Genomic DNA, 112,371 nt, shown 5'->3' with positions numbered 1-112,371 from the left:
CCCGGTTGGTGCTACCTGGGACGGCTTCAACCGGAGCGTGCCTTCGCGGTCCGGGAAGCGCGCCTTGCGCGGGAGCGGAAAGCCTTGCAGCGGGCCCTGGCCCGGCTCGCCTCCGAACAGTCTCCGCCGAGGCCGACGGCCGCCCGCCGGGCCCCGCCCCGATGGTCGGTGCGCATCGAGGATGAAGGGATGAAGTTCGACGCCCGCGTGGAGCTGGACGGGATGCCCGTTAACGTCCCGCCCGAAGTGCACAACCTGATCCAGTCCATCGTCCAGGACCTGGGCGAGCTTCCCCCAGAATACATGGTACCGGCGGGAGATGCCGGGACCCCCAGAGGAGCGCTCCGGCGCTTCGAGGCGGCCGGGAAAGCGCCGGAAGCGGTCCAGGGAGAGAAGGTCTATCTCTACGACGAGTGGGATTTCCGCCGCCGGCACTACCGGCGGGAGTGGTGCACCCTGCGGGAGCTGGACGTGCATCCGGCGACGCCCGAGTTCGCCCAGGCCACCTTGGAAAAATATCGGCACCAGGTCGCCCAGCTTCGACGCACGTTCGAGGCGTTGCGGCAGGAGCAGCGGCGCCTGCGCAAAGAACCCTTCGGGGACGACGTGGACCTCGACGCGCTGGTGGAATCCTTCGTCGATCTGCGCCAGGGGCTGGAGCTGCCGGCGCGGCTGTTCGTGGAGCACCGCCGCGCCGACCGCCATGTGGCGGCGTTGTTCGTCGTGGACATGAGCGGCTCCACCAAAGGCTGGATCAACGACGCGGAGCGGGAGGCCCTGGTCATGCTGTGCGAGGCCCTGGAGGCACTGAGAGACCGCTACGCCATCTACGGCTTCTCCGGCATCACCCGCAAGCGCTGCGAATTCTACCGGGTCAAGCGCTTCGACGAGCCCTACGGCGAGGCGGTCAAGTCCCGCATCGGCGGCATCATTCCCCTGGACTACACCCGCATGGGACCGGCGCTGCGCCACGCCGCCCGCCTGCTGGAAGCAGTGGAAGCCCGAACCAAGCTCCTGATTACCCTCTCCGACGGGAAGCCCGACGATTACAGCGACGAGTACCGGGGGGAGTACGGGATCGAAGACACGCGCCAGGCGCTCCTGGAAGCGAAGCGCTTGGGCATCTATCCCTATTGCATCACCATCGACAGGGAGGCGCGGGACTACCTGCCACATATGTACGGCGAAGTGAACTACACGGTGGTGGACGACCCGGGGAAGCTCCCCCTCAAGGTGGCCGACATCTACCGCCGGCTCACCTTCTGAACCACCTCAGCGGCCCCCGCGCACCCAGTCGATCACCGGCCTCCATTGTTCCGTGTCCCGCTCCGCCAGGTAGCGCGGGAGGTCGAAGACGCTCTGCCCCAGGAACGCGGCGTTGGTATAGATCACCGTGTCCCGGAGGATGGCTAGGATGGGTAGGTCGTACTGCTTGAGGAACGCTTCCAGCGTGGCGGCGGCCCGGGTGCGGGGATCCACCCGCACCCCCACCACTCCCACCGGAAGCCTGCGGCCGCGCATCGCCTTCTCCGAGAGCAACGCGTCCAGAAAGTCCCGGGTCGCCGCCATGTCGAACACCGAGGGCTGGACCGGGATGAGCACCTTGTCGGCCAGCCGCAGGGCGTGCTCCAGATTCTTGCCGTGGAGCCCGGCCGGCGTGTCGATCACCACCCAGCTCCGGTCGCCCGAGTCCCGGTCTTTCGGGTCGCCACCGTCCAGCCGCGCCACCCGGGGCAGATGGTCGGGCCGGATCGACAGCCAGGTCAGGGCCGACTTCTGCCGGTCGATGTCCCAGAGGTAGACCCGCTCCCGGGCGGCGGCGAGACCCGCAGCCAGGTTGGTGGCCACGGTGGTCTTGCCGCTCCCTCCCTTCGGATTGGCCACCAGGATTGCGCGCATGGCCCGTTGCCTTTCAAGCGACCCGCTGCGCCCGCTCGGGGGAGGGGACTTCCTGGGCAAGGGGATCTTCGGCCGGTACTTCTTCCGCGGCTGTTTCTCCGGGTCGAGCCTCGGCCGGGAGAGAATCGGCGCCGCGCTCCACCAGCCCTGCCAGGTCCTCCAACGGCGGCAGCTCCTCCAGGGAGCGCAAGTCCAAGTCGTCGAGAAACGCCTTGGTGGTGCCGAACAGGGCCGGCCGCCCAGGCACGTCCCGATGGCCCACCACCTCGATCCAGCCCCGCGCCTCCAGGGTCTTGATCACCTGGGGCGAGACCGACACGCCCCGGATCTCCTCGATGTCGCCCCGGGTCACCGGCTGCCGGTAAGCGATGATGGCCAGGGTCTCCATCACCGCCCGGGAGTACTTGGGCGGTTTCTGGGGATTGAGCCGGTCGAGATAGCGCTGGTACTCGGGGCGGGAGCGAAAACGCCAGCCGCTCGCCACGCAAGTGAGCTCCACGCCTCGGCCAGCCCAGTCCTGGCGCAACTCTTCCAGCAGCTTGCGGACAAGATCGGCCCCGAGGTCCTCGTCGAAGAGCCTGCGCAGCTCGGAAATCCCGAGGGGTTCGCCCGCCGTGAGCAGCGCCGTCTCGAGGATCTTCTTGATCTCGGCGAGATTAATCGGGGGTGAGGAAGTTGATGGTTCGGACATAGATGTTCCCAAAGGCCTCTCGCTGGGTGACCTCCACCAGGCGCTCCTTGGCCAGCTCCAGCAGGGCCAGGAACGTGACCACCAGCACCGGAACGCCCGCCTGCGGGTCGAACAGCGACTCGAATTCGACGAAATCCCGTCCCGCGAGCTGCCGTAGGATGCGGGTCATGTGCTCCCGTACCGACAACGCCTCCCGGGTCACGCGATGATGCCGGGAGAGCTTCACCCGGTTGAGCAAGGCGAGCCAGGCGTTGCGCAGATCGTCCACGTTCACCTGGGGCAGGCGCTTGACCGCCGCCTGCTCGATCCAGACCTGGACCAGGGCGAAATCGCGCAGCGCCCGCGGGATGCGCTCCAGCCGCTGGGCCGCCAGCTTGATCTGCTCGTACTCCAGGAGCCGGCGCACCAGCTCCGCCCGGGGATCCTCCGCAGCCTCCTCGACCCGGGGCGGGCGCGGCAGCAGCATGCGAGACTTGATCTCGATCAGCATGGCCGCCATGAGCAGGTACTCCGCGGCCAGCTCCAGCTGGGTCGCCCGCATCAACTCCACGTATTCCATGTACTGGCGCGTGAGCTCGGCCATGGGGATGTCGAGCACGTCCACGTTTTGCTTGCGGATCAGGTACAGGAGTAGATCCAAGGGGCCCTCGAAGGCTTCCAGAAAGACTTCCAGCGCGTCCGGCGGAATGTACAGGTCCTTGGGTAGCTCCTGCAGGGCCTCCCCATAGAGCCTGGCGATGGGGCCGCCGTCGATCATCGTGCTCATGGGGTGCCGGCCTGGCGCGGCGCGGTCGCCGCTTGGTCGGATGGCATGGGGGAGTACACGCGTCTACCGTCTTCCCGAGGATGCAGGAGGTGGATTCCCGGAGCGCCCTTCTGCTGTTCGGAGCTGGGCCGGCCGCCCAGGCGACGCTAACTTTCTCACGGATCGTCCCCTGGGGCAACCCGCCCCCTCCCGCCCGGCCCGCTCAAACGTAATCGAGCCCCATGACCTCCCGCACCTCCCGCATGGTCTCCTGGGCCAGCTTGCGGGCTTTTTCGCAGCCGTCCGCGATGATGTTGCGCAGGAGCGTGGGATCCTCCTGGTAGGGCCGGGCGCGCTCCAGCATGGGCTTCTGCTCCGCCAGGATCGCGTCGATGACCGGCTGCTTGCATTCCAGGCAGCCGATCCCGGCTGTCGTGCATCCTTCCTGGACCCATTTGCGCCGTGCGTCGTCCGAATACACGAGATGGAACTGCCACACGGGGCAGCGGGCCGGATTGCCCGGATCCTGGCGCCGCACCCGCGCGGGGTCGGTGGGCATGGTACGGATCTTCTTAGCGATGCTGTCGGCGGCTTCCCGTAGGCCGATGGTGTTGTCGTAGGACTTGGACATCTTCTGCCCGTCCAGGCCCGGCAGGCGGGAGGCCTCGGTGAGGAGCGCTTCGGGCTCCGAGAGGATCATCTTTCCGCCACCCTCCAGGTAGCCGAACAGGCGCTCCCGGTCTCCCAGGCTGAGGTTCTGCGCCTCCTCCAGCAATGCCCGTCCGGCGGCAAGCGCCTCGGTATCGCCCTGCTCCTGGTAGCGGGTGCGCAGCTCCAGGTACAGGCGGGCCTTCTTGGCGCCCAGCTTCTTCACCGCCTTGAGCGCCTTTTCCTCGAAATTGGGCTCGCGCCCGTAGAGATGGTTGAAGCGGCGGGCGATCTCCCGGGTGAACTCGATGTGGGGCACCTGATCCTCCCCCACCGGAACCCGGGTGGCCCGGTAGATGAGTATGTCGGCGCTCTGCAGCAGCGGATAGCCCAGGAACCCGTAGGTGGACAGGTCCCGGTCGGAGAGCTTCTCCTGCTGGTCCTTGTACGTGGGCACCCGTTCCAGCCAGCCTAGGGGCGTCACCATGGAGAGCAGCAAGTGCAGCTCCGCGTGCTCGGGGATGTGGGACTGGATGAACAAGGTCGCCTGGGCCGGATCGACGCCTGCCGCAAGCCAGTCGATCAGCATGTCCCACACGCTGTCGGCGATCACCTGGGGCTCGTCGTAATGGGTGGTCAGGGCATGCCAGTCGGCGACGAAGAACAGGCATTCATACTCGTGCTGGAGCTTCACCCAGTTTTTCAGCACGCCGTGGTAGTGGCCCAGGTGCAGGCTGCCGGTGGGCCGCATGCCGGAGAGGACGCGTTCGGGAAACATGGTCAAGGGCGAGACGGGTTCAGAGGTGGAAAAGCGCGAGGATCGCCCCCCGCGCAGCCTCGTACAAGGGGAACAGGATCGCGCTCAGCAGGGGAATGTTGAACACGCCTTCCAGGACGATGAGCCCGAGCAGCAGGTAGATCCCGTAGGGCTCCAGGGCGGCGTAGCGGTAAGCGAGCTGCCTGGGCAACAGGCTGATGGCGATCTTGCTGCCGTCGAGGGGCGGGACCGGCAGCAGGTTAAGCGCCATGAAGATGATGTTGACCTGAACCCCCGCGAGCCCCATGGCATAGAGAAACTCCGACCAGAAGGCCCCTTCGTTCGCCAGGGCGGCCTTGGCTACCAGGGCCCAACCCAGGGCCATGGCGAAGTTGGCGGCGGGACCGGCGGCGGCGACCCACAGCATGTCCTGCTTCGGCTGGCGCAGGTTGCCGAAATTGACCGGCACCGGCTTCGCCCAGCCGAACATGATGCCGCCCACCGCCAAGGTCACGAGGGGCAGAACGAGGGTGCCGAACGGGTCGATGTGGCGGATCGGATTGAGGCTGACCCGTCCCTGGGCGTAAGCGGTCAGGTCGCCGAAGTGTTTGGCCACGTAGCCATGGGAGGCCTCGTGGAGGGTGATGGCGAAAATCACCGGCAGGGCGTAGACGGCGATCACCTGGATCAGATGAGCTTCCATGGAGACGCCATTCTACCATCGCCCTTCTCCCCGGCCCGGCGACCCCGGCTCAAGGCGTGATGCCTAGCGCTTCGGGAGAGCCCTTCCCCTTGCGCACCACCCTGGGCACTTCGTCGGTCAGGTCCAGCACCGTGGTCATCTCGACGCCGCAGGGGCCACTGTCGATCACCAGATCCACTTGGTGCTCCAGCCGGGCGCGGATGTCCTGGGCGTCGTTCATCGGCAAGTCATCGCCCGGCAGCAGAAGAGTGGAGGAGAGCAGGGGCTCGCCCAGCTCCGCCAGCAGGGCGTTCGCCACCGCATGATCCGGCACGCGCAGGCCGATGGTGTTGCGCTTAGGATGCTGCAGCCGTCGCGGCACTTCCCGCGTCGCTTCCAGGATGAAAGTGTAGCTCCCCGGGGTCGCCGCCTTGAGCAGCCGGAATTGCCGGTTATCCACCCGGGCGTACTGGGCCAGCTCGGCCAGATCGCGGCATACCAGGGTGAGCAGGTGATCGTCGTCGACGCCGCGGATGCGGCAGATGCGGGAGGCCGCTTCCCGGTCGCCCAAGCGGCAGCCCAAGGCATAGCAGGAGTCGGTGGGATAGACGATCACTCCGCCCTGGCGCACAATCTCGGCCGCCTGGCGGATGAGCCGGGGCTGCGGGTTTTTCGGGTGTATTTCGAAATACTGAGCCATTCTTGAGATCCCCTCATCCCAGCCCGAGCGCGCTCCACACCGGCCGGCATCCCTCGGGCAGGGGCGGCAGCGCTCCCAGGTCCAGCCCGCCTTCTTCGGGGCTGTGGAAATCCGAGCCCGCGGAGGCGACGAGCCCGAAGCGGCCGGCCAGGCGGGCGAAGCGCCGGTAATCTTCCGGCGAATGGCTTCCCGAGACCACCTCGATGCCTGCCCCGCCCTGGTCGCGGAACTCGGCGAGCAAGGCTTCCAGCGCTGGGCCCGACAGGCGATAGCGCCCGGGGTGGGCCAGCACCGCGACCCCGCCGCTCGCCCGGATCCAGGCGACGGCCCGGTCCAAGGAGGCCCATTGGTGGCGCACGTAGCCGGGCTTGCCTTGGGCCAAGTAGCGCTGGAACACGCTCTTCACGTCCCCCGCCACCCCCCGCTCCACCAGGAACCGGGCGAAATGGGTGCGCCCGATCAGGTCCGGGTTCCGGGCGTGGGCATAGGCGCCTTCCAGGCTTCCCTGGATACCGCAACGCCCGAGCTCGGCGGCGATCGCCCGGGCCCGCTCCCGGCGCCCGGCCCGCAGGCTGGCCAAACCGGCCGTAAGCTCGGGGTGGGACGGATCGATCCCCAGGCCCACCACGTGGATGGTCTGGGCGCGCCAGGTGACCGACACCTCGACGCCCTCAACCAAGGCGATCCCCCAGGCCCGGGCAGCCTCCCGCGCCGAGGCAAGCCCTCCCAGCTCGTCGTGATCGGTCAACGCCAGCACCTCCACTCCCCGTGCGGCCGCCCGGCGTACCACCTCGGCGGGCGCCAGTACGCCGTCCGAAGCCGTGGAGTGGCAATGGAGATCGACGGGGGACATGGGAACGGGAAGCGCAAGGGTCATCATAACAAAACGGTTCAGGGGCCAAAACCCGCTTTCCCGCCGAGCACCGTGACGCTACGGCCGGGCTCGCGGGCCGATAGGATGCGCCCGCCGGGGTTTTCGTCCAGAATAATGGGCACTGGGACGCCTTCCGGATGTCGTCTCTGCCTTCCCCCATGCCCCGCCTTTCCTGGGCTCGCCCGTCCGGAACCAGCGTCTGGGCTAGGGTAGCCCTGGGGTGTCTGCGGCGGCTTTCGTCCTCTTGGGACGGTCCGCGGGAAATCCCGCCGTTCGGAGACCCGGTGGACTCGCGAGCTTACTGGAGCCCGACCTGGAACTCACCCGGGAGGCGCGAATCAACCCGTTGAGAGAGCAACGATCATGAAACTGGATCGACTGCAACCGTTGAACGAAACCACCTGGACCTTGGCCGGTGCCGATCCGGCCCATTCCCGGGTGAGGTTGTTCGCCACTCGGGCGCTGCTCGAGGCAATGGACGAAAAGGTGCTGGAACAGATCGCCCATGTGGCCCGGCTTCCCGGTCTGGTGGGCGCGGCCATGACCATGCCCGATGCCCATTGGGGTTACGGGTTCCCCATCGGTGGAGTGGCCGCATTCGATCCGGACGAAGGGGGCGTCGTCTCGGCCGGCGGCGTGGGGTTCGACATTTCCTGCGGCATCCGCTGCCTGCGCACCAACCTGACCCTGGAGGCGCTAGCGCCCTCCCTGGAACCCCTGGCCGACGAGCTGTTTCGCGCCATCCCCGCCGGGGTCGGCGAAGAAGGGTCCCTCAAGCTTTCCATTCCCGAGCTGGACCAGGTAATGCGGGGGGGTGCCCGCTGGGCGGTGGAGCGGGGTTTCGGGACGCCCGAGGATTTGGAATATGTGGAAGAGCACGGACGGGTCGAAGGCGCCCATCCGGAGAACGTGTCGGAGCTGGCGAAGAAGCGGCAGCGGGGCGAGATGGGAACCCTGGGCTCCGGAAATCATTACCTGGAAGTGCAGGTGGTGGAGCGCATCTACGACCGGCAGGCGGCCCAGGCCTACGGCCTGGCGGAAGGGCAGATCGTGGTTTCCATCCACTGCGGCTCCCGGGGGCTAGGCCACCAGATCGGGACCGATTACCTGGTCACCCTGGCCAAGGCGGCCGGCCGCCTCGGCATCCCGCTCCCCGACCGGGAGCTCGCCTGTGCCCCGATCCGCTCGCCCGAAGGGCAACAGTACCTGGGGGCCATGAACGCCGCCATCAACTGCGCCCTGGCCAACCGCCAGATCCTGACCCACTTGACCCGGGAGGCGTTTCGGCGGGTCGTGCCCGGCGCGCGGCTGGAAACCCTCTTCGACGTGTCCCACAACACTTGCAAGGTGGAACGGCACCGAGTCAACGGGGGCGAGCGCGGGCTTTATGTCCACCGCAAGGGGGCGACCCGGGCTTTCGGTCCCGGCCACTCCAGCCTCCCACCCCGCTATCGGGAGGTGGGGCAACCAGTAATCGTCGGGGGCAGCATGGGCACGGGCTCTTATGTACTGGCCGGCGTCTCCGACAACCCGGCGTTCAGCTCCGCCAGCCACGGCGCCGGGCGCGCCATGAGCCGGCGGCAGGCGCTGCAGCGGTGGAAAGGACGGGAGCTGATCGACGAGCTGCGGGGCCGGGGCATCCTGATCCGAACCAAGTCCATGCGCGGCGCCGCGGAGGAAGCTCCGGGCGCCTACAAGGACGTGGACACGGTGGCGGAAGTGACCGAAGCCGCCCATCTTGCCCGACGGGTGGCGTTCCTGCGGCCCAAGGTCTGCATAAAAGGCTGATTTTTTATGGCGTTGGAAGGCATTTTTCTTTATCCTTAAGGGGCGGAATGAAGAGGAGATACCGGGTCGAAGCCCTGCCCACCCTCTACCTGGATTTCCTGGTAGCCAAAGCGGAGCGGGTGGAGGAAAGGGCCGCCGACCGTCCCTATGATCAGGCCGGCTTTCACCTGGACCTGACCGCCCAGACCTTCTTCAAGACCACCGACAGCGGAAGGACTTTCTACTATCGCCCGACCGCCGATTGGCGCCAGGGAGGCCCGCTGCTGGAAAAACACCGGATCTCGGTGACCGCAGTGGTGGGTGGCTGGCGGGCTTCCCAGGACGGGATGGCGGTGGCCTATGGCCCCACGCCGTTGATCGCCGCCATGCGCAGCCTGGTCGTTCGGCACTACGGAGAAGAAGTGGAATTCGACGAATAGCGATGCAATTTTCCGATCTAGGTCTCATCCCCGAACTGCTCGAGGCGGTCGCCAGTCAGGGCTACGCCGCGCCCACTCCGGTTCAGGCCCAGGCGATCCCCCTGGTGCTGGCCGGCCGAGACGTCATGGCGGCCGCCCAGACCGGGACCGGTAAAACCGCCGCCTTCACCCTACCCATCCTGCAGTTGCTAAGTCCCCTGGCCAACACCAGCGCTTCCCCCGCCCGCCATCCCGTCCGGACCCTCATCTTGACGCCCACCCGGGAGCTGGCGGCCCAGGTGGAGGAAAGCGTGCGCATCTACGGCGCCCGCCTGCCCTTGCGCTGCACCGTGGTTTACGGGGGCGTGGACATCGATCCCCAGATCGAGGCGCTGCGCCGGGGGGTGGAGATCTTGGTGGCGACCCCGGGACGGCTCCTGGACCACGTCCACCAGCGTACGGTCAATCTCTCCCAGGTGGCTATCCTGGTGCTGGACGAAGCGGACCGGATGCTGGACATGGGTTTCCTACCCGACATCCGCCGCATTCTGGGGCTGTTGCCCCCCCGGCGGCAGAACTTGCTGTTTTCGGCCACCTTCTCCGAGGACGTAGTGCGGCTCGCCTCTTCCTTCCTAACGGATCCGGTGCGGATACAGGTCGCGCCCCGCAACGCCCCCGCCGAGCTGGTGAAACAGGCGGTCATTCCCGTGGCCTCGGCCCACAAGCGGGCGCTGCTCAAGTCCCTCCTGGAGGCCAGGGGCATGCGCCAGGCGCTGGTCTTCGTCAACACCAAGATCGGGGCCAACCGGCTGGCCCGGGCCCTGGAGCGGGAAGGCGTTCAGGCGGTGGCGCTCCATAGCGATCGGACCCAGATCCAGCGGGAACAGGCCCTGGCGGACTTCAAGGCGGGGAAGATCCGGGTGCTGGTCGCCACCGATATCGCCGGCCGGGGGCTCGACATCGAAGAGCTCCCCTACGTGGTGAACTTCGAGCTGCCCCACCACCCAGAGGATTACGTCCACCGCATCGGCCGCACCGGGCGGGCGGGTATGACCGGGGACGCCTACTCCCTGGTGGCGCCGGAAGAGGAAAAATACCTTTCCGCCATCGAGCGCCTCCTCAAACGGCCAATACCCAGAGAAACCCTCCCAGCGTTCGCCCCCGCCGCAGGACGGACGGCACCGGGCGGCCGCCGTCCCCATCGGGAGCGGGAGGTCCACGAGAAGCGGCACGTGGCGCCCTTGACGGAATCCAAGATTCCCCCGCCCCCCGCCTTGGCCGCCGAGGCGCTTCCCGCTAGGGACGCGGGTGGAGCACCTTCCCTTCCCCCGATCCATGGGCACCGGCGACGGCGGTTGGAGCGGCCGGTTCCCGCCTTGCTCGGGGGAATGCCGACCAAGAAGGCTTGAGGGCCGGCGCTCAGGCCGCCAGAGGCTCCAGGACGGTTCGCATGGGCACGGGGATGGGCACCGGCCGCCGGTGGACGCGGTCCACGTACACGTGGACGAAATGGCCCTGGGCGGAAGCCAAGGGCTCGTCGTTGCGGAAGATGCCCACCTCGTAGCGCACGCTGCTCCTGCCCAGATGGGCGACCCGCAGACCGGCGTGGACCGTATCGGGAAACGCCATCGGGCTGAAATAACGGCACTGGCTTTCCACCACCAGTCCGATCACCGGGCCCGAGGTGATGTCCAGCACGCCCGCACCGATTAGGTAGCGGTTCACCGCCGTGTCGAAGTAGGCGTAGTAGATCACGTTGTTCACGTGCCCGTAGGCGTCGTTGTCCATCCAGCGGGTGGTGATTTCCAGGAAGTGCCGGTAATGATCCCGGCTGTGGGGCTCGGTCCGGGTCACGGAATCACCTCCAGGCTCCCGTCGGGGGCAGCCAGGGGAAGCGGCCATCGGTTTACCTGCCGGTCGGGGCGCGAGCCCGGCGGGCGGGATGAGTTCCGAGCGCCCATGGCCTGCCGCCCTTGGCCGGGATCAGGCGAAAACGTCGATCCCCGGCGACCCGGCCTGCAGCCGGCCGATGGTTCGCGCCGCGGCGAAGCCGTCCCGGCGGAAGAGCTCCAGCACCTGTTCTTCCGCCTCTGGACTGCACGCCACCAGAAGACCGCCGCTCGTCTGGGGGTCGGTAAGAAGCTTCTGCCCCCACTCGGGCAAACCCTCGGGCAGCGCGACCGCGCTGCCATAACTCGCCCAGTTGCGGCCGGAAGCGCCGGTGGCATAGCCCTGGCGCAGGAGATCCAGGGCAGTGCCGAGCACCGGCAGGCGGGCGAACTGGACGTGGGCCCGAAGCCGGGAGCCGCGGCAGATCTCCAGCAGGTGGCCCAGCAGCCCGAAACCGGTGACGTCGGTCATGGCGTGCACCTCGGACAGCTCGGCCAGGGCCGCGCCCACCGTGTTCAGGCACGTGGTGGTAGCGATCATTTCCCGATAGCCTTCCGCGGAAAGCTGGCCCTTCTTGAGGGCGGCGCTCAGGATGCCGATTCCCAGGGGCTTGCCCAGGATCAGCACGTCGCCAGCATGGGCGGCGTCGTTGCGTTTCGCTCGTTCGGGATGCACCAGCCCCAAGGCCACGAGCCCATAGATGGGCTCCGGCGCGTCGATGGAGTGCCCCCCCGCGATGGGGATCCCGGCCTCCCGGCACACGGAAGCACCGCCTTCCAGAATGCGCTGGATCACGGCGACCGGGAGCCGGTCGATGGGCATGCCTACCACCGCCAAGGCCAGAACCGGCCGCCCGCCCATGGCGTAGACGTCCGAGAGGGCGTTGGTGGCGGCGATCCGCCCGAAGTCGAAGGGGTCGTCCACGATGGGCATGAAGAAGTCGGTGGTGGCCACCAGCGCCTGTTCGTCGTTCAGGCGATACACGGCCGCGTCGTCGCTCGACTCGGCGCCCACCAGGAGATCGGGATGAGAAATGCCGAGGGGCGAGCGGGACAGGATCTCGGCCAGCACGGCCGGTGCGATCTTGCAGCCGCAGCCGCCGCCGTGGGAGTACTGGGTGAGCCGGATGGAGCCCGGATCGGTCATATCGTTCATGGGTGACAGGGCGTTCGGTTGCGAATCGAAAAACGGTAGACTAGGCGGCCGGCCGCCGCGCATCACCCGCGTCGCGCTCGCCATGCCCGGCCGGCACCGAAATGAGTACCGCGCGTTTGAAGGGGATTACCGTAGCACACCTGGCCGAGTTTGACGAGGTCATCGACGTGCGCTCCCCCGCCGAGTACCGGGAGGACCATGTACCCGACGCTGTCAACCTGCCGGTGCTGGACGACGCGGAGCGGGCCCGCGTCGGCACCCTCTACAAACAGGTCTCCTCTTTCGAGGCGAAGAAGCTGGGCGCCGCGCTGGTCTCCCGCAACGTGGCGCGGCACATCGAGACGGTTCTACTGGATCGTCCCCGCCACTGGCGGCCCCTCGTTTATTGCTGGCGCGGCGGCCAGCGCAGCGCCGCCCTGGTGCATGTGTTACGGGAGATCGGCTGGCGAGCGGAGCAGCTCGAAGGCGGCTACAAAGCCTACCGGCGCCAAGTGCTGGCCGACCTGGAACGCCTGCCCGCCGCTTTCCGCTGGCGCGTGGTGTGTGGCCCCACCGGCTCCGGCAAGACGCGGCTGCTCAAGGCCCTGGCCCGCGCCGGCGCCCAGGTGCTCGACCTGGAAGGGCTCGCCCGGCACCGGGGTTCCGTGCTGGGGGACCGGCCCGACGCACCCCAGCCCTCCCAGAAGATGTTCGAGAGCCAGGTATGGCAGGGGCTCCACCGCCTGGATCCGTCCCAGCCCGTATTCGTCGAAGCGGAAAGCAAGAAAGTGGGCAACCTCAGGGTGCCCGAGGCGCTCATTGCCGCCATGTGGTCCGCCGAGTGCGTGGAGGTGGAAACCGGCATGGCCGACCGCATCGCCCTCCTGCTGGAGGAATACCGCCATTTCCTGGAAGACCGCCAGGCCCTTTGCGCCCGGCTGGATTGCCTGATCCCCCTCCACGGGCGGGAGCGGATCGAGGCGTGGAAGCGGCTGGCCGCGGCGGAGGATTGGCCCGCCTTCGTGGGTGCCCTGCTCGCTGCCCATTACGATCCCGCCTACCGGCGTTCCACCCTGCAGCACTATCCCCGCCTCCCGGCCGCGCTGCGGGTCCGGATCGAGGGCACCAACGAGGGGGATTTCGACCGGGCGGCCCGGGAGCTCCTCGGATGCATCGTCTGAGCGCTTGCCATTCCCTTTTGTTTTTACAACAATGATCTTTTTTCACCCTTTCCCTCGAGCGTCCATGCTCAACCAGCCCGTTCCCGATTTCGAGCTGCCTTCCACCGGCGGAAAAACCTTCCGGCTGTCCGACATGCGGGGTAAACCGCTGGTCATCTATTTTTATCCTAGGGACAATACGCCCGGCTGCACCAGCGAAGGCCAGCAGTTCCGCGACCTCTACCCCAAGTTTCAGTCCCTGGGCTGCGAGATCGTCGGGATCTCCCGCGACAGCCTGAAATCCCACGAAAGCTTCAAAGCCGCCCTGGACCTGCCCTTCGACCTGCTGAGCGACGCCGAGGGAGTGGCGTGCGCGCTGTTCGGCGTCATCAAAACGAAGAACATGTACGGAAAACAGGTGCGCGGCATCGAGCGCAGCACCTTCGTGATCGACCCCCGGGGCGTGCTGCGCAGGGAGTGGCGCGGGATCAAGGTACCCGGCCACGCCCAGGAAGTCCTGGACTTCATCAAGACCCTCCGGTAAATCCACGCCCTCGAAACCCCGACTCCCCATGACGCAGAAAAAGCCGGCGCCGGTCGTGACCCGGCTGTGCTCGCCCAGAAAGCTTTTCGTCCTGGACACCAACGTGCTGATGCACGACCCCACCTGCTTGTTCCGCTTCGAGGAACACGACATTTACATCCCCATGGCGACGCTGGAGGAGCTGGACAACAACAAGAAGGGGATGTCGGAGGTGGCGCGCAACGCCCGCCAGGCGAGCCGCTACCTGGGCGAGATGGTGAGCCGCGCCCAGAACATCGAGGACGGAATCCCCCTGGACGCCACCGGCGCCAAGGAGGCGACCGGACGGCTGTTCCTGCAAACCAACGCCGTCGGCGCGGAGGTTCCGCCCACCCTGGCGAGCGGCAAAGCGGACAACCAGATCCTGGCGGTGGTCATGCACCTGCACCAGCTCCACCCCAAGCGCCAGGTGATTCTGGTGTCCAAGGACATCAACATGCGGATCAAGGCCCGGGCCCTGGGGCTCGCCGCCGAGGATTATTTCAGCGACAAGGTGCTGGAGGACACCGATCTCCTCTTCAGCGGGGTACGGGAGCTGCCGGCAGATTTCTGGGACAAGCACGGGCGGGAGATGGAATCGTGGCAGCAGTCCGGTGTCACCTTCTACCGGGTGCGCGGGCCCCTGTGCTCCACTTTCCTGGTCAACGAGTTCGTCTACCAGGAGCAGGACAAGCCCTTCTACGCCCTGGTGAAGGAGGTCTCCGGCAAGACGGCGGTGCTGCAGACCCTGCGCGACTACAGCCACGCCCGCAACAGCGTATGGGGGATCACCGCCCGCAACCGGGAGCAGAACTTCGCCCTCAACCTGCTCATGAACCCGGAGATCGATTTCGTCACCCTAGTGGGGCAGGCCGGCACCGGCAAGACCCTGCTCACCCTGGCCGCGGGGCTGGCCCAGACCCTGGACGAGAAGCGCTACAGCGAGATCATCATGACCCGGGTCACGGTGCCGGTGGGGGAGGACATCGGCTTCCTGCCCGGCACCGAGGAGGAGAAGATGACGCCCTGGATGGGGGCCCTGGAGGACAACCTGGACGTCCTGGACAAGACGGACGAGGACGCCGGCGACTGGGGACGGGCCGCCACCCGGGACCTGATCCGCTCCCGCATCCGCATCAAGTCCCTCAATTTCATGCGCGGCCGCACCTTCATCAACAAGTTCCTGATCATCGACGAGGCCCAGAACCTGACGCCCAAGCAGATGAAGACCCTCATCACCCGGGCCGGCCCCGGCACCAAGGTGGTATGCCTGGGCAACATCTCCCAGATCGACACCCCTTACTTGACCGAGGGAAGCTCCGGCCTCACCTATGTGGTGGACCGCTTCAAGGGCTGGCCCCACAGCGGCCACGTGACCCTGCAACGGGGGGAGCGTTCCCGGCTGGCCGACTACGCCGGGGAAGTCCTTTGATCGCGATTTTTCCCACAAGGGCCCCTTCTCCCACGAACGGGGCCTTCGGCGAAGTTTAAGCTTCGGCATAACCTGCTGTGCAGGTTAGCCTGCGCAGGAACTGTGCGGCTCCGTCAATAACGAGACGGATCCGCAAAGTTCTCAAACCGGGTGAATTCTTTGAGGAAGGTGAGCTCGACGGTGCCGATGGGGCCGTTGCGCTGCTTGCCGACGATGATCTCGGCGATCCCGGCCTTGGGGGTGTCCTTGTTGTAGACCTCCTCCCGGTAAATGAAGAGGATCAGGTCCGCGTCCTGCTCGATGGCGCCGGATTCACGCAGGTCCGACATGAGGGGCCGCTTGTCGGTACGCGACTCCAGGCTGCGGTTCAATTGGGACAGGGCCACCACGGGGACATTGAGCTCCTTGGCGAGGCCCTTGAGGGCCCGGGAGATCTCCGAGATCTCGGTGGCCCGGTTTTCGGAGCGGGACGCCGAGTGGGCCGCCATGAGCTGCAGATAGTCGATCACCACCAGTCCGAGCCCCCCGTGCTGCCGGTGCAGGCGCCGGGCCCGGGCGCGCACTTCCAGGGCGTTGAGCCCCGGGGTCTCGTCGATGTAGAGCGGCGCTTCGTTGAGCTTGCCCAAGGCATGGGTGAGTTTGGGCCAGTCGTCGTCCTGGAGCCGGCCGGTGCGCACCTTGTGTTGATCCAGCCGTCCCACCGAACCGAGCAGACGCAAGGCGAGCTGGGTGCCGCCCATCTCCATGCTGAAGACCGCCACCGCCTTCTTGAGCTCCAGGGCCACGTGCTCGGCGATGTTGAGGGCGAAGGAGGTTTTCCCCATGCTGGGGCGGCCCGCGATGATCACCAGGTCCCCGGGCTGCAGGCCTGAAGTCATGCGGTCGAGATCGGTGAAGCCGGTGGCGATGCCGGTGACGTCGGTCGGATTGCTGTAAAGCAGCTCGATGCGCTCCACCACCTGCTTGAGCAGCGGCTGCATGTCCAGGAAGCCCTGGCGTCCCCGCGCCCCCGCCTCGGCGATGACGAAAACCTTCTGCTCGGCGGCGTCCAGCAGCTCGGGAGCGGAGCGTCCCATGGGGTTGTAGGCGGACTCGGCGATCTCCACCCCCACCTCCGCGAGCTTTCTCAGGATGGAGCGCTCGCGCACGATCTCGGCGTAGCGCCGGATGTTGGCGGCCGAGGGCGTGTTCTGGGCGAGGGACACCAAGTAGGGAAGTCCGCCCACCGCGTCCAGCTCCCCCACGCTCTTGAGGGATTCGGCCACGGTGATCACGTCGGCGGGCTTGCCCGCCTCGATCAGCAATCCCGCGTGGCGAAAGATGAGCCGGTGGTCCTGGCGGTAGAAGTCGTTCTCGGTGACCAGGTCAGCGATCTTGTCCCAGGCCGTGTTGTCCAGGAGGATGCCTCCCAATACCGACTGCTCCGCCTCTAGGGAATGGGGAGGGAGCTTGATCAGATCGACTTTGGCGTCGTGGGCGATGGTCGGTGAGGCCTGGGCCATGAGGGGTCAACGCAAGGTCGACGGGATGAGGCTCGACAAGGGTTGCCGGGGATTTTACTCCCGGCGGCGCCGAAAAGAAAAAAGGGCTGCGAGCAGCCCTTTTTCCGGCGCGACGGACGCTCAGGTTTCGGGAACCACCGACACCGTGATGTGGGCCGCCACGTCGGAGTGCATCACCACCGTGACGGGATGATCGCCGGTCTGCTTGATGGGCCCGTGGGGCATGCGGATCGCGGCCTTGGGCACGTCGAACCCTTTCGCCTTGAGGGCGTCGCGCACGTCCACGTTGGTGACGGAGCCGAACAGCTTGCCGTCCACCCCGGCCTTCTGGGCGACCACGAGCTGCAAACCTTCGAGCCGGGCGGCCTGCTCCTGGGCCTTGGCCAGGGCCTCGGCCTGGATCCGTTCCAGCTCCGCCCGGCGCGCCTCGAACTCCTTGAGGTTTTCCGGCGTCGCCCGCTTCGCCTTGCCCGAGGGAATAAGGTAGTTGCGGGCGTAGCCGTTTTTCACTTTGACCACGTCGCCCAATCCCCCCAGGTTCGCCACCTTTTCCATCAGGATCACTTGCATGGGGCGGCCTCCTCAGCTCAGTGCAGATCGGTATAGGGCAGCAGCGCCAGGAAGCGGGCCCGCTTGATGGCCACCGACAACTGGCGCTGGTAGCGAGCCTTGGTCCCGGTGATCCGGGCGGGGATGATCTTGCCCGTGTCGCTGATGAAATCCTTCAGTGTCTCGATGTCCTTGTAATCGATTTCTTTGACGCCTTCCGCCGTGAAACGGCAGAACTTGCGCCGGCGGAATAGCGCCCGGGAGCCTTCCCGGCGCGAGCCGCCCTTGCCTTTTCCTGTACGCGTGAAACGTGCCATGGCTTCAATCCTTCAACAATTCGAATTCAGTGACATGCAACGCGATCTGGGGGCTGCCCGGCCGGCGCCGGGCGAGAAACCCGGCGAACCGCGCCTCTCGCCCCTGCCCCGCGGCGGCGATCCTTTCTGCCAGGGACCCCACGCACACCGCCTCCACCTCGACCTCCACCCGGCGCGGATGGCCCGCTTCCATCTGCTCGGAACCGTGGCGAATGCGGAAGTCGAGGACCGGAATCCCTGCGGGCGTGCGCCGCAGGGGCGACAGGGCGGCGGCCCACCCCGACAGCACCACTTGATTCACCGCCCCTCAGCCCGCGCCCTCTTGGGCGTGGGCCGGCTTGTCCTCCTCCCGGACCGGGGCCACGGCGCGGGCTTTTTCCTCCTTCATCATGGGAGAAGGGGTCGTGACCGCTTCTCGCATCTTCACCACCAGATGGCGCAGCACCGCGTCGCTGAACTTGAAGCTGTGCACCAGCTCGTCCAGCGCCTTCTGGTCGCACTCTACGTTCATGAGGACGTAGTGGGCTTTGTGCACCTTCTCGATGGGATAAGCGAGTTGCCGCCGTCCCCAGTCCTCCAGGCGGTGGATCTTTCCGCCCCGGGAGGTCACCATGCTCTTGTACCGCTCGATCATGGCGGGCACCTGCTCGCTCTGATCGGGGTGGACGATGAACACGATCTCGTAATGCCGCATTGAGACTCCTTATGGGTTAAGCCCCCCGGCAATGCGAAACCGGTGGGGCAAGGTGATAAGGGCGAAGCATTATACGGATGTTTTTTCCATCGATCAAGGCGTTAGCTGCGCCTTGGCGAGCCCCGCGCGGCGCATGCGAGACTCGTACAGGCAGATCCCCGCCGCCACCGCCACGTTGAGGCTCTCCACTTGACCGCGCATGGGGATGCGCACCAAGGCATCGCACCTTTCCCGGGTGAGTCGCCGCAGCCCCTGACCCTCCGCTCCGAGCACCCAGGCCGCGCCCGCCTCCAACGGTAGCTCGGAGGGGAGGCGCTCTCCCGCGGAATCCGCGCCCCAGACCCATACCCGCCGTGCTTTGAGGGTCTCCAGGGTGCGGGCCAGATTGGTCACCGTCACGAAGGGAACCGTCTCGGCGGCCCCGCTCGCCACCTTGCGTACCGCGGGCGTCAATCCCACGGCCCGGTCCTTGGGCGCCACGATGGCGTGGACGCCGAAGGCGTCGGCCACCCGAAAGCAGGCCCCCAGGTTGTGGGGATCCTGCAGCCCGTCCAGCACCAGAAGGAGAGGAGGCTCGGCGAGCTTTTCCAGCAGCTCTTCCAAGGAAGCCGTCGCCCGCCAGGACGCCACCTGGGCCACCACTCCCTGATGCGCCGCGCGCCCGGTCAGGCCGTCCAGACGGCCCCGTTCCACGCGCAGCACCCGCACCCCGGCCGCTTCCGCCGCAGTCAGCAGCTCCCGCATCCGCCGGTCGTCGCGCCCCGCCTCCGCGTACAGGGTGCGCACGCTCTGGGGGTCCTGGCGCAGGCGGGCGAGCACTGCGTGGAAACCGTAGACCAGCGTCTGCCCCATCGTCTCAGGTCCGGCGGCCGCGCCGGGCGGGCTCTCTCCTTCGGCGCTGCTCGGGCACGTCCTCGGCCAGGACGAAGTCGATGCGGCTCGTCTCCAGGTCCACCTGGGCCACCCGCACCCGTACCCGGTCCGCCAGCCGGAACCGCCGCCCCGTGCGCTCTCCCAGCAGTTGGTGCCGCGCCGGGTCGTACTGGAAGTAGTCGTTGCCCAGCTCGGAGATGTGTACCAGACCTTCCACATAGACGTTGTCCAGCGAAACGAACAGCCCGAAGCTGGTCACCGCGCTCACCGTGCCTTCGAAGACCTCGCCCACCCGGTCCTTCATGTAGTAGCACTTGAGCCAGTTCTCCACGTCCCGGGTGGCCTCGTCCGCTCGCCGCTCGGTGAAGGAGACATGGCGGCCGATCTCCTCCCAGTTGCCCGGGGAGTAGCGTCTTCCCTTGAGCGCCGCTTTGATGGCGCGATGGATGAGCAGGTCGGCGTAGCGCCGGATCGGCGAGGTGAAATGGGTGTAGCGCTCGTAGGCGAGGCCGAAATGCCCCGCATTCTTGGGGCTATAGACCGCCTGCTGGAGGGAGCGCAGCATCACCGTCTGCAGCAGGCCCGCGTCGGGCCGGCCGTGGATCTTCTGCAGCAGCCGGGCGTAATCCTTGGCCGTCGGCGCGTCGCCTCCGCCCAGGGAGAGCCCGAACTCCCGCAGGAAATCCCGCAACGCCTCCAGTTTCTCCGGCGTCGGTCCCTCGTGTACCCGATACAGCATGGGATGGCCATGGCGGTCGAGGAAGTCGGAGGCGCACACGTTGGCCGCCAGCATGCACTCCTCGATCAGCCGGTGGGCGTCGTTCCTCTGCTCGGGCACGATGCGCTCGATGCGCCCTTCCTCGTTGAAGACGATGCGGGTCTCGATGGTCTCGAAATCAATAGCGCCCCGCCGGAGCCGGGCCGCCGCCAGAACCTTGTACAGGCGGTGGAGATCCTGGAGATGGGGCAACAGGGGCTCGAGCGCTCGCGCCTCTTCGCCCCCGGGATCGGCCAGGGCGGCAGCCGCCGCCGTGTAGGTTAGCCGGCCATGGGAGTGCATGACCGCCGGGTAGAAAGCATATTCGGCGATTTCGCCGCGGGCGTCCACCTGCATCTCGCAGGCGACGCACAAGCGGTCCACCCGGGGATTGAGGGAGCACAGGTGATTGGACAGCACTTCCGGCAACATGGGGATCACCCGCCGGGGAAAATAGACCGAGTTGCCCCGCTTGCGGGCTTCCAGGTCCAGGGGATCGCCGTGCCGCACGTAGTGGCTCACGTCGGCGATGGCCACCCACAGCCGGAAGCCTTTGCCCTCCCGCCGGCAATACACCGCGTCGTCGAAATCCCGGGCCGTCTCCCCGTCGATGGTGACCAGAGGCAGGGATCGCAGGTCTTTCCGGCCGCGCAGCTCCCGCCGCTCCACGTCCGGGGGAAATCCCTTGGTCGCCTCCTCTACCTCGGGCGGGAACACGTGGGGCAGGTGATACTTGCGCACCGCGATCTCGATCTCGATGCCGGGATCGAGGGCATGGCCGAGCACCTCCACCACCCGCCCGATGGGCTGGGTGTACTCGCTCGGCTGCTCCAGGATCTCCACCACCACGATCTGGCCGGGACGCGCCCCCAGGTCGTCGCCTTCGGGAATCAGGATGTCCTGGCTGATGCGCCGGTCCTCCGGCACGGCGTAGCGCACGCCCCGCTCGACGTGGAGCCGAGCCACCACCTCCCGGTTGGCCCGCTCCAGGACCTCCACCACCGTGGCCTCCCGCCGGCCGCGCCGATCGACCCCGGCCTCGCGCACCATCACCCGGTCGCCATGGAGCACCTTGCGCATCTCCCGGGGGCTCAGGAACAGGTCGCCCCCGCCCTCGTCGGGGATCACGAAGCCGTAGCCGTCGGGGTGCCCTTCGACCGTGCCCTTGATGAGGCCCAGCTTGCCGGCGACGCAGATGGCGTTCTTGCGATTGCGGATGATCTGGCCGTCGCGCTCCATGGCGGCGAGGCGTCGCTCGAACCCCTCTCGCTCGTGGGGTTTGATGTCGAGACGGGCGGCGAGCCGATCCAGGGGCATCGGCACCCCCTCTTCCGTCAATAGCCGGAGGATCAATGCCCGGCTCGGAACAGGATGGGCGTATTTCTTTTTCTCCTCCTCGAGCTGGGGATCAAGTGCGCGGATGGAGGCTGGTTTCGTTGACAATGACCGATGTTCCTTTAAAATTAAAACCTTTCAGTAGTGCTGCCAGCCGTGCCGAGATGGCGGAATTGGTAGACGCACTAGGTTCAGGTCCTAGCGGGGGCAACCCCATGGAGGTTCGAGTCCTCTTCTCGGCACCACCCTATTTCTCCTGGGGCGAATCTCGAACCGACGTGGTCTGCTGCCCGGCCGGTCCCGCGAACTCCGCGTAGCCCGCTTCTTCGATCGCCTTCACGGACGATCCCTGTTCTTCCCTCCCCCATCGCGGCGCCACGGGCCCGTTTCGGTCGGCAGCGGGTGTGCGCATGATACCCGCCTCGCCGCGGAAGAAGAAGTCTCGGGCAATCTCCTGTGCTCGCGGGAAACCCTGTCATGCTATGACAAGGAGCATGGATGCTGCCCGCTTCAAGCCCCTCAGGAGAGACCGCCTCGCGAAGGGACCACAAGCTCAGGAATCAATCAAGCCCGGGGGCCCGGTTCCTTCGGCGCCGAGGGCGACGAGAGCAGGAAGTGGCAGACACGGCCCCCCCGCACCATGCATTCCAGGTGCTCGACGCTCTGGACCGCCCCCAAGCCTTCCAGCAGCGCGTAATCGAAATGGCAGACTTCGGGAAAGGCGCGGGCCAGTTCGTGATAGACGCAGTTGGTGGCGACGATCTCGACGGCCTCGCTTGATCCTCCGGCGAGTCGGGCGTCGTAGCCAAGCTCGTTCATGATGCGCACCACCGCCTCGGCGCGCTCCGGTGGCGAGAGCCCGGCGAGCCGGGGCGAGATCTGCTCGATCACTCGGTAGGCGAGCCGACGCAGCCACTCGATCAGCCCCTCCTGCCCCATGTCCTGCTTGAGGGATTCCAGCAGCAGGGCCGAAAACCAGTGATATTGCTTCGGGAACAGATAATCACCCGCCGCGGTGAGCGCGTAAACGTGGCGCGGGCGACCGACGGATCGCCGCAGCACCTGCCTGTGGACGTAGCCGTCCCGCTCGAGCGCCGCGAGGTGCTGGCGTACGGCGGTGCGCGTGACCGACAGGCGCCCGGCGATGTCATCCACCGTGAGGCCGTCCTTTTCCCTCTGCAACAGCCACAGCAGCCCCTGCTGGGGCTCCGACAGGGCCTGAAGCGGGGCTGTCCCAGCGGTTGAGGGAGCCACGGTCAGCGGGGGCATGCCGGCCCTCCCGATGAGCTGAGACGAATCATCGACGAAGCGGGAAAGCCGCGCTGGGTTGGAACCAATCGACGTATATATCAGCCAGACGCCTAGCGCTATTGTAATGGCCAAAACGGCCCGCCGTGGCGAACCGATCCGACTAGGGGTGCGGCATGCAGAGAGACTCGTCCACCCCAGCGCTGGGAGGAAACGATTCGCGCCGAGATCTTCGGGTCCGGCGCGGCAGGCCCCGCCGGACCGCACCCATCACTGCTGCATGCGCTTGCGCTCTTCCGCCTTGTCAATCAGCCACAGGGTGATGTGGTAGTGGGGTTCCTCGACCCCCGGATGCCCGGGGTTGTAGTTCACGTCCACGTGGTTCACCTTCAGCGGCGGCAGCGACGCGCCCAGGTTCTCGTGGGCCTTGTACCCCTGAAAGTCCGTCATGGGGATCATGTAGACCACGTTGACCAGGTTCCCCTGCTTGTCGTACCCGAGAAAGGGGCCGACCGGAAGCGTCGCGGGATCCACGTAGAGGGTGCCGAGCCCGGGAATGAAGTCGGGCAGCTTCACCAGGGTGCTCACCTTTTTGAAATTCCCGGGGGGCTGACGATGGATGTCGGCGGCCCATCCCGGCCCGGCTGCCAGCATCGATGCCGTGACCAACGCCAACAAGAAGCGTGATGTGCGAGTCATGAACGGATCCTCCTTTTCACTGAAACTGAGTTGAAATCTTTGGGTTATGTGCACACCCGCAGGCATATTACCAGATATAAAAACATTTTGGAAAGTTTTATATGTTTTAACTTTCCATCGCTGTTCTCGAATCCCTCAGGAAGGCGAGCTCAGGCAGCATCCGCCGAAGCCTGGGGAGATTTTTCCAGCCGGATTCATCCGACCTTCGAAGTAATACATAAAAAGAATAAAAAAATAAATCTCTATTCTTTGAAATTATATAACTTGCGGTTATCCTGATCTCCGCCCGAGCGTGCGTCGAGCCCCTTTTGCTGCGTCTCCGAACAAATCGAGCATGAGCCGACTGGATGATCTGACCCTTCCCCTGAGCCGGGAGAAAGCCGAGCTCCTCCGTCGGCTTGTGGAAGGGCTTTCCCCGGAGCAAACCGCATGGGTGAGCGGCTACCTGGCCGGGTTATACGCTGGCCATCGGCCTGCCGCCGCGCCAGCGCTGGCGACCGAGGCCCAGCCGGAGGTGACGATCCTGTTTGGCTCCCAGACCGGCAACGCTAGGCAGTTGGCCCGGCGCTTGCAGGAGAAGCTGGCCCAGGCGGGCCTGCGGGCCAAGGTGGAAGACTTGGGCGTCTACAAGAAAAACCGGCTCAAGGCCGAGCGGCGCCTGCTGATCGTGACCAGCACCTACGGGGAAGGGGAACCTCCGGACAACGCCAAGGACTTCCACGAATTCCTGTTGAGCGGCCGGGCCCCCCGTCTGGAAGGCTTGCAATACGCGGTGCTCGCCCTGGGCGATCGGGGCTATGAGCGTTTCTGCCAGACGGGCCGGGATTTCGACGCCCGCCTGGAGGCCCTGGGGGCGCGGCGGCTGCACTCCCTCGCCGAGTGCGACGTGGACTTCGAGGAGACGGCCTCCGCCTGGATCGAGGCCGTGGTCGGGCGCCTCGCCGAGGAAGCGGGTCCGGTGCCGGCGCAAGTCCCGGCGCTTTCCTGGCCGGCGTTTCAGCCGGCGCTGAAGGGCGAACCCATTTACACGCGAAAGAATCCTTACCCGGCGCGACTCGCGGAAAACATCAAGATCACCGGCCGGGGTTCCACCAAGGACGTGCGCCACCTGGAGCTGGCGATCGAAGGCTCGGGGCTCGTCTTCGAGCCCGGTGATGCCTTGGGAGTGGTCCCCCGCAACTGCCCAGCGCTGGTGGAGGAAATCCTGGCGACGCTGGGGCTCGACGGGGCCGAGCCGGTCGCGCTACTCAAGGGGGACGAGACGAGCCTGGCGGAGGCGCTCGCTCGCGACTACGAGATCACCACCCTCACCCGTCCCTTCCTCGAACGCTGGGCCACCCTCTCCGGTGCAGCCGACCTGGCGGCGCTCGCCCGGGAGGAAAACCGGGACCGGCTGCGGGCGTTCCTGGCCGGGCGCGAGATCATCGACGTACTCCAGGCCTACCCGGTGCGAGGCTTGAAAGGGAGCGACTTTCTGAGCGCCCTGCGGCCCCTGCAGCCGCGGCTCTACTCCATCGCCTCCAGCTACGAGGCCGATCCCGACACGGTGCATCTCACCGTGGGCGTGGTGCGCTATGAAAGCCACGGGCGGACCCGCAAGGGCGTGGCGTCCACCTTCCTGGCGGAGCGGGTCGCCGAGACGGGCACCGTGCCGGTCTACGTCCACGCCAACGACAACTTTCGCCTGCCGGCCGACCCCGATGCGCCCATCATCATGGTGGGGGCGGGCACCGGCATCGCCCCGTTCCGGGCCTTCGTCGAGACTCGCCAGGCGAGGGGCGCCCGGGGCCGCAACTGGCTGATCTTCGGCGACCGCCATTTCCGCACCGACTTCCTCTACCAGCGGGAGTGGCTGGACTACCGCCGCCAAGGCTTCCTCCAGATCGACGTGGCCTTCTCGCGGGACGGCGCCACCAAGGACTACGTGCAGCACCGCCTGCTGGATCGAAGCCGGGCGCTCTACGCCTGGCTCGAGGAGGGCGCCCACTTCTACGTGTGCGGGGATGCGAGCCGCATGGCCCCTGACGTGCACGAAGCCCTGATCGAGGCGGTGCGCAGGGAAAGCGGCCGCAGCCGGGAAGACGCCGTCGCCTACGTGAAGGAGCTTCAGGCGGCGGGCCGCTACCAGCGGGACGTGTACTGATGGGCGAACCCTCGGCCCTCGGCCTCAAGCTCGCCGCCGAGGAGGCGCTCAAGGCCGCGAGCAACTTCCTGCGGGGCACCATCGCCATCGGCCTGGAGGACCCGGTCACCGGGGCGCTGGCCGAGGAGGACGCCAAGCTCCTCAAGTTCCACGGCAGCTACCAGCAGGACGACCGCGACCTGCGCCTGGAGCGCCAGCGCCAGAAGCTGGAGCCCGCCTATTGCTTCATGGTGCGGGTCAGGATGCCGGGAGGCGTGTGCACGCCGGCCCAGTGGCTGGCACTGGACGCTCTTGCCCGTGCCTACGCCAACGGCACGCTGCGCATCACCACGCGCCAGACTTTCCAGTTCCATGGCGTGCCGAAGCGCCATCTGAAACCCCTGATCGCCGGCATCAACCGGGCACTGCTCAACACCATCGCAGCTTGCGGCGACGTCAACCGCAACGTCATCTGCCACAACAACCCCTACCTCACGCCGGTGCACGGGGAGGTCCACCGCGTCGCCCAGGCCATCAGCGATCGCCTGCTGCCCCGTACCCGGGCCTACCGGGAAATCTGGCTGGACGAGAAGCCCCGGCCCGATGCACCGCCCGATGACGAGCCCCTGTACGGGCCGACCTACCTGCCGCGGAAGTTCAAGATCGGGCTCGCCGTGCCCCCGGTCAACGACGTAGACGTGTTCGCCCAGGACCTGGGCTTCATCGCCATCGCCGAGGGCGAAGGGCTTCTCGGCTTTAACGTCGCCGTGGGCGGGGGCATGGGCATGAGCCATGGAGAGCCGACCACCTACCCCCGGCTCGGGGACGTGATCGGCTTCTGCCCGCCGGAGAAGGCGGTGGAGGTGGCCGAGGAGGTGGTCAAGGTCCAGCGGGACTACGGGGACCGGACCAACCGCAAGCACGCCCGACTCAAGTATACCCTCGACGACCGGGGGCTCGACTGGTTCCGGGAGGAACTGGAGAAGCGGCTCGGCTGGCGCCTGGGGGCGCCCCGCCCGTTCCGCTTCGACTCGACCGGCGATCCCTTCGGCTGGTTCCAGGATCGGGAAGGAAACTGGCATCTCACCCTGTTCGTGATGAGCGGGCGCGTCCAAGACACCGAGGAAGCGCGGCTCATGACCGCCTTGCGGGAGATCGCCCGGCGGCACGACGGGGACTTCCGCCTCACCGCCAACCAGAACGTGACGGTGACCCACGTCAAGCCCGCCGACAAGGACGCCATCGACCGGATCTTGCGGGCCCATGGCGTGGAGCTTCCGGAAGGCATGAGCGCTCTGCGGCTCAATGCCCTGTCCTGCGTCGCCCTGCCCACCTGCGGGCTCGCCATGGCGGAAGCCGAGCGGTGGCTCCCGGCCCTGGTGGGACGCCTCGAAGGCGTGCTGGAGAACCTGGGCCTTCAGGAGACGCCCATCCTGCTGCGGGTGACGGGATGCCCCAACGGTTGCGCCCGGCCGTATCTCGCCGAGATCGGGCTCGTGGGCAAAAGCCTCGGTCGCTACAACCTGTACCTGGGGGCGAGTTTCACCGGAGAGCGGCTCAACCGGCTGTACCGGGAAAACCTGTCGGAAGACGAAGTGGTGGAGGTCCTCGCCCCTGTCCTCGAGCACTACGCTGCGAACCGCAACCCCGGCGAGCGCTTCGGCGACTTCGCCGTGCGCGCCGGCTACGTGAAGCCCGCACGCGCCGGCAGGGAATTCCACGACCCAAGCTGAGCATCCTGCGCCGGCGATGCTCCGCCATCGAACCCAAAGGAGAAGCGAATGGCCAACTACCTGCTGATCGAATCGCGGGATCCTTTCGATAGCAACGACGTCTCCAATTACTACCAGCTCGCCCGAGACCTCGCGCGGGAAGGCAACCAGGTCACCCTGTTCCTCGTTCAGAACGGCGTGCTGCCGGCCCGCCGCGGAGCGCGCTACCTGGGTCTTGCTGAGACGGCCCGCGCAGGAGTGACAGTGCTCGCCGACGAGTTCTCCCTGCGGGAGCGGGGCATCCCTGTAGACCGCCTGGTGGAGGGCGTGGCGGCCGCGGACCTGGAGGTGGTGGTGGACCAGCTCGCCGCCGGCACCAAGACCCTCTGGCATTGAAAGGAGAAAAACCATGGCGACCCGCAAAACCCTGACCTTCGCCTTGATGGATCCCCCTTACGAGAACGCCCGCAGCACCACGGCGCTGCGGCTCATCGCCATCGCAGCCCGGCGCGGCTATCGGATCAACGTGTTTGCCTACGAAGGCGCGGTCTGTCTGCCGTTCGCCAAACAGGCGCCCCACGCCAACGCCGTGCACGGGCGGGACGTGGAGGAGGAGAACCACCCGTTGCCGCGCAAGTGGATCGCGGCCCTGATGAAGGAGGCCAAGGAAAACGGCGGCAGCCTCGACTGGGTGAACTGCGGGCTGTGCGTCGATGAGCGGGGCGTCGGCGAGGCCATCGAGGGGGTGCGCCGGGGGAGCCCGGCCGACTTCTGGAAAATGGCCGAGTCCTCCGATAACACCCTGGTCATCCCGACGAAGTAAGGAGGAAGGCGATGAAGGTGCTCAACGTCATCGAAACGGCCTACCGCGCAACCCTTGAAGAGCAGGACGACACCATCGTGTGGCTGACCCACGCGATGAAGGGCGCCGGCGCCGATCTGGACGTGCTGTTGCGGGGAAACGCAGTGAGCTACGGCTTGAAAAACCAGGACGCCTCGGGGCTCGCCTTCGGCGCGGAGGTCCAGACCCAGCCGCCCCGCATCGCCGAGGACCTGGGCAAGCTGGTGGCGAAAGGGGTCCACGTCTACATCGTGTCCGAGGATCTGGCCGAGCGGGGGATCGATCGAGCAGATCTGATCGAAGGCTTGACGCCCATCCCCCGCGCCGGCATCGCCGGCCTGCTCGGGAAGTACGACCAGATCTGGCACTGGTAACCGCCCCGCCGGCCGGGCGATACCTGGATCGAGGGCCGATCAGGCGGCCGCCTCGAACGGGTGCCGCAGCACGATGGTCTCTTCCCGCTCGGGCCCGGTGGAGATGAGATCCACCGGCACGCCGCAGATGGCCTCGATCCGGGCCAGGTAGTTGCGTGCCGCCTTCGGCAGATCCTCCAGGCGCTTCAGCCCCACGGTGCTCTCCTTCCAGCCCGGCACCTCCTCGTAGACGGGCTCGCATTCCGCCAGGGCGTCCGCGCCGGCCGGCAGCAGGTCGTAGCGGCGCTCGCCGACGCGGTAGCCCACGGCGAGCCGTAGCCTCTCCACCCCATCCAGCACGTCCAGCTTGGTCACGCATAGCCCCGATACGCCGTTGATCTGGATCGAGCGCTTGAGCGCCGCCGCGTCGAACCAGCCGCAGCGCCGGGGACGGCCGGTGGTAGCGCCGAACTCGTTGCCCCGGGCCGCCAGATACCGCCCCGTGTCGTCGATCAGCTCGGTGGGAAAGGGACCGCCGCCCACCCGGGTGGTGTACGCTTTCGTGATCCCGAGGATGTAATGCAAGGCGTTGGGCCCCACGCCGGCCCCGGCTGCAGCCGCGCCGGCCACGCAGTTGGACGAGGTGACGTAGGGATAGGTGCCATGATCGATGTCCAGCAGGGTTCCCTGGGCGCCTTCGAACAGCAGGTTCTTGCCGCTGCGGTTGGCTTCGTAGAGCAGCCGCGGCACGTCCGCCACCAGGGGCTTGATGCGCTCGGCGAGGGACAGGGTCGTGTCCACCGTTTCCTGGAAATCCACCGTGGGAGCGCGGAAATAATGGGCCAGCATGAAGTTGTGATAATCCAGAATCTCCCCCAGCTTGGCGGCGAAGCGGTCCCGGTGGAACAGGTCCTGCAGCCGCACCGCCCGGCGCGCCACCTTGTCCTCGTAGGCCGGACCGATACCGCGGCCGGTAGTGCCGATCTTGGCCTCCCCCTTGGCCGCTTCCCGGGCCCGGTCCAGGGCTACGTGGCAAGGCAGGATCAGAGGGCAGGCTTCGCTTACCCGCAGCCGGCCGCGCACGTCGACCCCCGCCGCCTCCAGCATGTCGATCTCCTCCACCAGGGCCTGGGGGGAGACCACCACCCCGTTGCCGATGAAACATTCCACCCCGTCGCGCAGGATGCCCGAGGGGATGAGGTGCAGGACGGTCTTTTGACCGTCGATCACCAGGGTGTGGCCGGCGTTGTGCCCGCCCTGGAAGCGCACCACCCCCTGGGCGTGATCGGTGAGCCAGTCCACCACCTTGCCCTTGCCCTCGTCGCCCCACTGGGTACCCACCACCACAACGTTCCTCGACATGGTCTTCATCCTGACTGCGGATTGATCACGAACCGCGCCTCGGCACCACCTGCCAGCGCCCGTCCAACCGCTTGAGCTCCCGGTCGCAACCGAGCTCGTTCCGGAACGCCTCGTGGCCCGGGAGATCGACGATCACCACCTCCCCCCGGGAGCGCAGCGCCTCGATCGCCTGGGCCAGGCCCGGATCCTGGGAGCACGGGGCCAGGATGCGCGAACGGGCCGGAGCCTGAGGAAGATACGGCGAGAGTTGTCGCAAGTCCAGGCTGAAGCCGGTGGCCGGCCGCGCGCGTCCGAAGGCGCTGCCCACCTCGTCGTAGCGCCCGCCCTGGGCGATGGCGCTGGGGCACCCCGGTCCGTAGGCGGCGAAAACGGCGCCGCTGTGGTAGTAGTAGCCCCGGAGTTCGGCCAGATCGAAGCATAGTTCCCCCACCATGGGCGCGAGGGCCGAGGCGATGGATTCCAGGTCGTCCAGCGCCCGCCGGATCTCCGGCAGCGCCGGAAGCCTGCGCCGCGCTTCGTCGAGCACCTCCGGTCCTCCGTACAGCTCTGGCAGCAGGCGCAAGGCGGCGGCGATGGGCGCCGGCGCGCCCGCGGCCAGCGCCTCCACCTGGGGAACGTCTTTCGCTTGCAGCGCCTTGAACAAGTCCGATTCCAGGGCGTCCGTGAGCCCTCCCTCCCGGGCGAGGGCCCGGTACACGCCCACGTGCCCCAGATCCAGGTGCACCGGAGGCGCCCCCAGCAGGCGCAGAGCCTTGAGCATCAACTGCTGGATTTCCACGTCGCTCTCCGGCCCCGGGTGGCCATAGATCTCGGCGCCCACTTGCAGGGGCTCCCGAGTGCCGGTGAGGTTCGACGGCAGGGCCCGCAACACGCTCCCCGCGTAGCACAGCCGGGCCACCCCCTGGCGGTTCAGGAGATGGGCGTCGATGCGGGAGACCTGGGGCGTGGTGTCCGCCCGCACCCCCATCAGGCGCCCGGACAACTGGTCCACCACCTTCAGCAACTGCAGGTCCAGGTCGCTTCCAGTACCGGAGAGCAACGACTCCACGTACTCCACCAGAGGCGGCATGACCAGCTCGTAGCCGTGCACCTCGAACAGGTCCAGCAGCATGCGCCGCGCCCGCTCCAGCCGCGCCGCTTCGGGGGGCAGGATGTCCTGAATGAATTCGGGGAGAATCCAACTGCGCATCGTTCGCAAGCTCAACTGTGCCGCTAAGAGCCCATGAGGGCGAGGAGCAGCAGGCCGCACAGCATGGAGGACAGCCCGATGAAGCGGATCTGTCCGTCGCTCATCTCGGTGAGCTTCCTGAACGCCTCGCGCCAGAGATTCGGCGCGAGAAAGGGAAGAATGCCCTCGAGCACCAGCATGAGACCCACGGCAAGCAGCAGGTTACTGAGCACGACGTCCCTCCCCGCGGCGGCGGTGCGCACCGCCGCCGCGGGCTATTTCCTGCCCCGGTTGGGATTGTTCAGGTACTTGAAGAAGTCCGAGTTCGGTTCGAGCAGCAGTACGTCGCTCTTACTGCGCAGGCTCTGGCGGTACGCCTCCATGCTCCGGTAGAAGGCATAGAATTCGGGATCTTTCTCTAGAGCGCGGGCGTAGATGGCGGTCGCCTTCGCATCGCCGTCACCCTTGATGCGCTGGGCGTCCCGATACGCCTCGGCGATGATCACCTCCCGCTGCCGGTCGGCGTCCGCCCGGATGCGCTCGGCTTCCGCTGCGCCGGTGGCGCGCAGCTCGTTCGCCACCCGTTTGCGCTCCGCTTCCATGCGCCGATACACCGCCTCGCTCACCTCCTGGGGAAGGTCCACGCGTTTCAACCGTACGTCCACCACCTGGATGCCGATCTTGCGCGCGTCCTGGTCGGCCCGCTCCCGCTGGATTTCCATGATCTTGTCCCGCTCGCCGGAGACCACCTCGTGCACCGAGCGCTTGCCGAACTCGGCGCGCAGCCCGTCGTTGATGGTCTGCTGCAGGCGCGTCTGGGCCCGCAGCTCGTCGCCCGCGACCGATACGTAATACTGCTTGGGATCGACGATGCGCCACTTGACGAAGTAGTCCACCAGCACGTTTTTCTTCTCGGACGTGAGGAAGCGCTCCGGGTCCGGCGTGTCGAAAGTGAGAATACGGGTATCGAAGTAACGCACGTTCTGCACCAGCGGCAGCTTGAAGTACAACCCCGGCTCCTTGGTGACCTTGACCACCTCCCCGAGCTGGAAGACCAGGGCGTCTTGCCGCTCGTCCACCGTGTAGACGCACAGGCTTCCGACGATCAGCGCTACGACGACGCCGACGGCCAGGGTTCCGAGGTTTTTCACGGCCGCGTCTCCCTGTCACGGCTGCGGAAGGCGTCGCGGGACCGTCCGCCAGTCGCGTCCGTGCCGTAGTCCTGCGTGGCCGGCGCTCGGCCCGCGGCCACGGCGTCCGCTGCGGCGCCCGCGCCGGCCGCCTGCAGCAACTGGTCCAGGGGCAGCATCAACAGATTGCCCCCCGTCTTCTGGTCGATGAGAACTTTCGAGGTGTTGGCCAGCACCTGCTGCATCGTCTCCAGGTACAGGCGCTCCCGGGTCACCGCGGGGGCTTTCGCATACTCGGCCTGCAACTGGCGGAAGCGGCTGGCGTCGCCCTCCGCTCGGGCGATGACTTGCGCCCGATACGCTTCCGCCTCCTCCATCAACCGCGCCGCGGTCCCGCGCGCCCTCGGAATCACGTCATTGGCGTACGCCTGGCCCTCGTTAATCAGCCGCTCCCGGTCTTGGCCCGCCTTCACCGCATCGTCGAAGGCGGCCTGCACCTGCTCCGGCGGCTGGGCGTTCTGCAGGTTGACCTTGCTCACCTGGATGCCGGTGCCGTAGCGATCCAGGATGTCCTGCATCAGCTTGTGGGCCCGGGCCGCCACTTCCTCGCGGCCCTCGTAGAGAACGAAGTCCATCTTGCTCTTGCCCACCACTTCCCGGAAGGCGGTTTCGGCGGCCTGGCGCACCGCCTCATCCGGGCCGCGGTTGTTGAACAGGTAGTCCTCGGGACTCTTCAGGATGTATTGCACGGCGAACTGGATGTCGACGATGTTCTCGTCGTCGGTGAGCATGAGGGCTTCTTTCAGCACCTTGCTGCGCACGTCGTTGCGGTAGCCGACCTCCACCGTACGTACCTGGGACAGGTTCACGATCTCCACCGTCTCGATGGGATAGGGAAGGTGCCAGCGGGGACCGGGCAGGGTGGTTTCCGCGTATTTGCCGAAGCGCAGAACCACGCCGCGCTGGCTCGCGTCCACGATGTAGAAGCCGCTGGCGAGCCACACCAGCAGGACCAGCCCGAACAGGAAACCGAATCCGCCCTTGACCGGTCCGGAGGGCGGGCCGCCGCCATCGTCGGGACGGCGGCGCCCGCCGAAAAGCCCGGCGAGCTTCTGCTGCACGGAGCGCCACAGCTCGTCCAGGTCCGGCGGGCCCTGGCGGCCCCGTCGCCCCCATTGGGGATCATTCATGAGAGAGGGTTCCCGAAATCGCGATGCTAAGGAATCAAAGGCCGTGTAAAGCGCTGGAGCGGCGATCGGCCGGCTCCGGCGGTTGCATCTCGACGCCCGCGTCCTGGGGGAAGCGTTCGGCCACGGCCGCCCGTACGAGATCCAGGCCGGCGCCCGTCAGTGCACTCGCGCGAACGCGCGCAATCTTACCATATTCATCCCGCTCCACCCCCGCGGGAAGCCCGACGAGATCGGTCTTGTTGAGCACCACGATCTGGGGAATCGCGTCGGCGCCGATTTCCGCCAGCACCTTGTTCACCTGAGCGATGTGGGTTTCCCGCTCGGGGCTAGAAGCATCCACCACGTGCAGCAGGAGGGAGGCCCGCGCCGTCTCCTCCAGGGTGGCGCGGAAAGCGGCGATCAAGGTGTGGGGCAGATCGCGGATGAATCCCACCGTGTCCGAGAGCACCACCGGCGGGCAATCCGGAAGGAACAGGCGCCTCGTGGTGGTGTCCAGGGTGGCAAAGAGCTGATCGGCGGCGTAGGCATGGCCGTCGGCCAGGGCGTTGAACAGGGTCGATTTGCCGGCGTTGGTATAGCCCACCAGGGAGACCGGGATCACCCGAGCCCGCTCTCGGGAGCGCCGCTGCACCGCCCGCTGCTGGCCAAGCCGGGCGAGCTTGTCCTTGAGCACCTTGACCCGCCGAGCCACCAGCCGCCGGTCGGTCTCCAATTGGGTCTCCCCCGGGCCCCGCAGCCCGATGCCGCCTTTCTGCCGCTCCAAGTGGGTCCAGCCTCGCACCAGCCGGGTCGAGAGGCGCTCGAGCTGGGCGAGCTCCACCTGCAGCTTTCCTTCGTGGCTGCGGGCGCGTTGGGCGAAGATGTCGAGGATCAAGGCGGTGCGGTCCACCACGCGGCACTGGAGCGCCCGCTCCAGGTTGCGCTCCTGGACGGGCGAGAGGTCGTGGTTGAGCACTACCAGGGAAGCCCCCAGGCGCGCCACCAGGTCCCGCACCTCGGCCACCTTGCCGCTCCCGGCGTAGGTGGCCGGGTCGGGCCGCTCGCGGCGGCCCGAGACCACCGCAGCCACCGCGAGGCCGGCGCTCGTGGCGAGGAGCTTCAATTCTTCGAGGGAGTCCCGAAAGCCGGGATCGCCCGGATCGATGCCGACGAGGACCGCCCGATCCCCATCGGCCGGCCGATCAAGCATCAGATGCGGAGCCTTGGTCGTAAGGAATGCTGACAGGGCGAGAGGGCACCACGGTGGAAATGGCGTGCTTGTACACCATTTGGGTCACCGTGTTCTTGAGCAGCACCACGTACTGGTCGAACGAATCGATCTGCCCCTGGAGCTTGATCCCGTTCACCAGATAAATGGAAACGGGGATGTGCTCCTTGCGCAGAATGTTCAAAAAGGGGTCTTGTAACGTTTGCCCTTTCGAGCTCATGGGTTCTCCGATTTTTCTGGTCTTGCAAGCCCTTACTCTATCCCAATTGCCCGCTCAAATAAACCCAGCGCGCAAGCCATCCCGAAATTCGACTGCGGCGCAGAATAGGGGTTCAACGCCGGGCCCTCGGCGCGTAGGGATTGGGGCCCACCCGGAACACGACCCGCAGGGGCGTGCCCTCGAGCTGGAACTCCCGGCGGAAACTGTTCTCCAGGTAGCGCCGATAGCTCTCCGGCAATCGCTCCAAGGCGTTGCCGTGGATCACGATGAGGGGCGGATTGCTGCCCCCTTGATGGGCATAGCGGAGCTTGGGCCGCACGATGCCCGCCCGGGGCGGCGGCTGCTTCGCCGCCAGCGCCTGCAGCAGCCGGGTGAGCTTGGGGGTGGAAAGCTTGGCCATGGCGGAGCGGTAGGCCTCGTCCACCGAGCGCATGAGGGCACCCACCCCTGTTCCCTCCCGGGCCGAGATGTAGTGGAAGCGGGCGAAACTCAAGAACTCCAGCTTGCGCTCGATCTCCTTCTTGACCTCATCCCGCCGTTCGGCCGGGAGCCCGTCCCATTTGTTGACCGCCACCACCAAGGCCCGGCCCGCCTCCAGGACAAACCCGGCGATGTGGGCGTCCTGCTCGGCCACCTCGCTACGGGCGTCCAGCACCAGGATCACCACGTGGGCGGCCTCGATGGCCTGGAGGGTCTTCACCACGGAAAACTTTTCCGCGGGCTCCTCGATCCGGCCCCGGCGCCGCAGGCCCGCGGTGTCAACCAGGGTATAGGTGCGCCCGTCCCGCTGGAACTCCACGGCGATGGCGTCTCGGGTGGTACCCGGCTGGTCGTAGACCACCAGGCGCTCTTCGCCCAGGAGGCAGTTCACCAGGGTCGACTTGCCCACGTTGGGGCGCCCCACCACCGCGATGCGCGGGTGTTCGGCGGCGGGCTCCTCCGGAGCCTCGCAAGGAAAGTCGGCCAGGGCCTGCTCCACCAGCTCCACTACCCCGTCCCCGTGGGCCGCGGAGATGGGAATGGGCTCGCCCAGGCCCAGCTCGAAGAATTCCGCCCGGGCGATCTCGGGGGGGAGCCCTTCCGCCTTGTTGACGGCGACGAGGGTCCTGCGGCCCCGCCGCCGCAGCTCCTCCGCGATGGCCCGGTCCTGGAGCGTCAACCCCTCGCGTGCGTCCGTAAGGAACACCACCACGTCCGCCTCGTCCACGGCGAGGCGCGCCTGCCGGGCCATTTCCGCCAGGATGCCTTCCTGGGCGTCGGGCGCGAGGCCTCCCGTGTCTACCACCAGAAAAGGCTTCGCCCCGAGCCGGCCGTGGCCGTAATGCCGGTCTCGGGTGAGCCCCGGCAGGTCCGCCACCAGGGCCTCCCGGGATCGCGTCAGGCGATTGAACAGGGTGGACTTTCCCACGTTGGGTCGCCCGACCAGGACCAGGGTGGGTTTCATGGGTCCGTCATTGCCGTAGTCGGGGGCGCTTTTTACTGGATGCGCAGCAGCACCAGGGCACCGCCAGTGGTCTGCACCAGCAGTCCGCCCTCCACCCGCGTGGGCGGGGCGGCGATGGGGCTTCCGTCCGTCGCAACGCGGGCGGCAAAGCCACCGTCGTCCGCGTTGAGCAGATGCACGTAGCCCTCCAAGTCTCCCACCGCCACGTAAGGACCCAGGCTGGTGGGCCGGGTGAGCCGGCGGCCGGTGAGCTTCTCCTGGCGCCAGAGGGTGGCGCCCCGGCCAAGCTCCAGGCCTATGACCTCGCTGCGGTCGGTGGTGACGTAAAGCCCCCGGCCGTCCACGTCCAGGCCGGCGTAGCTGGAGATGTCCCGGGCCCACAAGAGGTTTCCGTTGCGCACGTCGAAGCAGGCGGTCCGTCCCTGGAACGCGGCGGCGCACACTTCGGCGGCCGCCACCTCGGGGGTGCTGGCCACGTCGGCGATGCGCTCCAGCTCGGTGGCGCCCCGGGGCTGGGCCACGGTGGCTTCCCAGCCCACCAGGCCATCGGCGAGGCGCAGGGCCACGAGCTTCCCTCCGGGAAAGCCCGCGAACACGGCGCCCCGCTCCACCGCCACCCCGGCGAAGCTGCGCACGCTCAGGGCGGGAGGCGTCCGCTGATACACCCAGCGGCGCTTGCCCGAGTCCGCCTCCAGGGCGAAGACCCGCCCGTCGGCCCCCCGCACCACCGCGATGCCCTCGGCCACCTGGGGCGGGCTCAGGATCACGGTGCCGATGGCCGCGGTCCAGTGGGGCTTGCCGTCTTGCCCGTAGGCCAGCACTTCCCCGTCCCGGGTCCCCACCAGCACCAGGTCCCCCCCGGCGCCGACCCCGCCGGTGAGCGGCTTTCCGGTGTCCACCCGCCACACGGTTTGCCCACTGTCGGCGGCGAAGCGGGTCAGCGTCCCGTCGGCGGATGCGCCATAGACGGCACCGCCCACGGCGGCCGGGGCCAGGGCGAGCTGGGGCGAGCGGCCCACGGCGGCGCGCCAGACCACTTCCAGCCGGGCGCTCGCCTGAATCGGGGTCAGGGGGCTGGGTTTGATGGCCGGCTCCGAGCGTCCGAACCAGCCCACCACGGTAGAACAGCCGGTGAGAAGAAGCCCTGCCAGGAACCATCCTGCAAGCGCGCGCCTCATGCCCCCTCCAGGGCGTCCAGCTTGAGCTCGATCAGGTTGCGCAGCGGCTCGCCCGGCCCGCTCTTTTCCAGGGCCCGCTGGTACGCTTTGCGCGCCTCTTCCCTTTTGCCCTGGGCGGCCAGCACGTCGCCGCGCAAGTCGTCGTAGAGCCGGGCATAGGGGGTCGTGTCCTCGGCGGGAAGCAGCGCCAGGGCCTGGTCGAACTTCCCCTCTTCCAAGAGGATGCGGGCGAGGCGCAGGCGCGCCGTGGCCCGCAGCGCCTCTTCCCTGGCCTGCTCCATCACCCAGGTGAGCTTCCCCTTGGCGGATTCCAGGTCCCCGCGCTCGTAACTCGCCTTGGCCGCCGCCAGCGCCGCCCGCGCCGCGTAAGGGGAGCGGGGATAGCGGCTGCGCAGCTCGGCCGCTCCCGCCTGGAGCTTTTCGGCGTCGTTGGCGAGGATCGCTGGCTCCAGGGTGGCGTAAGCCTGGGCGGCGGCCAGGGACTGCTGGGTCTGGTAGTAGCGCCAGCCGTAGATCCCCCCTACGGTGGCGACGAGCACCACCACCGCCAAGATCACCAGCCGGCCGTTGTCCTTCCACCACGCCGCCAGCCGGGCCAGTTGCTCCTGTTCCTCGAAATCGTAAACGCTCATCCGTCGCCTTTTTTCGTTCCGGTCAAACCTGGTTGAGGGCCGCGCTGGGTGACTTCCAGACCTCTTCCCGCAGCCATTGGGCCACCCCGGCGATCGGTACCCGCACCTGGGGCTGGGGGATGCGCAAGGGCTTCACGCTCACTTCGCCCGCCTGGAGCTCGTCTTCGCCGAGGATCACTGCCACCTGGGCGCCGCTCGCGTCGGCCTTTTTCATCTGGGACTTGAAACCGCCGCCACCGCAGTGGAGCACCACCCGAAGGCCCGCGTCGCGTAAGGCCTCGGCCACTCGGGGCGCCAGGTCGCTCGCCCGCTCCCCTTGGTGGACCAGGTACACGTCCACCGGAGCCGGGGCAGGCTCCTCCTTCTCCGCCAGCAACGCCAGCAACCGCTCCACCCCCATGGCGAAGCCGCAGGCGGGCGTGGGCTTGCCGCCCAACTGCTCCACCAGGCCGTCGTAACGCCCGCCGGCGCACACCGTCCCCTGGGCCCCGAGCCGGTCCGTCACCCACTCGTAGACCGTGCGGTTGTAGTAATCCAGCCCGCGCACCAGCCGGGGGTTCACCCGGAATTCCACGTCCAGGGTCCGGAGCATGGACTGGAGCGTCTCGAAGTGCTCGAGGGATTTCTCGTCCAAGTCGTCCATCAGCCGGGGCGCCCCTTCGATCAGGGACTGCATGGCGGGATTCTTGCTGTCCAGGATGCGCAAGGGATTGGTGCGCAGCCGCCGGCGGGAATCCTGGTCGAGCGCGTCCAGGTGGGCCTCGAAGTAGCGGGTGAGGCGATCCCGGTAGCGGGCGCGGGCCTCGCTGGAGCCCAGGGTGGAGAGCTCCAGGCGGATGCCTTCCAGGCCCAACATGCGCCAGAGCCTGCGGGCCATGACGATGTGCTCGGCGTCGATGTCGGGCCCTTCGAAGCCCAGCGCTTCCACCCCCACCTGGTGGAACTGGCGGTAGCGCCCCTTTTGCGGCCGTTCGTGGCGGAACATGGGGCCGCTGTAGTATAGCCGCTGGGGTCCCGCGTAGAGCAGGTTGTGCTCCAGCACCGCCCGCACGCAGGAGGCGGTGCCCTCCGGCCGCAGGGTGAGGCTTTCCCCGTTGAGGGCGTCGACGAAGGTGTACATCTCCTTCTCGACGATGTCGGTCACCTCGCCGATGGAGCGCACGAATAGCTCCGTGCGCTCCACCAGGGGCATGCGGATCGGGCGGTAGCCGTAGCGCCGCAGCCAGTCGCGCACCGTGTCCTCGAAGCGCTCCCAGGCGAGGGCTTCCTCGGGCAGGATGTCGTTCATCCCGCGAATCGCCTGGATATGGGTGCTCATGGGATCGGCCTCGAATCGATCGGCGCCGCCGCGGGGCGGCGTCCTGCTGGAACGGGGCTCAGCGCGGGGCTCCCGCCGGTTCGCCCGCGGGCGCCGCCTCCGCCGCCGGGGCCGCCGGAGAACCGTAGCGGGTCGCCACGTACTGGTCGATGATCGCCTGGAACTCTTCGGCGATGCGTTCGCCCTTCAAGGTCACCGTCTTCACCCCGTCCACGTAGACCGGAGCCACCGGAACTTCCCCCGTGCCGGGCAGCGAGATGCCGATGTTGGCGTGCTTGCTCTCCCCGGGCCCGTTCACCACGCACCCCATCACTGCCACGGTCAGGCTCTCCACCCCCGGATAGCGGGCACGCCAGGCCGGCATCTGGGCGCGCACGTAGCGCTGGACGCTCTGGGCCAGGCTCTGGAAGAAGGTGCTGGTGGTGCGGCCGCAGCCGGGGCAGGCCACCACCAGGGGAGCGAAGGCCCGCAGGCCCATGGTCTGCAGCAGCTCTTGGGCCACCACCACCTCCTGGGTGCGGTCGCCGCCCGGCTCCGGGGTGAGGGAGATGCGGATGGTGTCGCCGATGCCCTCCTGCAAGAGCACCGCCAAGGCGGCGCTAGAGGCCACGACTCCCTTGGTGCCCATGCCCGCCTCGGTCAGCCCCAGGTGCAGGGGGTAGTCGCAGCGGCGGGCGAGCTCTCGGTAGACGGCGATGAGATCCTGCACCCCGCTCACCTTGCAGGAGAGGACGATGCGGTCCCGGGGCAGCCCCAGGCGCACCGCCTGCCCGGCGCTCTCCAGGGCGGAGGCGACCAGGGCCTCCCGGGTCACGGCCGCCGCCGACAGGGGCTCCTGGCGCTTCGCGTTTTCGTCCATCAGCCGCGCGAGGAGCTGGGGATCCAGGCTGCCCCAGTTGACGCCGATGCGCACCGGCTTTCCGTACCGGCAGGCGGTCTCGATCATGACGGCAAACTGGCTGTCCCGCCTGGAACCGTGCCCCACGTTGCCGGGATTGATGCGGTATTTCGCCAGCGCCTCCGCGCAGGCCGGGAACTGGGTGAGAAGCTTGTGGCCGTTAAAGTGGAAATCCCCCACCAGGGGCACGGGGCAGCCCCACCGGTCCAGGCGCTCCCGGATGCGGGGCACTTCTCGCGCCGCCTCGGCGGTGTTCACCGTGATGCGCACCAGCTCCGAGCCCGCCCGGGCCAAAGCCAGAACCTGCCGGGCCGTAGCCTCCCCGTCCGCCGTGTCCGTATTGGTCATGGATTGAACCACGATGGGGGCGCCCCCGCCGATCACCACCCGGTCTACGCGGACGGGCAGGCTTTTCCGCCGTTCATCGACACCGTAGCGCATAAAACCCTTCTTACTCCAGGACAAGGCGCGCCACTTCGGCGCGGGTGTAAGGGGCAAGATCCACTGGCTTGCCGTTGTATTCCACGGCTACCTGGGTCGCGTTGCCCACCACCAGGGAAAGGGGCGGCGTGCCCTCCACCCTTTGCTCGGTCCCGGCCGGGTTGATCCGGGAGAGCAGTACTTGGCCGTCCCGGTCTCGAATCTCCACCCAGGCCTCCTTTTTGAACACGAGCCGCACGGAGCCCGGGGCCGGAGAAGGCGCCGGTTCCTGGGGAGCGGGCGCTTGCGCCTCGGCACCGGCCGCGGCCAGCGGAGCGGCGCCGGCCGCGGAGGCAACCGGGTCTGGAGGGGAAGCGGGAGCGTTTCCGGAGGAACTTGCTCCGGCGAAGACCCCCGGCTCGACCGCCGTGGGCGGAGGTACGGGAGGAGCCACTTCCGGTGTCGGGGGTGGCGCTAGGGGCTGCTGGCGGTAGGTCTCGTACAGCAGCCAAGGGATCACCAGCAGCATCAGTCCGGCGAGCAGCAGGTAACGGTGCCAGCTTCCTTCCTTGCCGCTGGCGAACGGAATGTTCTCGATGGGCGGAAGGATGGCCGAGGGGCGCTCTTCGGGCAGCCGTTCTTCCAGCTCCGCCAGCAGGGGCTCGGGATCCAGGTGCAGCGCCTTGGCGTAGTTGCGTATGAAGCCGCGCACGAAGGTGTTACCCGGAAGCCGTTCATAGTCGTCGGCCTCCAGCGCTTCCACCTGCCTGGGCGTCAGCTTGAGCTGGCGCCCGAGGTCGGCCACGGACAAGCCCTGGCGCCGTCGCTCCTCCGCCAGCCGGCGGCCGGGGCCTGGCTTCTCGAGGGTATCCCTGTCCTGGTAACGATCCATGGCTTACAAATCGCCCGACTCCAACGCCCGGGCCTCCTTCGACTGGGGGAAGCGGTTGCGCAACTGGGCCGCGTAGCTCGCCTCCGCCTGGCGATCTCCCCGCCGGCGCTCGATCCGCACGCCCAAGGCCAGGCTTTCCGCATCCGGCTGGGCGATCTGCAGGTAGCGGGTGAGATAGGCGTGGGCGTCGTCGAAACGGCCGTTTCCGTAGGCGATCTCCGCCATCGCCCGCAGGGCCTGGGGCTGGGACGGCTGGACCTGCAAGGCTTTCTCGAAAAATTCCTGGGCGCGCTTGCGGTCCCCCATCCGCTGGGCGCAATCCCCCGCGTTCACATAGGCCAGCTCCGGCGTGCGGTACAGGGGATTGCGCAGGGCCTGCAGAAGGTGGCCGATGCCCTCCTCCCCCCGGTTGCGCTGGCACAAGAACAGGCCGTAGTTGTTGCGCGCTTCGGAGTCGTTGGGATTAAGGGCGAGGGCCCGGAGGAAGTTCTGCTCGGCGAGCTTGGGCTCCCCCAGGGCCGCGTAGACCAGTCCCAGGACGTTGTACGCCGGTCCGTAGTTGGGGTCCGCCGCGAAGGCCGCGTTCAGCTCCTCCAGCGCCACGCCGAGCTGGCCGCGGCTGTAATAGCCGGCGCCCAGTTGAGTGTGGATTTCCGCCCGGTAGCGGGACTGGGTCTGAGCCTGCTCGGGGGCGTGCTGCACTGGGGGCGGCAAAGCGCAGGCGGCGAGGATAAAGGCGGCGAGGGCCACCGGGATTCCGGGCTTCACGGGGTCGCCTCCAGGGCGCGCCGCAGCCGGCGGCGGGTGCGGTCCTGCACCCGTCCCGCCAATTGACCGCAGGCCGCGTCGATCCTCTCGCCCCGGGTTTTGCGAATGGTAGCCACCCGGCCGGCGGCGAGCAGCCGGTCGCGGAAGGTGGCGATCACCGAGGCGGGGGAAGTCTCGAACCCGGCGTTCGGGAACGGATTGAACGGGATCAGGTTGAACTTGCACGGCACGTCCCGGGTGAGCTCGATCAGGGCTTCGGCGTGGGCGAGGCGATCGTTGACCCCCGCCAGCATCACGTACTCGAAGGTGACGAAATCCCGGGGCGAGCCGAGCCGCCGCCACTTGCGGCCGGCGAGGACCGGCTCGCCCCGGCTCGCCCTCTCCCCCGCTTCCACATAGCGGCGGCACGCCGCCATCAGCTCCTTCAGGGGGTACTTGCGGTTGATCGGCACCAGGTAGCTGCGCAGATCGTCGTCGGGCGCGTGAAGGGACACGGCCAGCGCCACCGGACAGCGCTCCCGCAACCGGTCGATGGCGGGCACGATGCCCGAGGTGGACAGGGTCACCCGGCGCCGGGATAGGCCGTAGGCGTCGTCGTCCAGCATGAGGTCCAGCGCCCGCACCACGTGGTCGAAGTTGAGCAGCGGCTCTCCCATTCCCATCAGCACCACGTTGGTCACCGGCCGCTCGGCCAGCCCTTGCCGTGCCAGCACCTTGCGGGCCCACCACAACTGGGCGATGATCTCGGCGGTGGTGAGGTTGCGGTTGAAGCCTTGGCGCCCTGTGGCGCAGAAGCGGCACTCCAGGGCGCAACCCACCTGGCTAGAAACGCACAGAGTGCCCCGATGGGCATCGGGGATGAACACCGTCTCGATGGCGTTGTCGCCCCCCACCCGGAGCAGCCACTTGATGGTGCCATCCGGCGAACGCTGCTCGCTCACCGCTTCCGGTGCCCGGATCTCCGCCACCTGGGCCAAGCGCTCCCGCAGCCCCTTGGCCAGATCGGTCATGGCGTCGAAGCGCTCTTCCCCCCGCTGGTGGATCCAGCGCAAAAGCTGCCGGGCGCGGAAAGGTTTCTCTTCCAGACTGGCGAGGAAGGCCTCAAGTTCCTCGGGATTGAGACCCAGCAGGTTGACCGCCATGGACGAGCAAACCACCCCTATCGGGAATAGATTTCCGAGCTGGGGAAAAAGTACGCGATCTCCATCGCCGCGGTCTCCGGGCCGTCGGAGCCGTGAACCGCGTTGGCGTCGATGGTGGAGGCGAAATCGGCCCGGATGGTGCCGGGAGCCGCTTTTTTCGGGTCGGTCGCCCCCATCAGCTCCCGGTTTTTCGCGATGGCGTCCTCCCCCTCCAGCACCTGAATCATGACCGGTCCGGAAGTCATGAATTTCACCAGATCCCGAAAAAAAGGCCGCTCCCGGTGCACGGCGTAAAAGCCTTCCGCTTCCCGCTCCGATAAATAGGCCATCTTGGCCGCCACGATCTTGAGTCCCGCGGCTTCGAAGCGGGAATAGATCTTGCCGATGATGTTCTTCTCGACTGCGTCGGGTTTGATGATCGACAACGTGCGTTCAATAGCCATCCAAAACCCCAAAAAATAAAGGAGTTAACAAGGTGCGGAAAAGGTTGCGGAAGGTATAAGTTTAATGATTGATTCTAACAGGGTTTCTTCCCCGTGTCCCGGGCTTGGAGGGTGTGCGGGTGCTCAGCTCCGACCCAGTGGGGGATGAGGCCTGGTTGGCCGGGTGGACAGCGGTAACCCCAGTCCACGCCCAGGCCAGGAACCCACACCACCTCGCCGCCGCAGGTGAGCAGGGGCAGCGCCTCCCGCTCCCACGGGGGCACCCGCGCTTCCTGGAGCAGGTTCTTAAGGGTGCGCCGGGGGCGCCCCCCGTCCGGCTGGAAGCGCTCGCCCCCTCGCCTGAGTCGCACCGCCACCGGCCCCTGCTTGAGCCGGGCCGCGTCGATCCCCGCCCCGGTGGTGGGCTCGAACTCGATCGTCCCGCCCCAGGGGAGGGCAAGCTTCGCCTCTCCGCGCCATTCGATCCCGATCCGGGCATTCTCGGGGAGGTCGGTGGGAGCCACGAGCCAGGCCGAGTCCAGGTAGCGGCGGAGCACCCGCCCTCCCAGGGGGATCGCCACCTCCGCGTCCCGGCGGGCCTGTAGCAGTTGCCGCAGCGCTTCTTCCAGGCGCCGAGTCCCGGGCGGCGGCTGCACTCCCCCCTCGATCAGAAACCAGCGCAGGAGGTTGCGGGCCCGCTCCGGTGGCAGCGCCCTCAGGCGCTCTAGGCGCAGCCGGACGCCTTCCACGGCGCCCTCCCCGTCCATGCGGGCGAGGGTTTCGAGCAGCGCCGCCGCTTCTCCCTGGAGCCCGGCGGCCCGGGCCAGGGTCTCTCCTGCGGCCGGAAAGCGCTCCCGGAGCAGGGGCAGCACCCGATGGCGGAGGAAGTTGCGATCCCGCTTCAGGTCCGCGTTGCTCTCGTCCTCGACCCACGCCAAGCCGCGGGCCCGGGCGTAGTCCTCCAGCACCCGTCTCGGCACGGCGAGAAGCGGTCGCAACAGCCTCGTTTCACTGCCCGGCTTCGGGGCGCTCGCCACGGGCATGGCGGCGAGCCCCGCGGGACCCGCCCCCCTTAGGAGCTGCAAGAGGAGCGTCTCGGCCTGATCGTCCCGATGGTGGGCCAACACCACCCAGTCCGCATCGGCCTGGGCGAACACCCGGTACCTCGCTGCCCGCGCTGCCGCCTCCAGGCCCTGCCCCGAGGCCCGGTCCACGGTCACGGGGACGACGGTCAGCTTGATCCCCCGAACCCGGCAAAGCTCGGCGCAAAACCGGGCCCAAGCATCCGCCCGGGGGCTCAAGCCGTGATGGACATGGAGCGCCGAAAGGCGAAAGCCGAGGGAGGTGGAGAGCCCCCAGAGAATGTCCAGCAGAACCACAGAATCCAGGCCGCCGCTCAAGCCCAGAGTAAGGCGCACAGCCGGTGCCGTGTGGCGGACGAGGGCAGCCCGCACCGCCTCGACGGGATCAGGGCTGCGCTTCCTTGAATTTGCCATAGCCCATGAGGCGCTCGTAGCGGGCCTGGAGGAGGTCGTCTAGGGCTCGATTCTGCAGTTGGCGCAGGGTGTCCTGCAGCACCCGCTTCAACGCCTGGATCGCCGCCTGAGGATCCCGGTGGGCGCCGCCCAAGGGCTCGGTCACGACTCGATCGATGAGCCCCAGGGTTTTCAGCCGTGCGGCGGTGATGCCCAGGGCTTCGGCCGCCTCCGGCGCCTTCTCGGCGCTTTTCCACAGGATCGAGGCGCAACCCTCAGGGGAGATCACCGAGTAGATTGCATACTGCAGCATCAGCACCGCGTCGCCCACCGCGATGCCCAACGCCCCGCCCGAGCCGCCTTCCCCGATAATGGTGCAGATGATAGGGGTTTTCAACCGGGCCATGACGTAGATATTGCGGCCGATGGCCTCCGACTGCCCCCGCTCCTCGGCGCCGATGCCCGGGTATGCTCCCGGCGTGTCGACGAAAGTAAACACCGGCAGGCCGAATTTCTCGGCAAGAAGCATGAGCCGCAGCGCTTTACGGTAGCCTTCCGGCCGCGGCATGCCGAAGTTGCGATGGATCTTCTCCTTGGTGTCGCGCCCCTTCTGGTGCCCGATCACCACCACCGACTGGCCGCCGAAGCGGGCGAGCCCACCCACGATGGCCGGATCGTCGGCGAACGCCCGGTCGCCGTGCAGCTCCACGAAGTCGGTGAACAGTCCCTGGATGTAGTCGAGCGTGTAAGGGCGCTGAGGGTGACGCGCCACCTGGACGATCTGCCAGGCCGTGAGCTTGGAATAGATCTCCTTGGTGAGCCGCTGGCTCTTCTCCTGCAGCCGGCGGATTTCTTCCGAGATGTCGAGAGCCGAATCGTCCTGCACGAAACGCAGCTCCTCGATGCGGGCCTCCAGCTCGGCGATGGGCTGCTCGAAATCGAGAAACGTCTGTTTCATTCTCCTCCCTCTGCGCCCCCGGGCGCGGGCGCCCAGGGGCCGCCGATTGCGGTAGCCGCGTATGATACTGCATCCTCCCTCAGTACCAGGCCCTTCCCCCCACCCCCCGCGGGTCGCTCGCCGCCACCGCTTCCCCGGTGGCGCGGTTCACGAAGACCGCCTGCATGTTCCCCCAGGGACGGGACGCCTCGTGCAGCGTGTGCCCCTTCGCCTCCAGCGCCGCGCGCCAGGCGGCGGAAAAAGCGCCGGGCTCGATCTCGATCCGGTCCGGCAGGTACTGGTGGTGGTAGCGCGGCGCCGCCACGATGCGCGCGGGATCCCCTTCTTCCTCGCCCAGATAGTGGAGGAGGGCGAGCAGCACCATACTGATGATGCGCGAGCCGCCCGGCGTGCCCACGACCAGGACGCCCTTCCCGTCCTCCACGAAGGTGGGCGACATGCTGGAAAGCGATCGCTTGCCCGGGGCGATGGCGTTGGCGCGGCTCGCCGCCAGCCCGTACACGTTGGGCACACCGGGCGCCACGGCGAAATCGTCCATCTCGTTGTTGAGGAGCACGCCGGTCGGACCCGCGACGAATCCGGAGCCGAACAGCGTGTTGATGGTGAGGGTGGCGGCGACCCGGTTCCCCTCCCGGTCCACGATGGAGAAGTGGGTCGTATGGACTCCCTCGCCCACTTCCAGACCCGGAAGCGCGGCGCTCGGGGTCGCTCGATGGAGACGGATGGAGCGGGCGCGCTCCAGGGCGTAATCGCGGCTCTTCAGCCGCTCCCAGGGTCCGGCAACGAAGTCGGGATCGCCCATGAAGCGGGCCCGGTCCTGGTAGGCGCGGCGCAGCGCCTCTACCACCACATGGGCCCGGTCCGGTTCGGCTAGGCGCTCCAAGGGAAAGTGCTCCAGGATCTGGAGCGCCTGGGCCAGGGTGAGCCCGCCGGCGGAAGGCAGCGCCGCGGTGGTGACGGTCGCCCCCCGGTAGCGGATGCGCACCGGTTCCCGTTCCACCACCCGGTAGCGGCGCAGGTCTTCCAGGGTCCACAGGCCGCCGCCCGCGCGCACCGCTTTCACTAAGGCTTCCGCCACCGGACCGGCGTAGAAGCCGTCGTGACCGTCGCGGGCGATGCGCTCGAGCGTGGCGGCGAGCGCCGGCTGTGCGAGGCGCTCCCCCGAGCGCGGGGCGGTCCCATCCCGGAGAAAGATGCTGGCGGCAGTCGGGTCTGCCCGCAGCCACTCGGCTTTCTCGGCAGCGATGCGGGCGAAACGCTCGTCCACGGGAAAGCCCTCTTCGGCGTAGCGGATGGCCGCTTCCAGGGCGCGGGGCAGAGGCAGCCGGCCGTAACGCTCCGCCACCCAGACGAGGGCGGCCGGCGTGCCGGGAATGGCCGCGGCCCGGGGCCCCTTCAGGGAGGCGCCGGGAACGGGCTTCCCGCCCGCATCCAGGTACATGTCCTCCCGGGCGGCCAGAGGCGCGGTCTCCCGGGCGTCCACCATCACCGTGTGCCCGTCCCGGGCGCGATGGAGCAGCCAGAACCCGCCGCCCCCGAGGCCCGAGGAATAGGGTTCCACCACCGCCAGGGCGGCGGCGACGGCCACCGCCGCGTCGAAGGCGTTTCCTCCTTGGGCGAGCACCGCCCGCCCGGCCTCCGTCGCCAGCGGATGGGCGCTCGCCACCGCCTCCTTTCCCGCGATGGCGGCGGGCAGGAACAGAAACGCGACCGCCCACAGGACAAGGAGGCGCAGCACGGCGCTTCTTACCCACCCGCCCCGCCCATCTCCTTGCGGCCGCGGGCCGCCGGCCTCCCTGGCTCGATTCTGTTGCCGGCCAAAGTAGGCTATATTCGATTTGAACCCGATCTGTTTCTCCATTGCTCTCCGAAACCTCCTCGTTGGACGCTTTCGCCTCCGCCCAGACGGCGGCGGACAACTGGTTGCAGGCCGTGGCCGAGTGCGTCGCCCAGCTCTCCCCGCTCCCGCGGGGCGCGAACCTGGGCTTCGTCTACGCCACCGATGCGTTTTCCCCGGAACTGCGCAGCATCGTCCGCTATCTCAGGGACGCCCTGGGGGTTGGCCAGTGGGTGGGCTCCGTCGGGGTGGGCATCTGCGCGGTGGGCCGGGAATATTACGAGACCCCCGCCCTCTCCGTCATGGTAGGCGCCTTTCCCCCCGACTCGTTTCGGGTGTTCAACACGGTGAGCGAAGGCCTGGACCGGTTCATCGCCGAGAACGGGGAGTGGTTCATGGCCAAGCAGACCCGCTTCGGCGTGGTGCACGGCGACCCCCGCAACCGCCGGCTGCCTCAGCTCATCACGCGGCTCGCCGCCGCTGTGAACGACGGTTTCCTGGTGGGAGGGCTCACCTCCACCCGCTCCATCTACACCCAGGTCTCCGGAGACGTGACGGAGGGGGGGCTGTCGGGGGTGCTGTTCGCCCCGGAGGTGCCCGTGGCCACCACCCTCACCCAGAGCTGTGCCCCGTTCGGTGCCCCCCACGAGATCACCCAGTGCCAGGACAACATCATCATGACCCTGGACGGCCGCCCCGCCCTGGACGTCTTCTACGACGAGATCGGCGACATCCTGTCCCGGGACCTGAACAAGGCGGCCCGCTACATCGCCGCCGCGCTGCTGGTGCCGGGTTCCGACACCCGGGACTACCTGGTGCGCAATCTGGTGGGGGTCGATCCCCGGGCCAGGCTGCTGGCCATCGGCGAGATGGTGCAGCCAGGCCAGGTGCTGCAGTTTTGCCGCCGCGACCCGGCCAACGCGATGAAGGACATGCAGCGCATGCTGCGGGAGCTCAAGGAGCGCATTCCCAATGCGCCCCGGGGCGCCATCTACTACTCCTGCCTGGGTCGCGGGCGCTACATGTTTGGAGAAGACTCGGAGGAGCTCAAGGCGATCCAGCGGGAGTTCGGCGACGTACCGCTCACCGGCTTTTTCTGCAACGGCGAGATCTGCCATAACCGGCTCTACGGCTATACCGGCGTCCTCACCCTGTTCCTGTAGAGGGGAGTCAGAACAGCTCCCGCTGCTGCCCTTCCGAGCGCAGTCGAGGTGAACGCTCCGTCCGTTGCAGGAACTCCTCCGCCAGCGCCTTGTACAGGGGTTTGGGGCAGACCACCCGGGAGGCGCCGGTCCCGATCAGGGAGGCGGCCATCAGGGGCAGAACCATGGCGCTGTTGCCGGTCATTTCCAGGACGATTACGAACGCGGTGATGGGCGCCTGTACCACGCCGGCGAAATAGGCCACCATGCCCAGGAGCACCACCGCGCCCGGCGGCGCGTAGGGCATCAGTTCCGAGAGATTGAGCCCGATCCCCGCCCCCACTGCCAGGGACGGGGCGAAGATGCCCCCCGGAATGCCGCTCACGTACGACACCAGGGTGGCAAGGATCTTCAGCACGCCGTAGACGGCGGGCAGGTTCTCCGTGCCCTCCAGGATGCGCTTCGCCTCCTCGTACCCCGTGCCGTAGGTGGTCGCCCCCGACACGATGCCGATCGCCGCCAGCGCCAGTCCGCAGCCCGCGGCGAAGAGCACAGGCCTCGCCTTGCGCAACACCCCCAGGCGTCCCGGCAGCCCGCGGCTCGCGGCGATGAGCAGCCGGCTGAAGGCGCCGCCGAGCACTCCCCCGACCGCCCCGCACACCAACACCGCGATCCATCCTTGGCCCAGATCCAGATAGGCGGTGGTGCGGCCAAAATAGGTGTAATCCCCCAGCACCGCCAGAGACAGGAGGCCGGCGACGATCACTGCGGTGAGCACCGTGCCGCTGGTGCGGCTTTCGAAGGAACGGCTCATCTCCTCGATGGCGAACACCACCCCCGCCAGGGGCGTGTTGAACGCCGCCGCCACGCCGGCGGCGCCTCCCGCGAGGATCAGCCCCTGCTGCAGCTCGCGCCGGGGAAAGCGCACCATGCGCCCCAGGCTGTGCATGATGGAGGCGCCGATCTGCACCGTGGGCCCTTCGCGTCCCACTGACGCGCCGCCGAACAGGGCCAGGATGGTGAGCAAGATTTTGCCCGCGGCGATCCGCAAGGAGAGCACCTGGTCCCGCTCCGCCGCGTCCTCCATGCGCAGCGCGGCGATGGTCTGGGGAATGCCGCTGCCCTGGGACCCGGCGAAAAAGCGCCGGGTGAGCCAGGCGCACAAGGCCAGCGCCGCCGGGCACACCAGGAACGGCAGATAGGGCGAAACCTGGATCAGCCGGTGAAAAAAGCCGTTGGCCTGGTTGGCCCCCAAGGCGAAGAGGATGGCGGCGGCGCCCACCGCCAGGGCTCCCATCCAGAACAGCACCCGGCGCATCCACAGGCGGGGAGACAGCCAGGCATGGCGGGAGCGTCGCAGCAGGGCAGAGTTGACGAGTCTTTGCACGGGTCAGGCGCGTACCATCACCCCGTCGATTGTAAGGCACGCCGCCTCGGGGCCGAAGCGAAAGGACCTTTGCCGGCGAAGGGCGGCACCCCTTCGGGCAGTGAGAGGCAGCGAGAGGAAAGCCGCCAGGTGTTCTCGGGTCAAGCCTTTTCTGCCAAAATCCCGCCCAATCCGCCACGACGGCGGCCGGCTTTCCCCGCGGTAGCGCGGGGGCTCAAGCCCCTCCTCCTGGCGCAGCCCTGCACTCCCGAGAGCTCTGGCGATGGCCTTCATCGACTGGAAGCCCGAGTACGCCCTCGGCGTCGCCCTCCTCGACGAGCAGCACGCCCGGCTCGCGGACCGGGTGAACGGCGTGGCCGACGCCATAGAGCGGGGAGAGAACGCAGCGAAGATCGCCGCCTTGCTGGCGGAGCTGCTCGACGACACGGAACAGCATTTCCAGCTCGAGGAGCAGCTCATGTACCAGCACTTCTACGTCTCCCGGCTTCCCCACAAGGAGACCCACTTAAGCCTGCTCCTTCAGTTGAAAAAGCTGAAGGACGATTTCGCCGCCGCCAAGCCTTACGCGGCCTCGGGGACGCGGGAGCTACTGCGGCGCTGGCTCCTGGACCATCTCTTCCACGCCGACCGGGCCCTGGCCGCCCATCTGCGCGGCCGCGGCGTGCGATGAGCCGCCAAGATCAGGCGAGGGCGAACCGCGCCAGGGTGGCAATCCCGAGGCCGGCGAAGATCGCTCCCGCGACGTAGCGCACCGCCTGGAGCGGGATGCGGTGGGCGGCGGCGCTTCCCAGCCATACAGCGGGCGCGTTGGCGAGAAGCATGCCCAGGGTGGTGCCCGCCACCACCAGCGCCGTTTGCGGATACTTGAGCGCCAGGGCCACGGTCGCCACCTGGGTTTTGTCCCCGATCTCCACCAGGAAGAACGCGACCAGGGTGGTCAGAAACGCCCCGTACCGACCCTTCGGCCCGGCGCCCTCCTCTAGACGGTCCGGCACCAGAGTCCAGGCGGCGATGGCCAGGAAGGAGCCGCCGACGATCCAGCCCAGCATCTCGGGCGAGAGCCAGCCCGAGAGCCAGGCCCCGATCCAAGCGGCGGCGGTATGGTTGGCGAGGGTGGCGAACAGGATTCCCGCCGCGATGGGCCATGGCCTGCGAAAGCGGGCCGCGAGCACCAAGGCGAGGAGCTGGGTCTTGTCGCCGATCTCCGCCAAGGCGACGGCGACGGTGGAAACGAGGAAGGCTTCCAACGGGGTTCTCCGGGTCGGGCGCTCAACCGATGGCGCGAAGCGCCGGCCCGACCGGAAGCGGCGCTCCGAGCCAAAGGTCTCGCCAGGAAAGGGCGGTGCTCTCGGCGCCCGTGTCACCGTCTTTGGACGGCGAGAGGCACCCAGGTCGCCGAATTTCCCTCGTACCGGCCGCGCCATGGCCACGGAAAAGTCCCCAGGCCAAGCCTGTTGACGCGGCCCTCCGCCGGGGAGGCGGAGCGGCTACTCCCCAATGACAGGAGGCGAAGCTTACCGGAAAGCCGCACCCGGCGCAAAAGCAACGCCGCCCGCACGGCTTCATGCGCCCATGCGGGCCACGGGCTCGGGCCGCTGGCGGGTTGCCACCGCGTGGGGCATAGCTCGGGTCAGGTGGCCCACGCCCAGGTGGCCGTTGCGGTCCACGGCGATGAAGCCCGCGTCCGTGCCCAGGCAGGCGGACATTTCCTCCAGCACCTCCGTCACCGCTTCCGCGGCGCCGCGGCCCGCCCGCACCGCGTCGCACACCCCCTTGGCCGCGCACAGGCGCAGCATCAACTCCCCCCATCCAGTCGCCGACACCGCCGCGTAGGAGGTGGCGTAATTGCCCGCGCCGGGGATCGGGCTGTCGCCGATCCGTCCTGGGGACTTGAGGAAGGTCCCTCCCGTGGAAGTGGCCGCCGCCAGCTCCCCTGCGGCGTCAAGGGCGACGGCCCCCACGGTGCCGGGTGCCTCTCTTCCGGACCGGGCCCCGCCGCGAGCCCACCGCTCCCGCTGCTCGGGCGTGACCGGGTCGTAATCGGGAAACCCGCACCGGCGGGCGAAGGCGAGCGCCCCCTCCCCCGCCAGCAGCACGTGGCGGCCCTCCTCCAGCACCCGGCGGGCAACCAGCACAGGATTGCGCACCCGCCGGATGCAGGCCACGCCCCCGCAAGCGAGGCGGCTGCCCGTCATGACGGCTGCATCCATCTCCGCCTCCCCGGCCGCCGTGAGGGCGGAGCCCGTACCCGCGTTGAAAAGGGGGTTGTCTTCCAGGAGGCGCACCGCTTCCACCACCGCGTCCAGGGCCGAGCCGCCCCGGGCGAGGATGGCGGCACCGGCGCGGGCTGCCTCCTCCACGCCCGCCAGCACGGGCCCTTCCGACCCCCTGTCCCAGTCACCCGCGCCCCCGTGAACCGCGATGGCAAACATGGCCTTTAACTCCCGATTGACCCCAATTGCGCGCCCCGGGAGTATGGAGGGAGCGGGCACCGGCGACAAGCGGCTCGGCGCGCCGCTAGAGAGACGGGTCCGGCACGGGCGCGAGGGGTTTCTATGACAGAGCGGGGCAAATTCTCCGCCGGGGCGGTAGTGGTGCGGCGGTGGGACGATGGGTGGCGCTTCCTGGTGCTCCGGGCTTACCGCAACTGGGATTTTCCGAAGGGCTTGCCCCGGCCCGGGGAAGGACCGTTGCAGGCTGCGCTGCGCGAGGTGGAGGAAGAGACCTCCTTGAACGATCTGCGCTTTCCCTGGGGGGAGGACTACCGGGAAACCGAGCCCTACGCCGGGGGCAAGATCGCCCGCTTCTACCTGGCCGAGTCGCCGGGCGCTCCCGTGGCCCTTCCCGTCTCGCCGGAGCTGGGGCGCCCGGAGCACCACGAGTACCGCTGGACGCGCTTCGAGGAAGCCAGAAAGCTACTGCCTCCGCGGCTGCACCCGATCCTGGATTGGGCCCGGCAACGCATCGCCTCCGCTCCGATCCCCGAGGGGCGGCGGTCCTGAGGGCTGTAAAAAGCGGACGAGCCTCCGTGACCGACCAGGAGTGCGTCCAGTTCCTCCAGTGGGCCCTGCCCCAGTTGGGCTATCGCTGGGCCGGCTTCCGCAAGGTGCGCCGACAAGTGTGCCGGCGCCTGCGCGGCCGCATGGGCGAGTTGGGACTATCCGGCGCGGCTGCCTACATTCAGTATCTTGCCTCCCACCCTTCGGAGTGGGGGGTCCTGGACGGCTTCTGCCGCATCACCATCTCCCGGCTCTTCCGCAACCGGGCCGTGTTCAAGCTGCTCGCCGAGGTGGGTCTGCCACGGCTCGGCGAAGCCGTCTCCCGGGCGGGCCGAACCGAACTGCGGGCCTGGAGCGCAGGATGCGCGAGCGGAGAAGAGCCCTATTCCCTGGCGCTTCTCTGGCGCCTCCAAGTGCAGCCGCGCTTTCCGGACCTGGATCTTTCCATCCTCGCCACGGACGCAGACGAAGCGCTGCTGCAGCGCGCCGCCCAGGCCTGCTACGGCAGGAGTAGCCTCAGGGAGCTTCCTCCCGAATGGCTGGACTTGGGCTTCGAGCCCGCCGGAGCCCGCTATTGCCTGCGAGAGGAATACCGGCGGGGCGTCCGCTTCCAGCGCCAAGACATCCGCCGTGAGTGGCTGGAAGGGCCCTTCGATCTCATCCTCTGCCGCAATTTGGTCTTTACTTACTTCGACACCGCCCTTTGCGCCGCGGTGGGCCGGCAGATCGCAGAGCGCTTGAACGAGGGAGGGTTGCTCCTCGTCGGCTACCACGAGCAGCTTCCCCCCGGGATGCCGGAGCTGCGCCCTTGGCCGGGTCGGTACGGGCTCTACCAGAAGTGCGCCAACGGGACGCCCCTCGCCCGTTAAGGCCGATGCCGACTCTCCCCGCCGGCAATCCCGCTGGCGATGAGATGGGCGACCCGCAAGGGCTCGGGGAGCGTCCCGTGAATCGCGAGCCGGCGCAGCGCGCGTCCCGCCGCGTCCGCGTCGATGCCCGCCCGCTGCACGTACAGTCCCTCGATCCGCTCGACGGGGCCGGCCGCTTCGACGAGCGTCCACTTGCGCCGCCCTCCAGGAACGCGCTCGAGGAGCGCTCGGCGAACCCCATCGATATCGGGCCGGCGCCGGACCACGGCGATCACCGGAAGACCCAGGCGCCGATGCAGCGCGGGAAGATCGACCACGTTGAATCCGGCCACCGCGATGCCTTGCAGCAGCACGAGCTGGAGTTAGGGAAAGAACCGGGATCTGCGCACCAGATCGGCAATCACCCGCGTGGCGTTCGTCCCGTCCCGGCGCACCTTGGCGGAGAGCACGCCCACGAGCCTGGGCCCGTCGTAGACCGCCCCCACCAGCAACACATCGCCCCGGTGGCCCGGTTCGAAAGGCCCGTCGTCGAACCCCACCACATGGGAGTAGCCGTCGGCCATGGGCGCCTGCCCGGAGAATCCAAGAATGCGTGATAAAGTAAAAACGTAACTTCCAAACGATCAAGCCTCCCAGTGTCCTCCCTGCACGTGCAGCTTTCCCATCCCTGGGACCTAGCACCCCGGGACGCCATGCGCCTGCAGGAAGCCCTGCGGGAGCGGGTGGAACTGGGCGACCGGCTGGCGGAAGTGAGCGCGGTGGGCGGCGTCGACGTGGGCTTCGAGGACCAGGGCCGCACGGCGCGGGGCGCGGTGGTGGTCCTGGGCTACCCCGGCCTGGCGCCCCTAGACTACGCCGTGGCTCGGGCACCGGTCACCTTTCCCTACGTCCCGGGGCTCCTTTCTTTCCGGGAAATTCCCGTCGTGCTCCAGGCGCTCGAAAGGCTGGGGCGAACTCCCCAGCTCCTGCTGTGCGACGGCCAGGGTTACGCCCATCCCCGCCGCCTGGGCATCGCTTCCCACCTGGGAATCATCTGCGACCTGCCCACCATCGGGGTGGCGAAAACCCTCTTGATCGGCGAGCACGAGCCGGTGCCGGACGTGCGGGGTGCGTGGCGCCCGCTGATGGATCGGGGAGAAGTGGTGGGCGCGGCGCTGCGCACCCGCGCGGGCGTGGCGCCGATCTACGTGTCGGCGGGCCATCGAGTGAGCCTGGAGACGGCCCTGCGCTACGTGATGGGCTGCGTCACCCGCTATCGCCTGCCAGAGACCACCCGTTGGGCCCATCGGCTGGCCTCCCATCCCGAAAGGGGAGCGGGCGAGACCGCCTGGAAGCTCAGTTGAGCGCGCGTTCGATCGCTTCGGTGAGCCGGGGCGAGACGGGCTCGACCTGGCTTGGAAACGCCGCCAGCAAGCGGCCGTCCCGGCCGATGAGCAGCTTGTGGAAATTCCATCTGGGCACCGCTTCGGGATGGGCCCGGGCCGCCCAGCGATACAGGGAATGGGCGTCCGGTCCCCGCACCCGTTGCTTGGTGGTCATGGGGAAGGTGACACCGAAATTCACCTCGCAGAATTCCTTGATCTTAGCCTCGCTGCCCGGCTCCTGGTTGCCAAAATCGTTGGAGGGCACGCCCAGCACCACCAGGCCGCGGCTGCGATAGCGCTCCCAGAGCGCCTGCAACCCCTTGTATTGCGGGGTGTAGCCGCAGAAAGAGGCGGTGTTGACCAGCAGCACCACTTTGTCGGTGAAGGTCCCCTTCGGGAAAGGTTTTCCGTCGATGGCCACAAGCCCCAAGGCGTCCCAGTCCACGGGCTCTGCCGCCGCAGGCCCCACCGCTGACAACATCAAGGCAAACGCCGCAACCAGACAAGCGGAACGCACCGGTCCCCTCCCTTTTCCGTTCAATTCCCGTGCCGACAAGAGGTCACCATGACGAGATACAGCGCATTCATGCCCATCATCGCCAGCGGATCCTCGACGCCCGCTTCCTTCAACCAGGCAATCTGGGCGGAATAGGCCGGCTGCTCGAGATCGCGCCCAGGGCAGACGCCCGGCACGCCCATATGCAACCCGTCCTCGGCCTGCATATGGTGGACCAGCTCGTGCAGCAGCATGCTCACGTGGTAGACGTTGTCCTGAGACCAGTTGCGCGGCAGGTAAATGGTGCGGCTTCTGTGGTCGTAAGCGGCAACGGCGCCCTCCGTCTCGCTGCACTGCCTTTTTCCCGCGAACGCGAGCCTCTGGATCTCGCAGTGGGTGGCGAACGCCACCTCAGGAAGACGATCAGGTACGGGCAAACCGGTGTACGCCGCAATCCACGCCATCAACGCCAGGATCAATTCGCGCATCGAACGAAAGCGGACGCGGGGAAAAGAAACGCGGCAGATACCGCTGGATAAAAACGATATCCACCCTCCTCGCCGAGCCAGACGGCTCACGCTTCCATTTTAGACAAGCGTCAGGCGGACGTTCTCCCGCGAAGATTCGAGATTTCCGGACTTTCTTTTGCGCGAAAGCTCCGAGCCAAAAACAAGAGGCCGCGCACAGCGGCCCCCAAGTGCTTGATTCTTTGGCGCGCCCGGCAGGATTTGAACCCACGACCCCCTGGTTCGTAGCCAGGTACTCTATCCAACTGAGCTACGGGCGCGAGGCGTTGATTATAGCAAAGGGTGCTCGGCCGACGCATCCATCCACGCCCGCCAGAGCGGCAGGCTCCCCGAACTCTCCTGCCAGTGCCACGCCATGCCAAGGAAAACGCCTCGCGCAGGGGTTTTTCGATTTGCCAATCTGGCGGAGAGAGAGGGATTCGAACCCTCGATACGGGTTTAAGCCCGTATAACGCCTTAGCAGGGCGCCCCCTTCGGCCTCTCGGGCATCTCTCCGTGCAATCCAAAACTCGGCTGGTCTGCCTGCCCGATGCCCTCGCGGCCTCGGGGGCGCCTTGGCGCCCCGCCATCCACGAACGCCTTGCGGCGTTGGCCTCTCGGACATCTCCGCGAACCGGCATGCGTAGCATAGCGGTCCCGCGCCTTGCCGGTCAAACCGCGTTACTGGGGCTGGTCCAGATCGAACGCCTTGTGCAGCGCGCGCACCGCCAGCTCCATGTATTTGTCTTCCACCACCACCGAAATCTTGATCTCCGAGGTGGAAATCATCTGGATGTTGATTCCTTCCTCGGCCAGGGTGCGGAACATCTTGCTGGCGATGCCCACGTGGGAACGCATCCCGACCCCCACCACAGAGACCTTGGCGATCTTGTCGTCGCCGGTCACGCCGGCCGCGCCGATGTGGGGAGCCACTTGATCTCGCAGGATCTTCAGCGCCTTCTGGTATTCGTTGCGATGGACGGTGAAGGAAAGGTCCGTCATGCCGTCGTGCCCCACGTTCTGGACGATCATGTCCACGTCGATGTTGGCGTCGGCGATGGGCCCTAGGATCTGGTAGGCGATGCCCGGCCGGTCGGGAACGTTGAGCACGGTGATTTTGGCCTCGTCGCGGTTGAACGCGATGCCGGAAATGATTGCCTGTTCCATTTTCTCGTCTTCCTCGAACGTGATCAGCGTGCCTTCCCCGTCCTCTTCGAAGCTGGACAGCACGCGCAGCCGCACTTTGTACTTGCCGGCGAATTCGACCGAGCGGATCTGGAGCACCTTCGATCCGAGGCTCGCCATCTCCAGCATTTCTTCGAACGTGATGCATTTCAAGCGCCGGGCTTCCGGCACGATGCGCGGATCGGTGGTGTAGACCCCGTCCACGTCGGTGTAGATCTGGCACTCTTCCGCTTTCAGCGCCGCCGCCAGGGCGACGGCGGTAGTGTCCGAGCCGCCGCGGCCCAGGGTGGTGATGTTTCCCTCTTCGTCCACCCCTTGGAAGCCGGCCACCACGACGATCGCACCCGAGGCCAAATCGCGGCGGATCTTGTCCTCGTCGATTTTCACGATGCGCGCCTTGGTGAAGGCGCTGTCGGTGAGGATGCGCACCTGGGCGCCTGTGTAACTGCGGGCTTTGAGCCCCAGGTCCATGAGCGCCATGGAAAGTAGCGCGATGGTCACCTGCTCGCCGGTGGACACCATGACGTCCAGCTCCCGGGGATCGGGATGGGCCTGGACCTCCCGCGCCAGGGCGATGAGGCGGTTGGTCTCCCCCGCCATGGCGGACACCACCACCACGAGCTGATGCCCCTGGGCGTGGTACCTGGCAACCCGGCGGGCCACGTTTTTGATGCGTTCGGTGGTCCCGACGGAGGTCCCACCGTATTTCTGCACGATCAGAGCCACGGCTGCTATAGATGAAAAAGATGAAATTTTAATGGCTTTTGTCGCCGCTGAGGAGGATCAGCGTAATCCGATCGAAGACCTCCGCGCCTGTGCCGCCAGGCACCTTGATGTGTCGTCCGGAAACATTCCTCAAAAACCGAGAACTAATCGGAAACAAGCTTAGGATTATGTAAAACCAAGGCGGCGCACAAAGTCGAAACCAATGGCATAGGGAACAAAAAGCGCTCCCATCCTTTCTTTCCTAGTGCAATGGGCCGCGTAACCGGTTACACTATGCGAATGCGATAGCCCTTCCACTCGCACACAGGATTTGCATATGCCAGCGACAACCCGGCTCGACAATCCACGCCTCATCCGCCAGCGCCTCGGGATGAGCCAAACGGAGTTCTGGGGCAAGATCGGCGTCACCCAGAGCGGCGGATCCCGCTACGAAAGCGGGCGGCCCATGCCCCGGCCCGTGCGGGAGCTATTGCGGCTCGTGCACGTCGAGGGCCTCGATCTGGCCTCGGTGAACCGCCGCGACATGGAGATTATCCACTACCTGAAAAAAGCCCGTCCGGCGCTCTACCGCTCGCTGCTGAAGGCGGCCCGGGAACGGCCCCGCCGCTGAGCTCTCGGGACGCAGTCGGACTTTTTCCAAGGGCTCCAAGGCTCGAGAGCCGTTTCAGGGAGTCCACTCCACCGGCAACCCCAGGCGCCGGATGTCGTCCGCCAGGGCCCTTCCCCAGGCGTCGTCCACCGGGGCAAGCCGGGGCGCCTCGGGCTGCATGGACGGCCGGGCCAGGCTGTAGAGCAGCACCCCCTTGAGTGGCACACCGTCCCGCAAGGCGTCCGCCAGGAACGCCAGGTACGCCGCCCGTTCCCCATCGCTGGGGGACATGCCGTCTTCCAGGAACACGCAGGTCTGAATCCAAGTGGGGCATAGCCCCGCGGCGATCTCCAGATTCGCCCGCACTCGCTCGGGCCCCAAGCCCGCGTGGTTCACCCTGGCCAGTCCTTCCCGCGTCGCCCGATCCAGCTTGAACCACACCTCCCCGTTCAGCTCCCCCATCCGGGCGAGGCCCCGCTGGACCGCGGCGCGGTGCATGAGACTCCCGTTGGTGATCAGGATGAGCTTGGTTTGCGGCGGCACCGGGATTTCCTGCATGACCCGCCCTATCCGCTCCACCACCCGGTCGAACCCCCGGGCGCTGGTGGGCTCCCCGTTGCCCGAAAGGGCCACGTCGTTGAGTCGGCGCATCTCCGGAGGAGCAGCCTGTTCCAGGTAATTGCCGTGAATCACCTGGCTAAGGAACGCCCGCAGCTCCCGCTCCAGCCGCTCCAGGTCCACCGGGGGGGCGCTTCCGCGGATCAACCCGGGCACCTGGCAATAGATGCAGCGCCAGTTGCAGGCGTTGTTGGTATTGAGGTTCACCCCCACCGAAAGCCCCCGAGCGCGCCGGGACAACACCGGGTACACGTAGCGCAGCCCCGCCGCGTCCCGATCGTGGTCGGTGGTGGATAGCCGCTTGCCGCCGCGCTCTAGGGTCAAAAACGCCGTGCCTGCGCCCGGATCGCTGCGCGCTTCGATGCTATAATTTTGATTTTTCTCGTCTCTTTGCCCCATGCTGATCACTCGCCGCCTGGAATTCGACGCCGGTCACCGCATCCCCAGCCACGGCAGCCAATGCCGCCACCTGCACGGGCATCGCTACGCCTTGGAAGTGACCCTCTCCGGAGACATTATCACCAGGGAGGGGGCCCCGGAACAGGGGATGGTGATGGACTTCGCCGAAGTGCGGGCGATCGCCTGGCGCCACCTGGTGCAGGCCTGGGACCACGCCTTCCTCGTCTACGAAAAGGACGCGGCGGTGGTGAAGTTCCTTAATTCCCTGCCCGGTCACAAGACCGTGGTCCTCAGCGCCCCGCCCACGGCGGAGAACCTGGCGCTGGAAGCCTTTCGCATCCTGGACGCCGCCTACCGGGACACCTACGGCAACCACCTGCGGCTGGAGCGGGTGCGCCTTTATGAGACGCCCAACTGCTGGGCGGACGCGGTGCGCGAGCGGTTTTAGGCGCCATCCCCCTTTACCAAGGCTTCACAAGCTTTTACATTCTTCCCGCGGGCGATTGTCACGCCCGCGATACAATTTTCTTGCCATCGGAACGTCAACGTTCCAGGGAGGCCGCTCCATGATCATCCCGCCGCTTCGCCCCGTCCTCTTACCCATCGCGCTTTTGCTTCCCATGGTGTTGGCGGCCTGCGGCGGGGGCGGCGGAAGTTCTTCGGGGCTTGCCCCGAACTCCCCCACGTATAACGAGATCCTGTTCAGCTCTCCCGCCACCATCGACGGGACACTGCAGAACTACCGTCTGAACAGCAGCGCCATCACGCCCGCGAGCGGATCTGGCAACGACAACAAGATCGAAGGCACGGTAAGGGGTAGTAGCGGTACCCTCACCTCGATCGACATCACGGTAACGTTCGAAGGAAGCCAGCTGTTCACCGAGACTTTCGATAACTTCACCACAACGACCGAGACAGATAGTGAATTCGGGGTCGCCTACAAGTTTCAAAGTATCAACAGAGGAGCTGGCGGTGTTCGTAGAATGACCTTCTTCGAGCCTCAAGCCCTTGGCTTGAGGTATTCCGCGCTTGGTATCTGGGAATATGAAACCTTCCCCGGCGCGAATCCGTCCCAGGGGGGGTACTTCTCTATGGGTGCCATCACCCGCGGGAGTGATATTCCGATCTCGGGCAGCGCTACGTACAGCGGCAAGCTTATCGGGACTTACACCGACGGCACCGCGGTGTACGCAGTGGGTGCGAATGCCAGCGCGACAGCCGACTTCACCTTCACCTCGCCGAGCGTTTCCCTAAATACGACCAATACTGTAATCGTTAAAGAAGGAACGACCGTTCAAATTCCCGCCAATGAATTGAATCTCTCCGGGACATTAACCTATCCAGGCGGCACGAACAACCTCACCGGCATGCTGACAACCACTAACAATCTGACCGGCCCTGCTTCCGCCCGTTTCTATGGTCCCCAGGCCGCCGAGCTGGGCGGCACGTTCTTCGTGAAGAACGCCAGCAATACAGAGCAAATGGTCGGCGGCTTCGCTTTGAAGAAACAATGAAAAGCCACCGCCCGGCCGCCCTCTTCCCCCTTCTTACCACCCGCTGAATCCCCGTTTCCCCTCTCCATGCCCTGGCCCCGCTGGCTCTTGATCGCCTGGCTGTGGGCCGCGACGGGGAGCTGGGCCGCGAACATCACGCTAGAACTCTCCCATGAAGAGGCGAGCGCGCTGGCGGCCCAGTGGCTCGCGGAAGGCCGCACCGAGGACGCGGGGCGGCTGATCGAGCGCCTCGCGGCAACCCTTCCCGGCGATCCTCAGATCGTTTTCCTCCAGGGGCTCCACGCCCTCCAGACCGGCCGATACCGGCAGGCGGTGGAGCGCTTTCGTTCCCTCCTCACCCGGGACCCCCGCCTGATCCGCGTCCGCCTGGAGCTCGCCCGGGCCCTGTACTTCGCCGGGGATTTCGAAGCGGCCCGCTACCACTTCGAAGCGGCGCTGGGGGAAGACCTGCCGCCCGCGGCGCGGGAGAACGTGCTTCGCTTCCTGCGGGCGATCGAAGCCCAGACCACCTGGATCCGCTTCACCGCCACCCTGATCCGGGACACCAACCCCGCCAACGCCACCCGGGCGGAGAGAATCACCCTGTTCGGCCTGGAATTCGTCGTCGATCCGCAGTCCCGCCCCCGGGATTCCCTGGGCGTGGGGTTCAACGCCGACGCTCGCTACGCCTTCGGCTCGGAGAACCGCAGTTTCGTCCGGGGCGCGGTGGCCGCCCGGGAATACCCCGGGCGCTTCGCCGACTTCTACTACGCCCAGGCAACCCTCGGCCGCAACGCCTTTCTCGGCGACTCCGTCGTTAGCGCCGAGGCGGGTCCCGTCTACGCCCGGTATCAGGGCCGCGGGCTCTATGCCGGCGGCATCGCCCAGGCGAGCCACAGCCATCCCCTCGGCAGGCGGGTGTTGGCCCAGGAGAGCTTGACCTGGCGCCTGCTCGACTACGACCGCTTCGAAGACCTCTCCGGCCACCAGCCCTGGGCCGGCCTGCACCTTCGCTACGCCCTGGACGGCACCTCCGCCCTCGGCGCAAGCGTCCAGGTCGGGCGCCATTACGCCCGGGAAGAGGCGTTCAGCTACAAGGCGATGGAAGGGGTGTTGCGCTACAGCAAGGAGCTTCCCGCCCGGCTCAATTTCGAGGCGCGGCTCACCGCCAATCGCTTTCGCTATCTCGGCGAGCAGCCTTTGTTCGGGATCCTGCGCAAAGACCGGCTGTGGCGGCTCGACTTCGAGTTCCTGATCCGGGACTGGGCGGTGGCGGGCTTTGCCCCTTACGTGGCGGTGAGCTTCGAGCGCAACGATTCCACCATCCCGATCCACGAATACCGGCGCAACTTCGTGGCGGTGGGGGTTTCGCGGGCATTCTGAGCGCCTCGTCAAGCGGGGTGCACAGAAGTGGCAGCGAAACGCACCGTCATTCCCACGTCCTGCACACGGCTTATGATACTGGGGTGCTGGAGTCCGCCCGGCGCGCCCGCGGGGTGGCGGCGCCGGCCATGCCGGAGAACGTGGTGCCGCTCCACAAGGCGGGCTGACTCGCCACCCAGTGAGCGCTCCGCCGTCGTGGTCTGATTCCAGCCGTGCCCGCTCCTTGGGGGTGGGTGCATCTCCTCCCCCGGCCTTTGGGGGCCTTCCCCCGCTTGTCTTATGGTGCGTCATTGACGTATCATAAAACATCCCGTGGAAACAACAACCTTCACGAAGCTGCTGCCGCGCTACCTATCGGATGACGACTACCGCGGGTTGCAAGCCTACTTGATGGAGCACCCGGACGCCGATGCGGTGATGAAGGGCACGGGCGGGGTGCGGAAGGTACGCTGGAGCATCGAAGGCAAGGGCAAGTCGGGCGGCATGCGTGTGATCTACTTCTGGCGAAGGACGCACGAGCAAATTTTCATGCTGACCATCTATGGCAAGGGCGAGCGGGCCAATCTGAGCCAGGCCCAACGCAACGCCATCGCCCAATGGGTGAAACGGCTGACATGAACAAGCGAAACATCGGACGGGAGATCATCGAAGGGCTTGAGGAGCTGGCCGCCTGGACCCGGGGCAAGGCCGAGCTTGCCACGCATGAAGTGACGCTGCCCACGGCCGAGGACGTGCCGCACATCCGAAAGGAACTCAAGCTGTCGCAGGACGCCTTCGCCGGCCTGTTGGGCGTGAGCGTGGGAACGCTGCGCAACTGGGAGCAGCGGCGCCGCGAGCCCCAGGGGCCTGCGAGAAGCCTGCTCTACATCGTGTCGAAGGAGCCGGATGCGGTTCTTCGGGCCTTTCGGGACCCCAGCCCGGACCCCCGCGCAGGGATCGAGCACCTCGTCGCCGCGCAGCAAGCCAAGGCGGCGGCGTCAAGGAAAGCCGTCCCCGTGGTCAAGCGGGCGGCGGCAAAGAAATGCGCCCTGCGGAAAGGTCCATTGAAACGAGGGCGGCGATGACGAGATTCGCCACGCTCAAGTGAAGGTGGCTGAAGGACGCTGCCTTTCCGGCAGGAGTACGAGGCGCTGGAAGAGGAGTTTGCCGCGGAATTCCTGCGCGCGCACGGCCGCCGAGCTCGCCCAGGCTGTGCCCGAACGCGCCGGGTCTTGAGAGGCGGCGCGGGAAGTAGCTCTGCGCGTTGAAAGCGCCCCGCGCCATGCCCCGGTCGCCTGGGTCGACGCGGGTTCACTCGAGGACGCGTGCTAGGCGGCGGGGGGTATCGGCTTCGTCAGGGCGGGGCAAGGGCTCCCATACCGTCTATGCTCGAAGGGGGGAGCCGGTGATCTTGCACTTCCAGAAAGAACTGCAACGGCTGCTTTCCCCGTACCAAGCCCGCCAGTTGACCGAAATGCTCGACAATTACGAGGGCTGACCATGGCGCGTTGCCTCCGCGAAAGCCTCGGCCCTCGCTGCGCTCGTGACGTCCCAGCCAAGCGGTGCTCGGGTGGTCGAACCCTGCGGTTCGTCCACACACCCGCCCCTCTAGAACCAAAATGGCTACATTGAGGGGCCATTTTGATTCTGGCGGAAGGGGTGGGATTCGAACCCACGGCACCCTCGCGGGTGCGCCTGATTTCAAGTCAGGTGCATTCAACCGCTCTGCCACCCTTCCGCGGCGCAACTGCCGCACCGGAACGAAAGTTTACTCGGCGGCCCTTTGCCCGTCCAAGCCGCTCGGAGCCCGGCTAAGCCACGGCGTTCAAGACCTTGAGCGGCGGCTGCTCGGCGACCCGGCGCGTTCCCAGCCATCCGGCCAGCGTCACGCCCGCGGTGCCCGCCAGGATGCCGGCGATCCAGAGGGTCTTGTTCATCTGGAAGGGGACGTTCAGCACCCGGGTGGACACGGCCCAGCCTACGGCGGTGGCGCCGAACGCCGCCACCACGCCCGCGATCAGGCCGATCAGCGCGAATTCCACCAGGTGGATCGCCCGCAACTGGGCCGCCTGGGCGCCGAGGGTGCGCAGGATGGCCGCATCCGCCAGCCGTTCGTCCCGGGTCGCCGCGATGGCGGCGTAGAGCACCAGCACCCCCGCGGCCAGGGTGAACAGGAAAACGAACTCGATGGCCCGGATCACCTGATCCATGAGGGCCTGCACCTGGGCAAGGACCGCCGCCACGTCGATGACCAGCAGGTTGGGAAAGCGCTTGACCAGGGCGTCCATGACCTCGCTCCGTGCCCGGGGCAGATGAAAGCTCGCGACATCGCTCGTCGGGTAGCCGTCCAGGACGCCCGGCGGCATCACCACGAAGAAATTGACCCGGAAGGAATCCCAATCCACGCTGCGCAGGCTCGTGACCGGACCGGACAAGGTAGCCCCCGCGATGTCATAGGTGAGCGTATCCCCCAGCCGGATGCCCAGGGTCTCGGCGATCCCCTGCTCCACGGAGAAGGCGGCGTGTCCCCGGTCTTCGGGGGTCCACCAGCGTCCCGCCACGATGCGGTTATCCGTCTGCAGCGTCTCCGCCCAGGACAGGTTGAATTCCCGGTCGATGAGACGCTTGGCCCGCTCGTCGGCGTAATCGGCCGAGGAGACGGGCCGGCCGTTGATCGCCGCGAGCCGCGCCCGCACCATGGGATAGGTCTTGGGAGGGGGGATACCCTGCGCCTCGAAGAAGCGCCCCAAGGTTTGCCGCTGGTCCGGCTGGATGTTCACCAGGAACCGGTTAGGCGCATCCGGGGGCAAGCTGGATCGCCAGCTCTGGAGGAGATCGCCCCGCACCAGGGTGAGCAGGAGCATGGCCATCAGCCCCATCGCCACGGCGGCAGCCTGGACGGCGGTGGAAAACGGGCGGCGTCGGAGATTGGCAAGCCCCATGCGCCAGGCGCCCGTGCCGTTTCCGCTCAGGGCGGCGAGCCCCCGGACCAGGAGCCACGACAGGGCGCCCGCCGCGGCGAGCCCCGCCGCCGTGCCCAGGAGCACGACGCGCCCCAACTGCCAATCCCCCGCTTGCCGGAGGATGAGGGCGGCGATCGCCGCGATGCCAAAGGCATAACCCAGAATCCCGGCGCTCCTGGGCACTCCCAATTCCCGGCGCAGCACCCGCAAGGTCGGCACCCGGGCTAGCGCCGCCAGGGGCGGCATGGCGAAGCCGAACAGAAGCACGAATCCGGCAGCGTAACCTTCGAGAAGAGGCGCTAGCCCCGGCGGCGGCAGCCCGCCGCCCACCACCGGGGCGAGCAGCACGAGAAGGCCCCCATGGCCCGCCCAGCCCAGGAGCGCTCCCGCCGCACCCGCGGTCAATCCCAGGAACAGAAATTCCCCGCCGTAGATCCTCAGGATAGACCCCTGGCTCGCCCCCAGGCAGCGCAGCATGGCGCAGGCGTCGAAATGCCGCTGCAAGTACCGACGGGCGGCGAGGGCCACCGCCACCGCCGCCAGGATCACCGCGGCGAGGGAAGACAACGCCAGGAACCGCTCCGCCCGCTCGAGCCCCGAGCGGATCTCGGGCCGGGCGTCCCTGATGCTGTCCACCTTCTGGCCGGGTCCGGCGGCGCGAGCGGCGAAGCCGTGGAACCGCTCCACCGCCGACGGGGGGCCCGCCACCAGCAGGTGATAGCGAATGCGGCTGCCGGGCTGGATGAGCCCTGTGCCGGGCAGGTCTTCCAGGTTGAGGATCACTCGGGCCCCCAGGTTGAAAAAGCCCGCCACGCTCTCGGGTTCCTGCTCGATCACGCCCCCGATGGCGAAGGAGCGCTCCCCCAGCCAGAGCCGGTCACCCACCGTGACGCCCAGGCGAGAGAGCACCCGCGGGTCCGCCCACACGGTCCCGGGCGCCGGCGCGCTGCGCCGCGCCGGGCGCATCCCCACCGCGTCCGCTACCCGCAGCTCGCCCCGCAGGGGATAGCCCTGCTCCACGGCCCGCACATCCACCAGGAGGCTGCGCTCGTCGGCAAAGGCCATGCTGGGAAACTTGATGAGCGCCGCGGTGGCAAGCCCCAGGGCCTGGGCCTCTTTCCGGAAGCGCTCGGGAAGGGGTCGGTTCCCGGCCACCACCAGGTCGGCCCCCAACAGGCGGTTGGCCTGGGACACCAGAGCCGCGCGAACCCGGTCGTTGAAAAATCCCACCGTGGTCACGGCGGCCACCCCGATCGCGAGCGCCAGCGCGAGCACCCGCAGCTCCCCCGCCCGCAGGTCGCGTCCCAGGAAACGAAACGCGAGGAAGAGCTCCTGCGCCAGAGTCACGGACGATCCTCCCCGTTCAGAAGCCGCCCCCCGTGGAGCCGCAACTGGCGATGGCAGCGCTGCGAAACCGCCGGATCATGGGTGACCAGGACCAGGGTGGTGCCCCGCTCCCGATTCAGGTCGAACATGAGGGCGATGATCTCCTCGCCGGTCGCCGGGTCCAGGTTGCCTGTCGGCTCGTCGGCGAGGAGCAGCCGGGGCGTGGAAGCGAAGGCGCGGGCTAGGGCCACCCGTTGCTGCTCGCCCCCCGAAAGCTGCCGGGGATAGTGATGGAGGCGCTCCTCCAGGCCCACCCGCTCGAGCAGCCCCAGCGCCGCCCGGCGCGCGTCGCGCCTTCCCGCCAGCTCCAGGGGCAGCATCACGTTCTCCAGCGCCGTCATGGCCGGCAAGAGCTGGAACGACTGGAACACGAAGCCGATGGCGTCGCGCCGAAGCCGCGCCCGGGCATCCTCGTCCAGGGAAAACAGGTCGATCCCATCCAGGTACACCCGCCCCTCGGTGGGAACGTCCAGCCCCGCCAGCAGTCCCAGCAGGGTGGTTTTCCCGGACCCCGAGGCGCCCACCACCGCGACGGCCTCCCCCGGCTCGACCTCAAAGCTCACATCGCTCAAAATGGCGAGGGTGCGGCTGCCCACATTCACCCGCTTGCCCAAGCCGCAGGCGCGCAGCAATGCCTTGTCGTTCTGACCCATGTTGAAGAGACTGATCTTGTTGGTCTGGCTGGCGGCCTCTCCCGCCGCCTTCGCCGGGCCGGTCATCGTGGTACTCGGCGATAGCCTCTCTTCGGGCTACGGCCTCCCGGCGGGAAGCGGCTGGGTCGCGTTGCTCGAAGCGCGGCTGCACGCCCTGGGCTATCCCCACCAGGTGGTCAATGCCAGCGTAAGCGGTGAAACCACCCTGGGCGGGCGCAATCGCGTCGCGGGGCTCCTCGAGCGCCATCGGCCCGAAGTCCTCATTGTGGCCCTGGGAGGAAACGATGGCCTGCGGGGGCTCGCCCCGGAGACCACCCGGGACAATCTGGCGGCCATCATCGAAGCGGCGCAGGCTCGGGGGGCGCGCGTCGTTCTCGCCGGCATACGTTTGCCACCCAACTACGGCAGACCTTACATCGAAAAGTTCCACGCCCTCTTCCCCGCGCTCGCCCGGCGCTACGGGGTGCCCCTGGTGCCCTTCCTCCTGGAGGGCTTCGGCGAGCGCCTAGAGTTTTTCCAGGCCGACGGAATCCATCCCGGCGAGCCCGCCCAGGCGCTGATGCTCGATAACGTGTGGCCGGCCCTCAAACCCCTGCTCGACGCCCATTCCGGATCCCGCCGCACCAGCCGTAAGAGCATGTAAGGATCCCGACGCAAGGAGCGACCAAGTGGGCAAAACCCCGGCGCCGCCGGCTTCCCCGGCCCTCCGGATGCCTCCTTCGAGGAAACCGCTATGACCAAGGTGCGCCTGATCGTCCTGCTGGCCCTCGCGGGCCTGGTCGCGGCCTTTTTCGCTTTCGGCCTGGACCGCTATCTCACCCTGGAGCACTTCAGGGCCCAGCAGGCGGCCATCGTGGCCTATCACCACGCCCACCCCCTCGCGAGCGCCATGGGGTTTTTCGCGCTCTACGTGGCGGTCGCCGGCCTGTCGCTGCCCGGCGCGGCCCTCATGACCCTGGTGGCCGGCGCCATCTTCGGGCTGCTGTGGGGAACCGTGATCGTGTCCTTCGCCTCCAGCATCGGGGCGACGCTCGCCTTTCTCGCCAGCCGTTTCCTGTTCCGCGACGCCATCCAGAGCCGCTTCCGGGACAAGCTCCAGGCGATCAACGCGGGGATCGAGCGGGAAGGTGCATTCTACCTCTTCGCCCTGCGGCTGGTGCCGGTGTTCCCGTTCTTCATGATCAACCTGGCCATGGGGCTGACCTCCATGAAGACCTGGACCTTCTATTGGGTGAGCCAGGTGGGCATGTTCCCCGGAACGATCGTGTATGTGAACGCCGGCACCCAGCTCGCCCGCCTGGAAAGCCTGTCGGGCATCCTTTCGCCCACCCTGCTCGCCTCCTTCGCCCTGCTGGGGATCTTCCCCCTCATCGCGAAGAAGATCGTGGCGCTGATGCGCGTTCGGCGGGTCTACGCCCGCTGGCCCCGGCCCGCGAGGTTCGATCGCAATCTGGTGGTAATTGGGGCCGGCTCCGCGGGCCTGGTGGCCGCCTACATTGCCGCCGCGGTGCGCGCCAAGGTGACCCTCATCGAAAAAGACCGCATGGGCGGGGACTGCCTCAACACCGGCTGCGTGCCGTCCAAGGCGCTGCTGCGCACCGCCAAGCTCCTGGCCCAGGCCAGGCGCGCCCGGGAGTTCGGGCTGCGTTCCATCCAGGTGGAGTTCGATTTCGCCGAGGTGATGGAGCGGGTGCAGCGGGTGATCCGCACGGTCGCCCCCCACGATTCGGTGGAACGTTACACCCACCTGGGCGTCGAAGTGATTCAAGGCGAAGCCCGCATCGCCACCCCCTTCACGGTGGAAGTGAACGGGCGCACCCTTACCACCCGCAGCATCGTGATCGCCGCCGGCGCCCGCCCCCTGGTCCCTCCGATCCCGGGCATCGAGGACATGGGCTACCTCACTTCGGACACCGTGTGGGCCCTCCGGCGGCTTCCGCGACGGCTGCTGGTGCTGGGAGGCGGGCCCATCGGATGCGAGCTGGCCCAGGCCTTCGCCCGTTTCGGCTCCCGGGTGACCCAGGTGGAAATGCTGCCCCGGCTCCTGATCCGGGAAGATCCGGAAATCTCCGAAATGGTGCTTCAGCGCTTCCGTAAGGAGGGCATCGACGTGCGCATCGGCCACAAGGCCAAGCGTTTTCTCACGGAAAACGGCGAGAAAATTCTCGTCGCCGAGCGGGACGGAGCCGAGGCGCGCCTCCCCTTCGACGACCTGCTGGTGGCGGTGGGGCGCGTCCCCAACACCACCGGCTACGGGCTCGAGGAGCTGGGCATTCCGGTCAACCAGAGCCGCACCATCGAGGCCAACGAGTTCCTGCAGACGATCTACCCCAACATCTACGTGTGCGGCGATGTGGCCGGGCCGTTCCAGTTCACCCATACCGCCGCCCACCAGGCTTGGTACGCGACGGTGAACGCTCTGTTCGGCCAGTTCCACAAGTTCCGCGCCGATTACTCCGTGGTCCCCTGGGCCACCTTCACCGACCCCGAAGTGGCCCGGGTGGGGCTCAACGAGCAAGACGCCAAGGAACGGGGCATCGACTACGAGGTGACCACCTACGGCCTCGACGACCTGGACCGGGCCATCGCCGACGAAGCCGCCCACGGGCTGGTCAAAGTGCTGACGGTGCCGGGCAAAGACAAGATCCTCGGGGTCACCATCGTGGGAGAGCACGCGGGCGACCTGATCGCCGAATACGTGCTCGCCATAAGGCACGACATCGGGCTCAACAAGATCCTGGGCACGATCCACATCTACCCGACCCTGGCCGAGGCCAACAAGTACGCGGCGGGGGCGTGGAAGAAGGCCCACGCTCCCCGAAGGCTCCTCGAATGGGTGGGCCGCTATCACCGGTGGCGGCTTGCTTGACCCGATTCCGGCAACGCTGACGACATCCCTCGGACGCCCATGCACGCCACCCTTCCCTTGCTCCGACACTCGAGCTTCCCGGCCATCCGGCGCCGCAAGCTAGAAACCCTCCAGGTCAACCTGGGATACAAGTGCAACCAGGCCTGCGTCCATTGCCACGTGAACGCCGGCCCCACCCGGACCGAGATGATGGACGCCGAGACGGCAGACCAGGTACTCGCTTTCCTCGCCGCCGCCCAGGTGACCCGCCTGGACTTGACCGGAGGGGCCCCGGAGCTCAATCCCCAGTTCCGGCGCCTGGTGCGGGAGGCCCGGACCCTAGGGGTAGAGGTGATGGACCGCTGTAACCTGACCGTGCTGGAGCAGCCCGGGCAGGCGGACCTGGCCGAGTTTCTCGCGGAGCACCGGGTGGAGGTGGTCGCCTCTCTGCCTTGCTACCTGGAGGAAAACGTGGACCGCCAGCGGGGCAAGGGGGTCTTCGACGCCAGCATCCGGGCCTTGCAACGCTTGAACGCCTTGGGCTACGGCATGCCAGGGTCGTCCCTCGTCCTTAACCTGGTCTACAACCCCCAAGGACCTCAGCTTCCTCCCGCCCAGGACGTCCTGGAGCGGGCCTACCGGGAGCACCTGGGGGAACGCTTCGGCATCCGGTTCAACCGCCTGTTCGTCCTCGCCAACATGCCGATCCGGCGCTTCGGCTCCATGCTGGTGTCCAAGGGGCAGTTCGCCCAGTACATGGAACTCCTGCGGGGCGCCCATCAGGACGATAACCTGGAGCACGTCATGTGCCGCTCCCTCCTGAGCGTGGACTGGCGGGGCTTCGTCTACGACTGCGACTTCAACCAGATGCTGGGCTTGGGCCTTAAGCTGAACGGCCACGCCCGGGTCCATCTGCAGGACCTCATGGGCCGTGACCTGGACGGCAACCCCATCTTGGTGGCCGACCACTGCTTCGGCTGCACCGCCGGGCAAGGATCGAGCTGCGGCGGAGCGCTGCGAAACGGCTGAAAGGCGGTTCCGCCCTTCGAGGCGTAAGCGCCGCGTGCTATGATCGGCGGCGGTCCACGACAGCCCGCGCCCATGCCCTCTTCGGACAACCGTTCCCAGCCTCCCCCCGAATACGTCGGCAAGTACAAGGTCATTCGCGAGCTCGGCCGCGGCTCCACCTGCCGCGTGTACTTGGCCCAGGACCCGTTCACTAGCCGGGAAGTGGCGGTCAAGGTCGTTTGCCCTCAGCTCCAGAGGGGCGCCCGCGAAAGCAAGCGCTTCATGCGGGCGTTCATGAGCGAGGCCACCCTGGCGGGCCGGCTCAAGCACCCCCACATCGCCGCCATCTATGACGCCGCCATGGAGGAGGATTTCGGCTACCTGGTGATGGAGTACGTCCCGGGCGGCACCCTGCAGCAGTTTTGCGATCCCCAAAGGCTCCTGCCCGTGGACCGGGTGGTGGAAATCATCTTCAAGTGCTGCCGGGCCCTGGATTACGCCATGCGCCAGGGGGTCATCCACCGGGACGTGAAGCCGGGCAACATCCTGGTCACCCAGGGCACGGAGATCAAGATCACCGACTTCGGGACGGCGTTTCTCCAGGTCGCCGACCATACCCAGTTGACCGGCGTGGGCTCCCCCGCCTATATGTCCCCCGAGCAGATCCGGGAGCAGGATCTCACCCACCAGACGGACATCTATTCCCTGGGCGTGGTGATGTACCGGCTCTTGACCGGCCGGCTGCCCTACGATTCCCGGGAGACCGAGAAGCTCATGGAGGAGATCCTGCACGGAGAGCCCCTGCCCCCCAGCGCCCACCGGCCCGGCATCCCTCCCGCCCTCGACCGCATCGTGCTGCGGGCGATGGGCAAGGAGCTCCACGAGCGCTACCCCACCTGGCTCGAGTTCGCCCGGGACCTGGCCGCCGTGTTCGGTCAGCTCCAGGCCCCAGGACAGCCCGCCGCGGACACGGAAAAGTTCAGCGCCCTCAGGCGCTTGCCTTTTTTCGAGCGGTTCGAGGACTCCCAGATCTGGGAGGTGCTGGGGATGGCCACTTGGCGCCGGGTCCCCGAAGACAGCCTCATCGTCCAGGAAGGCACGGCGGGGGAATCCTGCTTTATCCTGGTGGACGGCACGGCCCAGGTCTCCCGCAACGGCGCCCCCCTGGAGCGGCTGGGGCCGGGAGACTGCTTCGGCCTCATGCTCTATTTCGAGGAAAGCTCCCGGGCGCGAACCACCTCGATCACCGCCCTGACCGATTGCTCCTTGATAGAGTTGCCCGCCGCCGCCCTCAATCGGGCATCGGATGCCTGCCAGGCCCAGTTCAACAAGGCGTTCCTGCGCCTGCTGGTCAACCGCCTGGACCGGCGGCACGCCCCGACCGAGTCCCCGGTCAATGGGTAACGCGCTTCGGGCTCAACCTTTTTAACAATTCGACGGCCGCATTCCTTCCCTGCCACCCCATGCCTGCCGCATAGGGAAAACCTCTGCCCGGCAGGTCGTTTCCCCGCGCCGCGTCCGATGACCGTGCCGCTCGTCCACGAAAACGCACCATCTGTCGGCCGCGACTGGCCTTTCTAAAGGCGGCTTTGCCACAATCTGAGCGCACTTTCCGGCTTCAGCTCGGGAGGAGGCCGCCCGCAAGGGCGAGGTCTCTCCCCATGGGGTGGGACATGACCCGGATAACAATCGAGGGCGCCCCCATGAAAACCGGTCCCGAGGCCTGGGAGCGAAGCCCGGCACCTTCGAATTGGGGGGAATCAGGTATGGGTAGCGGAGTCTGGAGGAAGCGCCTCGCCCGGGCGGATACCCGGCGGCGGGTGCGTGGATGTCAACTTAGCGGTATTGGAGGTTTGCATTCTCTCGCCTTCTGGACGCCCCTGCCCCGCTCCTCATCCCATGCAGGGCAGTTCGCGGAGAAGGCCGGATGAACTCCCCCAGTCTGACCGGCCTCAAGGTGATGGTGATCGACGACAGCAACACCATCCGCCGCAGCGCCGAACTGTTCCTCAGCCAGGCCGGGTGCCAGGTGATCGTCGCGGAAGACGGCTTTTCCGCGCTCGCCAAAATCGCCGAGCATCATCCCGACATCATTTTCATCGACATCATGATGCCCCGGCTCGACGGCTACCAGGCCTGCGCCCTGATCAAACGCAATCCCAAGTTCCGGTCCACCCCCGTCATCATGCTCTCCAGCAAGGACGGCGTGTTCGACCGGGCCCGGGGCCGCATGGTCGGTTCCGACGAATACCTGACCAAACCGTTCACCCGCGAGGACCTGGTCAACGCGGTCCAGGCCCACGCAAAGAAGACCGGCACAACCAAGGAGTTATCCCATGGCGATCAAAAAAGTTCTTGTGGTTGAGGATTCGGCGACCGACCGCCAAGCCCTGTCGGAGGTGCTCAAGAAGAACGGGTTCGAGGTGCACACGGCGGAAAGCGGCGAGGAAGCGGTCGCCAAGGCCGGCCAGCTCAAGCCGGACTTGATCCTGATGGACGTGATCATGCCGGGCACGAACGGGTTCCAGGCGACCCGCATCATCTCCCGCAACGACGACACCAAGCACATCCCCGTGATCATCGTCAGCAGCAAGGGCCAAGAGACGGACAAGATCTGGGGCATGCGCCAGGGAGCCCGGGACTACATCGTGAAACCCGTCCAGGAGGCCGACCTTCTGCGGAAGATCTCGGCCCTCGGCTGAAACCCTCGCGACCCGCGCAGACGCCAATGGAAACCCGGCCCAGGAGCTTGAAGGAGTACCAGGAAAGGCTGCTGGCGCGCATCCGCGACTCTGCAGCCAACGGTTCGGCGACCTCGTACCTGGGCATGATGGTGGCCGAGGAACGCTGGGTGGTGCAGCTCACCGACGTGAGCGAGGTCATTCCGCTGCCGCCCCTATACCCGATTCCCCTGACCCAGGATTGGCTTCTCGGCGTGGCCAACGTGCGCGGCGCTCTGCACACGGTCATCGACCTGGCGGCTTTCGCGGGCCGCGGAGCGACCGCCCTCGGCAGCGAGGCGCGCTTGGTGTTGATCCACCACAAGTTCCGGGTAAACGCCGGCTTCGTCATCGGTCGCACCCTGGGGCTGCGCAACCTGCAGCTCCAAAGACACCCGCCCGAAAAGGCGTTGCCTTGGCTCGTGGCCAGGTATCGCGACCCGGATGGGCGGGATTGGAAAGAGCTGGATATCCGCCGCCTGGTATCCGACCCCCGCTTCCTGGACGTGGGTCGTTCCGGGTCGCAGCTGCGGGATGCTTAGGCGTAACGAACGAGCTTAATTGGGGAGAAAGTCCATGGCATCGGTCGCATCGGATCTCGATATCCACCTGCCAGCCAGCGGCGCTGAACCGGCCGCACCTGCCCTGCAGGCTGCAGGGAAAGAGGGCGGGAAGATGAGCGCCTGGTTCAGCCTCGTCCACAGGCTGACCAGCCGGCCGGGCGGCGAACTACCCCAGGGCTTGCCGCTGCTGAGGGGCTTGAGCTTCCAGCGCCAGGTGGTGGTTCTGGGCACTCTGGTTCTCCTGTCCTTGGCGCTTACCGTAGTCACCTTCGGCTACGTCATCTGGGAGGGCCGCATCAACCGCGCCCAGACGGCGGTCTCGACCGAAATGCAAATGTGGTCTCAGCGCATGGCGATTCTCGCCGAGCAGGCCGCACGCGGCGACCCGGACGCCTTCGGGCAGTTGAAGCACGGCGCCGCCACCTTCTCCCGCGGTCTGACCGTTCTGCAATCCGGGGGCGAAGTCCATGGCACGACCCTGCCCGGAGCGTCCGCCGAGCTGATCCCGCTGATCGCCGAAGTCTCCGCCCGCTGGAGTCCGATTTCCGAGGACATCAATCTCATCCTCTCCCAGCAGCAGGGATTGGTGACGCTCAAGGAAAGCGAGGATTTCATCCGCAAGGCGGGTCCCAAGCTGAAGAGCCTCTCCCAGCAACTGGGGGTGATCGCCATGGAGCGGGGCGAAGACCCCAGATCGGTGGTGAGGGCGCGGCAGCTCTACTACGACGTCACCAACTTCGACCTGCTGGAGGCCAACAGCCAGATCTCCACGGACGATCCGGAGCCCCAAGTCGCACTCAACCTCATACGCAACGTCAAGGCCTTTGAAGAAATCGTCCAGGGTCTGGTCAATGGCAACGCCGAGCTGGGCATCGTGGCGCTGAAGGACCCCCTGTCGCAAAAGGCCGTCAAGCCGCTGCACGAGCTGACCAGGGAGTTCCGCAGCCACATCGCGAGCGTGGTCAACAACATGGACAAGCTTGCCGGGGCGAAGGAAGCGTACCGCAAGGTCTCCGCCCGCAGCGAGCCCCTGCTCGGTTCCCTCGGGAAACTCACCGAGACTTACAAGCAACAGGGCGCCGGCTACGGGGCGACCGGGGCCGGTCTGCTGTTCGCGCTGCTCACCCTGACTTTCCTCGGATTGATGGGAAAGGTTCACCTCGACGACGCCCGGCGGCGCGCTGTGGAGAACGAGCGGGCGAACAGCCGCAACGAGCAGGCGATTCTGCGCTTGCTGGACGACATGTCCCAGCTCGCCGAGGGCGATCTGACCCGTCACGCCCGGGTGACGGAAGACATGACCGGCGCCATCGCCGACGCCGTGAACTACGCCATCGACGAGCTGCGCGGCCTGGTCAACCAGATCAACCAGGCGGCGAGCCAGCTCACCGAATCCACTCGCCAGGGACGGGCCGTCTCCAGCCAGTTGCTGCAAGTGACCGAGAAGCAGGCCAAGGAGATCCAGGCCACCACCAGCTCGGTGCTGCAGATGGCCTCCTCCATGGACACGGTCTCGGCCAACGCCCAGCAGTGCGCCCAGGTGGCCGAGCAGTCCCTCGCCGCCTCAGAAAAAGGCGCCCACGCGGTGCACGAGTCCATCGCCAGCATGGACGCCCTGCGCGAGCAGATCCAGGAGACCTCCAAGCGGATCAAGCGCCTGGGAGAAAGCTCGCAAGAGATCGGCGAGATCGTGCAGTTGATCGCCGGCATCACCGAGCAGACCAACGTGCTGGCGCTCAACGCCGCGATCCAAGCCGCGGCCGCCGGCGAGGCCGGCCGGGGCTTCACGGTGGTAGCGGAGGAAGTGCAGCGCCTCGCCGAGCGCTCCGCCGAGGCGACCAAGCAGATCGGCGCCATCGTGCGCACGATTCAAAGCGACACCCACGACGCCGTGGTGGCCATGGAGAAGAGCACCATGGGCGTGGTCGAGGGAGCAAAGCTCACCGACGCCGCCGGCCAGGCCCTCCAGGAGATCAACGAGGTGTCCAAGCGCCTGGCGGACCTGGTGGCCCAGATCACCCGCGCCACCGAGGATCAATTGCAAGCCGCCCAGGGGGTGGCCAAGAACATGCGGGACATTCTCCACATCACCCAGCAGACCACCAAGGGCACCAAGTGGACGGCCGAATCCATGGGCCAGATCTACGAGCTGGCCCAGAAGCTCAAGGTCTCCGTGTCCGGCTTCAAGGTCTGACAGCCCTCCATCATGAGCGCGAACCTCTCCTTCCAAACCGGCCCGCTCACCTGGGTCAAGCCGGAAATCGATGTCGCCCTGGAACGGGTGGGCGCGTCCCTCGCGCGCTACTTTCCTTCACCGGAAGCCTCGGAGGAGCTGGCCACCGCCCGGGGCAGCCTGCGGGAGGCGATCGGCGCGCTCAGCATGATCGGCATGGAGGGGCTTGCACGTTTCATGACCGAGGTGGACAGCGTACTCGAGGACCTGGGCACCCGGCGCGTGGCCCCGACCGGGGCGATCCAGGCCCTCCTGGAACGGGCGGTGTCCACGGTGACCCAGTACCTGACCGACGTGGCCCGCGGCGAGCCGGATCAGCCCATGAGCCTGATGCCCACCCTGCGGGAACTCGCCCGCTCCCGCGGCCGCCGGGTGGAGGACAAGGAGCTGTTCTACCCCGACCTGAGCCTGCTGCCCCCGCCCCTGCCGGGCGGCCAGGCCACGTCCGGACCGGCCCTCATCGCCACAGTCAAGCTGCAACGGGCCGCCTACCAGCGGGGAATGCTCCAATGGCTGCGGGGATCCGTCGAAGGACTGGAAATCATGGTCCGGGCACTGCAGGAGGTGGAGCGGGCCCAGCCTCAACCCCACGATCGGCGCCTGTGGTGGCTCGCCGGCGGCCTGGTGGAGGTCTTGCTGCGGGAAGCCCTGCCCGCTGACGACGAGCTCAAGAAGCTCTGCGCCCGCATCGACCTGCAGATGGCGGCCTTCGCCGCGGGCAAGGACGCAGCGCCCGAAACCTTGCTGCGGGACATCCTTTATCACCTCGCTCGCTGCGAGCCGGTAACGCCCCGGCTAAAGGAGATCCAGAGCTTGTACCATCTGGAGCGCTACGCCGCTCCCCCCGGCATCGCCGGGTTGCTGGAACTGGATACGGAGCGGGTGGGGCCCCTGCTCAAGCAAGCCCACGAGGCGCTGGCGGAAGCCAAGGCGGCCTGGGCCAGCTACAGCGCGGGCGAACAGAAATCCCTGGCCGACTTCCGTACCTCCGCCGGCCGCTTCCGCGACCTGGCTGCGGACCTGGGCAACCACCCCTTGCTGGAGCTGGCGGAGCTGATCAAGCGGGTTTCCATGGTGCTCAAGGCCCAGAGCCGGGAGCGGCAAGCGTTGATCGCCATGGAGATGGCCACCGCCCTGCTCGCCGCCGAGCATGCCCTGGAGCGTTTCACTTCCCTCACGCCCCAGATCGAGGCGAAGGTGGAAGCCATCACCGGGCGCCTGCTTAACGCCCTCTCCGGACGCCCCAGCGAAGCCGCCGATCCGGCCCTGGCCGGGCTCGGGCAGCGCAACGACGAGGCCGAGCCGATCGCCCAGGTGGCGCGGGAGATGCGGGCCAACCTCCAGCACGTGGAGCAGGTGCTGGACGGCTATTTCCGCGGCACTGGGAACGAGTCTCAGCTCGGCGGGCTGGAGCCGTTCCTGCGCCACGTTATCGGGGCGCTGCGCATGCTGGGCTTAGAGCCGGCGGCGGAATTGCTGGAGCACTGCACCGCAGTGGTGGCCTTGCTGGCGGATCGCAGCCAAACGCCCAGCCAGGACGAGGTCACCCTGCTCGCCGATGGCTTGAGCAGCCTGGGGTTCTACGTTCAAGCCCTCCCCCACGATGGCGGCGAGGAGCTGAAGATGGTGGAGGCGGTACTGGCCCGATTCCGTTTTCGGTCGGTCCCATCGACCCAAGGCGCCGAAACCTCCTCGGTCCCGGAATCTTCCCCGGCCTCTTCTATTGCGGCGCTCGCAGCCGAGGGCTCCTTCGCCCCCGCCGAACTCGAGCCGGGAAGCGCCGGCGTTTCCGCGCCACTCCCGGCCCAAGCCCGGGCGACGGCCGCCCCATCCCCCTCGCCAGGGGATATCCCAAGCAGCCATGGCGACTTCACCGACAGCGCGGCTGCCGGAGACCGGGAGATCGTGGAAGTCTTCCTCGAAGAAGCGCGGGAGATCCTCACGGCCATCGCCGAAAACCTGGCCGCCTGCCGGGCGCGGCCGGAAGATCGGGAAGCGCTCACGGCGCTGCGCCGCAGCTTCCATACCCTCAAGGGAAGCGGTCGGATGGCCGGGCTTCCCCATCTGGGCGAGGCCGCCTGGACCGTCGAGAACATGATGAACCAGTGGCTCAAGCTGGAGCGGGAGGCGAGCGGGGAGCTGCTCGATTACCTGGCTGAAGCCCGTGCCGCCTTCGATGGCTGGATCGCCGAGCTGGCGGGCGAGGGCCGTGTCCGCGTCGACCGGACGAGGCTCGCGGAGGGGGCTTCCGCCCTGCTTCGGGCGGTGGAAGCGGGAGCCCCGCCCCGCCCCGCGGCGGCGGTCTCCGCTTCCCGGCCCGCCGCCAACCCGACGCCCAAAACGGCTGCGTCCGCCCGAACACCCGAGGAGATCGCCGTCGGCCAGATTTCAGGGACCCCCGGCCCGCCGGTAGAGGCCCTCGATCAGGCCCTGGAGGCCGTTGGCCAGAGCCAAGAGGCCCTTGGCCAGGTCCCGGAGGCCGTAAGCCATGGCAGCCCAGCCCCACAATCCGTCGGCGATGCACCAGATGAGCTGGATTTCCTCCGGCCCGCCGCTCCGGCCGTGGAGCCCCCGCCCGGGGAGGCGCCCGTCGTCATCGGCGAAATGACCCTGTCCCCGTCCCTGTACCAGGTGTACTTGCAGGAGGCGCGCCAATGGGTAGATGTCCTGAAAAGGGGGCTGGAGGATCTGGCCCGTCATCCCGGCGAGGCTCTGCCGGAAGCCCTCCTGCGGGGAGCCCATACCCTGGCCGGTTCTTCCCGCACCGCAGGGCTGGCGGCGATCGACGCCCTGGCCGCCGCCCTGGAACGAGCCTTGTCCGCCTGGCAAGCCCATCGAGTCGTCTGCGGGGAGCTGCCGACGGCCCTGCTCGCCCAGGCGGTGGAGACCCTGGACCAAGCCGTGACCCAAGTGGAAAGCCGAACCCTTCCACGGCCGGCCACCGCCCTGATCGACGCCCTCCACGCCTGGAACGAGGAAATCCAGGTCGCTGCCGCCGCCGCGGTCCCGGCCCCCACTGCGAGCTCCGCGCTTTCCCCAGCGTCCTCCGGCCAGGACCGCCGGCTGGTCAGGGACGACATCGACCCCCAGCTCCTGCCCATCTTCCTGGAGGAGGCCCACGAGCTGGTGCCCCTCTTGGGCGAGGATCTGCGCCATTTGCGCGCCGAGCCCGGCGACTTGCAGGCCTCCCAGTCGTTGCGGCGGGTCCTGCACACCCTCAAAGGCAGCGCCCGCATGGCCGGGGCCATGCGCCTCGCCGAGCTGGTGCACCTCATGGAGAGCGAGGTGGAGGCAGCGGCGGAGGACGCAGACTTCTCCCCCGCCCTCTTCGAGCGACTGGAGGGCGAGCTCGACCGGCTGGTCGCCGCCCTGGAGGGCTTGGAGCGCGGCAGCGCCGGAGCGCCCGAGCTCGCCCAAGAGAGCGCCGCCACGGCCGGGCCGGAGCCGACCCCGGCGCCTTCGGCGGATGCGAGCAAGGCGGCCACCGAACCGGCTCCGCCGTCCGTCCTGGAAGAGCTCTCGGCGGGAGCCGCCCAGATCCGGGTCGCCGCCGATACCGTTGATCACCTGGTGAACCAGGCCGGGGAGATCAGCATCACCCGCGCCCGCATCGAGGTGGAGGCGCGCAGCTTCAAGCAGATCCTGCTCGAGCTCACCGACAGCGTGGCTCGGCTCAAGGCTCAGTTGCGCGAGATCGAGATCCAGGCGGAATCCCGCCTGCAGGCGAGGCTGACCCTGGCCCAGGAGAAGGACGAGGGCTTCGACCCCCTCGAGTTCGACCGCTATACCCGCTTCCAGGAGTTGACCCGCCTCATGGCGGAGAGCGTGCACGACGTGAGCACCGTGCAGCAGAACCTGCTGGCCGGCCTAGACGAGATCAACGCGGCGCTTTCTGCCCAGTCCCGGCTCAACCGCCGGCTCCAGGACGACCTCATGCACCTGCGCACGGTACCGTTCCAGCGGGTGGCGGAGCGCCTCCACCGGGTGGTGCGCCAGAGCGCCCGCGAGCTGGGCAAGCGGGCCCAGCTCGAGATCTCCGGCGGCCAGGTGGAGATCGACCGGGGCGTGCTGGAGAAAATCGTGGCGCCCCTGGAGCACCTGCTGCGCAACGCCGTGGCCCACGGCGTCGAGCCCGGGAAGCTGCGCGCCGCCGCCGGCAAGCCGGAGACGGGGCGGATCCAGTTGGCGCTGCGCCAGGAAATCAATGACATCGTCATCCAAGTGAGCGACGACGGGGCGGGCCTAAACCTCCCGGCGATCCGGGACAAGGCGGCGAAGCTGGGGTTGATCGAGCCGCAGCGGGAGCTCTCCGACGCCGAGCTGGCCCAGCTCATCTTCCGGCCCGGGTTTTCCACCGCGGAGACGGTCACCGAAATCGCCGGGCGCGGCGTCGGCATGGACGTGGTGAGCAACGAGATCCAGGCCCTGGGCGGGCGCATCGACGTCGCCTCGGAACCCGGCCGAGGCGCGACCTTCACCCTGCGGGTGCCCCTCACCCTGGCGGTCACCCGGGTCCTGCTGGTCGCCGCCGCAGGACGCACCTGGGGCATCCTGGCCAACATGGTGGAGCAGGTGCAGGAGCACGGCCCAGACGCCGTGGAAAGCCTCTTCGCCGCAGGCTCGATCCAGTGGCTGGAGCACCGCTATCCCCTCCATTACCTGCCCCGGCTGCTGGGCAACGACGCCGCCCGGATCGAGCCCCAGGCCCGCAACTACGTGCTGCTGCTTCGCAGCGGCGAGGGCCGGGCGGCGGTGCTGGTGGACGGGCTCGGCGGCAGCCAGGACGTGGTGCTCAAGAAGATGGGCCCCCAGCTCTCCCGGGCTCCCGGCATCGCCGGGGCCACGGTGCTCCCGAACGGGGAAGTGGTCTTGCTGCTCAGCCCGGTGCGCCTCGCCGAGCGCCGGACCGGGGCCGCCGTCACGGCGGTGGAGGTGGCCGCCGGCCGCCAGGCGGAGGCTCCCCTCATCCTGGTGGTGGACGACTCCCTCACCGTGCGCAACGTGACGGGCCGCTTCCTGCAGCGGCACGGGTTCCGGGTGGTCACCGCCAAGGACGGCCTGGACGCGTTGCAGCGCCTGCAGGAGGCCGTACCCGACGTCATGCTGGTGGACATCGAGATGCCCCGGATGGACGGCTTCGAGCTGACCAAGCAGGTGCGCTCCGATCCCCGCACCGCCCCCGTGCCCATCATCATGATCACCTCGCGCCTGGCCGACAAGCACCGCCGGCACGCGCTGCAGCTCGGGGTGAACGTGTACCTGGGCAAGCCCTACCGGGAAGACGAGCTGCTCGGACACATCGCCAGGTTCACCCGGCCTGCCGCTTCCGTGCAATAACTCCGCCCCTTGACGGGCGGTCGGCGCGCCTGCAGCATGGCGCGGAAAGGAGCCGAGCCGACCGCCGATGCCCCACCCAGCGGATTTGAGCGCCACCGCCGCCGTCGCCGCCATCCGCAAAGGCCGGCTGACCAGCGAAGCGCTGGTGCGGGCGTGTCTCGAGCGCATCGCCGAGCGCGAGCCCGAGGTGCGCGCCTTCGTCGACCTGCAGGCCGATGTCGCCCTCGCCCGAGCGAGGGCGCTGGACGCTCGCGGACCCCGGGACGACGAGCCCTTGTTCGGCGTGCCCGTCGCCATCAAAGAGATCTTCGACGTGGCGGGTTATCGCTGCGCCTGGGGCACGCCGATCCATTCCTATCGCATTCCCTCCGCCGACGCGCCGGCGGTGGCGCGCCTCAAAAAAGCAGGCGCCGTCGTCCTGGGCACGGTGGTGTCCACCGAGTACGCTGTCGCCGCAGCAGGACCGACCACCAACCCCCACGATCCGTCCCGCTCCCCGGGAGGCTCATCCAGCGGATCGGCGGCAGCGGTGGCGGCCGGAATGGTCCCCCTCGCCCTGGGTTCCCAAAGCATCGGCTCCATCGTCAGGCCGTCCATCTACTGCGGGGTATTGGGGCTGAAACCCACCAAGGGCGCCATCAGCATCCAGGGCTGCATGCCCCTGGCGGAAGAGCTGGACCACGCGGGTCCCATCGCCCGCACCGCGGATGACATCGCGACTGCCTGCCGCGTGCTGTTCGGCCGCGAGCCCGGAGATCCCTACTCGCGTCCTATCGCTCCGCCCGACGACGCCACGGCGCCGCCCTCCCATGTGCTGGAGGCGATCGGACCGCTGCGCAGCCGCGTGGGGCGCGGGAGCGCCGCCGCCGTGCAACAAGCCGTGTCCTCGCTGCGCAAGGCCGGGCTTCCGGTGTCGCGGATCGAATTGCCCCCGGACTTCGACCGGATCGAGTGGGTTGCCCACACCCTGCTCTGCCGCGGCATTGCCCGGCATCATGGGACCGACCGGGATCTCCATGGCGAGCGCATGAGCGAGCCTATGCGGGCGCTGGTGGACCGTGGCCGAGCCGTAACCGATGGAGAGCACGCCCGGGCCCTCAGGCTAGCCCGGCAATTCGGCGAACAATTGGCCGCCATGCTGACCCCGGGCACGGTGATGGTTACCGCAGCGGTGGACGACGTGGCACCGCCGATCGAGGAAGGGACGGGCTCGCCCCTCCTCCAAGGCCTTGCCACCGTGACGGGGCTGCCCGCGCTGGCGGTTCCCTGCGCTCGCCATGACGGGCTGCCCGTGGGCGTCCAGCTTGTTGCCGGGCACGGCCAGGAAGGCCTCCTGCTCTCCGCCGCGCGCAAGATCCTGGCCGCCTCTTCTTGATTCTCCCTATCGGGGTGGCGGTACCCGGGCAGTGCCGTAGGCCCCCAGGGAAAGGCCGGCGATGGTCGGGTCCACCGGAGCGTAGCCCTCGAATTCCAGGGTGAAGAGTCCCCGTCCCTGGGTCGCCGAGCGCAGCTCGGTCACGTAACCGAACATCTCTGCCAGGGGCACCCGCCCGCCGATCGCCTCCATGCCGCCGGGATGGGGCTCCACCGAAGCGATCTCCGCCCGGCGGGCGGCGAGTTGGCCCAGCACGGCGCCGGTGTACTCGGCGGGCACCAGAACCTCGATGCGTCCGATGGGCTCCAGCAGGATGGGCTGCGCCTGGTGCAACGCTTCCCGGAAGGCGAGGCTCGCGGCGGTGCGGAAGGCAAGCTCGCTGGAATCCACCGGATGGCTCGAGCCGCCCTCCAGCGTCACCTCCACGTCGGTCACCTCAAAGCCGGCAAGAGCGCCGGAGCGCGCCGCGTCCCGGACCCCCTGCTCCACGGCGGGAAGGAACTGGCGGGGAACGGCGCCTCCGGCCGCCTGGTTCGCGAAGCGAATGCCGCTGCCGGGCTTGCCGGGCCGCAGCGCCAGGATCACATGGCCGTACTGGCCTCGGCCGCCCGTCTGCCGGACGAACCGTCCTTCGACGCCGAACACGGGACGAGAAATGGTCTCCTTGTACGCGACCCGCGGCCGTCCCATGCGCACCTCCACCCCGTGCTCCCGGCGCAGCCGCTCCACCAGCACTTCCAGTTGCAGCTCCCCCATGCCGCTCAGCACGACCTGGCCTGTGTCCTCGTCCAGGGTGAGCTGGAAGGTGGGGTCCTCGTCCGCCAGGCGCCGCAGCCCCTCCATCATGCGATCGTGGTCCGCCATGGTGCGGGGCTCCACCGTGGCCCGGATCACCGGCTGGGGGAAGCCGATGGGCTCCAGCACCACCGGCCGCTGCGGCGCGCACAGGGTATCCCCCGTGTAGGTGCGGTTGAGCCCCAGCACGGCGCCGATGTCGCCCGCCTTGAGGACGTCCACGTCTTCCCGCTGATTGGCGTACATGCGCAGCACCCGCCCGGCCCGCTCCTTTTGCCCCCGGGTGGCGTTGAGCAGCGCCATCCCGGGGCGCAGGGTGCCGGAATAGAGCCGCACGTAGGCCAGGTGCCCCATGTAGGGATCGTTCACGAGCTTGAAAGCCAGGGCCGCCAGAGGTGCGTCCTCGTCCGGTTCCAGGGCGATGGTCTTGCCGGTGGCGGGGTCGGTCCCGTGAACGGCGCCCAGGTCCAAGGGAGACGGCAGGAAGTCCACCACCGCGTCGAGCAGGGGCTCGATGCCCACGTTGCGCAGGGCCGAGCCGCAGAGCACGGGAAACAGGCGGTTCGCCAGGGTCGCCCGGCGCAGCGCCGCCCTCAGCGCTTCCGGGGCAAGGGCTTCGCCCGCCACGTACTGGGCGAGCAGGGCGTCGTCAGCCTCCGCCAGGCGCTCCACCAGTTCCGCGCGGGCCTCCTCGGCCGCCGCCAGGTACTCGGGGGGCGGCTCGCCGACCTCGGGCTTCCCGCCCGCGCTATCGGGCCAGGCCATGGCCCGCATCTCGATCAGGTCGATCACGCCGCGGAACGAAGCCTCCCGGCCCAGGGGCAGGTGCACGCGGGCGGGTTGCACTCCCAGGCGCTCGGCGATGCTCGCCACGGTGCGCTCGTAGCTCGCCCCGACCCGGTCCATCTTGTTCACGAAAGCGATGCGCGGCACCCGATAGCGGTCCGCCTGGCGCCACACCGTCTCGCTTTGCGGCTGCACCCCGTGCACGGCGTCGAACACCACCACGGCCCCGTCCAGCACCCGGAGCGACCGCTGCACCTCCGCCGTGAAGTCGATGTGGCCCGGGGTGTCGATCAGGTTGATGAGACGGTCCCGCCAGCGGGCGGTGACGGCGGCGGCCACGATGGTGATGCCCCGCTCCCGCTCCTGCTCCATCCAGTCCGTGACCGTGGTGCCGTCGTCCACGGAGCCCAGGCGATGGGTGCGGCCGGTGTAATACAGGATGCGGTCGGTGAGGGTGGTCTTGCCCGCGTCGATGTGGGCCACGATGCCGATGTTGCGGAGCTGGGCAGTGCGGGGGCCCATGGCGACGAATCTATTGCTCCATCGCGGCTCGCGGGCGTTGCCCGGCTTCACCCCTTCTTGCCTTCTCGCCGGACCCGCTCCAGGTATTTTCCGGTGGCTACCTCCACCCTCACGACGTCCCCTTCCTTGATGAATTGGGGCGCGAGCACCTCCAGGCCGTTTTCCAGCACCACGGTCTTGTAGGTGGCGGTTTCGTGCTCCCGCAGGCCCGGCGGCGCCAGAACCACCTTGAGCTCCACCGTCTCGGGGAACACCACCCGGATGGGCGCGCCTTCGAACAGCTCCACCGGGATACGCATGTTGGGCTGCAGGAACTTCTCGTAGGGCCCGATCGCCTCCTTCGAGAAGCTCAACTGTTCGAAGGTTTCGGGGTGCATGAAGTAGAACGCGTCCCCGTCGGTGTAGAGGTACTCCATCACCTGGCGCTCCAGGGCGACGTCCTCCAGCTTGTCATCCGGGTGGAAGCGCAACTCCCTTACGTGATTCGTCCTCAGGTTCTTCAGCCGGACGAACACCATGCCTCCGAACTGGCCGCCGCCGGCGTGGTATCCGGCGCTCAGGACGTTGTAGATCTCGCCGTCCAGTCTGACCGCGGTCCCTGCTTTGAGCTCGGCTGCCTCGATCATCTCGTCCGCCTCCGTCCAATCCCGCCAGGGGGCCGTTCTCCCGTGTCCTTTTTTCCTCTCCCACTCTAACGGCTTCTCCCTCCCGCGGGAACCCTCAGGGGTCGCCCGGCGCCGCAGCCATAAGCCGGTCGACGGCGAACCGCTGGGGCGCGAGGGCCTGCACCAGATCCCGCTCCAGGGGAAGCGGCTCGCCGCTCGCCTGGCTGGCCACGAGCTCCCCCGCCAGGGCGGACCAGGCGAGACCCCGGGCGCCCAGCCCCGTACACACGTAGAGGTCCTCGCCCAGGGCGCCGACGATGGGCAGCCGGTCGGCGCTCACCGGGCGGAAACCCACCCATCCCTTGAGGTCGGCCGGATTCCAGCCCGACCCGTAGCCAGGCAGCATCCGTTCCAGGCGCCGCAGGTTGTCGGCATGATCTTCGACCCGGATACTGGGGTCGGGATCGTCTTCTCCGAAGGTGGCGCCCAGGCAGTGGAAACCGTCATGGGCGGGGGTGATGCAGCCTTCCCGGCACACCACGGCCCGGAGCGGCCGGTCCGGCCGCTCCGGCAGCAGGGTGGATTGCCCCCGCACCGGCCGCAGGGGCAGCCTGGAAGCGGGGAAAAACCCGCGCGCCTGGAAGCCATTGGCCAGCACGGCCATCGCCGCCTGGGCGATGAGGCGCCCGTCCGCGGACCAGGCCTGCCAGCACCCGTCCCGGCGGACCAGGTGCACCGCCTCCTGGCCGAACACGGACAGCACCCGCTCGCCCGCGGCGGCCAGCCGCGCTTCGCACACGCTCGCCCCTCTGGCCCAGCCGGCCCAGGAGTACCAGACCCCTTCCCCGTTCACCGCGGCGCCCACGAGACGGGCGCCTTCCTCCCCATCCACGAGCCGGGCAAAGTCCGCGGGCAACCGTTCGACCGCATCGCGCAACTGGGCGAGATGCCGCGGGCCCCTGGGAAGCTGCAGCGCGCCGGTAGCCGCCCAGGCGGGCCGCGGATGCGCCTCCGCCAGATCCTCCAACTGGGCCCAGGCGTAGCCGCTGGCGGCGCAGGTGAACCGAGCCAGAGGGTTCCAGCGGGGCGAAACGGCGGGGCGCAACACGCCGGCGGGGTTGGCCGACGCCTCCCGGGCCGTCGCCGGATGGCGTTCCACCAGGCTCACGCGGAAACCCCGGGCCGCCAGCCGCTCGGCACAACCCGTACCGGCAAGGCCCGCGCCGATGACCAGGGCCTCCCGGGTCACCGCCTGGGGGGACGCCGCACCGCTCGCAAAACGCGCCGCCAGCATCTCCCGCTTGCGCCCGAATCCCGGGCGCTTGTGCCCTTCGAAGCCCGCGGCGGCGAGACCCCGCCTCACTTCCCCCGCCACCGTGTAGGTGGCGGCGGTGGCCCCCGGGGCGGCGAGCCGGGTGAGCTCGCGGAACACCGCCTCGCTCCACATCCGGGGGTTCTTGGCCGGCGCGAAGCCGTCCAAGTAGAAGGCATCCGCCCGGGCCTCCAGCGAGGAGAGCATGGTGGCGGCCTCCCCGAAGCAGAGGGTGAGCGTCACCCGCCCGTCCTCGAAGGCGCGCCGGTGGAAGCCGGGAAGGAGGGGCGGATAGCGGGCAATAAGCGCCCGCGCCAGGGCGGCAAGCTCGGGGAAGCGGCGGTGGGCCGCCTCCAGGTCCCTCGGAGTGAGGGGATGTTTTTCCACCGACACGAAGTGCAGCCGGGCGCCTGCGGGCGCGCTCGCCCGCCAGGCGTCCCAGGTGGCGAGGAAGTTGAGGCCGGTGCCGAAACCGGTCTCCACGATGGTGAACGTCCCGGCGCCGCGGAACCGCGCCGGCAGCCCGTTGCCCTGGAGAAAGACGTGCACCGTCTCGGCGAGCCCCCCGCTCGCGGAGTAATAGACGTCTTCGTAGTCCAGGGAAAAGGGCGCGCCGTCCTCGCCGAAACGCACCCGGGCGGGAACCACGGGCGTCGGTTCGGGTGACCACAGGTTAGATGACGATATCATAACGGTATCAGGCTTCCACCGCCCGCGGGCGCTCCGCCGGCGCTTCGCCTGCGCCCCGCTCGGCGAGGAAGCCGGCGAGGATGCGGGCGGTGTGGGAGCGGCGCTTGCCCCGGGCGAGGGCCTCCGGCGGTCCCTCGGCCACCACGCGGCCTCCCGCCTCGCCCCCCTCCGGTCCCAGGTCGATCACCCAGTCGGCTTCGGCGATCACGTCTAGGTTGTGCTCGATCACCACGGCGGTGTTTCCCGCGTCCACCAGCCGGTGCAGCACGCCCACGAGCTTTTCCACGTCGGCCATGTGTAGCCCCACCGTGGGCTCGTCCAGGACGTAAAGGGTGTCCCCGTTCCCCCCCGCCGTCGGGGCGCGCCGCCGGCCCGTTTCCGGCCTGGTCGGCGATCTGGCTTTGGCCAGCTCGGTCACCAGCTTGATGCGCTGGGCCTCGCCCCCGGAGAGGGTGGGACTCGGCTGGCCGAGGCGCAGGTAGCCAAGCCCCACCTCCTGCAGTAGCCGCAGGGGATGGTGGATGGCCGGGTGGGCGGCGAAGAACTCCACCGCCTCGTCCACGCTCATGGCGAGCACCTCTCCCGCGTTTTTTCCCTTGAAGCGTACGGCCAGGGTTTCCGGCGTGAAGCGGGCCCCGTTGCAGGCGTCGCACATCACCTTGACGTCGGGCAGGAAACTCATCTCGATGGTCTTCATGCCTTGCCCTTCGCACGCCTCGCAGCGGCCGCCCGCCACGTTGAAGGAAAAGCGCCCCGGCCCGTACCCGCGCATGCGCGCCTCGGGCATCTGAGCGAAGAGGCGCCGGATGCCGTCCCAGATGCCCACGTAGGTGGCGGGGCAGGAGCGGGGCGTCTTGCCGATGGGGGTCTGGTCCACTTCCAGCACCCGGCTCACCCGCTCCCAGCCCCGCAGCGCCTCGCACGGAAGCTTGGCCTGGTTCCGGCGGCGATTCGAGAGCAGCGTCTTGAGACTCGCGTAAAGCACGTCCCGCACCAGGGTGCTCTTGCCGCTGCCGGACACGCCGGTGACCGCCACCAGCCGGGCTAGGGGAATTTTCACTCGCACGGATTTGAGATTGTGCAACCGCGCCCCCACGATCTCCAGCACCGGCGTCTCGCGCCCGGTGAGGCGCACAGGGCGCCGCGCTCCCCGCAGAGGATGGATCAGGGGCCGGGCAAGGCAGCGCCCCGTCACCGACCGGGGGTTGCCCATGAGGTCCGCCACCGTGCCCTCCACCACCACGCGGCCCCCCTGCTCCCCCGCTCCCGGCCCAAGGTCCACCACGTGCTCCGCGAGGCGGATGGTCTCCTCGTCGTGCTCCACCACCACCACCGTGTTACCCTTACCCTTGAGCTCGGCCAGGGTGTCCAGCAGCCGCCGGTTGTCCCGCACGTGGAGCCCGATGGTGGGCTCGTCCAGCACGTAGCACACGCCCCGTAGGTTGGAGCCGAGCTGGGCCGCCAGCCGGATGCGCTGGGCCTCGCCCCCTGAGAGGGTGGGCGCCGAACGGTCCAGGGAGAGATAGGCGAGGCCCACCTGGTTCAGGAACGCGAGCCGCGAGCCGATCTCCGGCAGGATGTCCCGGGCCACTTGGGCGGCCCGGCCCCCGAGCTTCAGGCGCTGGAAGTAACGCTGGGCCTCGCCGATGGAGAGGGCCGTCAGCTCGGCGATGTTTCTCTCCTGGAACCGTACCGCCAGGGCCACGGGATTGAGGCGGCGCCCCTGGCACTCCGGGCAGGGACGGGTTTCCCCTTCCCACCACTCGTTCCACCAGATCTCCTCGCCGGTCTGGGCCTCGTCGAACCCGGGAAGGGTAAGCCCCGTGCCGTAGCAGCGAGGGCACCAGCCGTGCTTAGAGTTGAAGGAGAACAGCCGCGGATCCGGCTCGGGGAAGCTCTGGCCGCAGCGGGGGCATGCGCGGCGCACCGAGAAATGGGCCTCTGGGGGCTCGCCCCCCTTGAGGGCCCTGGAGTGCTCCACGGGCGCCACCTTGACCGTGCCTTTGCCCAGCGCCAGCGCCCGGGCCAGGGCTTCCCGCAACGGCCCCTCGGTCCTGAGCGAGACCAGCACTTCGGCCACTGGCAGCTCGATGTCGTGCTCCCGGTAGCGGTCGAGCCGCGGCCAGGGAGAGGTCGGGGTGAGGACCCCGTCCACCCGCAGGTGCCGGTAGCCCTTGCGTGCCGCCCATTGGGCTAGGTCGGTGTAATAGCCCTTGCGCGCCACCACCAGGGGCGCCAAGAGCGCGATCCGGCTGCCCCGATAGTCCCGCAGGAGCCGGGCGGCGATGGCCTCCGGGGATTGGGGCTCGATGGGAACGTCGCACCCGGGACAGTGCTGGACGCCCAGCTTCCCGTAGAGCAGGCGCAGGAAATGGTAGATCTCGGTGAGGGTGGCCACCGTGCTCTTGCGCCCGCCCCGGCTCGTGCGCTGCTCGATGGCGACAGTGGGGGGAATGCCGAAGATGGCGTCCACGTCGGGCCGCGCTGCCGGCTGCACGAACTGGCGCGCGTAGGCGTTCAGGGACTCGAGATAGCGGCGCTGGCCTTCGGCGAACAGGATGTCGAAGGCCAAGGTGGACTTGCCCGAGCCGGAGATGCCGGTGATCACCGTGAGGCGCTCCCATGGGACGCGCACGTCCACGTTCTTGAGGTTGTGCTCCCGGGCGTGGTGGATGTGAATCGCTGAATCGACCCGCGCCAGCCACGGGCGCTGCGCCCTTTCCTGGGCTGGGAGCGCCGGCTGCCGCCCCCGGGCCAGCGCCGCCTGGCGCCTGGCGAGGGCCGCGCCGGTGCGGCTTTCCGGCTCCCGGGCGACCTGCTCCGGCGTTCCCGCGCACACCACCCGGCCGCCGGCTTCCCCGCCCTCCGGCCCCAGGTCGATGATCCAGTCCGCCGCGGCGATGACGTCCAGGTTGTGCTCGATCACCAGCACGCTGTGGCCTTCCGCCAGCAACCGGTCGAAGGCCTGGAGCAGGACGGCGATGTCGGCGAAATGCAGGCCCGTGGTGGGCTCGTCGAACAAGAACAGGGTGCCGCCGGGGGCCTGCGCCACGCCCCGGCGTCCGGCGCCTTGACGGGCGCGGGCCAGGTGCCCGGCGAGCTTCAACCGCTGGGCCTCGCCCCCGGAGAGGGTGGGCACCGGCTGCCCCAGCTTGACGTAGCCGAGCCCCACCGCCTGCAGAGGCGCGAGGGCTTGGAGCACTTCCGGCTGCGTCGAGAAAAACCCCGCCGCCTCCGTCACCGTCATCTCGAGCACGTCGGCGATGGAGCAGGGCGCCCGCCATTCCTCCCCGGCCGGCGGCAGCAGCTTGACCTCCAGCACCTCGGGCCGGAAGCGGCGCCCATCGCAGTCGGGACAGCGGAGATACACGTCGGAGAGGAACTGCATTTCCACGTGCTCGAAGCCGCTGCCGCCGCAGGTGGAGCAGCGGCCGTCACCCGCGTTGAAGCTGAAAGTGCCGGCGGTGTAACCCCGCTCTTTCGCCAGGGGGTCTTGCGCGAAGAGCTTGCGGATGGCGTCGAACGCCCCCACGTAGCTCGCCGGGTTGGAGCGGGCAGTCTTGCCGATGGGCGACTGGTCCACCAGCACCACCTCGTCCAGGGCCTCGTGCCCGCGCAGGCCCGCGTGGGCGCCGGGGGCCTCCACCGCCCGCCCCTTCAGCTTAGCGAGGGCCGGATAAAGCACGTCCTGCACCAGGGTCGACTTGCCCGAGCCCGAGACGCCGGTCACGCACACAAGCCGGTTCAAGGGAATGGACACATCGATGCCCTTGAGGTTGTGCTCGGCCGCCCCCAGCACCTCGAGCCAGGCTCCGGGCGGTTCCCCGTTGGGAACCCGGTTGGAGACCCGCTTCTCCCCCCGCAGGTACTGCCCAGTCAAGGAACGGGGGTCCCGCTGTAATTCTTCCGGCGTGCCGAAAAACACCACCTGGCCACCCCGCTCGCCCGGACCCGGCCCCAGGTCCAGGATGCGGTCCGCGGCCCCCATGACGGCGGGATCGTGCTCCACCACCACTAGAGTGTTGCCCGCGTCCCGCAGCCGGACGAGCACGCCCACCACCCGGTCGATGTCCCGGGGATGCAGGCCGATGGACGGCTCGTCCAGCACGAACAGGGTGTTCACCAGGGAAGTGCCCAGGGCGGTGGTAAGGTTGATGCGCTGGACCTCGCCGCCGGAAAGGGTGCGGGACTGGCGGTCCAGGGTGAGATAACCCAGGCCCACGTCCACCAGGTACTGGAGCCGGGAGCGGATCTCCGAGAGGAGCAGCTCAGCGGCTTCGTCCAGGGCCGGCTCGGGGAGCCGCAGGTGGCGGAAGAAGTCCAGGCAGCGCTCGATGGGAAGCAGGGCCACATCGTGCAGGGTGAGGCCCGGTAGCGCATGGAACGCCTCGTCGGAGAACCGGGTCTCCGGGGGTCGCAGCCGCCGGGCGCGCTCGATCACCCGGTCGGCTGCCTCCTGGGTCCCGAGACGCCATAGGAGCGCCTCGGGCTTGAGCCGCGCGCCGCCGCAGGCGGGGCATGGCGTATAGGCCCGGTACTTGGAGAGTAGCACCCGGATGTGCATCTTGTAGCTCTTGGTCTCGAGCCAGTCGAAGAAGCGCCGCACCCCGTACCAGGCCCGGGGCCAGGAGGCTTCCCAGCTCACCCAGCCGGGATCCCCCTCTAGGACCCAGCGCCGGTGGGCCTCCCCCATCTCCCGCCAGGGGACGTCCACGGGCACGCCCCGCTTGCGGGCGAAGCGCAGGAGATCGTCCTGGCACTCCCGGTAGCTCTGGGTCTGCCAGGGCTTGATGGCTCCCTGGGCGAGGGACTTGGAAGCATCGGGAATGACGAGATCCAGATCGATGCCGATCACCCGGCCGAAGCCGCGGCAGGTGTCGCAGGCGCCGAGGGGGGAATTGAAGGAAAAGAAGCTGGGCGTTGGCTCCCGGTAATGGATATCGCAATCGGCGCAATGCAGGTCCGCGGAGAAGCGCCAGGTGGCGATGGGTTCCGCCCCCTCCCCATGAACGTGGACCGTGACCCGCCCCTGGCCCACCCGCAGCGCCGCCTCCAGGGCCTCGATCACCCGGTCGCGGCCGGCAGCGCCCAGGCGAAAGCGGTCCTGCACCACTTCCAGGGTGTTGTCTTTCTGCGGCTCGATGCGGGTGTATCCCTGCCGCTCCAGAAGCTCGCGCACCTCCCGCTCCGAGAAATTGGCGGGCACCGTGACCGGAAAGGCGATGGTGAGCCGAGGATCGCCGGCTGCGCGGGCGCGCTTGGCCAGGGTCTCGTGGATGCTCTGGGGCGTGTCCCGGCGCACCCGCTGGCCGCAGCCCCGGCAGTAAAGCTCGGCGGCGCGGGCGAAAAGCAGCTTCAGGTGGTCGGCGAGCTCGGTCATGGTGCCCACGGTGGAACGGGAGGTCCGCACCGGGTTTACCTGGTCGATGGCGATGGCGGGCGGTATGCCGTCGATGCGGTCCACCCGGGGGCGGTCCTGGCGGTCGAGGAACTGGCGGGCGTAGGGCGAGAAGGTCTCCACGTAGCGGCGCTGTCCCTCGGCGTAGAGGGTGTCGAAGGCGAGGGACGATTTGCCGGAGCCGGAAACGCCGGTGACGACGATCAGCTCGTTCAAGGGAAGCCGGAGGCTCAAACCCTTCAGGTTGTTCTGGCGGGCTCCTTCGAGGGTGATGTATTCGCTGGACACGGAGGCTTCAGTGACAACGTGAATTCGTGTAAAGCACGGCCGGGAATTGACGAAGTTTTACATGCGCCTTTCCAGGCGCAATCATACTGGAAGCACCTGGCGGCGAACTCCCATCGCCAGCCCGTGATCGACCACTCCTTTCACGGCCCGGGTCGGCGATCGGAGCCCGCCAGGACCTCCGTCAGCTTCCCGACGGGGCTGCCGGGTCCTGGGACATCCGCCCCTTTCCCGCCCCGGCAAGCCTTCCCCCCTTCCGTTGCAACCCTTTGAATTGTCGTGCTGGCTCGACACCCCTGGACCGGACCTGGGCTCAGCGGGCGTGGTACGGATCCTGCCAGTCCCTCCATAAGCGCGGCCAACGCCATCAAGCCGACGCGATTGGGGGTAGACGCCATGAACCGTAACCTTCCGGGGCCCGCCTGGCCCCTTCTCGACCTCAGATGGATGAACGACACCCATCCGGCGCTCGTCATCCTCACCTGGGCCGCCATCATGAAAGCGGCCGGCTTCTTGAGGGGCGTGGAAATCGATCAGGAATCCTTTCTCGAGGCCTCCCGCAGCATCGCGGAACCGGTCCGGGGCGCCCTCATCCGCTCCATGGACGATCTCATCGAGCTGGCGGAGCGCACCGGCCGGGTGCTGGTCTTCTGGGCCCCCCGGTTCGCCTTGCTGCCGGAAGAGGCGGCCCTTAATACCATCGGCGCCCCCTACTGAATCTCCAATTCAGGAAGCGCGCAGGCTGACCATCACCCGGTCGCGGCCGCTGCTCTTCGCCCGGTACAGGGCCGCGTCGGCGGCGGCGAGCAGAGTCTCCGCCGATACCCCGTGGTCCGGGTAGATGGCCACCCCGAAGGAAACGCTCACCGGATCCAGGTAGCGACCCTCCCGGTGGATGCGGATCCGGCGCGCCTCGTCCCGGATCCTCTCCGCCCGCTCCTGGGCCGTCTCCAGAGTCGCTTCCGGCAACAGCACGACGAACTCTTCCCCGCCGAAGCGGCAGGCGATGTCCCCCTCCCGCACGCTTTGGCGCAACAGGCGGCCGAGGGCCCGCAGGACGGCGTCGCCCGCCTCGTGGCCGTAGGAGTCGTTGAACCGCTTGAAATGGTCCACGTCCAGCATGAGGAGCGCCAGCGGCCGGCCGGTGCGCTCGGCCCGGGCCACTTCCCGCTGGAGCGACTCCTCCAGATAACGCCGGTTGAACAGGCCCGTGAGGGGATCGCGGATCGATTGGCGGTGCAGCGTCTCCCGCAAGCGGATGTTGGAAATGGCCAGCGCGATCTGGTCCGCCAGGGCCTTGGCCATGTCACGCTTATACTCCCGAGAGGTGGCGGAAGCCTCCGCGCCGACTTCCGGGGGCGAAAAGGACAGATGCAGTATGCCCAGGGTGTCGCCGCCGGCCGCCATGGGCAGGCATAGATAGGGGCGCCGCGGGTCGCCGCAGGCCCGCACGTGCTCGCACAAGGGCGAAGCGGCCGGGTCCTCCACCTGATGCGCGTGGCCGCGCCGCAGCGCCAGGCACGCCTGCGGGCCAAAGCTTCCCGCGCGCTCCCGGGAGGTTCCTCCCCACGCGGCCAGGCATTCCAGCCTCTCGTGGGTGGGGCTGAGAAAGTAGAGCGCCCCTTCTTCCAGGGGAAACAGCCGGGCGGCGTACAAGTCGATCACGTCGAAGGCTTCCCGGTCGCTGCGGCAGGTGTGCAGCAGGCTGCTCATCTCGTTGAACAGCATCATTTCCCGGTTTCTCATGCGCACTTCTTCCAGGGCCGAGGCCAGCTCCCAGGCGCTCCTGGCCACCTGCTGCTCCAGGCTCCTGGTTTCCGCCTGGGCTGCCTGCAAGATCTTGTCCTGGATGGCCACGCGCCCGCGCAAGCTGTCCACTTCCCGCTGCAGGGTCCTCGTCTGCTCCAGGTGCTGGTCCCGGGCCCGCTTCAGGGAGGCCGCCATTTCATTTAGCACCTCCGCCAGCCGCCCCAGGGCGGGCGTTTCCGTTTCGGCGATGCGGGCGCTCAAGTCCCCCAGCTCGACGCGGCGGGCGAAATCCACCGACGCTTCGATGGCACGCATGACGTTGCGGCGCAGGGCGAGCACCATCCAGCCAGCGGCGAGGAGGGTGATCAACCCCACGATGCCGGCGGTATAGCCGATGGCGTCGCTCAACGAGACGCTGTAGTAGGCCAGCACGCGGGCGCTGCGCATTCGGGACAGTACCCGGTCGAGCCCGGGCTCCGCCTCTGCCACCGCCTTGACCAGGGAGGCGCGCCGGGCGGACGCCTCCTCCACCATCTCCGCGTAGCGGTCGAACATCAGGCGGTACTGGTCCAGGGCCGCGCTGAGCAGGGAACGGGCGGGCTCGACCAGAGGGCCTGCGGCGATCTCCCGGGCCAGCACCTGGCTCGAGGCGCGCACGGCGTCCGCCTCGGCCGGGCGGTGGCGGGCGAAGTAATCGATGCGCGCGAAGCGCAGCGCCTTGAGGCGCTCCAGGGCGCTCGCCGGGCCTCGCTGGGAGATCGCCGCCTCGAGCTGCTCCTCCTGATCCCGGATCTGGGCCTCCAGCCCGCCAGCGGCGGAACCCATGCGGCGATGGAGGTCCACCAGGGCCGCGTACTCGGTACCGTACAGCTCCACGGCATGCTGGATTCCGCGGATTTCCCGCAGGATTCCCGGGTCCTGGACGATCCCCCGGAGGCGCTCGAGATCCTGGCGTACGCCCGCGAGCAGCCCTTCCACCGGCTGCCAGTACCTGGCATTGAACGCCTCGGGCGGCGTCTGGCGATAGCTTAAGGCGAGGTCGTGATCGTGGCGGCGTGCTTCCAGAAGCGCCGTGCGGATCCGATGCACCCGCTCCGATACCCGGGCTTCTTCCTCCAGGTGGCTTTTGAGGATCTCGATGGCGCTTTCCTGGGCCGCCCGCAGAACGGCCCCCGCCAGCACCACCAGGACGGCCACCGCCGTAAGCCCCAGGGTGATCCGGGTGCCCAGCCCGAAGCGACGGCGCGCGAAACCCTTCTTTTCCCCGGGCAGCTCCAAGGAATCACCCACAAGGCGCAGGATTCAGGACGGGAAGAGCTTCATTATGCCCCAACCGCGCGCTTTTCCTTCACCGGCCCCGGGAAATTCACTTTTGTTCCCCTTCACACCTGAACCGGCATCCGGCTCGCCCGGCGATTTGACCGATTGTCAAAATGTGTTAAAAAGAAATCAGCCCGGGTGCTTCCACTACCCGGGCCCGATTGCTTGTGTTTCCTGGAGCCGAGGATCCCGTTTGAGGGGGGGAGGCTCATCCGGTCCTTTCCTCGGTACTATTGTTTTACTAGCGGCCACTCTTTCTTCACACCGGCGCAACTTGCCGGATATAACGTGGCGACATGCGACATGGAGGAACCGGATGGAAACCCGTTACGAAGACTACGAGATCGTGCGCGTGGTGAGCGACACCCGCCTCATCGACTCGGAGTCCTACGAGCGCATCTATTGGCGGCCCGACGGCAAACCCCTCGCGCCCGGCTTTTACCTGGTGGCATGGCCCCGTGGGGCGGATCCGACCCGCTACGACGAGCGGGCCGAGTTCATGGGACCCTATCGTTGGGTGGAAGGAGCCCTCGTCGCCCTGGCCCAATTGAAGAGCGGGCAACGCAGGACAGCCCCGCCGCGGCCCGCCGCCCCTTCGGACGAGCCGGCGACTGCACCGCTGGCGGAACTCCGGAACCTTCCGGGAGAGTGCCCCGCACCGCAGCAAAACCGCTGAACTCGGACCGGTCGGGGAAAGGAGAGGCGGCGCTGCAGGCGCAGGGGAGGGAAATCCTCGCCGGTGTGCTGGACAGCATCCGCTCAGCTTTCTCCCCGACCTCTTCGATCCGCTAAATGGAGATGAAGCGGCCCGGCGGCTTCGGCCGAAAGGCGAACCGGGCAGGAAAACAAAAGCCGCCCGAAGAGGCGGCTTTCACGAACCTGCTCGTTCCCGCTATTCGGCTGCGAACTGGCTCAGCCAGGCTTCATCGTAGTCGGTGGGATAAGCGGTCGTGGCCGGGACCTCCGGCGCCATGAACTCCACCTTGACCAGATCGTTGTCCACCTCGGGGTATTCGAGCTGAATTTCCGCAAGCGAAAACTTCATGATCCCCTCCTTTTTATCGGCCTCGTCCCGCATCGAGACCCAGGGGCATTCTGACCCTGCGGCGAAGCGGGGATCAATCGATTTATCTGATGCGTACGATAAGGAGGGGCCGGCTCGCGCCGGACAGCATCAGCCGGCCGCGAGCCGTAACCCGGCCCCCGGACGGGTGTAGCCGCCGATCGCCTCGATGGGCTTGGGCACGTGCACGGCGAAACCCTGCACGTAATCCACGCCGATGGTCCTGAGCATCCCCAGGGTCACCTCGTTCTCCACCCACTCGGCGATGGTGCGGATGCCCATGACGTGGCCGATGTCGTTGATCGCCCTGACCATGGCGCAGTCGATGGGATCGTTGGCCATGTCCTTGACGAAAGCGCCGTCGATCTTCAGGTAGTCCACCGGCAGGTTCTTCAGGTAGGCGAAGGAGGACAGACCGCTGCCGAAATCGTCCAGAGAAAAACGGCAGCCCAGCTCCTTGAGCTCGCGGATCACCTTGCTCGCCCGCGTCAGGTTGGCAATGGCGGCCGTCTCGGTGATCTCGAAGCAGATGGCCCGCGGCAGCACCTGGTGGCGCTTGAACTGCTCGTGGATGAAGGCGAGGATGTGGTCATCGGAAATGGAGGCGCCCGAAAGGTTGATGGAAAGCATGGGCAAGCGGAGGCACGAGGCCGCCAGTGCCCGCCACCGGCTGAAGGCGAGGGTCATCACGCACTGGTCGATGGCGTGCATGAGGCTGTAGCGCTCCGCCGCGGGGATGAAGGACATGGGCGGCACCAGCTCTCCCCCCTCGTCCACCATGCGCACCAGCACCTCGTAGTGCTCCTCGTCGGCGCCGTCGGGCCGAAGACCCGCGATGCGCTGGCAGTAGAGGCGGAAACGGTTTTCTTCGAACGCCCGGGTGATGCGGGACACCCACTGCATTTCGCCGCGGCGCTGGGCCAGCTCGTTGTCGCCGGGCCGGTACGCCTGCACCCGGTTCCTGCCCTTGTCCTTGGCCGAGTAGCAGGCGGCGTCCGCCGCGCCGAGGAGGCTCGCGGCGCTCTCCCCGTCCCCGGTGATCGCCACCAGCCCGATGCTGATGCTGCTGGCGAAGGTCTTGTCCTGCCAGGCGAAGCGGAAGTTGGCCAGCGCCCGCCGCAACTTCTCCGCCACTTGCAGCGCCTGGGCGAGATCGCAGCCCTGGAGCAGCACCCCGAACTCGTCTCCGCCCAAGCGCGCCAGCGTGTCGGATTCGCGGATTTCGGCTTCCAGGATCGACGCCACCTGGCGCAGCAGCTCGTCCCCGGCCACGTGGCCGCAGGTGTCGTTCACCACCTTGAACTGGTCCAGGTCGAGGTAGAGCAGCGCGTGGCTCCGACCCTGGGTCTGGGCGTCCTCCACCAGGGCGGTCAAACGGCGGTCGAACTCGAGCCGGTTGACGAGCCCGGTGAGGGCGTCGTGGCTCGCCTGCCACGAGAGCTGGTGGGCGAGCTTGCGGGACTCCCCCACGTCGCGGAACACCAGCACCACGCCGATGATCTCCCCCTCCCGGTTGCGGATGGGGGCCGCGGTGTGCTCGATGGGCCAGCGGCCTCCGTCCCGGGAGATCAGCACCGCGTGGGTCTCGGGCTCGGTGGCGTGCCCTTTTCTCAGCACCGCCGCGACGGGATCTTCGATCCTCTCCCCCGACATCTCCCGCAGCACGTAGAAAATCCGGGAAAGGGGCGCGCCGCGGGCTTCCTCCGTGCTCCAGCCGGTCAGCTTTTCCGCCATGGGATTGAGATAGTCCACCGCTCCCTGGGTATTGGTGGTCACCACGGCGTCGGCGATGGAGGCGAGGGTCACCTGGGCCCTTTCCTTCTCGGCGAACAGGATCTCCCGCGCTTGCTTGCGCTCGGCCATGTCGCGAGCGATGGACTCGGCCATGCGGTTGAAGGCGTGGATGGTGGCGAGCACCTCCGGGGGGCCGTCGGGCTCGATGCGCACCGAGTAGTCGCCCTGGCCGAAGCGCGCGGCGGAGGAGGCCAGGGCGTACAGGGGCCGCAGGCCGTTGTTGGCGATGGCCAGCGTCACGCCGAAGAAGATCCCCAGGAGAAACAGCAGCAACTGGAACATTTCCATGGACTGCTGCCAGAGATGATTGAGGGTGGCCGTGGGGTCGGTGCGGATGAGCACCCGTCCGTAGCGCTCGCCGCCCACCACGATCTGAACGGATTCCTCCTGGGCCCGGATGTCCGCCCAGCGGACGAACCAGGCGGGAGCGATGTTTTCTTCCCCGGGGCTCGCGGCGCTCAAGGGGTTGCCCATGTTGTCGATCCAGCTCACCAGGGCGATGTCTCGCTGGCCGACCCGCGCATCGAGGATCTGCTGGATCAGGGCGTAGTCCCCGATGACCGCCTGCTCGGTCACGGCGGGGATCAGGGATTCCACCTCGTATTTGACTTTCTCGCTCAGCTCGGCCCGGTTGCGCTCCACCTCGTTCAAGATGACGCTATAGAGCAGCACCGCGCCGGAAAGGGCCAGCGCCACCCCGGAGCCCAGCATGAGGCGGGCGGAAAGGCTTAGATTCCGCCACAGATGCTCGAGACCCAGGTGGCCCATGGTCACTCCCCCCTCACCAGACTGGTGCGATAGAAGCGGCGCACGTTGTCGAACTCCGCGTCCTCCGCCGCCACGAAACCATACGGGGGTTTCTGCTTCACCAGTTCGGCGCTGGCGGCGAGGATCCGGGCACCTTCGGGATCGGCCGCCATATGGATCAGGGCCTGGCGCACCTTGGCCACTTTTTCCTTGGGCACTGAAGGATGGACCGAGATGGGGATGTTCAGGTATTTCTCCGAGCTCCACAGCACCCGGTACTCCACCTGCTCCCGGTTGGCGAAATCCCGCATGATCTGGGAATTCACCCCCGCGGCCACCACCCGGCCCGCTTTGAGCTGGCCCATGGCGCCCTCCTGGTTGCCGGCGAACAGGGGCTTCACGGAAATGCCGGCGCGCAGCAGGGCGTCCATGGGTACGTAGTAGCCCACGAACGCCACCTGGGAGGGAAACACCACCTCCTTGCCCTCCAGTTCCCGCAGGGATTGGATGCCCGAGGACGCCAGCACCACGATCTGGCCCTGGATGGCCTCCTCCTGGGGCCGGGCGATGACGCGGTAGCCGACCACGTCGTTGTCGGCTTTGAAGTTGTGGTTGGAGTAAATGAAGTCGAATTCGCCCCGGCCGATCATAGCCGAGTGCTCGGGACCGGTCTTGGCGAGCTTGAGGACCAGGGGCACGCCGCTTTTTTCGCTGACGTAGCGCAGGATGGGGTTCCAGTACTGGGCCGTGAGGATCGGGCTGCGTTGCGTGATGACGCCAAAGGAATACACCTTCTCTTGCGCCGAGGCGCCCCCGGCCCACGATCCCAGGACGGCGAGCAGCGCCGCGATTCCCCACGCTCTGCGTTTCATTTTTGTCTCCTGTCCTCGGCGCCCTTCCACGGCTGGAATTGCCCGTTTCGGGCAGGTCCCCTAGTGCCCGCGCCCGGAAAGGGTCAGCCGCGCCCCACCTCCTTTCCCGCGGGCGCGCCGCCAGCGCCAGGCCCGCGATTCGGGAGGAGTTTCGCTATCCGGTCCGGGCCTCTGGGCACCCCGCGGCGCCCTGAATCCCGGTCGGAAAGCAATGTAACCGCTCTCATGTCATGCAAGACCTATGCCACGGTGTTGACCAGGGACCCGATCCCGGCGATGCGGATCTCCACCGTGTCCCCGATCTGGATCGGATCCGCTCCCAGAGAGGTGCCGCAGGCGATCACGTCGCCGGGCTCTAGGGTCATGGTCTGGGAGATGGAGGCCACGATCTCGAAGGGGTTCAACACCAGGTCTTCCACCGGGTAGTCCTGGTGCTTGACCCCGTTGATGAAGGATTCGACAGTAAGTGTCATGGGATCGACATCGGTGTCGATCACCGGCCCGAAAATGCTGAAAGTGTCGAAGCCCTTGGCCCGGGTGTACTGGGGAAAGGTCGAGTCGCGCTTTACCACGTCCTGGGCGGTCACGTCGTTCACCACGGTGTAGCCGAAAATTGCCCCGCGGGCTTCCTCGGGGTTGACCCCCCGCGTCCGGCGGCCGATGACGATGCCCAGCTCCCCCTCCAGCACCACCCGCTCGCTCAGGCCCCGAGGGTAGAGGATGGGGTCGCCGTGGGTGGCGAAGCTTGATCGGGGCTTGAGAAAGTAGAGCGCTTCCCGCGGGGTCTCGCGCTTTAGCTTGGCGATCTGGGAGCGCGAGTTGTTCCACAGGGCGATCATGGCGGAGGCGTCGGACGGAGGCAGGAGCTTGACGCGGTCCACCGCCAGGCTCAATCCGCTCGGTCGGGGACGGTGGAACATGTCGCCCTCATAGACGCGTACTTCTCCTTCCTCCGAAAGCACGCCGAAGCCCGTCCTGCCCTCCGCTTGGAACCGAACGAATTTCATGGAAACCCCCCCTTTCAGGCCAATACCTTGAAGATCAACGATATGCCCGTCCCGACGAGAAACACGCCCACCACGCGAATCAGCGCTTCCCTGGAGATATTGAGGTGCACCCGGTTGCCCAGGTACAAGCCCAACAGCATGGGAATGAGCCCGAGGGCGATGGCCCACAGGGTTTCCTGGCGAAGGAGCAATCCGGTCGCCACGAAAAGGGCCAGCCGGAACCCCCCGTCCAGCACGAACAGCCAGGAAAAGGTGGCGCGGACTTCGGTCTTGTCTTCCAGCCGATGGGTGAGGTAGATGATGTAGGGCGGCGCGCTGGTGCCGAAAAGCGCCCCGGCCCCGCTACCCACTAGGCCCGTGGGCAACGCCCAGAGGGCCGAAATCTGCCCTTCCGGCTTGATGCCTAGTGCGTTGCGCGCGCCGAAAAACACCGTGAACAGGCCGAGGGAGGCCAGCACCAGGGCTGAGGGGAACTGGGTGAGGGCATAGATCCCAGCCATGGCCCCGATCAACCCGAAGGGCAGCAGTCGCTTGATCTCGGCCCAGTTGGTCTGCTTCGAGTTGATCCCGCCGAGAATGAAGGAGGCGATGAAGTCCAGGGTCATCACCAGCGGCACGACGAACTGGAGGGGTTTCCCCATGGCGATCAGGGGGACCGCGATAAGCCCCGAGCCGAAGCCTGTCAGACCGCGAACGAAGTAAGCGCCCAGCAAGATCGCGAAAACCCACAGCGACTCCCCTGTCATGGCCGTCCCCCTCCCCTACACCCCGAGCCTTCCTGGCGAGGCTTTTGCATGGCCGCTTTGGTGCGGCACATGGTAGCAGACTCGGATCGATTCCGGTCAGGCCGTTTTACTCAAAAAATGCCAACTCGTTCACGGGTCGGCGCGGGCGTCCGGCATCGACGGCTCAAACCAACTTACCGGGGTTCATGAGATGATGGGGGTCCAGGGTGTGCTTGATCGCCCGCATCAGCTCCAGCTCCAGCGGGCTCTTGTAGCGCTGGATCTCTTCCCGCTTGAGCTGCCCCAATCCGTGCTCGGCGCTGATGGAGCCCCCCAGCCGGGCCACGCAGTCATACACGATGCGGTTGACCGGCGCTGGGTCCTCGATCAGGCGGGCGTTCAAAGCCGGGTCCGCCATGGACACGTTGTAATGGATGTTGCCGTCGCCGATGTGGCCGAAGGCGACGATGCGCACGCCGGGAAACGCCTCTTCCAGGGCCCGGCTCGCCTGGTCGATGAAACGCGGCACCCGCGACACGGGCACCGAGACGTCGTGCTTAATGCTGACCCCCTCTTCCTTCTGCGCCTCCGCCATGGCGTCGCGCACGCGCCACAGGGCCTCCGCCTGGGCCTCGCTCTGGGCCAGCACGGCGTCCAGCACCCTCCCCTGCTGGAGCGCCTCCTCCAGCGCTTCCAGGAAGCGCGCGCTCAGGGCTTCCGCGCTGCCGCTGTCGGAGAGCTCCACCAGGAGATACCAGGGATAGGGCGCCGAGAGGGGGTCGGAGGTGCCGGGAATGTGCTTGAGCACCAGCGCCAGGGAGACGCGAGACATGAGCTCGAAGCTGGTGATCCGGTCGCCCAGCGCGGCGCGCAGTTCCGAGAGGAGCTCGACCGCCTTCTGGGGGCTCTCCATCCCCAGGAACGCGGTCGCGGTGGCCGTCGGCCACGGAAAGAGCTTGAGCACGGCGGCGGTGATCACGCCCAGGGTGCCCTCGGCGCCGATGAAAAGCTGCTTCAGATCGTAGCCGGTATTGTCCTTGCGCAGGCCCCGCAGCCCGTCCCACACGCGTCCGTCGGGCAGCACCACCTCCAGCCCCAGCACCAGATCCCGGGCGTTGCCGTAGCGCAGCACCGCCTCGCCGCCGGCGTTGGTGGAGAGGTTGCCCCCGATCTGGCAGCTTCCCTCGGCGCCCAGGCTCAAGGGAAACAGGCGCTGGGCATTTCGCGCCGCTTCCTGGATCGACGCCAGCACGCAGCCCGCCTCCACGGTGATGGTGTTGTTGGCCGCGTCGAGCTCCCGGATGCGGTTCATGCGGGCGAGCGACAGCACGATCTGGCGCCCTGGATAGGCGCTCTCGGCAAGGGGCACCGAGCCGCCGCACAACCCGGTGTTGCCGCCCTGGGGCACGACGGCCACCCGCTCCCGGACGCAGCGCTTGACCACCTCCGCCACTTGCTCGGTGGAGGCCGGCCGCACCACCAGCTCCGCCGCTCCGCGGTAGCGCCCGCGCCAATCGGTGAGGTAAGGCGCCATCTCCGCGGGATCGGCGATCACGGCCTGGGGGCCCACGATGGCCACCATCGCTTCATGAAACGCCTTGGTTTCCGGGGTCAAAACCACCGATGCCATTCACCGCTCCTCGCCTCGGACCTGGACCAACTGTAGCAAAGGGCCATTGCGCCCAGCAACAACCGCCCTTCGCCGAGCGAAGCCAAATGCCTAAAAACGCCGAGTTTCCATCCGTAGATCTCGGAGTCGGGCCCCGCCGTCTGCCGTCCCGTCGAGGGAGCCGTCGGGACGTCGGCCCGGGACAGGGCCGGGAACTCTTTGCCGCTCCCGTGCGTCATGAGGGGCACCCCACGACCATGAACGAGGAGGGAGCGATGGGTACGCCTGCTTTTGCCACCCAAGTGAACCGCGTCGAGCTCGAGCAGAAAGTCAAGGAGATGTACCGGCGCGTGGCCCAGGAGCCGACCGGGGAGTTCCATTTCGAGATGGGCCGCGGCCTTGCGGAACGCCTTGGCTACGTGCCCGCGGACCTCGACCGCATCCCGGCGGAGGCCATCGACTCCTTCGCCGGGGTGGGATATCACTTCGACCTCGCCGACCTCAAGGCCGGCGAGCACGTGCTCGACCTCGGCAGCGGCTCGGGCATGGATACCTTCGTGGCTGCGCTCAAGGTCGGACCGGGCGGCCGGGTCGTGGGCGTGGACATGACCGACACCCAGCGCGCCAAGGCCGAGCGCCTGCGGGACGCGGCCGGCTTCGCGCAAACAACTTATGTTAAAGGCTACATCGAGACGCTTCCGGTGGAAGACGGGAGCTTCGATGCGGTGATCAGCAACGGGGTGATCAACCTCTCGGCCGACAAGCCGCGGGTGTTCCGCGAGGTGGCCCGCGTGCTGCGCCGGGGCGGGCGGCTCGCCATCTCGGACATCATCTCGGAGAAGTGGCTGCCCGAGAGCGTGATGTGCAACGCGACGCTCTGGGCGGCCTGCATCGGGGGCGCCATGCAGCAGGACGCTTACTACGACGCGATCCGGGCGGCCGGCCTGCGCATCGTCCGCATCCGGGAGAATCCCCAGTATCGCTTCCTGACCGCGTCCGCCCAGAAAGCCTGCGCGACTTACGGGGTGCGCAGCGTGTCGCTGCTCGCCGTGCGGGATTGAACCGGCGCGAAAACCCGTCGCCACTGACGGGCACGGCCCCGGTTCTTCATTTCGCCGGGGGACGGTTAGGCGAACATCCGGCGATGGAAAGCTCACGCGCCCGCCGCCAGGGGCGGCCGCCGCTGCGGTTCAGCGACGCTTCGCCAGCGCCGCGCTGCGGATCGCCGTGAGGGTCGTCCGCGGCGTGATGGCGTCGGGGTCGATCACCAGCTCGATCAAGGCGGGGCCGCCGGCCGAGAGCGCCCGCTCCAGGGCCCGCGGAAACTCAGCGGTGGCGCGCACCGTCTCCCCGTGGGCGCCGAAGGAGCGAGCGTAGGCGGCGAAGTCCGGGTTTTCGAGGCCGGTCCCGTGCACCCGGCCCGGGTATTCCCGCTCCTGGTGCATGCGGATGGTGCCGTACATGCCGTTGTTCACCACCAGGAACAGGATCTCCAGCCCGTACTGGACGGCGGTGGCCAGCTCCTGCCCGGTCATGAGGAAGCAGCCGTCGCCCGCAAAACACACCACCGGGCGCTCCGGGCACACCAGCTTGGCCGCGATGGCGGCGGGCAGCCCGTAACCCATGGCGCCGCTCGCAGGCGCGAGCTGGGTGCGGAAAGGGCCGTACTGCCAGTGCCGGTGCACCCAGCCGGTGTAGTTGCCCGCGCCGTTGGCGACGATGGTGTCGGGCGGGAGCACCCTCCCCAGGTGCCGGACGGCTTCGCCCAAGTTGAGGGTGCCCGGCATGGGCTCGGGCTCGAGTTCCGCCAGGTAGTCGCCGCGGGCCGTCTCCAACCACGCCTTCCAGCGGCGGCCGTCGGCGCGCACATGGGCTTTCGCCGCGGCGGCGAACTGGGCCATCCCGCTATTCACCAGGAGGGTTCCCTGGTAGACGCGCCCCAGCTCCTCGGCGCCGGCGTGCACATGCACGAGGCGCTGGCGGGGCACCGGGGGCGCGACCAGGGTATAGCCGCTCGTGGTCATCTCGCCCAGGCGGGGGCCCACGGCGACCAGCAGGTCGGCGTCCCGGATGCGCTGGGCGAGCTTGGGGCTCACCCCGATGCCCGCGTGCCCCACGTAGTTGGGGCGCCGATTGTCATACAAGTCCTGACAGCGGAAGGACGCGCACACGGGAAGGCCGCAGTTTTCGATGAACGCCGCCATGTCGGCGCACGCTTCCGCGGACCACCCGCCGCCTCCCAGCATCACCAGGGGCCGACCGGCCTCGCCAAGGAGTCGCTCCAATTGGGCGAGCTGATCCGGGCCTGGATGGGGGCGCACGGTACGGTAGGGTCCGGCGTCCGCGACGGCGACGGTGGAGGCCAGCATGTCCTGCGGCAGGGCCAGCACCACCGGTCCCGGGCGCCCCGCCACGGCGGCGTGAAAGGCATGGCTTACCATCTCGGGGATGCGCTCCGCCCGGCCGATCTGGGCCACCCATTTCACCATGGGACCGAACATGCGCCGGCAGTCCACTTCCTGGAAAGCTTCGCGCTCGACGAAGTCGGACCCCACCTGTCCCACGAACAGGATCATGGGCGTCGAATCCTGATAGGCAGTGTGCACGCCGATGGAGGCGTTGCAGGCGCCGGGCCCCCGGGTCACGAAGCAGATTCCCGGCCGACCGGTGAGCTTGCCGTAGGCCTCCGCCATGTTCGCCGCGCCGCCTTCGTGGCGGCATACGACGAGGCGAATCGCGTCGCGGGCGTCGTAGAGCGCGTCCAGCACCGGCAGATAGCTTTCCCCCGGAACGCAGAACGCGAGATCGACGCCGTGGATTCTCAGTGCGTCCACCAGCACCTGGCCGCCGGTGCGGGGCTTCAGACGGGGCATCTGCGACGGTTCTCGGGAAATCGCGGACGGAATCACGCTCTCCCAGGAGAGCCTAACCTGCGGGATCGACTACCCAATTCGGCTTTCTGCTCGAGAATTGGTGGCGTCCCCTAGGGGATTCGAACCCCTGTTACCGCCGTGAAAGGGCGATGTCCTAGGCCTCTAGACGAAGGGGACGCGGCGGGTTGTCTGGTGGAGGTAAGCGGAGTCGAACCGCTGACCTTCGCAATGCCATTGCGACGCTCTCCCAGCTGAGCTATACCCCCACCGGAGCCGCGAATTATACCGTTCCCTCCGAGGCATGCAAAGGCTTGGCTAAGCTGCGGGAACGGGCTCAGGACGAAGCGATGGCTTGGTCGAGCCGGGCGAGCGCCGCTTCCCGCTTGAGGGCGGCCACGACGGCGACGATGTCCGGCGTCTTCTCCATGCCGGTCACGGCCACCCGCAGGGGCATCATCACCTGGGGCGTCTTGAGGCCCCGTGCCGCCAGCACTTCCCGGATCGCCTGCCGGATGTCCTCCAGCGTCCAGGGCGCCGTCCCCAGCCGCTCCCGCAACTCTCGCAGCACTGCCCTGCCCTGCTCGTTCAGGTAGCGGTCGCGCAGCGCCGCGTCCAGCGCCGGCGGCTCGGCCAGGACGAGCAGGAGCGCCTCCAATTCGGAGAGCAAGGCGACCGAAGCCTGGACCGCTCCGATCATGGCCGCCGGGTCCATGACCCGCTCGATACGGGCGTAGAGGTCGGGTTTTTCCCGGGCCAGCCTGACCGCCAGGGCCCGAGGGGTCGTTCTCCGCAGGTGCTCTCCGTTGAGCCAGCGCAGCTTCTCGGGATCGAAACGGGCGGGCGAGCGGCTGATGTGCCGCAAGTCGAACCACTCGACGAACTGCTCCAGCGTGAAGACCTCGTCGTTGCCGTGGGACCAGCCGAGCCGCGCCAGGTAGTTGAGAAGCGCTTCCGGCAAGTAGCCCTGGTCCCGGTACTGGAGGACGCTCACCGCCCCGTGGCGCTTGGACAGCCGCTCGCCGTCGGCCCCCAGAATCATCGGCACGTGGGCGTACTGGGGCAGGGGCGCCCCCAGGGCCCGCAGGATGTTGATCTGGCGGGGAGTGTTGGCCACGTGGTCGTCACCCCGGATCACGTGGGTGATGCCCATGTCCAGGTCGTCCACCACGACCCCGAAGTTGTAGGTGGGCACGCCGTCCGAGCGCAGGATGACCAGGTCGTCGAGCTCGCTGTTGGAGACCACGATGGGCCCCTTCACCAGGTCCTCGAACGCCACCTCCCCTTCGTCCGGATTGCGGAACCGCACCACGGGCTTCACCCCGGAGGGCGGGGTCTTTCCGCGGGCGTTCTCCGGGCGCCAGCGGCCGTCGTAGCGGGGTTTCTCGCCGCGGGCGCGCTGCGCTTCGCGCATCGCCTCCAGCTCTTCCTTGCTGGCGTAGCAGTAATAAGCTCGCCCGGCGCGGATGAGTTGCTCCGCCACCTCCCGGTAGCGGTCGAGCCGCTGCATCTGATGGTAAGGTCCCTCGTCCCAGGCAAGTCCCAGCCAGGTCATGCCGTCCAGGATGGCCTGCACGGATTCCTGGGTGGAACGCTCCAGGTCCGTGTCCTCGATACGCAGGATGAACCGGCCGCCGTGCTTGCGGGCGTAGGCCCAAGAATACAAGGCGGTGCGGGCGCCGCCGATATGCAGGTAGCCGGTGGGGCTGGGAGCGAAGCGGGTACGGACCATGGCGATATTTTACGGGAACCTCCCGCGCGCCCGCTCAAAAGGCGAAAATCGATGGGGCCGGCCGCCGCCTGTTTGACCGGCCGAAAACCTTTATGCTTTAATTTTGGGCCTCGTGGGTGGTTAGCTCAGCGGTAGAGCACTGCCTTCACACGGCAGGGGTCACTGGTTCGATCCCAGTATCACCCACCAAAATCAAAAACTTAGTGCGCTTCAGGATGTGGCGCGGTATGGCGAACCTCCTCGAAGAGCCTCATTTCCAGCCTGTCGCGTCATAGTTACGCCATATCTATTCCGTGCCCATTTTGGCCCGAGACCCCCCTCTGCTTGCTAATCATGTTCGGTGCGTGGCGCGCCTCCTATAACCTTTATTGACTTCTGCCGCCCCATCTCAACGCCTTCCGGCGCCGGTAGCCTTCTCGGGCAGGACCGCAGATCTCCCCGGGTATTGCGCACTCACCTTCACGCGTTTATGCCGGTCGGATCTACGTCGTTGCGTTGCCATGCAAGTATCGGGCTTTGACGATATCGGCCGTCTCACCCCGCAACGCCGCCTTATCCGCCTCCTGTTCGTCGGGCCAGCGCTTTGCCTCTGGCTTCCTTCGGATTCGCAGTCGCCCGCATGAGCTTCCCTCTGTTTTTCGTCTTCCAAGAGGCGGGCTTCATGCTGCCAGATTCTGCCCCTGCTGAGTGCTGACCCAGTGCTGCAAGAACTGAATCGGCGACTTGCCCTTGAGCGTGGAGTGGCGGCGTCTCCGGTTGTAAAACACTTCAATGTAATCGAACAGGTCGGCCATCGCGGCCTCGCGCGTAGCGTGGCGCGTGCCATGCACCCGCTCGCTCTTCAGGCTGTTGAAGAAGCTCTCGCTCGGCGCGTTGTCCCAGCAATCGCCCTTGCGGCTCATCGAGCACACCCTGCCGTATTCGGCGAGCCTCGCCTGGAACGCATGGCTCGCGTATTGGCTGCCCCGATCCGAGTGATGGATCAAACCGGGCGCAGGCTTCCTGCGGAACCACGCCATGGTCAGCGCATCGACCACAATATCCGCCCCCATGCGCGGCTTGGTCGCCCAGCCGACGATCTCGCGGTTGAACAGGTCGATCACCACCGCCAGGTACAGCCAGCCTTCGTCCGTCCGGAGGTAGGTCAGGTCCGCCGTCCACACCGGATTCGGCGCTTCCGGTGCGAAGTTTCTTTCCAACAGGTTCGCTGCCACCGGCAGGTCGTGTTTCGAGTCCGTGGTGGCCTTGTAGCGGCGCTTGTGCCGCGCCCGGATGCCGTTCTCGCGCATCAGTCGTCCCACCCGCTCCTTGGACGCCTTGAAGCCGCGTCCGCGAACCTCGTCGACTATCCTCGGGCTGCCGTAGGCCCCCTTGAACTGCGCGTGGATGGCGCGGATCAGCGCCAGTAACTGGTCATCGGTCAGCCGCTGCCGATTAGGCCTGCCGCCGCGTTTCCAGGCCCGGTAGCCGCTGATGCTGACCTCCAGCGTGTCGCACAGCGCGACCAGCGGGTATTGCTTCACGTACCGATCGATCCTGGCGCACTTCACGCTACATCCTTGGCGAAGTACGCCGTCGCCTTTTTTAGGATTTCGTTTTCCATCTTGAGCCGGGCAAGCTCGGCCCGCACACGCGAGAGTTCCATTTGCCCCGGCGTCACCGGCTTGCCGCCCGGCGGGTTGAGCTTGCCGGCCTTGGCGGCCTTGACCCAGTTCCTGAGCGTCTGCTCGACCAGCCCCAACTCACGCGCCACGCGGGACAGCGCTTCACCCGATTGCACGCGATTGACCGCCAGTTCCTTGAACTCGGCGGTGTATTCCTGCTTCGGTATCTTGAACATCTTCGTCCTCTGTTTCGTCTATCCTAGCCGCTCAGCCTTGGAAGACGAAATTTCGGGGGAAGGTCACCGCTGAACCTGCATGGCTCTCCTTCCTCTCCAAAGGAGTGCCAAAGGTTTGTGAACTTATGCAGCAAGACCCGCTTCTGGCGGAGAGCCGGGCGCGCCTGCGCGAGCTTCTTAGTGTAGCGGCGGGCGGAAGCGTGTTCACGCAGCATCCGGCGGGCCACGGTACGATCGCGCGGACCGCCAGCAAGACGCCGTATAGGCCGGCACAGTGCCTGCGCCAGCACGAATATCCGAACGGCTTGACGGCGCAATGGGTATTGCTTAAGGGAACCTCTAATAATTCACTCATTCTAACGCCCCAACAACAAAACGCGAGAAACGACGATGCTCCAATCCGGTT

96 protein-coding genes, 7 tRNA genes, 3 pseudogenes and 1 riboswitch (1 of these 107 only partly in view) are annotated in these 112,371 nt (G+C 67.6%); of the genes and pseudogenes, 40 read left to right on the top strand and 66 right to left on the bottom strand.

The annotated features are described in order from the left end of the window. On the top strand, positions 1–1,266 hold the 3' portion of the coding sequence (locus ACTFO6_RS13330) for a nitric oxide reductase activation protein NorD (protein ID WP_439934932.1). The gene continues 834 nt to the left of window position 1, outside the view; the window shows 1,266 of its 2,100 coding nt (coding positions 835–2,100); its start codon lies off the left edge, out of view; its stop codon occupies positions 1,264–1,266. 6 nt (positions 1,267–1,272) lie between these two features. Here ACTFO6_RS13330 and ACTFO6_RS13325 read toward each other — a convergent pair whose 3' ends face one another. The 7 genes and pseudogenes from ACTFO6_RS13325 to ACTFO6_RS13295 form a co-directional block, all read right to left on the bottom strand. Beyond that, complete coding sequence (locus ACTFO6_RS13325) at positions 1,273–1,899, bottom strand: AAA family ATPase (protein ID WP_439934931.1); 627 nt, start codon at positions 1,897–1,899, stop codon at positions 1,273–1,275. A 40-nt stretch (positions 1,900–1,939) separates the two neighbouring features. Next, positions 1,940–2,560 (bottom strand): annotated as a pseudogene (gene scpB / locus ACTFO6_RS13320) (SMC-Scp complex subunit ScpB); the annotation flags it as partial. Next, positions 2,556–3,356, bottom strand: coding sequence for a segregation and condensation protein A (locus tag ACTFO6_RS13315; protein WP_439934930.1), 801 nt, complete (start codon positions 3,354–3,356; stop codon positions 2,556–2,558). The pseudogene scpB and the gene ACTFO6_RS13315, both read right to left, overlap by 5 nt. A 202-nt stretch (positions 3,357–3,558) precedes the next feature. Next, complete coding sequence (locus ACTFO6_RS13310; protein ID WP_439934929.1) at positions 3,559–4,761, bottom strand: tryptophan--tRNA ligase; 1,203 nt, start codon at positions 4,759–4,761, stop codon at positions 3,559–3,561. A gap of 19 nt (positions 4,762–4,780) precedes the next feature. Next, complete coding sequence (locus tag ACTFO6_RS13305) at positions 4,781–5,443, bottom strand: site-2 protease family protein (RefSeq protein WP_439934928.1); 663 nt, start codon at positions 5,441–5,443, stop codon at positions 4,781–4,783. Positions 5,444–5,492: 49 nt separating this feature from the next. Then, complete coding sequence (locus ACTFO6_RS13300) at positions 5,493–6,122, bottom strand: L-threonylcarbamoyladenylate synthase (RefSeq protein WP_439934927.1); 630 nt, start codon at positions 6,120–6,122, stop codon at positions 5,493–5,495. Positions 6,123–6,135: 13 nt separating this feature from the next. Beyond that, on the bottom strand, positions 6,136–6,999 hold the full coding sequence (locus ACTFO6_RS13295) for a 3',5'-nucleoside bisphosphate phosphatase (protein ID WP_439934941.1): 864 nt from the start codon (positions 6,997–6,999) through the stop codon (positions 6,136–6,138). A 360-nt stretch (positions 7,000–7,359) separates the two neighbouring features. On the opposite strand from ACTFO6_RS13295, the gene ACTFO6_RS13290 reads away from it, so the two are divergent. From ACTFO6_RS13290 to ACTFO6_RS13280, 3 genes are read left to right on the top strand one after another with little or no spacing between them, the layout of a single operon-like run. Next, positions 7,360–8,784, top strand: coding sequence for an RtcB family protein (locus ACTFO6_RS13290; RefSeq protein WP_439934926.1), 1,425 nt, complete (start codon positions 7,360–7,362; stop codon positions 8,782–8,784). A gap of 47 nt (positions 8,785–8,831) precedes the next feature. Next, positions 8,832–9,203, top strand: coding sequence for a phage protein NinX family protein (locus tag ACTFO6_RS13285; RefSeq protein WP_439934925.1), 372 nt, complete (start codon positions 8,832–8,834; stop codon positions 9,201–9,203). Positions 9,204–9,205: 2 nt separating this feature from the next. Next, positions 9,206–10,591: a DEAD/DEAH box helicase gene (locus ACTFO6_RS13280; protein WP_439934924.1), complete on the top strand. Its 1,386-nt coding sequence runs from the start codon at positions 9,206–9,208 to the stop codon at positions 10,589–10,591. Positions 10,592–10,601: 10 nt separating this feature from the next. Here the strand turns inward: ACTFO6_RS13280 and ACTFO6_RS13275 are convergent, their stop codons facing one another. Together ACTFO6_RS13275 and selD are read right to left on the bottom strand one after the other, a co-directional pair. Beyond that, positions 10,602–11,084, bottom strand: a complete 483-nt coding sequence (locus ACTFO6_RS13275) for an acyl-CoA thioesterase (protein WP_439934923.1) — start codon at positions 11,082–11,084, stop codon at positions 10,602–10,604. An 81-nt stretch (positions 11,085–11,165) separates the two neighbouring features. After that, on the bottom strand, positions 11,166–12,227 hold the full coding sequence (gene selD, locus ACTFO6_RS13270; protein ID WP_439934922.1) for a selenide, water dikinase SelD: 1,062 nt from the start codon (positions 12,225–12,227) through the stop codon (positions 11,166–11,168). A gap of 101 nt (positions 12,228–12,328) precedes the next feature. On the opposite strand from selD, the gene mnmH reads away from it, so the two are divergent. From mnmH to ACTFO6_RS13255, 3 genes are all read left to right on the top strand, one after another. Continuing rightward, positions 12,329–13,387: a tRNA 2-selenouridine(34) synthase MnmH gene (mnmH, locus tag ACTFO6_RS13265; protein WP_439934921.1), complete on the top strand. Its 1,059-nt coding sequence runs from the start codon at positions 12,329–12,331 to the stop codon at positions 13,385–13,387. A gap of 64 nt (positions 13,388–13,451) precedes the next feature. After that, positions 13,452–13,910: a peroxiredoxin gene (locus ACTFO6_RS13260; RefSeq protein ID WP_439934920.1), complete on the top strand. Its 459-nt coding sequence runs from the start codon at positions 13,452–13,454 to the stop codon at positions 13,908–13,910. Between the two features lie 28 nt (positions 13,911–13,938). After that, positions 13,939–15,360, top strand: coding sequence for a PhoH family protein (locus ACTFO6_RS13255; protein WP_439934919.1), 1,422 nt, complete (start codon positions 13,939–13,941; stop codon positions 15,358–15,360). 113 nt (positions 15,361–15,473) lie between these two features. Here the strand turns inward: ACTFO6_RS13255 and dnaB are convergent, their stop codons facing one another. The 7 genes from dnaB to rnr form a co-directional block, all read right to left on the bottom strand. Next, positions 15,474–16,862 carry a replicative DNA helicase gene (gene dnaB / locus ACTFO6_RS13250; RefSeq protein ID WP_439934918.1) on the bottom strand — a complete coding sequence of 463 codons (1,389 nt, stop codon included), beginning with the start codon at positions 16,860–16,862 and terminating at the stop codon, positions 15,474–15,476. A gap of 120 nt (positions 16,863–16,982) precedes the next feature. Beyond that, the gene (rplI, locus tag ACTFO6_RS13245) at positions 16,983–17,432 is read right to left on the bottom strand and encodes a 50S ribosomal protein L9 (protein WP_439934917.1); all 450 of its coding nucleotides are present in this window, start codon (positions 17,430–17,432) and stop codon (positions 16,983–16,985) included. A gap of 17 nt (positions 17,433–17,449) precedes the next feature. Beyond that, entirely contained in the window at positions 17,450–17,728 is a 279-nt protein-coding gene (rpsR, locus tag ACTFO6_RS13240) for a 30S ribosomal protein S18 (RefSeq protein ID WP_439934916.1), read from the bottom strand. Positions 17,729–17,732: 4 nt separating this feature from the next. Further along, the gene (gene priB / locus ACTFO6_RS13235) at positions 17,733–18,029 is read right to left on the bottom strand and encodes a primosomal replication protein N (RefSeq protein WP_439934915.1); all 297 of its coding nucleotides are present in this window, start codon (positions 18,027–18,029) and stop codon (positions 17,733–17,735) included. A 6-nt stretch (positions 18,030–18,035) separates the two neighbouring features. Then, positions 18,036–18,422, bottom strand: coding sequence for a 30S ribosomal protein S6 (gene rpsF, locus ACTFO6_RS13230; RefSeq protein WP_439934914.1), 387 nt, complete (start codon positions 18,420–18,422; stop codon positions 18,036–18,038). Between the two features lie 93 nt (positions 18,423–18,515). Next, the gene (gene rlmB, locus ACTFO6_RS13225; protein WP_439934913.1) at positions 18,516–19,274 is read right to left on the bottom strand and encodes a 23S rRNA (guanosine(2251)-2'-O)-methyltransferase RlmB; all 759 of its coding nucleotides are present in this window, start codon (positions 19,272–19,274) and stop codon (positions 18,516–18,518) included. Between the two features lie 4 nt (positions 19,275–19,278). Continuing rightward, a complete protein-coding gene (gene rnr / locus ACTFO6_RS13220; protein ID WP_439934912.1) occupies positions 19,279–21,495 on the bottom strand; it encodes a ribonuclease R in 2,217 nt (738 codons plus the stop codon). Positions 21,496–21,545: 50 nt separating this feature from the next. Between rnr and ACTFO6_RS13215 the strand changes: the two genes are divergently transcribed. After that, positions 21,546–21,632: transfer RNA gene (locus ACTFO6_RS13215), tRNA-Leu, on the top strand. 319 nt (positions 21,633–21,951) lie between these two features. On the opposite strand, the gene ACTFO6_RS13210 is transcribed toward ACTFO6_RS13215, so the two are convergent. Both ACTFO6_RS13210 and ACTFO6_RS13205 read right to left on the bottom strand, forming a co-directional pair. Then, on the bottom strand, positions 21,952–22,656 hold the full coding sequence (locus ACTFO6_RS13210) for a helix-turn-helix transcriptional regulator (RefSeq protein ID WP_439934911.1): 705 nt from the start codon (positions 22,654–22,656) through the stop codon (positions 21,952–21,954). A gap of 249 nt (positions 22,657–22,905) precedes the next feature. After that, positions 22,906–23,334 carry a hypothetical protein gene (locus ACTFO6_RS13205; RefSeq protein WP_439934910.1) on the bottom strand — a complete coding sequence of 143 codons (429 nt, stop codon included), beginning with the start codon at positions 23,332–23,334 and terminating at the stop codon, positions 22,906–22,908. 334 nt (positions 23,335–23,668) lie between these two features. On the opposite strand from ACTFO6_RS13205, the gene ACTFO6_RS13200 reads away from it, so the two are divergent. The 5 genes from ACTFO6_RS13200 to ACTFO6_RS13180 are packed head-to-tail and all read left to right on the top strand — an operon-like array spanning position 23,669 to position 28,383. Further along, positions 23,669–25,477 carry an assimilatory sulfite reductase (NADPH) flavoprotein subunit gene (locus tag ACTFO6_RS13200; RefSeq protein WP_439934909.1) on the top strand — a complete coding sequence of 603 codons (1,809 nt, stop codon included), beginning with the start codon at positions 23,669–23,671 and terminating at the stop codon, positions 25,475–25,477. Continuing rightward, positions 25,477–27,189 (top strand): NADPH-dependent assimilatory sulfite reductase hemoprotein subunit, encoded by a 1,713-nt coding sequence (locus tag ACTFO6_RS13195; protein ID WP_439934908.1) that lies wholly within the window; start codon positions 25,477–25,479, stop codon positions 27,187–27,189. The genes ACTFO6_RS13200 and ACTFO6_RS13195 overlap by 1 nt, the downstream gene beginning before the upstream one ends. A gap of 48 nt (positions 27,190–27,237) precedes the next feature. After that, on the top strand, positions 27,238–27,564 hold the full coding sequence (locus tag ACTFO6_RS13190) for a sulfur reduction protein DsrE (RefSeq protein WP_439934907.1): 327 nt from the start codon (positions 27,238–27,240) through the stop codon (positions 27,562–27,564). A 13-nt stretch (positions 27,565–27,577) separates the two neighbouring features. Then, positions 27,578–27,991 (top strand): DsrE/DsrF/TusD sulfur relay family protein, encoded by a 414-nt coding sequence (locus tag ACTFO6_RS13185; protein ID WP_439934906.1) that lies wholly within the window; start codon positions 27,578–27,580, stop codon positions 27,989–27,991. Positions 27,992–28,002: 11 nt separating this feature from the next. Then, positions 28,003–28,383: a hypothetical protein gene (locus ACTFO6_RS13180; protein ID WP_439934905.1), complete on the top strand. Its 381-nt coding sequence runs from the start codon at positions 28,003–28,005 to the stop codon at positions 28,381–28,383. 39 nt (positions 28,384–28,422) lie between these two features. On the opposite strand, the gene ACTFO6_RS13175 is transcribed toward ACTFO6_RS13180, so the two are convergent. The 19 genes from ACTFO6_RS13175 to ggt all read right to left on the bottom strand — a co-directional run bounded on the left by ACTFO6_RS13175 (position 28,423) and on the right by ggt (position 47,924). Continuing rightward, the gene (locus tag ACTFO6_RS13175; RefSeq protein WP_439934904.1) at positions 28,423–29,724 is read right to left on the bottom strand and encodes an adenylosuccinate synthase; all 1,302 of its coding nucleotides are present in this window, start codon (positions 29,722–29,724) and stop codon (positions 28,423–28,425) included. A 25-nt stretch (positions 29,725–29,749) separates the two neighbouring features. After that, a complete protein-coding gene (locus ACTFO6_RS13170) occupies positions 29,750–30,913 on the bottom strand; it encodes an ATP phosphoribosyltransferase regulatory subunit (RefSeq protein WP_439934903.1) in 1,164 nt (387 codons plus the stop codon). Between the two features lie 23 nt (positions 30,914–30,936). After that, positions 30,937–31,125: a DUF2065 domain-containing protein gene (locus tag ACTFO6_RS13165; protein WP_439934902.1), complete on the bottom strand. Its 189-nt coding sequence runs from the start codon at positions 31,123–31,125 to the stop codon at positions 30,937–30,939. A gap of 42 nt (positions 31,126–31,167) precedes the next feature. Then, positions 31,168–32,043 (bottom strand): protease modulator HflC, encoded by an 876-nt coding sequence (gene hflC / locus ACTFO6_RS13160; RefSeq protein WP_439934901.1) that lies wholly within the window; start codon positions 32,041–32,043, stop codon positions 31,168–31,170. Beyond that, the gene (gene hflK / locus ACTFO6_RS13155; RefSeq protein WP_439934900.1) at positions 32,040–33,212 is read right to left on the bottom strand and encodes an FtsH protease activity modulator HflK; all 1,173 of its coding nucleotides are present in this window, start codon (positions 33,210–33,212) and stop codon (positions 32,040–32,042) included. Before hflK ends, hflC begins: the two co-directional genes overlap by 4 nt. Positions 33,213–33,246: 34 nt before the next feature. Continuing rightward, positions 33,247–34,401: a GTPase HflX gene (gene hflX, locus ACTFO6_RS13150; protein WP_439934899.1), complete on the bottom strand. Its 1,155-nt coding sequence runs from the start codon at positions 34,399–34,401 to the stop codon at positions 33,247–33,249. Next, the gene (hfq, locus tag ACTFO6_RS13145; protein WP_333844496.1) at positions 34,394–34,639 is read right to left on the bottom strand and encodes an RNA chaperone Hfq; all 246 of its coding nucleotides are present in this window, start codon (positions 34,637–34,639) and stop codon (positions 34,394–34,396) included. Before hfq ends, hflX begins: the two co-directional genes overlap by 8 nt. Before the next feature lie 112 nt (positions 34,640–34,751). After that, complete coding sequence (gene der, locus ACTFO6_RS13140) at positions 34,752–36,083, bottom strand: ribosome biogenesis GTPase Der (protein WP_439934898.1); 1,332 nt, start codon at positions 36,081–36,083, stop codon at positions 34,752–34,754. Positions 36,084–36,115: 32 nt separating this feature from the next. Beyond that, on the bottom strand, positions 36,116–37,261 hold the full coding sequence (gene bamB / locus ACTFO6_RS13135) for an outer membrane protein assembly factor BamB (protein WP_439934897.1): 1,146 nt from the start codon (positions 37,259–37,261) through the stop codon (positions 36,116–36,118). After that, complete coding sequence (locus ACTFO6_RS13130) at positions 37,258–37,893, bottom strand: YfgM family protein (protein ID WP_439934896.1); 636 nt, start codon at positions 37,891–37,893, stop codon at positions 37,258–37,260. Before ACTFO6_RS13130 ends, bamB begins: the two co-directional genes overlap by 4 nt. 22 nt (positions 37,894–37,915) lie before the next feature. After that, positions 37,916–39,211: a histidine--tRNA ligase gene (hisS, locus tag ACTFO6_RS13125; RefSeq protein ID WP_439934895.1), complete on the bottom strand. Its 1,296-nt coding sequence runs from the start codon at positions 39,209–39,211 to the stop codon at positions 37,916–37,918. A 58-nt stretch (positions 39,212–39,269) separates the two neighbouring features. Continuing rightward, positions 39,270–40,550 carry a flavodoxin-dependent (E)-4-hydroxy-3-methylbut-2-enyl-diphosphate synthase gene (gene ispG, locus ACTFO6_RS13120; protein WP_439934894.1) on the bottom strand — a complete coding sequence of 427 codons (1,281 nt, stop codon included), beginning with the start codon at positions 40,548–40,550 and terminating at the stop codon, positions 39,270–39,272. Between the two features lie 10 nt (positions 40,551–40,560). Then, positions 40,561–41,421: a helix-turn-helix domain-containing protein gene (locus ACTFO6_RS13115; protein WP_439934893.1), complete on the bottom strand. Its 861-nt coding sequence runs from the start codon at positions 41,419–41,421 to the stop codon at positions 40,561–40,563. A gap of 3 nt (positions 41,422–41,424) precedes the next feature. Further along, positions 41,425–42,189, bottom strand: a complete 765-nt coding sequence (gene pilW / locus ACTFO6_RS13110; RefSeq protein ID WP_439934892.1) for a type IV pilus biogenesis/stability protein PilW — start codon at positions 42,187–42,189, stop codon at positions 41,425–41,427. Beyond that, positions 42,186–43,331, bottom strand: coding sequence for a 23S rRNA (adenine(2503)-C(2))-methyltransferase RlmN (gene rlmN, locus ACTFO6_RS13105; protein WP_439934891.1), 1,146 nt, complete (start codon positions 43,329–43,331; stop codon positions 42,186–42,188). Before rlmN ends, pilW begins: the two co-directional genes overlap by 4 nt. Positions 43,332–43,348: 17 nt before the next feature. After that, positions 43,349–43,774: a nucleoside-diphosphate kinase gene (gene ndk, locus ACTFO6_RS13100; protein WP_439934890.1), complete on the bottom strand. Its 426-nt coding sequence runs from the start codon at positions 43,772–43,774 to the stop codon at positions 43,349–43,351. Positions 43,775–43,848: 74 nt separating this feature from the next. After that, entirely contained in the window at positions 43,849–45,249 is a 1,401-nt protein-coding gene (gene tilS, locus ACTFO6_RS13095) for a tRNA lysidine(34) synthetase TilS (RefSeq protein ID WP_439934889.1), read from the bottom strand. Further along, the gene (locus tag ACTFO6_RS13090; protein WP_439934888.1) at positions 45,221–46,186 is read right to left on the bottom strand and encodes an acetyl-CoA carboxylase carboxyltransferase subunit alpha; all 966 of its coding nucleotides are present in this window, start codon (positions 46,184–46,186) and stop codon (positions 45,221–45,223) included. The genes tilS and ACTFO6_RS13090 overlap by 29 nt, the downstream gene beginning before the upstream one ends. Before the next feature lie 79 nt (positions 46,187–46,265). Continuing rightward, positions 46,266–47,924 carry a gamma-glutamyltransferase gene (gene ggt / locus ACTFO6_RS13085; RefSeq protein WP_439934887.1) on the bottom strand — a complete coding sequence of 553 codons (1,659 nt, stop codon included), beginning with the start codon at positions 47,922–47,924 and terminating at the stop codon, positions 46,266–46,268. 143 nt (positions 47,925–48,067) lie between these two features. On the opposite strand from ggt, the gene ACTFO6_RS13080 reads away from it, so the two are divergent. Then, positions 48,068–49,186 (top strand): FIST signal transduction protein, encoded by a 1,119-nt coding sequence (locus ACTFO6_RS13080; RefSeq protein ID WP_439934886.1) that lies wholly within the window; start codon positions 48,068–48,070, stop codon positions 49,184–49,186. A 7-nt stretch (positions 49,187–49,193) separates the two neighbouring features. Here the strand turns inward: ACTFO6_RS13080 and ACTFO6_RS13075 are convergent, their stop codons facing one another. Next, positions 49,194–50,483 carry a chloride channel protein gene (locus tag ACTFO6_RS13075; RefSeq protein ID WP_439934940.1) on the bottom strand — a complete coding sequence of 430 codons (1,290 nt, stop codon included), beginning with the start codon at positions 50,481–50,483 and terminating at the stop codon, positions 49,194–49,196. 331 nt (positions 50,484–50,814) lie between these two features. Between ACTFO6_RS13075 and ACTFO6_RS13070 the strand changes: the two genes are divergently transcribed. Further along, complete coding sequence (locus tag ACTFO6_RS13070; RefSeq protein WP_439934885.1) at positions 50,815–51,222, top strand: bacteriohemerythrin; 408 nt, start codon at positions 50,815–50,817, stop codon at positions 51,220–51,222. A gap of 10 nt (positions 51,223–51,232) precedes the next feature. Here the strand turns inward: ACTFO6_RS13070 and ACTFO6_RS13065 are convergent, their stop codons facing one another. Both ACTFO6_RS13065 and ACTFO6_RS13060 read right to left on the bottom strand, forming a co-directional pair. Next, a complete protein-coding gene (locus ACTFO6_RS13065; RefSeq protein WP_439934884.1) occupies positions 51,233–51,799 on the bottom strand; it encodes a TMEM165/GDT1 family protein in 567 nt (188 codons plus the stop codon). A gap of 134 nt (positions 51,800–51,933) precedes the next feature. After that, positions 51,934–52,060: riboswitch (yybP-ykoY riboswitch) on the bottom strand. Positions 52,061–52,114: 54 nt separating this feature from the next. Next, positions 52,115–52,984 (bottom strand): isoaspartyl peptidase/L-asparaginase family protein, encoded by an 870-nt coding sequence (locus ACTFO6_RS13060; protein ID WP_439934883.1) that lies wholly within the window; start codon positions 52,982–52,984, stop codon positions 52,115–52,117. 123 nt (positions 52,985–53,107) lie between these two features. On the opposite strand from ACTFO6_RS13060, the gene ACTFO6_RS13055 reads away from it, so the two are divergent. Further along, positions 53,108–53,554, top strand: a complete 447-nt coding sequence (locus ACTFO6_RS13055; protein WP_439934882.1) for an NUDIX domain-containing protein — start codon at positions 53,108–53,110, stop codon at positions 53,552–53,554. 26 nt (positions 53,555–53,580) lie between these two features. Next, complete coding sequence (locus tag ACTFO6_RS13050; RefSeq protein WP_439934881.1) at positions 53,581–54,420, top strand: CheR family methyltransferase; 840 nt, start codon at positions 53,581–53,583, stop codon at positions 54,418–54,420. Here the strand turns inward: ACTFO6_RS13050 and ACTFO6_RS13045 are convergent. Beyond that, a pseudogene (locus tag ACTFO6_RS13045) lies at positions 54,417–54,983 on the bottom strand (endonuclease dU). The gene ACTFO6_RS13050 and the pseudogene ACTFO6_RS13045 sit on opposite strands and share 4 nt — an antisense overlap. Positions 54,984–55,064: 81 nt before the next feature. On the opposite strand from ACTFO6_RS13045, the gene nfi reads away from it, so the two are divergent. Then, entirely contained in the window at positions 55,065–55,763 is a 699-nt protein-coding gene (gene nfi, locus ACTFO6_RS13040) for a deoxyribonuclease V (protein WP_439934939.1), read from the top strand. Here nfi and ACTFO6_RS13035 read toward each other — a convergent pair. The 5 genes from ACTFO6_RS13035 to ACTFO6_RS13015 form a co-directional block, all read right to left on the bottom strand. Then, entirely contained in the window at positions 55,756–56,301 is a 546-nt protein-coding gene (locus tag ACTFO6_RS13035) for a glutathione peroxidase (RefSeq protein WP_439934880.1), read from the bottom strand. The two genes, nfi and ACTFO6_RS13035, sit on opposite strands and share 8 nt — an antisense overlap. Positions 56,302–56,321: 20 nt before the next feature. Then, positions 56,322–56,768 carry a DUF6647 family protein gene (locus tag ACTFO6_RS13030; protein WP_439934879.1) on the bottom strand — a complete coding sequence of 149 codons (447 nt, stop codon included), beginning with the start codon at positions 56,766–56,768 and terminating at the stop codon, positions 56,322–56,324. Positions 56,769–56,990: 222 nt separating this feature from the next. After that, positions 56,991–57,067 (bottom strand) — tRNA-Arg (locus ACTFO6_RS13025). A 141-nt stretch (positions 57,068–57,208) separates the two neighbouring features. Beyond that, positions 57,209–57,302 (bottom strand) — tRNA-Ser (locus ACTFO6_RS13020). Between the two features lie 165 nt (positions 57,303–57,467). Further along, complete coding sequence (locus ACTFO6_RS13015; protein WP_439934878.1) at positions 57,468–58,697, bottom strand: aspartate kinase; 1,230 nt, start codon at positions 58,695–58,697, stop codon at positions 57,468–57,470. A 316-nt stretch (positions 58,698–59,013) separates the two neighbouring features. Here ACTFO6_RS13015 and ACTFO6_RS13010 point away from each other — a divergent pair, with 316 nt between their 5' ends. Continuing rightward, on the top strand, positions 59,014–59,307 hold the full coding sequence (locus ACTFO6_RS13010; protein WP_439934877.1) for a helix-turn-helix domain-containing protein: 294 nt from the start codon (positions 59,014–59,016) through the stop codon (positions 59,305–59,307). A gap of 54 nt (positions 59,308–59,361) precedes the next feature. On the opposite strand, the gene ACTFO6_RS13005 is transcribed toward ACTFO6_RS13010, so the two are convergent. Beyond that, positions 59,362–60,303 carry a radical SAM protein gene (locus ACTFO6_RS13005; protein WP_439934876.1) on the bottom strand — a complete coding sequence of 314 codons (942 nt, stop codon included), beginning with the start codon at positions 60,301–60,303 and terminating at the stop codon, positions 59,362–59,364. Between ACTFO6_RS13005 and ACTFO6_RS13000 the strand changes: the two genes are divergently transcribed. The 6 genes from ACTFO6_RS13000 to ACTFO6_RS12975 all read left to right on the top strand — a co-directional run bounded on the left by ACTFO6_RS13000 (position 60,302) and on the right by ACTFO6_RS12975 (position 64,243). Beyond that, positions 60,302–60,751, top strand: a complete 450-nt coding sequence (locus ACTFO6_RS13000) for a 6-pyruvoyl trahydropterin synthase family protein (protein ID WP_439934875.1) — start codon at positions 60,302–60,304, stop codon at positions 60,749–60,751. The two genes, ACTFO6_RS13005 and ACTFO6_RS13000, sit on opposite strands and share 2 nt — an antisense overlap. A gap of 118 nt (positions 60,752–60,869) precedes the next feature. Beyond that, complete coding sequence (locus tag ACTFO6_RS12995; RefSeq protein WP_439934874.1) at positions 60,870–61,817, top strand: transferrin-binding protein-like solute binding protein; 948 nt, start codon at positions 60,870–60,872, stop codon at positions 61,815–61,817. 66 nt (positions 61,818–61,883) lie between these two features. Continuing rightward, positions 61,884–63,179 carry a surface lipoprotein assembly modifier gene (locus ACTFO6_RS12990; protein WP_439934873.1) on the top strand — a complete coding sequence of 432 codons (1,296 nt, stop codon included), beginning with the start codon at positions 61,884–61,886 and terminating at the stop codon, positions 63,177–63,179. A gap of 17 nt (positions 63,180–63,196) precedes the next feature. Beyond that, complete coding sequence (locus ACTFO6_RS12985) at positions 63,197–63,346, top strand: hypothetical protein (protein WP_439934872.1); 150 nt, start codon at positions 63,197–63,199, stop codon at positions 63,344–63,346. Positions 63,347–63,491: 145 nt separating this feature from the next. After that, the gene (locus ACTFO6_RS12980) at positions 63,492–63,797 is read left to right on the top strand and encodes a type II toxin-antitoxin system RelE/ParE family toxin (RefSeq protein WP_439934871.1); all 306 of its coding nucleotides are present in this window, start codon (positions 63,492–63,494) and stop codon (positions 63,795–63,797) included. Next, entirely contained in the window at positions 63,794–64,243 is a 450-nt protein-coding gene (locus tag ACTFO6_RS12975; protein ID WP_439934870.1) for a helix-turn-helix domain-containing protein, read from the top strand. Before ACTFO6_RS12980 ends, ACTFO6_RS12975 begins: the two co-directional genes overlap by 4 nt. 563 nt (positions 64,244–64,806) lie before the next feature. On the opposite strand, the gene ACTFO6_RS12970 is transcribed toward ACTFO6_RS12975, so the two are convergent. From ACTFO6_RS12970 to ACTFO6_RS12960, 3 genes and pseudogenes are all read right to left on the bottom strand, one after another. Continuing rightward, a tRNA-Ser gene (locus ACTFO6_RS12970) sits at positions 64,807–64,896 on the bottom strand. 73 nt (positions 64,897–64,969) lie between these two features. Next, positions 64,970–67,468 carry an ABC transporter permease gene (locus tag ACTFO6_RS12965; protein WP_439934869.1) on the bottom strand — a complete coding sequence of 833 codons (2,499 nt, stop codon included), beginning with the start codon at positions 67,466–67,468 and terminating at the stop codon, positions 64,970–64,972. Next, positions 67,465–68,094, bottom strand: a pseudogene (locus tag ACTFO6_RS12960) (ABC transporter ATP-binding protein); the annotation flags it as partial. The gene ACTFO6_RS12965 and the pseudogene ACTFO6_RS12960, both read right to left, overlap by 4 nt. Before the next feature lie 82 nt (positions 68,095–68,176). Between ACTFO6_RS12960 and ACTFO6_RS12955 the strand changes: the two are divergent. The 10 genes from ACTFO6_RS12955 to ACTFO6_RS12910 all read left to right on the top strand — a co-directional run bounded on the left by ACTFO6_RS12955 (position 68,177) and on the right by ACTFO6_RS12910 (position 84,244). Further along, the gene (locus tag ACTFO6_RS12955) at positions 68,177–68,803 is read left to right on the top strand and encodes an arylesterase (RefSeq protein ID WP_439934868.1); all 627 of its coding nucleotides are present in this window, start codon (positions 68,177–68,179) and stop codon (positions 68,801–68,803) included. A gap of 90 nt (positions 68,804–68,893) precedes the next feature. Beyond that, on the top strand, positions 68,894–71,029 hold the full coding sequence (locus ACTFO6_RS12950) for an FAD-dependent oxidoreductase (RefSeq protein WP_439934867.1): 2,136 nt from the start codon (positions 68,894–68,896) through the stop codon (positions 71,027–71,029). Between the two features lie 39 nt (positions 71,030–71,068). Then, positions 71,069–72,037 (top strand): arsenosugar biosynthesis radical SAM (seleno)protein ArsS, encoded by a 969-nt coding sequence (gene arsS / locus ACTFO6_RS12945; RefSeq protein ID WP_439934866.1) that lies wholly within the window; start codon positions 71,069–71,071, stop codon positions 72,035–72,037. 72 nt (positions 72,038–72,109) lie between these two features. Then, the gene (locus ACTFO6_RS12940) at positions 72,110–73,420 is read left to right on the top strand and encodes a serine/threonine-protein kinase (RefSeq protein WP_439934865.1); all 1,311 of its coding nucleotides are present in this window, start codon (positions 72,110–72,112) and stop codon (positions 73,418–73,420) included. Positions 73,421–73,976: 556 nt separating this feature from the next. Further along, positions 73,977–74,381 (top strand): response regulator, encoded by a 405-nt coding sequence (locus tag ACTFO6_RS12935; RefSeq protein ID WP_439934864.1) that lies wholly within the window; start codon positions 73,977–73,979, stop codon positions 74,379–74,381. Next, positions 74,353–74,718 carry a response regulator gene (locus ACTFO6_RS12930; RefSeq protein WP_439934863.1) on the top strand — a complete coding sequence of 122 codons (366 nt, stop codon included), beginning with the start codon at positions 74,353–74,355 and terminating at the stop codon, positions 74,716–74,718. Before ACTFO6_RS12935 ends, ACTFO6_RS12930 begins: the two co-directional genes overlap by 29 nt. Positions 74,719–74,744: 26 nt before the next feature. Further along, complete coding sequence (locus tag ACTFO6_RS12925; protein ID WP_439934862.1) at positions 74,745–75,278, top strand: chemotaxis protein CheW; 534 nt, start codon at positions 74,745–74,747, stop codon at positions 75,276–75,278. A 34-nt stretch (positions 75,279–75,312) separates the two neighbouring features. Beyond that, positions 75,313–77,493 (top strand): methyl-accepting chemotaxis protein, encoded by a 2,181-nt coding sequence (locus ACTFO6_RS12920; protein WP_439934861.1) that lies wholly within the window; start codon positions 75,313–75,315, stop codon positions 77,491–77,493. Between the two features lie 12 nt (positions 77,494–77,505). Next, entirely contained in the window at positions 77,506–82,869 is a 5,364-nt protein-coding gene (locus ACTFO6_RS12915) for an Hpt domain-containing protein (protein ID WP_439934860.1), read from the top strand. Positions 82,870–82,936: 67 nt separating this feature from the next. Continuing rightward, entirely contained in the window at positions 82,937–84,244 is a 1,308-nt protein-coding gene (locus tag ACTFO6_RS12910; protein ID WP_439934859.1) for an amidase, read from the top strand. 6 nt (positions 84,245–84,250) lie between these two features. Here ACTFO6_RS12910 and fusA read toward each other — a convergent pair whose 3' ends face one another. The 4 genes from fusA to uvrA all read right to left on the bottom strand — a co-directional run bounded on the left by fusA (position 84,251) and on the right by uvrA (position 94,640). Continuing rightward, positions 84,251–86,347 carry an elongation factor G gene (gene fusA / locus ACTFO6_RS12905; protein ID WP_439934858.1) on the bottom strand — a complete coding sequence of 699 codons (2,097 nt, stop codon included), beginning with the start codon at positions 86,345–86,347 and terminating at the stop codon, positions 84,251–84,253. Between the two features lie 47 nt (positions 86,348–86,394). Beyond that, the gene (locus ACTFO6_RS12900; RefSeq protein WP_439934857.1) at positions 86,395–86,973 is read right to left on the bottom strand and encodes an elongation factor P; all 579 of its coding nucleotides are present in this window, start codon (positions 86,971–86,973) and stop codon (positions 86,395–86,397) included. A 94-nt stretch (positions 86,974–87,067) separates the two neighbouring features. Next, positions 87,068–88,912, bottom strand: coding sequence for a bifunctional tRNA (5-methylaminomethyl-2-thiouridine)(34)-methyltransferase MnmD/FAD-dependent 5-carboxymethylaminomethyl-2-thiouridine(34) oxidoreductase MnmC (mnmC, locus tag ACTFO6_RS12895; RefSeq protein ID WP_439934856.1), 1,845 nt, complete (start codon positions 88,910–88,912; stop codon positions 87,068–87,070). Between the two features lie 49 nt (positions 88,913–88,961). Next, the gene (uvrA, locus tag ACTFO6_RS12890; RefSeq protein ID WP_439934855.1) at positions 88,962–94,640 is read right to left on the bottom strand and encodes an excinuclease ABC subunit UvrA; all 5,679 of its coding nucleotides are present in this window, start codon (positions 94,638–94,640) and stop codon (positions 88,962–88,964) included. 393 nt (positions 94,641–95,033) lie between these two features. Here uvrA and ACTFO6_RS12885 point away from each other — a divergent pair, with 393 nt between their 5' ends. Next, positions 95,034–95,354, top strand: a complete 321-nt coding sequence (locus ACTFO6_RS12885; RefSeq protein ID WP_439934854.1) for a hypothetical protein — start codon at positions 95,034–95,036, stop codon at positions 95,352–95,354. Positions 95,355–95,363: 9 nt separating this feature from the next. Here ACTFO6_RS12885 and ACTFO6_RS12880 read toward each other — a convergent pair whose 3' ends face one another. Then, the gene (locus tag ACTFO6_RS12880; protein WP_439934853.1) at positions 95,364–97,676 is read right to left on the bottom strand and encodes a diguanylate cyclase; all 2,313 of its coding nucleotides are present in this window, start codon (positions 97,674–97,676) and stop codon (positions 95,364–95,366) included. A 346-nt stretch (positions 97,677–98,022) separates the two neighbouring features. Between ACTFO6_RS12880 and ACTFO6_RS12875 the strand changes: the two genes are divergently transcribed. Beyond that, positions 98,023–98,382 carry a hypothetical protein gene (locus ACTFO6_RS12875; RefSeq protein ID WP_439934852.1) on the top strand — a complete coding sequence of 120 codons (360 nt, stop codon included), beginning with the start codon at positions 98,023–98,025 and terminating at the stop codon, positions 98,380–98,382. A 216-nt stretch (positions 98,383–98,598) separates the two neighbouring features. Here ACTFO6_RS12875 and ACTFO6_RS12870 read toward each other — a convergent pair whose 3' ends face one another. From ACTFO6_RS12870 to ACTFO6_RS12845, 6 genes are all read right to left on the bottom strand, one after another. Beyond that, positions 98,599–98,751, bottom strand: coding sequence for a hypothetical protein (locus ACTFO6_RS12870; protein WP_439934851.1), 153 nt, complete (start codon positions 98,749–98,751; stop codon positions 98,599–98,601). Positions 98,752–98,880: 129 nt separating this feature from the next. Further along, on the bottom strand, positions 98,881–101,331 hold the full coding sequence (locus ACTFO6_RS12865) for an EAL domain-containing protein (RefSeq protein ID WP_439934850.1): 2,451 nt from the start codon (positions 101,329–101,331) through the stop codon (positions 98,881–98,883). A 2-nt stretch (positions 101,332–101,333) separates the two neighbouring features. Continuing rightward, positions 101,334–102,182: a phosphate/phosphite/phosphonate ABC transporter substrate-binding protein gene (locus ACTFO6_RS12860; protein WP_439934849.1), complete on the bottom strand. Its 849-nt coding sequence runs from the start codon at positions 102,180–102,182 to the stop codon at positions 101,334–101,336. 239 nt (positions 102,183–102,421) lie between these two features. Continuing rightward, complete coding sequence (locus ACTFO6_RS12855) at positions 102,422–103,189, bottom strand: fumarylacetoacetate hydrolase family protein (RefSeq protein ID WP_439934848.1); 768 nt, start codon at positions 103,187–103,189, stop codon at positions 102,422–102,424. A gap of 14 nt (positions 103,190–103,203) precedes the next feature. Further along, positions 103,204–103,935 (bottom strand): sulfite exporter TauE/SafE family protein, encoded by a 732-nt coding sequence (locus tag ACTFO6_RS12850; protein ID WP_439934847.1) that lies wholly within the window; start codon positions 103,933–103,935, stop codon positions 103,204–103,206. Positions 103,936–104,098: 163 nt separating this feature from the next. After that, complete coding sequence (locus ACTFO6_RS12845) at positions 104,099–105,544, bottom strand: FAD-binding oxidoreductase (protein WP_439934846.1); 1,446 nt, start codon at positions 105,542–105,544, stop codon at positions 104,099–104,101. Between the two features lie 254 nt (positions 105,545–105,798). Between ACTFO6_RS12845 and ACTFO6_RS12840 the strand changes: the two genes are divergently transcribed. Beyond that, positions 105,799–106,584: a methyltransferase domain-containing protein gene (locus tag ACTFO6_RS12840; protein ID WP_439934845.1), complete on the top strand. Its 786-nt coding sequence runs from the start codon at positions 105,799–105,801 to the stop codon at positions 106,582–106,584. Positions 106,585–106,713: 129 nt separating this feature from the next. On the opposite strand, the gene ACTFO6_RS12835 is transcribed toward ACTFO6_RS12840, so the two are convergent. From ACTFO6_RS12835 to gltX, 4 genes are all read right to left on the bottom strand, one after another. Further along, a complete protein-coding gene (locus ACTFO6_RS12835; protein ID WP_439934844.1) occupies positions 106,714–108,396 on the bottom strand; it encodes a thiamine pyrophosphate-binding protein in 1,683 nt (560 codons plus the stop codon). Between the two features lie 101 nt (positions 108,397–108,497). Next, a tRNA-Glu gene (locus ACTFO6_RS12830) sits at positions 108,498–108,573 on the bottom strand. 13 nt (positions 108,574–108,586) lie between these two features. Further along, positions 108,587–108,662: transfer RNA gene (locus tag ACTFO6_RS12825), tRNA-Ala, on the bottom strand. A 68-nt stretch (positions 108,663–108,730) separates the two neighbouring features. Continuing rightward, positions 108,731–110,125: a glutamate--tRNA ligase gene (gene gltX / locus ACTFO6_RS12820; protein ID WP_439934843.1), complete on the bottom strand. Its 1,395-nt coding sequence runs from the start codon at positions 110,123–110,125 to the stop codon at positions 108,731–108,733. A 114-nt stretch (positions 110,126–110,239) separates the two neighbouring features. Between gltX and ACTFO6_RS12815 the strand changes: the two genes are divergently transcribed. Then, positions 110,240–110,314 (top strand) — tRNA-Val (locus ACTFO6_RS12815). Between the two features lie 470 nt (positions 110,315–110,784). Here ACTFO6_RS12815 and ACTFO6_RS12810 read toward each other — a convergent pair. Then, positions 110,785–111,965 (bottom strand): IS3 family transposase gene (locus tag ACTFO6_RS12810; RefSeq protein WP_439934842.1). Its coding sequence is split into 2 segments (ribosomal slippage): positions 110,785–111,701 and positions 111,701–111,965, totalling 1,182 coding nucleotides; the frame shifts between segments, so codons are not numbered across the junction. Positions 111,966–112,090: 125 nt separating this feature from the next. Between ACTFO6_RS12810 and ACTFO6_RS12805 the strand changes: the two genes are divergently transcribed. Next, positions 112,091–112,371: hypothetical protein (locus ACTFO6_RS12805; RefSeq protein ID WP_439934841.1), on the top strand; the 281-nt coding region annotated here is incomplete at its 3' end.

It is taken from the genome of Pelomicrobium sp. G1 (assembly GCF_051905455.1).
Taxonomy (GTDB): domain Bacteria; phylum Pseudomonadota; class Gammaproteobacteria; order Burkholderiales; family UBA6910; genus Pelomicrobium.
Note: the sequence above shows the minus strand (reverse complement) of the source record. Positions and strands in the feature narration are given on the sequence as shown.

Excerpts from the sequence above, each read along its gene's own strand:
- ACTFO6_RS13325 (WP_439934931.1), bottom strand. The coding sequence starts at position 1,899 with ATGCGCGCAATCCTGGTGGCCAATCCGAAGGGAGGGAGCGGCAAGACC.
- ACTFO6_RS13315 (WP_439934930.1), bottom strand. The coding sequence starts at position 3,356 with ATGAGCACGATGATCGACGGCGGCCCCATCGCCAGGCTCTATGGGGAG.
- ACTFO6_RS13310 (WP_439934929.1), bottom strand. The coding sequence starts at position 4,761 with ATGTTTCCCGAACGCGTCCTCTCCGGCATGCGGCCCACCGGCAGCCTG.
- ACTFO6_RS13305 (WP_439934928.1), bottom strand. The coding sequence starts at position 5,443 with ATGGAAGCTCATCTGATCCAGGTGATCGCCGTCTACGCCCTGCCGGTG.
- ACTFO6_RS13300 (WP_439934927.1), bottom strand. The coding sequence starts at position 6,122 with ATGGCTCAGTATTTCGAAATACACCCGAAAAACCCGCAGCCCCGGCTC.
- ACTFO6_RS13295 (WP_439934941.1), bottom strand. The coding sequence starts at position 6,999 with ATGACCCTTGCGCTTCCCGTTCCCATGTCCCCCGTCGATCTCCATTGC.
- ACTFO6_RS13290 (WP_439934926.1), top strand. The coding sequence starts at position 7,360 with ATGAAACTGGATCGACTGCAACCGTTGAACGAAACCACCTGGACCTTG.
- ACTFO6_RS13285 (WP_439934925.1), top strand. The coding sequence starts at position 8,832 with ATGAAGAGGAGATACCGGGTCGAAGCCCTGCCCACCCTCTACCTGGAT.
- ACTFO6_RS13280 (WP_439934924.1), top strand. The coding sequence starts at position 9,206 with ATGCAATTTTCCGATCTAGGTCTCATCCCCGAACTGCTCGAGGCGGTC.
- ACTFO6_RS13275 (WP_439934923.1), bottom strand. The coding sequence starts at position 11,084 with ATGGCCGCTTCCCCTGGCTGCCCCCGACGGGAGCCTGGAGGTGATTCC.
- selD (WP_439934922.1), bottom strand. The coding sequence starts at position 12,227 with ATGAACGATATGACCGATCCGGGCTCCATCCGGCTCACCCAGTACTCC.
- mnmH (WP_439934921.1), top strand. The coding sequence starts at position 12,329 with ATGAGTACCGCGCGTTTGAAGGGGATTACCGTAGCACACCTGGCCGAG.
- ACTFO6_RS13260 (WP_439934920.1), top strand. The coding sequence starts at position 13,452 with ATGCTCAACCAGCCCGTTCCCGATTTCGAGCTGCCTTCCACCGGCGGA.
- ACTFO6_RS13255 (WP_439934919.1), top strand. The coding sequence starts at position 13,939 with ATGACGCAGAAAAAGCCGGCGCCGGTCGTGACCCGGCTGTGCTCGCCC.
- dnaB (WP_439934918.1), bottom strand. The coding sequence starts at position 16,862 with ATGGCCCAGGCCTCACCGACCATCGCCCACGACGCCAAAGTCGATCTG.
- rplI (WP_439934917.1), bottom strand. The coding sequence starts at position 17,432 with ATGCAAGTGATCCTGATGGAAAAGGTGGCGAACCTGGGGGGATTGGGC.
- rpsR (WP_439934916.1), bottom strand. The coding sequence starts at position 17,728 with ATGGCACGTTTCACGCGTACAGGAAAAGGCAAGGGCGGCTCGCGCCGG.
- rpsF (WP_439934914.1), bottom strand. The coding sequence starts at position 18,422 with ATGCGGCATTACGAGATCGTGTTCATCGTCCACCCCGATCAGAGCGAG.
- rlmB (WP_439934913.1), bottom strand. The coding sequence starts at position 19,274 with ATGGGGCAGACGCTGGTCTACGGTTTCCACGCAGTGCTCGCCCGCCTG.
- ACTFO6_RS13210 (WP_439934911.1), bottom strand. The coding sequence starts at position 22,656 with ATGCCCCCGCTGACCGTGGCTCCCTCAACCGCTGGGACAGCCCCGCTT.
- ACTFO6_RS13205 (WP_439934910.1), bottom strand. The coding sequence starts at position 23,334 with ATGACTCGCACATCACGCTTCTTGTTGGCGTTGGTCACGGCATCGATG.
- ACTFO6_RS13200 (WP_439934909.1), top strand. The coding sequence starts at position 23,669 with ATGAGCCGACTGGATGATCTGACCCTTCCCCTGAGCCGGGAGAAAGCC.
- ACTFO6_RS13195 (WP_439934908.1), top strand. The coding sequence starts at position 25,477 with ATGGGCGAACCCTCGGCCCTCGGCCTCAAGCTCGCCGCCGAGGAGGCG.
- ACTFO6_RS13190 (WP_439934907.1), top strand. The coding sequence starts at position 27,238 with ATGGCCAACTACCTGCTGATCGAATCGCGGGATCCTTTCGATAGCAAC.
- ACTFO6_RS13185 (WP_439934906.1), top strand. The coding sequence starts at position 27,578 with ATGGCGACCCGCAAAACCCTGACCTTCGCCTTGATGGATCCCCCTTAC.
- ACTFO6_RS13180 (WP_439934905.1), top strand. The coding sequence starts at position 28,003 with ATGAAGGTGCTCAACGTCATCGAAACGGCCTACCGCGCAACCCTTGAA.
- ACTFO6_RS13175 (WP_439934904.1), bottom strand. The coding sequence starts at position 29,724 with ATGTCGAGGAACGTTGTGGTGGTGGGTACCCAGTGGGGCGACGAGGGC.
- ACTFO6_RS13170 (WP_439934903.1), bottom strand. The coding sequence starts at position 30,913 with ATGCGCAGTTGGATTCTCCCCGAATTCATTCAGGACATCCTGCCCCCC.
- hflK (WP_439934900.1), bottom strand. The coding sequence starts at position 33,212 with ATGAATGATCCCCAATGGGGGCGACGGGGCCGCCAGGGCCCGCCGGAC.
- hflX (WP_439934899.1), bottom strand. The coding sequence starts at position 34,401 with ATGCTTGATCGGCCGGCCGATGGGGATCGGGCGGTCCTCGTCGGCATC.
- hfq (WP_333844496.1), bottom strand. The coding sequence starts at position 34,639 with ATGAGCTCGAAAGGGCAAACGTTACAAGACCCCTTTTTGAACATTCTG.
- der (WP_439934898.1), bottom strand. The coding sequence starts at position 36,083 with ATGAAACCCACCCTGGTCCTGGTCGGGCGACCCAACGTGGGAAAGTCC.
- bamB (WP_439934897.1), bottom strand. The coding sequence starts at position 37,261 with ATGAGGCGCGCGCTTGCAGGATGGTTCCTGGCAGGGCTTCTTCTCACC.
- ACTFO6_RS13130 (WP_439934896.1), bottom strand. The coding sequence starts at position 37,893 with ATGAGCGTTTACGATTTCGAGGAACAGGAGCAACTGGCCCGGCTGGCG.
- hisS (WP_439934895.1), bottom strand. The coding sequence starts at position 39,211 with ATGAGCACCCATATCCAGGCGATTCGCGGGATGAACGACATCCTGCCC.
- ispG (WP_439934894.1), bottom strand. The coding sequence starts at position 40,550 with ATGCGCTACGGTGTCGATGAACGGCGGAAAAGCCTGCCCGTCCGCGTA.
- ACTFO6_RS13115 (WP_439934893.1), bottom strand. The coding sequence starts at position 41,421 with ATGGATCGTTACCAGGACAGGGATACCCTCGAGAAGCCAGGCCCCGGC.
- rlmN (WP_439934891.1), bottom strand. The coding sequence starts at position 43,331 with ATGGCGGTCAACCTGCTGGGTCTCAATCCCGAGGAACTTGAGGCCTTC.
- ndk (WP_439934890.1), bottom strand. The coding sequence starts at position 43,774 with ATGGCTATTGAACGCACGTTGTCGATCATCAAACCCGACGCAGTCGAG.
- tilS (WP_439934889.1), bottom strand. The coding sequence starts at position 45,249 with ATGGCAAATTCAAGGAAGCGCAGCCCTGATCCCGTCGAGGCGGTGCGG.
- ACTFO6_RS13090 (WP_439934888.1), bottom strand. The coding sequence starts at position 46,186 with ATGAAACAGACGTTTCTCGATTTCGAGCAGCCCATCGCCGAGCTGGAG.
- ACTFO6_RS13075 (WP_439934940.1), bottom strand. The coding sequence starts at position 50,483 with ATGCGCCGGGTGCTGTTCTGGATGGGAGCCCTGGCGGTGGGCGCCGCC.
- ACTFO6_RS13070 (WP_439934885.1), top strand. The coding sequence starts at position 50,815 with ATGGCCTTCATCGACTGGAAGCCCGAGTACGCCCTCGGCGTCGCCCTC.
- ACTFO6_RS13060 (WP_439934883.1), bottom strand. The coding sequence starts at position 52,984 with ATGTTTGCCATCGCGGTTCACGGGGGCGCGGGTGACTGGGACAGGGGG.
- ACTFO6_RS13055 (WP_439934882.1), top strand. The coding sequence starts at position 53,108 with ATGACAGAGCGGGGCAAATTCTCCGCCGGGGCGGTAGTGGTGCGGCGG.
- ACTFO6_RS13030 (WP_439934879.1), bottom strand. The coding sequence starts at position 56,768 with ATGCGCGAATTGATCCTGGCGTTGATGGCGTGGATTGCGGCGTACACC.
- ACTFO6_RS13010 (WP_439934877.1), top strand. The coding sequence starts at position 59,014 with ATGCCAGCGACAACCCGGCTCGACAATCCACGCCTCATCCGCCAGCGC.
- ACTFO6_RS13000 (WP_439934875.1), top strand. The coding sequence starts at position 60,302 with ATGCTGATCACTCGCCGCCTGGAATTCGACGCCGGTCACCGCATCCCC.
- ACTFO6_RS13005 (WP_439934876.1), bottom strand. The coding sequence starts at position 60,303 with ATGGGGCAAAGAGACGAGAAAAATCAAAATTATAGCATCGAAGCGCGC.
- ACTFO6_RS12995 (WP_439934874.1), top strand. The coding sequence starts at position 60,870 with ATGATCATCCCGCCGCTTCGCCCCGTCCTCTTACCCATCGCGCTTTTG.
- ACTFO6_RS12990 (WP_439934873.1), top strand. The coding sequence starts at position 61,884 with ATGCCCTGGCCCCGCTGGCTCTTGATCGCCTGGCTGTGGGCCGCGACG.
- ACTFO6_RS12975 (WP_439934870.1), top strand. The coding sequence starts at position 63,794 with ATGAACAAGCGAAACATCGGACGGGAGATCATCGAAGGGCTTGAGGAG.
- ACTFO6_RS12950 (WP_439934867.1), top strand. The coding sequence starts at position 68,894 with ATGACCAAGGTGCGCCTGATCGTCCTGCTGGCCCTCGCGGGCCTGGTC.
- arsS (WP_439934866.1), top strand. The coding sequence starts at position 71,069 with ATGCACGCCACCCTTCCCTTGCTCCGACACTCGAGCTTCCCGGCCATC.
- ACTFO6_RS12940 (WP_439934865.1), top strand. The coding sequence starts at position 72,110 with ATGCCCTCTTCGGACAACCGTTCCCAGCCTCCCCCCGAATACGTCGGC.
- ACTFO6_RS12935 (WP_439934864.1), top strand. The coding sequence starts at position 73,977 with ATGGTGATCGACGACAGCAACACCATCCGCCGCAGCGCCGAACTGTTC.
- ACTFO6_RS12930 (WP_439934863.1), top strand. The coding sequence starts at position 74,353 with ATGGCGATCAAAAAAGTTCTTGTGGTTGAGGATTCGGCGACCGACCGC.
- ACTFO6_RS12925 (WP_439934862.1), top strand. The coding sequence starts at position 74,745 with ATGGAAACCCGGCCCAGGAGCTTGAAGGAGTACCAGGAAAGGCTGCTG.
- ACTFO6_RS12920 (WP_439934861.1), top strand. The coding sequence starts at position 75,313 with ATGGCATCGGTCGCATCGGATCTCGATATCCACCTGCCAGCCAGCGGC.
- ACTFO6_RS12915 (WP_439934860.1), top strand. The coding sequence starts at position 77,506 with ATGAGCGCGAACCTCTCCTTCCAAACCGGCCCGCTCACCTGGGTCAAG.
- ACTFO6_RS12910 (WP_439934859.1), top strand. The coding sequence starts at position 82,937 with ATGCCCCACCCAGCGGATTTGAGCGCCACCGCCGCCGTCGCCGCCATC.
- fusA (WP_439934858.1), bottom strand. The coding sequence starts at position 86,347 with ATGGGCCCCCGCACTGCCCAGCTCCGCAACATCGGCATCGTGGCCCAC.
- ACTFO6_RS12900 (WP_439934857.1), bottom strand. The coding sequence starts at position 86,973 with ATGATCGAGGCAGCCGAGCTCAAAGCAGGGACCGCGGTCAGACTGGAC.
- ACTFO6_RS12885 (WP_439934854.1), top strand. The coding sequence starts at position 95,034 with ATGAACCGTAACCTTCCGGGGCCCGCCTGGCCCCTTCTCGACCTCAGA.
- ACTFO6_RS12875 (WP_439934852.1), top strand. The coding sequence starts at position 98,023 with ATGGAAACCCGTTACGAAGACTACGAGATCGTGCGCGTGGTGAGCGAC.
- ACTFO6_RS12870 (WP_439934851.1), bottom strand. The coding sequence starts at position 98,751 with ATGAAGTTTTCGCTTGCGGAAATTCAGCTCGAATACCCCGAGGTGGAC.
- ACTFO6_RS12865 (WP_439934850.1), bottom strand. The coding sequence starts at position 101,331 with ATGGGCCACCTGGGTCTCGAGCATCTGTGGCGGAATCTAAGCCTTTCC.
- ACTFO6_RS12860 (WP_439934849.1), bottom strand. The coding sequence starts at position 102,182 with ATGAAACGCAGAGCGTGGGGAATCGCGGCGCTGCTCGCCGTCCTGGGA.
- ACTFO6_RS12855 (WP_439934848.1), bottom strand. The coding sequence starts at position 103,189 with ATGAAATTCGTTCGGTTCCAAGCGGAGGGCAGGACGGGCTTCGGCGTG.
- ACTFO6_RS12850 (WP_439934847.1), bottom strand. The coding sequence starts at position 103,935 with ATGACAGGGGAGTCGCTGTGGGTTTTCGCGATCTTGCTGGGCGCTTAC.
- ACTFO6_RS12845 (WP_439934846.1), bottom strand. The coding sequence starts at position 105,544 with ATGGCATCGGTGGTTTTGACCCCGGAAACCAAGGCGTTTCATGAAGCG.
- ACTFO6_RS12840 (WP_439934845.1), top strand. The coding sequence starts at position 105,799 with ATGGGTACGCCTGCTTTTGCCACCCAAGTGAACCGCGTCGAGCTCGAG.
- ACTFO6_RS12835 (WP_439934844.1), bottom strand. The coding sequence starts at position 108,396 with ATGCCCCGTCTGAAGCCCCGCACCGGCGGCCAGGTGCTGGTGGACGCA.
- gltX (WP_439934843.1), bottom strand. The coding sequence starts at position 110,125 with ATGGTCCGTACCCGCTTCGCTCCCAGCCCCACCGGCTACCTGCATATC.